General features: G+C 63.7%; 105 protein-coding genes, 2 tRNA genes and 3 pseudogenes (2 of these 110 only partly in view). 46 read left to right on the top strand and 64 right to left on the bottom strand.

Going from position 1 to position 110,892, the window contains the following annotated elements; all coding sequences use genetic code 11:
• The 4 genes from ABLE71_RS17570 to ABLE71_RS17555 all read left to right on the top strand — a co-directional run.
• Window positions 1-392, top strand: partial view of an EAL domain-containing protein gene (locus ABLE71_RS17570; protein WP_348784763.1) — the 3' portion only. 829 nt of this gene lie to the left of the window's left edge; 392 of the gene's 1,221 nt are visible here — the last part of the coding sequence; its start codon lies off the left edge, out of view; it ends in the stop codon at window positions 390-392.
• Between the two features lie 145 nt (window positions 393-537).
• Window positions 538-2,514 (top strand): pilus assembly protein, encoded by a 1,977-nt coding sequence (locus ABLE71_RS17565; protein ID WP_348784762.1) that lies wholly within the window; start codon window positions 538-540, stop codon window positions 2,512-2,514.
• Window positions 2,515-2,552: 38 nt separating this feature from the next.
• Window positions 2,553-4,508, top strand: a complete 1,956-nt coding sequence (locus tag ABLE71_RS17560) for a pilus assembly protein (RefSeq protein WP_348784761.1) — start codon at window positions 2,553-2,555, stop codon at window positions 4,506-4,508.
• Between the two features lie 131 nt (window positions 4,509-4,639).
• Window positions 4,640-5,272 (top strand): LysE family translocator, encoded by a 633-nt coding sequence (locus ABLE71_RS17555; protein ID WP_348784760.1) that lies wholly within the window; start codon window positions 4,640-4,642, stop codon window positions 5,270-5,272.
• A 6-nt stretch (window positions 5,273-5,278) separates the two neighbouring features.
• Here the strand turns inward: ABLE71_RS17555 and ABLE71_RS17550 are convergent, their stop codons facing one another.
• Genes ABLE71_RS17550 through ABLE71_RS17540 form a run of 3 tightly spaced genes read right to left on the bottom strand, consistent with a single transcriptional unit; the run spans window position 5,279 to window position 8,498 of the window.
• Window positions 5,279-6,820, bottom strand: coding sequence for a DHA2 family efflux MFS transporter permease subunit (locus tag ABLE71_RS17550; RefSeq protein WP_348784759.1), 1,542 nt, complete (start codon window positions 6,818-6,820; stop codon window positions 5,279-5,281).
• Between the two features lie 50 nt (window positions 6,821-6,870).
• Window positions 6,871-8,022: an HlyD family secretion protein gene (locus ABLE71_RS17545; RefSeq protein ID WP_348784758.1), complete on the bottom strand. Its 1,152-nt coding sequence runs from the start codon at window positions 8,020-8,022 to the stop codon at window positions 6,871-6,873.
• Window positions 8,019-8,498, bottom strand: coding sequence for a MarR family transcriptional regulator (locus tag ABLE71_RS17540; protein WP_348785143.1), 480 nt, complete (start codon window positions 8,496-8,498; stop codon window positions 8,019-8,021). Before ABLE71_RS17540 ends, ABLE71_RS17545 begins: the two co-directional genes overlap by 4 nt.
• Before the next feature lie 270 nt (window positions 8,499-8,768).
• Here ABLE71_RS17540 and groES point away from each other — a divergent pair, with 270 nt between their 5' ends.
• Both groES and groL read left to right on the top strand, forming a co-directional pair.
• Window positions 8,769-9,065: a co-chaperone GroES gene (gene groES, locus ABLE71_RS17535; protein ID WP_348784757.1), complete on the top strand. Its 297-nt coding sequence runs from the start codon at window positions 8,769-8,771 to the stop codon at window positions 9,063-9,065.
• Window positions 9,066-9,136: 71 nt separating this feature from the next.
• Window positions 9,137-10,792, top strand: coding sequence for a chaperonin GroEL (gene groL / locus ABLE71_RS17530; RefSeq protein WP_348784756.1), 1,656 nt, complete (start codon window positions 9,137-9,139; stop codon window positions 10,790-10,792).
• Between the two features lie 83 nt (window positions 10,793-10,875).
• Here groL and ABLE71_RS17525 read toward each other — a convergent pair whose 3' ends face one another.
• Complete coding sequence (locus tag ABLE71_RS17525; protein ID WP_348784755.1) at window positions 10,876-12,267, bottom strand: FAD-binding oxidoreductase; 1,392 nt, start codon at window positions 12,265-12,267, stop codon at window positions 10,876-10,878.
• Between the two features lie 278 nt (window positions 12,268-12,545).
• On the opposite strand from ABLE71_RS17525, the gene ABLE71_RS17520 reads away from it, so the two are divergent.
• From ABLE71_RS17520 to ABLE71_RS17505, 4 genes are all read left to right on the top strand, one after another.
• On the top strand, window positions 12,546-13,322 hold the full coding sequence (locus tag ABLE71_RS17520; RefSeq protein WP_348784754.1) for a sulfite exporter TauE/SafE family protein: 777 nt from the start codon (window positions 12,546-12,548) through the stop codon (window positions 13,320-13,322).
• 458 nt (window positions 13,323-13,780) lie between these two features.
• Window positions 13,781-15,178 carry a class II fumarate hydratase gene (gene fumC / locus ABLE71_RS17515; RefSeq protein ID WP_348784753.1) on the top strand — a complete coding sequence of 466 codons (1,398 nt, stop codon included), beginning with the start codon at window positions 13,781-13,783 and terminating at the stop codon, window positions 15,176-15,178.
• 117 nt (window positions 15,179-15,295) lie between these two features.
• On the top strand, window positions 15,296-15,715 hold the full coding sequence (locus ABLE71_RS17510; protein ID WP_348784752.1) for a DoxX family protein: 420 nt from the start codon (window positions 15,296-15,298) through the stop codon (window positions 15,713-15,715).
• 151 nt (window positions 15,716-15,866) lie between these two features.
• Window positions 15,867-16,271, top strand: coding sequence for a DoxX family protein (locus ABLE71_RS17505; protein ID WP_348784751.1), 405 nt, complete (start codon window positions 15,867-15,869; stop codon window positions 16,269-16,271).
• Between the two features lie 7 nt (window positions 16,272-16,278).
• Here ABLE71_RS17505 and ppx read toward each other — a convergent pair whose 3' ends face one another.
• On the bottom strand, window positions 16,279-17,790 hold the full coding sequence (ppx, locus tag ABLE71_RS17500; protein ID WP_348784750.1) for an exopolyphosphatase: 1,512 nt from the start codon (window positions 17,788-17,790) through the stop codon (window positions 16,279-16,281).
• Complete coding sequence (locus ABLE71_RS17495) at window positions 17,787-19,994, bottom strand: RNA degradosome polyphosphate kinase (RefSeq protein ID WP_348784749.1); 2,208 nt, start codon at window positions 19,992-19,994, stop codon at window positions 17,787-17,789. The genes ppx and ABLE71_RS17495 overlap by 4 nt, the downstream gene beginning before the upstream one ends.
• 163 nt (window positions 19,995-20,157) lie before the next feature.
• Between ABLE71_RS17495 and ABLE71_RS17490 the strand changes: the two genes are divergently transcribed.
• Window positions 20,158-20,403 carry a zinc-finger domain-containing protein gene (locus ABLE71_RS17490; protein WP_348784748.1) on the top strand — a complete coding sequence of 82 codons (246 nt, stop codon included), beginning with the start codon at window positions 20,158-20,160 and terminating at the stop codon, window positions 20,401-20,403.
• 19 nt (window positions 20,404-20,422) lie between these two features.
• Complete coding sequence (locus tag ABLE71_RS17485) at window positions 20,423-21,646, top strand: FAD-dependent monooxygenase (protein WP_348784747.1); 1,224 nt, start codon at window positions 20,423-20,425, stop codon at window positions 21,644-21,646.
• On the opposite strand, the gene ABLE71_RS17480 is transcribed toward ABLE71_RS17485, so the two are convergent.
• The 5 genes from ABLE71_RS17480 to ABLE71_RS17460 form a co-directional block, all read right to left on the bottom strand.
• Entirely contained in the window at window positions 21,635-22,309 is a 675-nt protein-coding gene (locus ABLE71_RS17480; protein WP_348784746.1) for a TIGR02117 family protein, read from the bottom strand. The genes ABLE71_RS17485 and ABLE71_RS17480 overlap by 12 nt on opposite strands.
• Window positions 22,310-22,343: 34 nt before the next feature.
• A complete protein-coding gene (locus tag ABLE71_RS17475) occupies window positions 22,344-23,147 on the bottom strand; it encodes an amino acid ABC transporter ATP-binding protein (RefSeq protein ID WP_348784745.1) in 804 nt (267 codons plus the stop codon).
• 26 nt (window positions 23,148-23,173) lie between these two features.
• Window positions 23,174-24,334: an amino acid ABC transporter permease gene (locus tag ABLE71_RS17470; protein ID WP_348784744.1), complete on the bottom strand. Its 1,161-nt coding sequence runs from the start codon at window positions 24,332-24,334 to the stop codon at window positions 23,174-23,176.
• A gap of 3 nt (window positions 24,335-24,337) precedes the next feature.
• Window positions 24,338-25,528 carry an amino acid ABC transporter permease gene (locus ABLE71_RS17465; protein ID WP_348784743.1) on the bottom strand — a complete coding sequence of 397 codons (1,191 nt, stop codon included), beginning with the start codon at window positions 25,526-25,528 and terminating at the stop codon, window positions 24,338-24,340.
• 92 nt (window positions 25,529-25,620) lie between these two features.
• A complete protein-coding gene (locus ABLE71_RS17460; RefSeq protein WP_348784742.1) occupies window positions 25,621-26,649 on the bottom strand; it encodes an amino acid ABC transporter substrate-binding protein in 1,029 nt (342 codons plus the stop codon).
• A gap of 387 nt (window positions 26,650-27,036) precedes the next feature.
• On the opposite strand from ABLE71_RS17460, the gene ABLE71_RS17455 reads away from it, so the two are divergent.
• A complete protein-coding gene (locus tag ABLE71_RS17455; protein ID WP_348784741.1) occupies window positions 27,037-28,212 on the top strand; it encodes a cystathionine beta-lyase in 1,176 nt (391 codons plus the stop codon).
• Here the strand turns inward: ABLE71_RS17455 and ABLE71_RS17450 are convergent.
• The 6 genes from ABLE71_RS17450 to ABLE71_RS17425 all read right to left on the bottom strand — a co-directional run bounded on the left by ABLE71_RS17450 (window position 28,186) and on the right by ABLE71_RS17425 (window position 30,192).
• Window positions 28,186-28,482: a hypothetical protein gene (locus tag ABLE71_RS17450; RefSeq protein ID WP_348784740.1), complete on the bottom strand. Its 297-nt coding sequence runs from the start codon at window positions 28,480-28,482 to the stop codon at window positions 28,186-28,188. The genes ABLE71_RS17455 and ABLE71_RS17450 overlap by 27 nt on opposite strands.
• Before the next feature lie 319 nt (window positions 28,483-28,801).
• Window positions 28,802-28,990 carry a hypothetical protein gene (locus ABLE71_RS17445; protein WP_348784739.1) on the bottom strand — a complete coding sequence of 63 codons (189 nt, stop codon included), beginning with the start codon at window positions 28,988-28,990 and terminating at the stop codon, window positions 28,802-28,804.
• Window positions 28,991-29,048: 58 nt separating this feature from the next.
• The gene (locus ABLE71_RS17440; protein ID WP_348784738.1) at window positions 29,049-29,306 is read right to left on the bottom strand and encodes a DUF2188 domain-containing protein; all 258 of its coding nucleotides are present in this window, start codon (window positions 29,304-29,306) and stop codon (window positions 29,049-29,051) included.
• Between the two features lie 295 nt (window positions 29,307-29,601).
• Window positions 29,602-29,677: transfer RNA gene (locus ABLE71_RS17435), tRNA-Arg, on the bottom strand.
• 41 nt (window positions 29,678-29,718) lie between these two features.
• Window positions 29,719-30,024: an ETC complex I subunit gene (locus ABLE71_RS17430; protein WP_348784737.1), complete on the bottom strand. Its 306-nt coding sequence runs from the start codon at window positions 30,022-30,024 to the stop codon at window positions 29,719-29,721.
• A gap of 91 nt (window positions 30,025-30,115) precedes the next feature.
• Window positions 30,116-30,192: transfer RNA gene (locus ABLE71_RS17425), tRNA-Pro, on the bottom strand.
• A gap of 194 nt (window positions 30,193-30,386) precedes the next feature.
• Here ABLE71_RS17425 and ABLE71_RS17420 point away from each other — a divergent pair.
• Entirely contained in the window at window positions 30,387-31,013 is a 627-nt protein-coding gene (locus ABLE71_RS17420) for a vWA domain-containing protein (protein WP_348784736.1), read from the top strand.
• A gap of 49 nt (window positions 31,014-31,062) precedes the next feature.
• Here ABLE71_RS17420 and hdaA read toward each other — a convergent pair whose 3' ends face one another.
• Genes hdaA through ABLE71_RS17405 form a run of 3 tightly spaced genes read right to left on the bottom strand, consistent with a single transcriptional unit; the run spans window position 31,063 to window position 33,494 of the window.
• Window positions 31,063-31,761, bottom strand: coding sequence for a DnaA regulatory inactivator HdaA (gene hdaA, locus ABLE71_RS17415; RefSeq protein ID WP_348784735.1), 699 nt, complete (start codon window positions 31,759-31,761; stop codon window positions 31,063-31,065).
• Between the two features lie 4 nt (window positions 31,762-31,765).
• Window positions 31,766-32,965 carry an AI-2E family transporter gene (locus ABLE71_RS17410; RefSeq protein ID WP_348784734.1) on the bottom strand — a complete coding sequence of 400 codons (1,200 nt, stop codon included), beginning with the start codon at window positions 32,963-32,965 and terminating at the stop codon, window positions 31,766-31,768.
• Window positions 32,934-33,494, bottom strand: a complete 561-nt coding sequence (locus ABLE71_RS17405) for a CDP-alcohol phosphatidyltransferase family protein (protein WP_348784733.1) — start codon at window positions 33,492-33,494, stop codon at window positions 32,934-32,936. The genes ABLE71_RS17410 and ABLE71_RS17405 overlap by 32 nt, the downstream gene beginning before the upstream one ends.
• A 175-nt stretch (window positions 33,495-33,669) precedes the next feature.
• Between ABLE71_RS17405 and purM the strand changes: the two genes are divergently transcribed.
• Entirely contained in the window at window positions 33,670-34,728 is a 1,059-nt protein-coding gene (gene purM, locus ABLE71_RS17400) for a phosphoribosylformylglycinamidine cyclo-ligase (RefSeq protein ID WP_348784732.1), read from the top strand.
• Entirely contained in the window at window positions 34,725-35,438 is a 714-nt protein-coding gene (purN, locus tag ABLE71_RS17395; RefSeq protein ID WP_348784731.1) for a phosphoribosylglycinamide formyltransferase, read from the top strand. Before purM ends, purN begins: the two co-directional genes overlap by 4 nt.
• Here the strand turns inward: purN and ABLE71_RS17390 are convergent.
• Together ABLE71_RS17390 and ABLE71_RS17385 are read right to left on the bottom strand one after the other, a co-directional pair.
• Window positions 35,428-37,590 carry a molybdopterin oxidoreductase family protein gene (locus ABLE71_RS17390; protein WP_348784730.1) on the bottom strand — a complete coding sequence of 721 codons (2,163 nt, stop codon included), beginning with the start codon at window positions 37,588-37,590 and terminating at the stop codon, window positions 35,428-35,430. The genes purN and ABLE71_RS17390 overlap by 11 nt on opposite strands.
• Window positions 37,591-37,792: 202 nt before the next feature.
• Complete coding sequence (locus tag ABLE71_RS17385; protein ID WP_348784729.1) at window positions 37,793-38,476, bottom strand: hypothetical protein; 684 nt, start codon at window positions 38,474-38,476, stop codon at window positions 37,793-37,795.
• Window positions 38,477-39,140: 664 nt separating this feature from the next.
• On the opposite strand from ABLE71_RS17385, the pseudogene ABLE71_RS17380 reads away from it, so the two are divergent.
• Window positions 39,141-40,431, top strand: a pseudogene (locus ABLE71_RS17380) (ImmA/IrrE family metallo-endopeptidase).
• A 76-nt stretch (window positions 40,432-40,507) separates the two neighbouring features.
• Here the strand turns inward: ABLE71_RS17380 and ABLE71_RS17375 are convergent.
• The 4 genes and pseudogenes from ABLE71_RS17375 to ABLE71_RS17360 form a co-directional block, all read right to left on the bottom strand.
• Entirely contained in the window at window positions 40,508-40,807 is a 300-nt protein-coding gene (locus ABLE71_RS17375; RefSeq protein ID WP_348784728.1) for a hypothetical protein, read from the bottom strand.
• Between the two features lie 150 nt (window positions 40,808-40,957).
• Window positions 40,958-41,350 (bottom strand): response regulator, encoded by a 393-nt coding sequence (locus ABLE71_RS17370; RefSeq protein WP_348784727.1) that lies wholly within the window; start codon window positions 41,348-41,350, stop codon window positions 40,958-40,960.
• A gap of 73 nt (window positions 41,351-41,423) precedes the next feature.
• Window positions 41,424-42,477 (bottom strand): annotated as a pseudogene (locus ABLE71_RS17365) (histidine kinase dimerization/phosphoacceptor domain -containing protein).
• Window positions 42,478-42,643: 166 nt separating this feature from the next.
• A complete protein-coding gene (locus ABLE71_RS17360; RefSeq protein ID WP_348784726.1) occupies window positions 42,644-45,544 on the bottom strand; it encodes an autotransporter domain-containing protein in 2,901 nt (966 codons plus the stop codon).
• Window positions 45,545-45,888: 344 nt separating this feature from the next.
• Between ABLE71_RS17360 and ABLE71_RS17355 the strand changes: the two genes are divergently transcribed.
• Window positions 45,889-46,542 carry a TetR/AcrR family transcriptional regulator gene (locus tag ABLE71_RS17355; protein WP_348784725.1) on the top strand — a complete coding sequence of 218 codons (654 nt, stop codon included), beginning with the start codon at window positions 45,889-45,891 and terminating at the stop codon, window positions 46,540-46,542.
• A gap of 66 nt (window positions 46,543-46,608) precedes the next feature.
• Here ABLE71_RS17355 and ABLE71_RS17350 read toward each other — a convergent pair whose 3' ends face one another.
• Window positions 46,609-47,349: an SDR family oxidoreductase gene (locus ABLE71_RS17350; RefSeq protein WP_348784724.1), complete on the bottom strand. Its 741-nt coding sequence runs from the start codon at window positions 47,347-47,349 to the stop codon at window positions 46,609-46,611.
• 170 nt (window positions 47,350-47,519) lie between these two features.
• Window positions 47,520-48,662, bottom strand: coding sequence for a PHB depolymerase family esterase (locus ABLE71_RS17345; RefSeq protein ID WP_348784723.1), 1,143 nt, complete (start codon window positions 48,660-48,662; stop codon window positions 47,520-47,522).
• A gap of 313 nt (window positions 48,663-48,975) precedes the next feature.
• Between ABLE71_RS17345 and ABLE71_RS17340 the strand changes: the two are divergent.
• A pseudogene (locus ABLE71_RS17340) lies at window positions 48,976-49,628 on the top strand (glutathione S-transferase family protein).
• 126 nt (window positions 49,629-49,754) lie between these two features.
• Window positions 49,755-50,549 carry a hypothetical protein gene (locus tag ABLE71_RS17335; protein ID WP_348784722.1) on the top strand — a complete coding sequence of 265 codons (795 nt, stop codon included), beginning with the start codon at window positions 49,755-49,757 and terminating at the stop codon, window positions 50,547-50,549.
• A gap of 32 nt (window positions 50,550-50,581) precedes the next feature.
• Here the strand turns inward: ABLE71_RS17335 and ABLE71_RS17330 are convergent, their stop codons facing one another.
• From ABLE71_RS17330 to ABLE71_RS17320, 3 genes are all read right to left on the bottom strand, one after another.
• Window positions 50,582-52,459 (bottom strand): ABC-F family ATP-binding cassette domain-containing protein, encoded by a 1,878-nt coding sequence (locus tag ABLE71_RS17330; RefSeq protein ID WP_348784721.1) that lies wholly within the window; start codon window positions 52,457-52,459, stop codon window positions 50,582-50,584.
• A gap of 107 nt (window positions 52,460-52,566) precedes the next feature.
• Window positions 52,567-53,166: a hypothetical protein gene (locus ABLE71_RS17325; protein ID WP_348784720.1), complete on the bottom strand. Its 600-nt coding sequence runs from the start codon at window positions 53,164-53,166 to the stop codon at window positions 52,567-52,569.
• Window positions 53,167-53,455: 289 nt separating this feature from the next.
• Window positions 53,456-53,968 (bottom strand): DinB family protein, encoded by a 513-nt coding sequence (locus tag ABLE71_RS17320; protein ID WP_348784719.1) that lies wholly within the window; start codon window positions 53,966-53,968, stop codon window positions 53,456-53,458.
• Window positions 53,969-54,038: 70 nt separating this feature from the next.
• On the opposite strand from ABLE71_RS17320, the gene ABLE71_RS17315 reads away from it, so the two are divergent.
• A complete protein-coding gene (locus tag ABLE71_RS17315) occupies window positions 54,039-54,728 on the top strand; it encodes a glutathione S-transferase family protein (RefSeq protein WP_348784718.1) in 690 nt (229 codons plus the stop codon).
• 80 nt (window positions 54,729-54,808) lie between these two features.
• Window positions 54,809-55,231, top strand: coding sequence for a nucleoside-diphosphate kinase (ndk, locus tag ABLE71_RS17310; RefSeq protein WP_348784717.1), 423 nt, complete (start codon window positions 54,809-54,811; stop codon window positions 55,229-55,231).
• A gap of 101 nt (window positions 55,232-55,332) precedes the next feature.
• Here ndk and ABLE71_RS17305 read toward each other — a convergent pair whose 3' ends face one another.
• The 6 genes from ABLE71_RS17305 to ABLE71_RS17280 all read right to left on the bottom strand — a co-directional run bounded on the left by ABLE71_RS17305 (window position 55,333) and on the right by ABLE71_RS17280 (window position 60,452).
• Window positions 55,333-56,100, bottom strand: a complete 768-nt coding sequence (locus ABLE71_RS17305) for a YbaY family lipoprotein (protein ID WP_348784716.1) — start codon at window positions 56,098-56,100, stop codon at window positions 55,333-55,335.
• Between the two features lie 74 nt (window positions 56,101-56,174).
• Window positions 56,175-56,642, bottom strand: a complete 468-nt coding sequence (locus ABLE71_RS17300; RefSeq protein ID WP_348784715.1) for a molybdenum cofactor biosynthesis protein MoaE — start codon at window positions 56,640-56,642, stop codon at window positions 56,175-56,177.
• Between the two features lie 5 nt (window positions 56,643-56,647).
• Complete coding sequence (gene moaD / locus ABLE71_RS17295) at window positions 56,648-56,902, bottom strand: molybdopterin converting factor subunit 1 (protein WP_348784714.1); 255 nt, start codon at window positions 56,900-56,902, stop codon at window positions 56,648-56,650.
• Between the two features lies 1 nt (window position 56,903).
• Window positions 56,904-57,494, bottom strand: a complete 591-nt coding sequence (gene pgsA, locus ABLE71_RS17290) for a CDP-diacylglycerol--glycerol-3-phosphate 3-phosphatidyltransferase (protein ID WP_348784713.1) — start codon at window positions 57,492-57,494, stop codon at window positions 56,904-56,906.
• A gap of 100 nt (window positions 57,495-57,594) precedes the next feature.
• A complete protein-coding gene (gene uvrC / locus ABLE71_RS17285) occupies window positions 57,595-59,691 on the bottom strand; it encodes an excinuclease ABC subunit UvrC (protein ID WP_348784712.1) in 2,097 nt (698 codons plus the stop codon).
• Entirely contained in the window at window positions 59,688-60,452 is a 765-nt protein-coding gene (locus ABLE71_RS17280) for an SDR family oxidoreductase (RefSeq protein WP_348784711.1), read from the bottom strand. The genes uvrC and ABLE71_RS17280 overlap by 4 nt, the downstream gene beginning before the upstream one ends.
• Window positions 60,453-60,872: 420 nt before the next feature.
• On the opposite strand from ABLE71_RS17280, the gene ABLE71_RS17275 reads away from it, so the two are divergent.
• Window positions 60,873-61,541: an outer membrane protein gene (locus ABLE71_RS17275; protein ID WP_348784710.1), complete on the top strand. Its 669-nt coding sequence runs from the start codon at window positions 60,873-60,875 to the stop codon at window positions 61,539-61,541.
• Between the two features lie 69 nt (window positions 61,542-61,610).
• Here ABLE71_RS17275 and ABLE71_RS17270 read toward each other — a convergent pair whose 3' ends face one another.
• From ABLE71_RS17270 to ABLE71_RS17240, 7 genes are all read right to left on the bottom strand, one after another.
• Window positions 61,611-62,207, bottom strand: a complete 597-nt coding sequence (locus ABLE71_RS17270; RefSeq protein WP_348784709.1) for a glutathione S-transferase family protein — start codon at window positions 62,205-62,207, stop codon at window positions 61,611-61,613.
• A 125-nt stretch (window positions 62,208-62,332) separates the two neighbouring features.
• A complete protein-coding gene (locus ABLE71_RS17265; RefSeq protein WP_348784708.1) occupies window positions 62,333-63,088 on the bottom strand; it encodes a ribonuclease T2 in 756 nt (251 codons plus the stop codon).
• An 8-nt stretch (window positions 63,089-63,096) separates the two neighbouring features.
• Entirely contained in the window at window positions 63,097-63,537 is a 441-nt protein-coding gene (locus ABLE71_RS17260) for a hypothetical protein (RefSeq protein ID WP_348784707.1), read from the bottom strand.
• 75 nt (window positions 63,538-63,612) lie between these two features.
• Entirely contained in the window at window positions 63,613-64,467 is an 855-nt protein-coding gene (locus ABLE71_RS17255) for a 23S rRNA (adenine(2030)-N(6))-methyltransferase RlmJ (protein WP_348784706.1), read from the bottom strand.
• The gene (locus ABLE71_RS17250; RefSeq protein ID WP_348784705.1) at window positions 64,464-65,084 is read right to left on the bottom strand and encodes a hypothetical protein; all 621 of its coding nucleotides are present in this window, start codon (window positions 65,082-65,084) and stop codon (window positions 64,464-64,466) included. Before ABLE71_RS17250 ends, ABLE71_RS17255 begins: the two co-directional genes overlap by 4 nt.
• Window positions 65,085-65,106: 22 nt before the next feature.
• Window positions 65,107-65,556: a DNA polymerase III subunit chi gene (locus ABLE71_RS17245; protein WP_348784704.1), complete on the bottom strand. Its 450-nt coding sequence runs from the start codon at window positions 65,554-65,556 to the stop codon at window positions 65,107-65,109.
• A gap of 97 nt (window positions 65,557-65,653) precedes the next feature.
• On the bottom strand, window positions 65,654-65,977 hold the full coding sequence (locus tag ABLE71_RS17240; RefSeq protein WP_348784703.1) for an RcnB family protein: 324 nt from the start codon (window positions 65,975-65,977) through the stop codon (window positions 65,654-65,656).
• Between the two features lie 1,150 nt (window positions 65,978-67,127).
• On the opposite strand from ABLE71_RS17240, the gene ABLE71_RS17235 reads away from it, so the two are divergent.
• Window positions 67,128-68,789, top strand: a complete 1,662-nt coding sequence (locus ABLE71_RS17235) for a Na/Pi cotransporter family protein (protein WP_348784702.1) — start codon at window positions 67,128-67,130, stop codon at window positions 68,787-68,789.
• Between the two features lie 101 nt (window positions 68,790-68,890).
• A complete protein-coding gene (locus ABLE71_RS17230) occupies window positions 68,891-70,084 on the top strand; it encodes an MFS transporter (protein WP_348784701.1) in 1,194 nt (397 codons plus the stop codon).
• 311 nt (window positions 70,085-70,395) lie between these two features.
• Here the strand turns inward: ABLE71_RS17230 and ABLE71_RS17225 are convergent, their stop codons facing one another.
• The 4 genes from ABLE71_RS17225 to ABLE71_RS17210 form a co-directional block, all read right to left on the bottom strand.
• The gene (locus tag ABLE71_RS17225; RefSeq protein ID WP_348784700.1) at window positions 70,396-71,232 is read right to left on the bottom strand and encodes an aldo/keto reductase; all 837 of its coding nucleotides are present in this window, start codon (window positions 71,230-71,232) and stop codon (window positions 70,396-70,398) included.
• A 12-nt stretch (window positions 71,233-71,244) separates the two neighbouring features.
• Window positions 71,245-71,694: a GatB/YqeY domain-containing protein gene (locus tag ABLE71_RS17220; protein ID WP_348784699.1), complete on the bottom strand. Its 450-nt coding sequence runs from the start codon at window positions 71,692-71,694 to the stop codon at window positions 71,245-71,247.
• A 54-nt stretch (window positions 71,695-71,748) separates the two neighbouring features.
• On the bottom strand, window positions 71,749-72,513 hold the full coding sequence (fabG, locus tag ABLE71_RS17215) for a 3-oxoacyl-ACP reductase FabG (RefSeq protein WP_348784698.1): 765 nt from the start codon (window positions 72,511-72,513) through the stop codon (window positions 71,749-71,751).
• Between the two features lie 185 nt (window positions 72,514-72,698).
• On the bottom strand, window positions 72,699-73,076 hold the full coding sequence (locus ABLE71_RS17210) for a hypothetical protein (protein WP_348784697.1): 378 nt from the start codon (window positions 73,074-73,076) through the stop codon (window positions 72,699-72,701).
• A 200-nt stretch (window positions 73,077-73,276) separates the two neighbouring features.
• On the opposite strand from ABLE71_RS17210, the gene carA reads away from it, so the two are divergent.
• Window positions 73,277-74,482 (top strand): glutamine-hydrolyzing carbamoyl-phosphate synthase small subunit, encoded by a 1,206-nt coding sequence (gene carA / locus ABLE71_RS17205; RefSeq protein WP_348784696.1) that lies wholly within the window; start codon window positions 73,277-73,279, stop codon window positions 74,480-74,482.
• Between the two features lie 138 nt (window positions 74,483-74,620).
• Window positions 74,621-75,673, top strand: coding sequence for an SH3 domain-containing protein (locus ABLE71_RS17200; RefSeq protein ID WP_348784695.1), 1,053 nt, complete (start codon window positions 74,621-74,623; stop codon window positions 75,671-75,673).
• Window positions 75,674-75,712: 39 nt separating this feature from the next.
• On the opposite strand, the gene ABLE71_RS17195 is transcribed toward ABLE71_RS17200, so the two are convergent.
• Window positions 75,713-76,636 carry a neutral zinc metallopeptidase gene (locus ABLE71_RS17195; protein ID WP_348784694.1) on the bottom strand — a complete coding sequence of 308 codons (924 nt, stop codon included), beginning with the start codon at window positions 76,634-76,636 and terminating at the stop codon, window positions 75,713-75,715.
• 186 nt (window positions 76,637-76,822) lie between these two features.
• Here ABLE71_RS17195 and ABLE71_RS17190 point away from each other — a divergent pair, with 186 nt between their 5' ends.
• Window positions 76,823-77,263, top strand: a complete 441-nt coding sequence (locus tag ABLE71_RS17190) for a DUF411 domain-containing protein (protein WP_348784693.1) — start codon at window positions 76,823-76,825, stop codon at window positions 77,261-77,263.
• Between the two features lie 29 nt (window positions 77,264-77,292).
• On the opposite strand, the gene ABLE71_RS17185 is transcribed toward ABLE71_RS17190, so the two are convergent.
• A complete protein-coding gene (locus ABLE71_RS17185) occupies window positions 77,293-77,478 on the bottom strand; it encodes a hypothetical protein (protein WP_348784692.1) in 186 nt (61 codons plus the stop codon).
• 181 nt (window positions 77,479-77,659) lie between these two features.
• Between ABLE71_RS17185 and ABLE71_RS17180 the strand changes: the two genes are divergently transcribed.
• Window positions 77,660-78,319, top strand: coding sequence for a dihydrofolate reductase family protein (locus ABLE71_RS17180; RefSeq protein ID WP_348784691.1), 660 nt, complete (start codon window positions 77,660-77,662; stop codon window positions 78,317-78,319).
• Window positions 78,320-78,347: 28 nt separating this feature from the next.
• On the opposite strand, the gene ABLE71_RS17175 is transcribed toward ABLE71_RS17180, so the two are convergent.
• A complete protein-coding gene (locus tag ABLE71_RS17175; protein WP_348784690.1) occupies window positions 78,348-79,532 on the bottom strand; it encodes an MFS transporter in 1,185 nt (394 codons plus the stop codon).
• A gap of 119 nt (window positions 79,533-79,651) precedes the next feature.
• Between ABLE71_RS17175 and ABLE71_RS17170 the strand changes: the two genes are divergently transcribed.
• Window positions 79,652-79,990 (top strand): helix-turn-helix domain-containing protein, encoded by a 339-nt coding sequence (locus ABLE71_RS17170; protein WP_348784689.1) that lies wholly within the window; start codon window positions 79,652-79,654, stop codon window positions 79,988-79,990.
• Window positions 79,991-79,992: 2 nt separating this feature from the next.
• Here ABLE71_RS17170 and ABLE71_RS17165 read toward each other — a convergent pair whose 3' ends face one another.
• Window positions 79,993-80,787, bottom strand: a complete 795-nt coding sequence (locus ABLE71_RS17165) for an SDR family oxidoreductase (RefSeq protein WP_348784688.1) — start codon at window positions 80,785-80,787, stop codon at window positions 79,993-79,995.
• 178 nt (window positions 80,788-80,965) lie between these two features.
• Between ABLE71_RS17165 and ABLE71_RS17160 the strand changes: the two genes are divergently transcribed.
• The 4 genes from ABLE71_RS17160 to carB all read left to right on the top strand — a co-directional run bounded on the left by ABLE71_RS17160 (window position 80,966) and on the right by carB (window position 89,316).
• A complete protein-coding gene (locus ABLE71_RS17160; RefSeq protein WP_348784687.1) occupies window positions 80,966-81,421 on the top strand; it encodes a MarR family winged helix-turn-helix transcriptional regulator in 456 nt (151 codons plus the stop codon).
• A gap of 136 nt (window positions 81,422-81,557) precedes the next feature.
• Entirely contained in the window at window positions 81,558-82,631 is a 1,074-nt protein-coding gene (locus ABLE71_RS17155) for a serine protease (RefSeq protein ID WP_348784686.1), read from the top strand.
• 140 nt (window positions 82,632-82,771) lie between these two features.
• The gene (locus ABLE71_RS17150) at window positions 82,772-85,684 is read left to right on the top strand and encodes a caspase family protein (RefSeq protein WP_348784685.1); all 2,913 of its coding nucleotides are present in this window, start codon (window positions 82,772-82,774) and stop codon (window positions 85,682-85,684) included.
• Between the two features lie 155 nt (window positions 85,685-85,839).
• Window positions 85,840-89,316 carry a carbamoyl-phosphate synthase large subunit gene (carB, locus tag ABLE71_RS17145; protein WP_348784684.1) on the top strand — a complete coding sequence of 1,159 codons (3,477 nt, stop codon included), beginning with the start codon at window positions 85,840-85,842 and terminating at the stop codon, window positions 89,314-89,316.
• Window positions 89,317-89,372: 56 nt separating this feature from the next.
• On the opposite strand, the gene ABLE71_RS17140 is transcribed toward carB, so the two are convergent.
• Together ABLE71_RS17140 and ABLE71_RS17135 are read right to left on the bottom strand one after the other, a co-directional pair.
• The gene (locus ABLE71_RS17140) at window positions 89,373-90,539 is read right to left on the bottom strand and encodes an alpha/beta hydrolase (RefSeq protein WP_348784683.1); all 1,167 of its coding nucleotides are present in this window, start codon (window positions 90,537-90,539) and stop codon (window positions 89,373-89,375) included.
• A gap of 629 nt (window positions 90,540-91,168) precedes the next feature.
• Complete coding sequence (locus ABLE71_RS17135) at window positions 91,169-91,858, bottom strand: hypothetical protein (RefSeq protein ID WP_348784682.1); 690 nt, start codon at window positions 91,856-91,858, stop codon at window positions 91,169-91,171.
• 952 nt (window positions 91,859-92,810) lie between these two features.
• Here ABLE71_RS17135 and ABLE71_RS17130 point away from each other — a divergent pair.
• Window positions 92,811-93,269, top strand: a complete 459-nt coding sequence (locus ABLE71_RS17130) for a helix-turn-helix domain-containing protein (RefSeq protein ID WP_348784681.1) — start codon at window positions 92,811-92,813, stop codon at window positions 93,267-93,269.
• Between the two features lie 63 nt (window positions 93,270-93,332).
• Here ABLE71_RS17130 and ABLE71_RS17125 read toward each other — a convergent pair whose 3' ends face one another.
• Window positions 93,333-94,136: a hypothetical protein gene (locus tag ABLE71_RS17125; protein ID WP_348784680.1), complete on the bottom strand. Its 804-nt coding sequence runs from the start codon at window positions 94,134-94,136 to the stop codon at window positions 93,333-93,335.
• 499 nt (window positions 94,137-94,635) lie between these two features.
• Between ABLE71_RS17125 and ABLE71_RS17120 the strand changes: the two genes are divergently transcribed.
• A complete protein-coding gene (locus tag ABLE71_RS17120) occupies window positions 94,636-95,490 on the top strand; it encodes a transposase (protein ID WP_348784679.1) in 855 nt (284 codons plus the stop codon).
• On the opposite strand, the gene ABLE71_RS17115 is transcribed toward ABLE71_RS17120, so the two are convergent.
• The gene (locus tag ABLE71_RS17115; protein WP_348784678.1) at window positions 95,440-96,408 is read right to left on the bottom strand and encodes an AAA family ATPase; all 969 of its coding nucleotides are present in this window, start codon (window positions 96,406-96,408) and stop codon (window positions 95,440-95,442) included. The genes ABLE71_RS17120 and ABLE71_RS17115 overlap by 51 nt on opposite strands.
• Window positions 96,409-96,834: 426 nt before the next feature.
• Here ABLE71_RS17115 and ABLE71_RS17110 point away from each other — a divergent pair, with 426 nt between their 5' ends.
• Together ABLE71_RS17110 and ABLE71_RS17105 are read left to right on the top strand one after the other, a co-directional pair.
• Window positions 96,835-97,200, top strand: a complete 366-nt coding sequence (locus tag ABLE71_RS17110; protein WP_348784677.1) for a nuclear transport factor 2 family protein — start codon at window positions 96,835-96,837, stop codon at window positions 97,198-97,200.
• Window positions 97,201-97,358: 158 nt separating this feature from the next.
• The gene (locus ABLE71_RS17105; protein ID WP_348784676.1) at window positions 97,359-98,282 is read left to right on the top strand and encodes a hypothetical protein; all 924 of its coding nucleotides are present in this window, start codon (window positions 97,359-97,361) and stop codon (window positions 98,280-98,282) included.
• Between the two features lie 251 nt (window positions 98,283-98,533).
• On the opposite strand, the gene ABLE71_RS17100 is transcribed toward ABLE71_RS17105, so the two are convergent.
• Window positions 98,534-99,670, bottom strand: a complete 1,137-nt coding sequence (locus ABLE71_RS17100; RefSeq protein WP_348784675.1) for an SbmA/BacA-like family transporter — start codon at window positions 99,668-99,670, stop codon at window positions 98,534-98,536.
• A 68-nt stretch (window positions 99,671-99,738) separates the two neighbouring features.
• On the opposite strand from ABLE71_RS17100, the gene ABLE71_RS17095 reads away from it, so the two are divergent.
• The 3 genes from ABLE71_RS17095 to ABLE71_RS17085 all read left to right on the top strand — a co-directional run bounded on the left by ABLE71_RS17095 (window position 99,739) and on the right by ABLE71_RS17085 (window position 100,601).
• Complete coding sequence (locus ABLE71_RS17095) at window positions 99,739-100,008, top strand: hypothetical protein (RefSeq protein ID WP_348784674.1); 270 nt, start codon at window positions 99,739-99,741, stop codon at window positions 100,006-100,008.
• 20 nt (window positions 100,009-100,028) lie between these two features.
• Window positions 100,029-100,238: a cold-shock protein gene (locus ABLE71_RS17090; RefSeq protein WP_348784673.1), complete on the top strand. Its 210-nt coding sequence runs from the start codon at window positions 100,029-100,031 to the stop codon at window positions 100,236-100,238.
• A gap of 102 nt (window positions 100,239-100,340) precedes the next feature.
• Window positions 100,341-100,601: a hypothetical protein gene (locus ABLE71_RS17085; RefSeq protein ID WP_348784672.1), complete on the top strand. Its 261-nt coding sequence runs from the start codon at window positions 100,341-100,343 to the stop codon at window positions 100,599-100,601.
• A 17-nt stretch (window positions 100,602-100,618) separates the two neighbouring features.
• Here the strand turns inward: ABLE71_RS17085 and ABLE71_RS17080 are convergent, their stop codons facing one another.
• On the bottom strand, window positions 100,619-101,356 hold the full coding sequence (locus ABLE71_RS17080) for a lytic transglycosylase domain-containing protein (RefSeq protein ID WP_348784671.1): 738 nt from the start codon (window positions 101,354-101,356) through the stop codon (window positions 100,619-100,621).
• 165 nt (window positions 101,357-101,521) lie between these two features.
• Between ABLE71_RS17080 and ABLE71_RS17075 the strand changes: the two genes are divergently transcribed.
• Window positions 101,522-102,106, top strand: a complete 585-nt coding sequence (locus ABLE71_RS17075) for a methylated-DNA--[protein]-cysteine S-methyltransferase (RefSeq protein WP_348785142.1) — start codon at window positions 101,522-101,524, stop codon at window positions 102,104-102,106.
• 1 nt (window position 102,107) lies between these two features.
• Here ABLE71_RS17075 and ABLE71_RS17070 read toward each other — a convergent pair whose 3' ends face one another.
• A complete protein-coding gene (locus ABLE71_RS17070) occupies window positions 102,108-102,431 on the bottom strand; it encodes a hypothetical protein (protein ID WP_348784670.1) in 324 nt (107 codons plus the stop codon).
• Window positions 102,432-102,585: 154 nt separating this feature from the next.
• On the opposite strand from ABLE71_RS17070, the gene ABLE71_RS17065 reads away from it, so the two are divergent.
• Together ABLE71_RS17065 and ABLE71_RS17060 are read left to right on the top strand one after the other, a co-directional pair.
• Window positions 102,586-103,485 carry an NAD(P)-dependent oxidoreductase gene (locus ABLE71_RS17065; RefSeq protein WP_348784669.1) on the top strand — a complete coding sequence of 300 codons (900 nt, stop codon included), beginning with the start codon at window positions 102,586-102,588 and terminating at the stop codon, window positions 103,483-103,485.
• 184 nt (window positions 103,486-103,669) lie between these two features.
• Window positions 103,670-103,882, top strand: a complete 213-nt coding sequence (locus ABLE71_RS17060) for a cold-shock protein (protein WP_348784668.1) — start codon at window positions 103,670-103,672, stop codon at window positions 103,880-103,882.
• Between the two features lie 245 nt (window positions 103,883-104,127).
• Here ABLE71_RS17060 and ABLE71_RS17055 read toward each other — a convergent pair whose 3' ends face one another.
• From ABLE71_RS17055 to ABLE71_RS17045, 3 genes are all read right to left on the bottom strand, one after another.
• Window positions 104,128-104,739 carry a glutathione S-transferase family protein gene (locus ABLE71_RS17055; protein ID WP_348784667.1) on the bottom strand — a complete coding sequence of 204 codons (612 nt, stop codon included), beginning with the start codon at window positions 104,737-104,739 and terminating at the stop codon, window positions 104,128-104,130.
• A gap of 93 nt (window positions 104,740-104,832) precedes the next feature.
• Window positions 104,833-105,684 (bottom strand): EAL domain-containing protein, encoded by an 852-nt coding sequence (locus ABLE71_RS17050; RefSeq protein ID WP_348784666.1) that lies wholly within the window; start codon window positions 105,682-105,684, stop codon window positions 104,833-104,835.
• On the bottom strand, window positions 105,681-106,586 hold the full coding sequence (locus ABLE71_RS17045; protein WP_348784665.1) for an EAL domain-containing protein: 906 nt from the start codon (window positions 106,584-106,586) through the stop codon (window positions 105,681-105,683). Before ABLE71_RS17045 ends, ABLE71_RS17050 begins: the two co-directional genes overlap by 4 nt.
• Window positions 106,587-106,802: 216 nt before the next feature.
• Between ABLE71_RS17045 and ABLE71_RS17040 the strand changes: the two genes are divergently transcribed.
• Window positions 106,803-108,005 carry a pyridoxal phosphate-dependent aminotransferase gene (locus ABLE71_RS17040; protein WP_348784664.1) on the top strand — a complete coding sequence of 401 codons (1,203 nt, stop codon included), beginning with the start codon at window positions 106,803-106,805 and terminating at the stop codon, window positions 108,003-108,005.
• A 51-nt stretch (window positions 108,006-108,056) separates the two neighbouring features.
• Here ABLE71_RS17040 and ABLE71_RS17035 read toward each other — a convergent pair whose 3' ends face one another.
• Both ABLE71_RS17035 and ABLE71_RS17030 read right to left on the bottom strand, forming a co-directional pair.
• Window positions 108,057-108,455 (bottom strand): cupin domain-containing protein, encoded by a 399-nt coding sequence (locus ABLE71_RS17035; RefSeq protein WP_348784663.1) that lies wholly within the window; start codon window positions 108,453-108,455, stop codon window positions 108,057-108,059.
• A gap of 141 nt (window positions 108,456-108,596) precedes the next feature.
• Window positions 108,597-110,483, bottom strand: coding sequence for an MFS transporter (locus ABLE71_RS17030; RefSeq protein ID WP_348784662.1), 1,887 nt, complete (start codon window positions 110,481-110,483; stop codon window positions 108,597-108,599).
• 265 nt (window positions 110,484-110,748) lie between these two features.
• Here ABLE71_RS17030 and ABLE71_RS17025 point away from each other — a divergent pair, with 265 nt between their 5' ends.
• A protein-coding gene (locus ABLE71_RS17025; RefSeq protein WP_348784661.1) for a hypothetical protein crosses the window boundary here: on the top strand, window positions 110,749-110,892 show its beginning. Its footprint extends 153 nt past the window's final position; 144 of the gene's 297 nt are visible here — the first part of the coding sequence; the start codon lies at window positions 110,749-110,751; the stop codon falls past the right edge of the window.

The raw sequence follows: 110,892 nt of genomic DNA, 5'->3' as shown, positions 1-110,892 counted from the left end.
TCGTCATGTCGCTGCCGGCCGAGCTCTTCACATCCGGCGAACATATGGCGGCGCTCCAATTGCTGTCGGGTCTCGGCATCCGCTTCGCCGCGGAGGACTGGTCGGGCGAGCGGGGCGACCTCGACGAGATGAAGAAGGCCGGCGTAGGTGCCGTCAAGATCGCCGCCGAGCGGCTCCTCGATCGGACAAAGGCGCGCAAGGGAGCACCGAACGGCGCCGCGCTCGTCGAAATGGCTGACAGCGCCGGCGTGGACGTCATTGCCACCGATGTCCAGAACGAGGAGGACGCCGTAAGCCTGATCGACATGGGGGTCGATCTGATGTCGGGGGAACGCCTCGCCGCCCCTCGCCGCCTCAAAACAGACGCCTCCAGCGGACTCAAGCGCGCCTGACATGCGCCATCCTCCCGCGCACGGAAGCATGGTTAACGGCGCTTAAAACCGCATGCGCAGGTTGGAGGGATATTCCAAACCGGCAATTTAGGGATTTGTGGGAAAGTGCCCTGCTGACAAACCAATCAAGCAGGGGCGCTTGGGCATGTTCCGCAGGTTTTTGAAGGATGTCCGCGGCAACTACCTGTTGCTGACGGCGATTTCGATGGTGCCCATCATGGGCGCGCTCGCGATAGCGATCGATTACACCGAACTGACGCGCCAACGGTCGTTGACAATGGCCGCGCTCGACGCCGCGGGCATCGCAACCGCGCGTTATATCGCCAGCGGCAGTTCCGACTCCACGAACCCAGAGGTCTACGACGCGGAGATCAAGAAGTACGCCGAAGATTTCTTCGAGGCCAATCTCGGCGCCGTGAACCCCGCCAACACCACGCTGACGGTGCTTCTGCCCAACAACAACTTCGGCGGCGGTACGCTCAAGCTCACGGCGGACCTGACCTACGAGCCGAAATTCGTGCCGGCCGCAGCGATGCTAATCGGCAAGTCGTCGTCGTCGTCGAACGTCGACTTCACGGCCGAAGCGGAGATCCGCCTGAAAAACACGCTCGAAGTTGCCCTCGTGCTCGATAATTCGGGCTCGATGGACCAGTACGGCGCGGGCACGAGCGAGAAGCGCATCGCGCTTCTCAGAAAAGCGTCCAAGGAGCTGGTCGAGACGCTCGCGAAGCAGGCGTCGCAGATGAAGCAGATCGAGAAACCCGTCCAGTTCGCCCTCGTGCCGTTCTCTGCTTCAGTCAATATAGGCCCGGACAAGGACGAAAAGGACTGGATGGACACGCTCGGCATTTCGCCGATGCATCACGAAAACCTCGACTGGTCTCAGCTGACCTACGCAAACCGGGCGCAGCTCGGCGATCGCTGGGCCGAGAAGGTCGGCGACGTCTGGTACAAGCGCGGCACGGGCTGGGCCGACGCGGAAGACAACCCGCTGACGCGCTTCAGCCTTTATGCCGACATGCTGATCGAATCCGGTCGCGAGGAAGTGCCAAACTCCAGGGAATACATCTGCACGCGCTACAGGCTCAACGGCACCTGCCGCGAAGGCTACTGGACCGCACCGGACTACACCTACACCACAAGCAAATTCGCTTCGTGGCAGGGCTGTGTCGAAGCTCGGCCCTATCCGTACAACACCAACGACACGACACCCACCAGCGGCACTCCTGCAACGCTTTTTGTGCCGATGTTCGCACCGGACGAAGCCGGGCATCGCTGGCGCGATCTGGACCATGATACAAGCACGAACGAGCTGAACGGCGACACGTTCGGATACAGCAACAACTGGTGGGCCGACTGGGCGGATACGACCGCTCAACCGCGTCAATGGGACGCGCGCAAATATTTCCGCGTCAAGCCCTACGGCTCGTCCAGCGCCGGCTCCGGTTACGGCCCGAACTTCTCCTGCACGACGAGCCCGATCACACCGCTCACGGACGTCACCGTCGCAGCCGGCAAGACCGTTATCACCACCGCAATCGACGCCATGCAGCCGACCGGCAACACCAACGTCCCGGAAGGCACCGCCTGGGGCTGGCGGACCCTGTCCAGCAACGAACCCTTCACCGAGGGCCGCGAAAACACGGAGAAGGGCAACGACAAGGTCGTCATCGTTCTCACCGACGGCGCCAACACCTATGGCGACCAGGGCGGCAACGACTACGCCGGCAACAAGTCGACATACGCCGCCTACGGCTACGTCGGGCACAAGTTCGCGGCGAGCGAACCGACTTCCCGGCTTTACAAGGGCACGACCGTCAGCCAGACGACTTATACCTCAACCAACTATCAGTCGGCGCTCGATCAGCAAATGCGAGCAATCTGCGCAAATGCGAAAGGCTCGAACATCCTTATGATGACCGTCGCGCTCGACCTCGATGAAACCCAGACCGCCGACCAGAAGCAGATTACCGAACTGAAGACCTGCGCATCGGATTCGCGCTTCCGCAAGGGGGAGGACGGCAACCCGGCCAAGCTCTTCTGGAACGCGACCGGCGCCACGCTGTCCACGGTGTTCAAGGAAATCGCGGACGAACTCTCCAACCTTCGCATCGTCGGGTAACAAACAGCATTTCGCAGCCGCGGCGGGGGTCGCCAAGAATGATACTGGAATTTCTGCGGGACCGCGGCGGCAACTATGCGATACTGACGGGGATCGCCATGCTGCCGATCATGGGCAGCATTGCGGTCGCGGTCGACTTCAGCGAGATGAACCGGCAGAAGCAGGCCACCGTCAACGCTCTCGACGCGGCCGGCCTGGCAACTGCCCGCCAGGTGGCGAGCGGAGCCTCCGACGAGGCGCTGCTCATCTATGCAAACGAGTTCTTCGAGGCCAATCTCGGGCCGGTCGACCCGGCCGATACCGAACTCACCGTCGTCCTGCCGAACAATCAGTTCGGCGGTGGCACGCTGAAGATGTCGGCGGTGCTGAACTACAAGCCGTATTTCCTGCCGTCCTTCCTCGGTATGCTCGGCAAGCCAGCCGACGAGCGTAACAAGGAGATCACCTTCGCGGCGAATAGCGAGATCCGCCTCAAGAACACGCTTGAGGTGGCGCTCGTGCTCGACAATTCGGGATCGATGGACTTCTATGGCTCGGGTTCGGGCCAGAAGCGGCTCGCGCTGTTGAAGACGGCGGCCAAGCAGCTCGTCGACACGCTGGCGCTGCAGGCCGCTCAGATCAAGCAGGTCGCCAAGCCGGTGCAGTTCTCGCTGGTGCCGTTCGCCGCCTCGGTCAATGTCGGTCCCGGCAATGCGGTCGCGGAGTGGATGGATGTCGAAGGGCTGTCGCCCGTCCATCACGAGAATTTCGACTGGACCAAGGTCGACGATCCCGACAAGCGCGCCGAAAAGATCGGCGGCATCTGGTACAAGAAGGGCACCGGCTGGGGAGCGGACGAGAACGGCATCCTCTCCCGCTTTTCGCTCTACCAGGACATGCAGAGGGTCAGCGATCGCGAATGGGTCGTCACCGGCCAGGAATATGTCTGTACGCGTTACCGGTCCAATGGCACGTGCCGCAGCGGCGAGTGGCGGGAGACGGGCTACTACGACGAGACGATCTCGACCTATGCGAGCTGGCAGGGCTGCGTCGAGGCACGTCCCTACCCCTACAACGTCAATGACGCGCCGGCCCAGGGCGGCACCGCCAACACCGGCATCGGCTTCGGCGATCCGGCGACCATGTTCGTGCCGATGTTCGCTCCCGACGAGCCGGGCGACCGATGGGACGTCGAGGGTCAGAACAAGGACAGCTACAGCGCCGCCAACAACTGGTGGAACGACGGCACCGAGAGCATTTCCGGCGAGACACGCCAGAAGAACATGAAGAAATATTTCGATGTCCGCCCCTACGGCGCGACGTCGCCGCAGGGCAGCGGACCGAGCTACAGTTGCACGTCGACGCCGATCACGCCGCTTACCGACGTCACCAACCAGGAAGGCCTGGATACGATCAAGGCGGCGATCGACAAGATGGCCGCCAGCGGCAACACCAACGTTCCCGAGGGCACGGCCTGGGGTTGGCGCACAATCTCCAGCACGGCGCCTTTCACAGGCGGACGTGCGGAGTCCGAAAAAGGCAACGACAAGGTGATCATCGTGCTCACCGACGGCGCCAACACCTATTCGGTGCCGAACAGCGATCCCGCCGGCAACAAGTCGACCTACGCCGCCTATGGCTATACCGGCCAGGGCTACAACGGCACGGGCACGACCCGAATGTTCATGGGGACCAGCGGCGCGATCGGCCAGTACGACTATTCGTCGTCCAACTACACGAATGCGCTGAACGAGCAGATGGAAAAGGTCTGCGACAACGCCAAGGCCGCCAACGTGCTGATGATGACGGTATCGCTCGACCTCAGCACCAGCGACGCCGGCGAGAACAAGGCGATCGAGGCGCTGAAGAAATGCGCGTCGGATTCGCGCTTCCGCAAGGATCCGGCCGACCCCAGCAAGCCCGCCAAGCTCTACTTCAACGCCACCGGCTCGAACCTCTCCGAAAAGTTCAAGGAAATCGCCGACGAGCTGTCGAACCTGCGCATCGTCGGCTGACGCCGCCTACGCCAGCCTCACCGGAAACCGGCCTGGTGCAACCGTTGCCGTCTCACTGACCCTGCGGCAGTTCAGGTTCCGCACGTAATAGTCCTTGCCGCCGCGGCCATTCGCGGCGTCGCCGAGGACCAATGCCCGAAATCAGCACGCTTGCCGCCTTCGGGCTCGTTGCGCTAGGCATGGTGCTGACGCCCGGCCCGAACATGATCTACCTGACCTCGCGTTCGCTCTCGCAGGGGCCGGCGGCGGGCCTGATCTCGCTTGCCGGCGTAGCTCTCGGCTTCGTCTTCTACATCCTCTTCGCCGCGTTCGGCATCACAGCGCTTGTCTTCGCTGTACCCTATGCCTACGACGCGCTGCGCATCTGCGGCGCGCTCTACCTGCTCTGGCTCGCCTGGCAGGCGCTGCGGCCCGGCGGGCGCTCGCCGTTCCAGGTCCGCCGGCTGGCGCCCGACAGCCCGCGCAGGCTGTTCATGATGGGGCTGATGACCAACCTGCTCAACCCGAAGGTCGCGGTCATGTACCTGTCGCTGCTGCCGCAATTCGTCGATCCCGAACGCGGCAGCGTGCTCACGCAGTTGCTGGCCCTCGGCGCCGTCCAGATCACCACCAGCATAACCGTCAACGCGATCATCGCCGTCATGGCCGGCTCGATCGCAACCTTGCTCGCCGGCCGGCCGCTCTGGCTTCTGATCCAGCGCTGGCTGATGGGCACGGTGCTGGTCGGACTGGCGCTGCGCATGGCGACCGACGCGCAGCGCTGATCGGCTTCAGTCCATATGGGCTGCGGGCGCGCCGGCTGCCGACTGAACCGGGGCGGGTTTCCGCAGCAGGAACACCAGCGGGATCGCGCAGAGCGTGACGATCATCATCAGCTTGAAGTCGTCGATGTAGGAAATCATCAGCGCCTGGATGTTCACCAGCCCGTCGATCCGCATCAGCGAGGCCGGATCGCCCGCGGCGGCAAGCGGGGAGGCTTCGATCAGGTTCCGGTTGAACGGCGTCATGCCCGCGCCCAGTTCGGCGTGATTGATCTGCAGGTTGCGCGCCAGCACGACCGTCACCACCGAGATGCCGATCGACGAGCCGAGATTGCGCACCAGGCTGAACAGGCTCGCAGCATCCGTCCGGAAGCGCGCCTCGAGCGTGGCGAAGGCGACTGTCGACAGCGGCACGAACACCAGTCCGAGGCCCAGCCCCTGCACGATGCCGGTCTCGATGATCAGGTAGCTGTCCATCTGCGGCGTGAAGCCGGTCATCGCGTAGAGCGAGTACGCCGTCAGGACTAGCCCGAGCACGACGAGATAGCGAGCATCCACCTTCTGGATGATGCGGCCGACGACGATCATCGACACCATCGTGCCGACGCCGCGCGGCGCCATGATGATGCCGGTGGTGATGGTCGGATAGTCGAAGATGCGCGACAGCATCGGCGGCAGCAGCGCCAGGCTCGCCAAAAGGATGATGCCGATGACGAAGATGAAAACCAGCCCGGTCACGAAATTCCGGTCGGCGAATATCTTCGGGTCGATGAAGGGATGTTCGGCCGTCACCGTATGCACGATGAAAACCCAAAAGCCGGTCAGCGTCAGGCCGAGTTCGATCCAGATTTCGGCCGCCGAGAACCAGTCCACCTCGGCACCGCGGTCGAGCACCAGCTGCAGCGCGCCGACGCCGAGCGACAGCATGGCGAAGCCGAAGAAGTCGAAGCCGCGCAGCCGTCTGCCGATGGCGGGCAGATAGATCAGCATGCCGGCGACGGCGATGATGCCGACCGGCAGGTTGATGAAGAATACCCAGCGCCAGTTGAAGCTTTCCGTCAGCCAGCCGCCGAGAGTGGGGCCGATGATCGGCCCGACCATGATGCCCGCACCCCACAGAGCCATCGCCGAGCCGTGACGTTCCTTGGGGTTGATGTCGAGCAGGAAGGTCTGCGACAGCGGCACGATGGCCGCGCCGAACAGGCCTTGCAGAACGCGGAAGGCCACCATGCTTTCCAGGCTCCACGACACCCCGCAAAGCATCGACATCACGGTGAAGCCGACTACTGTGGTGAGGAACAGCTCCTTGCGTCCGAACCGGTCGGCAAGCCAGCCGGTCACCGGCGTCATAATCGCCGCCGCGACGATGTAGGAGGTCAGCACCCAGTTGATCGTGTCGGCCGACGCGCCGAGGTCGCCCGTCATCGTCGGCAGGGCGACGTTGGCGATCGTGGTGTCGAGCACCTGCATCACCGTCGCGAGCATGATCGCGACGGTGATCAGCCCGCGATGCGGGACGTTGTGAGGGTCTATCGCCCTGACTTCGAACATGGTTCCGGGTTTCTGACTTCTTGACCGGGCGGGCCGGAGTGACGGCGGCCTTATTCCGCGGCGGCCGCCGTGCCGAAGAGGCTGGCCAGAGTGTGTTGGACCTTGGTGTCGACCTCGACGCTCGCGCTCATGCCGGTGCGAACCGGAACATCCTTGCCGTCCGTATCGAGCTTCAGCCGCACCGGGATGCGCTGGGTCACCTTCACCCAGTTGCCGGTGGCGTTCTGCGCCGGCAGCAGCGAGAACTCCGCGCCGGTGCCTGCGCCGATGCTCTCTACCGTGGCGTGGAACGGCACGCCCGGATAGGTGTCGAGCGTCACCTCGGCGGTCTGGCCCGGCTTCATGTTGGTGAGCTGCGTTTCCTTGAAGTTCGCCTCGACCCAGGTGTCGCCGGTCTCGACCAGCATGAACAACGGCGTGCCGGCCGCAACGTACTGGCCGACCTTGAACGACGATGCCTGGCTGATCACCCCGTCGGCCGGCGCGCGCACGGTGGTCTGCGCGAGATCGAAGGCAGCCTTGTCGCGCGTCGACAGAGCGGCGAGCACGCTCGGGTGCCTGTCGGTCGCGATGTCGGGATCGCCGCCCAGCGCGGCGCGGGCGCTCTCGATGCCCTGCTGGGCCGCCCTGTGCTGCTCCTCGGCGCGTTCGAGGTCGCGCTGCGCCTCGTCGAGCGAGGACTGAGCGCTGATGCCCTTTTTCGCTAGGCCCGCAGCGCGGTCGAACTGCGACTTCAGATATGTCACCTCGCTGGCTGCCACCCGCTCCTGGGCCACCGCTTGGCCGTAGGCGGCGCGAAGCTGCTCGACGTTCAACCGGGCGGCGGCAAGTGCTGCGTCGGCCTGCGACAGCGCGATGCGGTAGGGCTCGGGGTCGACGACGAAGAGCGTGTCGCCGGCCTTCACCTCGGCATTGTCGGCGACGTCGACCTCGACGATCCGGCCGGACGCCTCAGAAGCGACCGTGACCGTCGCCTGGCGAAGGTTGGCGTTCTCGGTCTCCTGGTAGCGGCCCCCGGTCAGCCAGACATAGCTGCCGCCGGCGGCGAGCGCGAGAGGCACGACAAGCATCATGAGCGTGCGGCGACTGCGTTTTGGCCTGGCCGGCGCAGGCGCGGCCTCCATGTGCAAGGCGGCTGGCGCGGACGGATTGTCGAGCTCGACCTCGGCGGCGTCTTCTTTGACTTTAGCCACGGCATTCATGCTGCATTGCCTTTTGCGGTAACTGTCTGGTCCGCCGCCGGCGTCTCGCCGTCGGATAGGTTGGTGATGATCGCGTTCAGGCCCTTGACCAGGACCTGTTTTTCCTCCCCCGTCAGACCCGCCAGCGCCAGGTCGTAAACCTCTCCCGCCACGCTCTTGATCGCGGCGAAGGCTTCACGACTCTTGTCGGTCGGGAAAATCATCCGTACGCGGCGGTCGCCTGCGTCCTGGCGGCGTTCTATCCAGCCGCCCTCCTCCATCCGGTCGAGCAGCCGGGACACGCTGATCGGTTCGATTTCAAGGAGTTCGGCAAGCCGCGCCTGGGCGACGCCTTCTTCCTTGACCAGCCGCACCATCAGCCGCCACTGCGCCGCCGAAAGGCCATACGCGCTGCCCTTCGTCTCGAAACGCTTGCGAAGCAGCCGCGCCGAATCGTGAATCAGGAAGCCTAGCCTGTCTATGCCGTCGGTATTCATGAGCGGCATATATTATAAGCATGCTCACGACACAAGGTCGCACACCGCGCGACCCAGGAAAAATATTGCACCGCGGCAAAATGCGCCGTCTGCGTGGCGTCCGACAAAAAGCCGCAAACGGAGCCCAGAATTTCTTGACAGCAAAACCTCAAGCGCCTATCTCAGCGCCACGTTAGCACTCGCCTCTAGTGAGTGCTAACAAGTCTGGCCCCGCCGTTGCTGCGGCGCCGGACGGAGGACTCTCAAACATCCGCACGAGGATCGAAAACAATGGCAAAGTCGAAGTTCCGGCCGCTGCATGACCGCGTGGTCGTTCGCCGCGTCGAATCCGAAGAGAAGACCAAGGGCGGGATCATCATTCCCGATACTGCGAAGGAAAAGCCCCAGGAAGGCGAGATCATCGCCATCGGCTCGGGCGCCCGCGACGAAGCCGGCAAGCTGGTGCCGCTCGACGTCAAGGCAGGCGACCGCGTCCTGTTTGGCAAGTGGTCGGGCACCGAGGTGAAGCTCAATGGCGAAGACCTTCTGATCATGAAGGAATCCGACATCATGGGCATCATCGGCTGATCGCCAACCTATTCATTCACATCTGAATTCAAGGGCCTGAGCCCCGCTGAAGCAGATATCAGGAGCTGAAAATGGCTGCTAAAGACGTAAAATTCTCCCGCGACGCCCGCGAGCGCATGCTGCGCGGCGTTAACATCCTCGCCGATGCCGTGAAGGTCACGCTCGGCCCCAAGGGCCGCAACGTCGTCATCGACAAGTCGTTCGGCGCACCGCGCATCACCAAGGACGGCGTCACCGTTGCCAAGGAAATCGAGCTTGAGGACAAGTTCGAGAACATGGGCGCACAGATGGTCCGCGAAGTCGCTTCGAAGACCAACGACATCGCCGGTGACGGCACCACGACCGCGACCGTTCTGGCCCAGTCGATCGTCCAGGAAGGCCACAAGGCGGTTGCCGCCGGCATGAACCCGATGGACCTGAAGCGCGGCATCGACCTCGCTGTCGCCGACGTCGTCGCGACCCTCATCAAGAATGCCAAGAAGATCAAGACCTCGGAAGAGGTTGCCCAGGTCGGCACCATCGCCGGCAACGGCGACGCTTCGGTCGGCTCAATGATCGCGGAAGCGATGCAGAAGGTCGGCAACGAGGGCGTCATCACGGTCGAGGAAGCCAAGACCGCCGAGACCGAGCTCGAAGTCGTCGAAGGCATGCAGTTCGACCGCGGCTACCTCAGCCCCTACTTCGTCACCAACGCCGACAAGATGGTTGCGGATCTGGAAGACGCCTACATCCTTCTCCACGAGAAGAAGCTCTCCAACCTGCAGGCCATGCTGCCGATCCTCGAGGCCGTCGTTCAGACCTCGAAGCCGCTGGTCATCATCTCGGAAGACGTCGAAGGCGAGGCTCTGGCCACGCTGGTCGTCAACAAGCTGCGTGGCGGCCTGAAGATCGCCGCCGTGAAGGCGCCGGGCTTCGGTGATCGCCGCAAGGCCATGCTGGAAGACATCGCCATCCTCACCGGCGGCCAGGTCATCTCCGAAGACCTCGGCATCAAGCTCGAGAACGTCGGCCTCAACATGCTCGGCCGCGCCAAGAAGGTGTCGATCTCCAAGGAGAACACCACCATCGTCGACGGCGCCGGCAAGAAGGCCGAGATTCAGGGCCGCGTCGCCCAGATCAAGCAGCAGATCGACGAGACCACCTCCGACTACGACCGCGAGAAGCTCCAGGAGCGTCTCGCCAAGCTGGCTGGCGGCGTTGCCGTCATCCGCGTCGGCGGTGCGACCGAGATCGAGGTCAAGGAAAAGAAGGACCGCGTCGATGACGCCCTCAACGCGACCCGCGCGGCCGTCGAAGAAGGCATCGTGCCCGGCGGCGGCGTAGCGCTTCTGCGCGCTTCGCTGACCATCAAGGCCGTCGGCGCCAACTCCGACCAGACCGCCGGCATCGCCATCGTGCGCCGCGCGCTGCAGGCTCCGGCCCGTCAGATCGCGTCGAACGCCGGTGCGGAAGCATCGATCGTTGCCGGCAAGATCCTCGAGAACAAGGGCGCGACCTTCGGCTACAACGCCCAGACCGGCGAGTATGGCGACATGATCGCCATGGGCATCGTCGACCCGGTCAAGGTCGTTCGCACCGCGCTGCAGGATGCGGCTTCGGTCGCCGGCCTGCTCGTCACCACCGAGGCCATGATCGCCGAAGCTCCGAAGAAGGACTCTGCTGGCGGCGGCATGCCGGGCGGCATGGGCGGCGGCGGCATGGGCGGCATGGGCGGCATGGATTTCTAATCCAGCCCATCAGCCTACGGATACGGAAAGGGCGGCCCTCGGGTCGCCCTTTTTTGTATGTCCGCCCGCCTCGACCGGCGTTGTTAGGGCGCTGCCGCGCTTATATTCTGGTTGAGGCTGAAGAAGTTGGCCGGATCGTATTTCCGTTTCACTTCTGAGAGCCGCGCGTAGTTCTTGCCGAAAGCCGCACGCACCACGTCGTCGCCGGCTTCACTCTGGAAGTTCAGCAGATGCATGCCGCTCGAATGCGGTTCGAAGGCGTCGTAAGCGTCCCGCACCCAGGCGACATGCGCGGCCGTCTCGGCGGGATCGGTCCACTGCGCCATGATCCCGATATTGAACTCTGCCTCGCGCTGAGCGAAAGCGGACTCGCTTGCGCCGACCCTGCCCGGCGCGCCGCCGTAGAATTCCACGACAACGGCCGACAGCGGAGACCGCATCAAATTGCCGTGCTCCACCAGAAGGTCGATGACCGCCTCGCCGAGTTTCGGCACGAAGCTCGCCTTCCAATAATTGTAGGTGCCGTTGGGAAACGCCCCATCCAGCAACTGCTGCATCGCCGGGAACGGCATCGGCTGCACTGCGTCCAGCAGCGGCGGACCGTATGCGCGCAGCGGCGCCAACACACGTTCGCCTTCGACCGGGTCGCCGCTCCAGCAGACGATCATCGCGACGGCGGGCATGCCGTCCGGCGTGGTCAGTATCGCTGCGTAGACGGTCAATTCCTCCGGCGCGGTGGCCATGAAGTCGCGGTAGAAGCGGAGCATCTGGCCGGCTCTGTCGCGAGGATGCACCAGCAGGCCGCCAAGCACGGTCGACACCGGCTGCGCCTTGAACGTGAAACAAGTCACGATGCCGAAATTCCCGCCGCCGCCGCGCAATGCCCAGAATAGATCGGGGTGCTTGTCGGCGCTCGCGGTCACCACCTCGCCCTTGACCGTCACCACTTCGAACGAAACAACGTTGTCGCAGCTCAGCCCATGCTTGCGCACCAGCCAGCCAACGCCGCCACCGAGCGTCAGCCCCGCAACGCCCGTTCTGGAAACGACGCCCATCGGCACCGCAAGCCCGTGCAGGTGGGTTTCACGGTCGAGGTCGCCGAGCGTCGCGCCGCCTTGCACGCGCACCGTGCGCGTGTCGGGATCAACCAACACGCCCCGCATGGCGGCGAGATCGATCACGACGCCGTTGTCGCACAGCGCGCGGCCGGCAACGTTGTGACCGCCGCCGCGTACCGCGACGAGGAGATCGTTCGCAGCGGCGAACTTCACTGCTTGAACCACATCGGCTACGCCGAGACAGCGCACAATCAGGCCCGGATGCTTGTCGATCGCGGCGTTCCAGATCCTGCGTGCGGTGTCGTAGTCGGGGTCGGTCGGCCGGATCAGCTTTCCGGCCAAGGTGGCGCCAAATTCGTCGATTTTTCCAGAGTCAATGCGGGTGCCACTACGGTTCTGAAGCTCCGTCTTCGCCATTTTGTCCTCCCAAAGACAATTTCCCCGTCACTGCAGTCCAACGCATCACCATATCATGGATTGACTATCCAGGGACGATTCGGCCCTCACCGCATTTGTTTTGCCTTGCCAGTCGTCTCGGCTCCGAAGTATGCGCGCTCGTCGCGCCGCGAAAACGCCTTTCATTTTTCCGCCGTGTCCTAGCATTGCGTTCTCCTGCGGCGTGCTGTGCCGTTCCGTCCATGGCTTGGCCGCCTGACAGCGCGCCTATAGGCTCCGCGCGCTCGACAGGGGTGTAAATGGAAGAATTCGTGCTCTTCGCCGTCGTCGGATTTCTGGCCCAGGCCGTCGACGGCGCGCTCGGCATGGCCTACGGCGTCATTTCGACGACGACGCTGCTCGCCTTCGGCGTGCCGCCGGCCCATGCCTCGGCGTCCGTGCACGCGGCGGAACTCTTCACCACCGCGGCCTCGGGCTCGGCCCACCTCTACCACCGCAACATCGACTGGAAGCTGTTCTGGCGCCTCGCCCCTTTCGGCATCGCCGGCGGCTGTCTCGGCGCCTACGTGCTGACCTCGATCGACGCCGGCGTCATGAAGCCCGTCGTCACGGCCTATCTGTCGCTGGTCGGCGCATGGCTGGTGCTGCGGTCCTTTCGCCGCATTCCCGGCAAGCCGGTGCATGCCGCCATCGTGCCGCCGCTCGGGCTCTGCGGCGGCTTTCTCGACGCCGCCGGCGGCGGCGGATGGGGACCCATTGTCACGACGGGACTGCTCGGGGCCGGCGGCACGCCGCGATATGTCATCGGGACCGTCAACGCGGCCGAGTTCCTCATCACCTTGTCGGTGTCGCTGACGTTCCTCTTAGCCCTCGTCAGCGGCCATTGGAGCGACGGCGGCGATGTCACCGAGCACTTGACGGCGGTCGCCGGGTTGATCGTCGGCGGCGTGTTCGCCGCCCCGCTCGCCGGCTTCATGGTCAAGAATCTCGACGAGACGCTGCTTCTGCGGCTGGTCGGATCGCTCATCGTGCTGATCGCGGGATGGCAGTTGCTGCAGTTGTTGGGCCTGGTCTAAACATCTCATCTGGGATCCCTGCGACCCGTCAGATGGACATGGCTTACCCGCGGCTGCCGTTCGCCGGAAATCGTCGAAATAATTCCACTGGCCTCGGAACCTTTGCCCTGGACGCGCATTATTGTGTTGTCCGAGGCAGTTTAAGAGACAGCCAAAGGACAAAAGGACGCCTCCAGCACTGTCACAGGTGCGGGAGGCGTTCTTGTTTCCGGCCGGCGCAGAGGCGAACGCCCGACCGTGCTCCCTGACTGCCTATTCCGCCCGACTGGCGAAACCGGGCCGGACAGCCGGGTCATGGGCAACAAGAACCAAAAGCCAGACCGGAAACGGCCTATAGCGATGGAGAAGCTTGCCCCCGGGGACATTCAACCGATTTGCCCATCATACGCACCCACTCAGCGCTTGAAGCCTTCCGGCCAACGGGATACGCCCATGCCGACACCAGACGGAGACCGCCAGTGGCCAAGACGACGCACCGAACCGAGACCGACACGTTTGGCCCCATCGAGGTTCCGGCCGACCGCTACTGGGGCGCGCAGGCGCAGCGCTCGCTCGGCAATTTCAAGATCGGCTGGGAGAAGCAGCCCGCCTCGATCGTGCGCGCCCTCGGCGTCGTCAAGCGGGCCGCCGCCGAGGTCAACATGGACCTCGGCCGCCTCGATCCCAAGCTCGGTTCGACCATCGTCAAGGCCGCCCAGGAAGTGATCGAGGGCAAGCTCGACGCGCATTTCCCGCTGGTCGTGTGGCAGACGGGTTCTGGCACGCAGTCCAATATGAACGCCAACGAGGTCATTTCGAACCGCGCCATCGAGATGCTTGGCGGCGAGATGGGCTCGAAGAAGCCTGTCCACCCGAACGACCACGTCAACATGAGCCAGTCGTCCAACGACACCTACCCGACGGCCATGCACATTGCCTGCGTGGAAGAGATCCACCACCGCCTGCTGCCGGCGCTGCGGAAGCTGCGCAACGCGCTGAACGACAAGACCCAAGCATGGGCGAAGATCATCAAGATCGGCCGCACTCACACGCAGGACGCCACACCGCTGACGCTGGGCCAGGAGTTTTCCGGCTACACGCAGCAGGTCGAGAACGGCATCGCCCGCATCGAGCTGACATTGCCCGCGCTGATGCAGCTCGCGCAAGGCGGCACCGCCGTCGGTACCGGCCTCAACGCGCCGGTCGGCTTCGCCGACAAGGTCGCCGAGCGGATCGCCGCTATCACCCACCTCCCCTTCACCTCGGCGCCGAACAAGTTCGAGGCGCTGGCCGCGCACGACGCCATGGTCTTCACCCACGGCGCCATCAACACCGTGGCCGCTTCGCTCTTCAAGATCGCCAACGACATCCGCCTGCTGGGCTCCGGCCCGCGTTCCGGCCTTGGCGAGCTTTCGCTGCCCGAGAACGAGCCCGGCTCCTCGATCATGCCGGGCAAGGTCAACCCGACCCAGTGCGAGGCGCTGACCCAGGTCTGCATCCAGGTGTTCGGCAACAACGCGTCGATTTCGTTCGCCGGCAGCCAGGGGCATTTCGAGCTCAACGTTTACAACCCGGTGATGGCCTACAACTTCCTGCAGTCGGTGCAGCTCCTGGCGGATGCCGCCGTCTCCTTCACCGACAATTGCGTCGTCGGCATCGTCGCGCGCGAGGACAACATCAAGGCGGCGCTCGAGCGTTCGCTGATGCTGGTCACCGCGCTCGCCCCGACCATCGGCTACGACAATGCCGCCAAGATCGCCAAGACCGCGCACAGGAACGGCACGACGCTTCGCGAGGAGGCGCTGAAGACAGGGCTGGTGACGCCGGAGGATTACGACCGGATCGTCCGCCCGGAAGATATGATCCACCCCGGCTGACGGATTGGAATATTCTTCCTTTTGTGAACGAAGTGTCAGGAGATAGGTACCTTCTGTGAACGGAGGGGGCCGCGTATATGTGCGGCACAGAGTCCCCATCCTCAACGGAGAACCGAGATGTCCACCACTTCCATTACCGCCAGCCAGTCCGGCAGCAGCACTTCGCTCGCAATTCTGGTCGGCCGCATCCTGCTCGCAGCCATGTTCGTTCTGGCCGGCTTCGCCAAGCTCACCGACATCGCCGGAACCGCCGGCTGGTTCGGCAGCATCGGCCTGCCCGCGCCGACCATCGTCGCGGTCCTGGTCGGCCTGCTTGAACTCGTCGGTGGTCTCGCCATTGTCGTCGGCTTCCAGACCCGCATTGCCGCGTTGGCTCTCGGCGCCTTCACTATCGCTGCCACTCTGGTCGCGCATCTGAACTTCGCCGACATGACGCAGTTCCTGTTTTTCCAGAAGAACTTCGCAATCGTGGGCGGCCTGCTGGTCCTTGCCGCGGTCGGCGCGGGCGCTCTTTCGGTCGACGGCCGCCGAGGCTGATCGAACAAGACAGACATCGGCAAAAGCCCGGAGCGATCCGGGCTTTTTCGTTGCGCTGGAAGATTCGTCGGAAAATTTGTCCACGCCTCGCCGTTAGCGCCTATGATGGCGGCGTGAGCGGCATGCCGCCCACATGGCGTGGGAGGTCTTCATGCCGGCCGATGCTTCACTTCTGGCGGCCCGACTTTTACTGGCTTTCCTTTTTCTCGTTTCCGGCTTTTCCGCTCTGCGCGACATGGCCGGCGCCACCGGCTACTTTTCTTCGCTCGGCTTCCCCGCCCCTTCTTTCGTCGCCTGGGCGACATGCCTGTTCGAGCTCGCCGCCGGCGGGTTGATCGTGCTCGGGTTTGGAACGCGAGCCACGGCCCTGCTGCTCGCAGCCTTCAGCGTCGCTGCCGGCTTCATCGGCCACTACGGCCAGGGCGGCGAGGATGCGACGCTCGCCTTCATGCACAGCCAGGCGCTGATGAAGGACGTGGCGATCGCCGGCGGATTCCTCGCGCTTGCCGTCGCCGGCGCCGGAGCGTGGTCGGTGGATGCGCGGCGCCGCCGATGAGTTCGGATCAGACGACGGCGAGTTCGAGCTTGCGTCCTGAAATCCTCGCTAGCTGCGCCAGCCGGCCGACCGGCCGCTCGCCGTAAAGCCCGGCGATTTCCGACGGGATGACCAGCGCAAGTGCGCCTCCGTCGCGCTTTTCCCACCTCAGCCGCGGCATCACGCCCGGCATCGACGCCGTCAGCAGGTAGACCACGCGCATCATGGCCGCCAGCAGCCGTGCCCGGTCGACGTAGCGCGGCGTCGCCAGCGCCTTGAGTTCGGGCGCGACCGCGTCGTTGAAGACGCCGTCATTGCGGAATGCGTTGACCAGCGCGAGAAACAGCCGTCCGGGGTGATCGACGCCGATGAAGGACGCATGCGCGATGATGTTCAGCGACTGCGTGCCGCGATACTCCGGGTGGGCCCGCCAGCCGATATCGGCAAGCAGGCAGGCGGAGTGCCTGTAGCGCGCCTCTTCCTCGGTTTCGACGATACCGAATGCGGCAAGCGCCGCGGCCGTCCAGTCGACAAGCTCGCGGGCATGGGTCACCGAACGGGCGCGCAGCAGCGCCAGTTCCTCGGACGCCGAGATCAGGGGGTCCGCCCGCCGCTCGTCCTCGGGCAGCAGGGAATAGAGGAAACCCTCGCGCACGCCGAGCGCCGAAACGGCGATCTGCGAGGGCTGCATCGCGGCGATGATCTCCAGAAGCACGATCGCGCCGTACGGCAGCAACGCGCGACGGGCCTTCGACACGCCTTCGATGCCCTTGATCTTGTCGATGTCGCCGCGCGCCACCTTCTGCAGGAATGGAACCGAGCTCGCGATGTTCATCTCATAGTGATGCATCACAGCGAGCGGATAATTGGTGGTGATCATGTGCAGCCGGGCGAGGTTTCGCCAGGTGCCGCCGACGGCGTAGAACGGGCGCCCCGCGCCGGCTTTCAGTAGGGAAGCCTTGGCGATCTGCTCGCGTGCGATCCTGGTGGCTGTCGCATAGGAATTCTTCGCCATGTCCTGCAGGCGCAGGCCGCCGAGCGGCAGCGTTATGCCGTCGCCTATCGTTTCGCCCTTGACGTCGACCAGTTCGAGGCTGCCGCCGCCAAGGTCGCCGGCGACGCCGTCGGCCGGGTGGAAGCCCGAGATGACGCCGAGCGCGGAGTAATAGGCTTCCTCGCGGCCCGACAGCACGCGAATCTCCGTGCCGAGCACGGCTTCGGCGCGCTGGATGAAATCCGGGCCGTTCTCTGCCTCGCGCGCGGCGGCGGTCGCGATCACATGCAGCTCATCGGCCCCCGACTGCTCGGAAAGCGCGCGGAAACGCCGGAACTCCTCCATCGAGCGCGTCACGGCTTCCGGATCGAGCCTGCCGGTCGAGACTATTCCGCGGCCGAGGCCCGCCAGCATCTTCTCGTTGAAGAGTACGGTCGGCGAACGCGCAATGCCTTCATAGACGACGAGACGAATCGAGTTCGACCCGATGTCGATGATCGCGAGCGGCCTGCGATCCTGCAGCCGCCCCTGCGAAAGGGAAATCATCCGCTCTGGGACACGCCAGCCTTCTTGCGCCGCTTGAACTGCGCGATCTGCTTGGGCGCATGCGATTTCAGCGCGTCGCCCCGTCCGGACAGGCTAGGGTTGGTCATGAAATATTCCTGCGCGTTGAACGGTTCCTCGCCCTCGTCGAGCGCGATCCGCCGCGAGGTGCCGTCGGGCAATACTTCAAAACTTTGCTGGTTGTCCATTATGTTTCCGAGCATGATCTGGCCCAGTATCTGTTCATGCACAGTCTGGTTGGTGATCGGCACCAGCGTCTCGACCCGGCGGTCGAGATTGCGCGGCATCATGTCGGCGGAGCCGATGTAGACGATGGCGTCGTCGGACGGCAGGCCATGGCCGTTGCCGAAACAGAAAATGCGGCTGTGCTCCAGGAAACGTCCGACGATCGATTTGACGCGGATGTTTTCCGACAGGCCCGGCACCTGCGGGCGCAGGCAGCATATGCCCCGGATGACCAGATCGATGTCGACGCCGGCTCGACTCGCGTCGTAAAGCGCGTCGATAACAATGGGATCGACGAGCGCATTCATCTTCATCCATATCTTGGCCGGTCGGCCCGCCTGCGCGTGGCCGATCTCGTCCTTGATGTGGCCGAGGATGCGGCTGCGCAGCGTATAGGGCGACAGCGCCAACCGCATGGTCTCGGCAGGCTCGGCATAGCCGGTGATGAAATTGAAGATCTGAGCCACGTCGCGCGCGATCAGCGGGTCGGTCGTGAAGAAGGACAGGTCGGTATAGATGCGCGCGGTGATCGGATGATAGTTGCCGGTGCCCAGATGCACGTAGTTGCGCAGCTTGCCGTCCTCGCGCCGCACCACCATCGACATCTTGGCGTGCGTCTTGAGCTCCAGAAACCCGAACACGACCTGGACCCCGGCGCGTTCGAGGTCGCGCGCCCAGCGGATATTCGCTTCCTCGTCGAACCGCGCCTTGAGCTCGACCAGTGCTGTGACCGATTTGCCGGCCTCCGCCGCATCGACCAGCGCGCGCACCACGGGGCTGTCGTTGGAGGTGCGGTAGAGCGTCTGCTTGATCGCCACCACTTCCGGATCGGCCGCGGCCTGGCGAATGAACTGCACCACCACATCGAATGATTCGTATGGGTGGTGGACGATGATGTCCTTCTCGCGGATTGCCGCAAAGCAGTCGCCGCCATGTTCGCGGATTCGCTCGGGGAACCGCGGATTGTAAGGGGTGAACTTGAGATCGTCCCGCGGCACGGCGACGATCTCGGAAATCTGGTTGACCGCCAGCGGACCGGTCAGCACGCTGATGCGGTTTGCGGCCACGCCCAGCTCGCCTGCCACGAAGTCGCGCAGCTCCTCGGGCATCTGGCTGTCGAATTCGATGCGGATCACCGAACCGCGGCGGCGGCGCTTCAATGCCGTCTCGAAGAGCCGCACGAGGTCCTCGGATTCCTCTTCGACCTCGATATCGCTGTCGCGGATGATGCGGAACGTTCCGGAACCCTTGACCTCGTAGCCCGGGAACAGCTTGCCTATGAACAGGCCGACCGTCTGCTCGATCGGGATGAAGCGGATTTCCGCCTTGCGGTCAGGCAACCGGATGAAGCGCCTCAGCGCCGTCGGCAGGCGCAGAAGCGCCGACATGCCCTCGCCGTTCTTGAGGTGACGCAGCTGCAGCGCGATCGAGAAGCCGAGGTTGGGAATGAACGGAAACGGATGCGCGGGGTCGATCGACAACGGGGTCAGCACCGGAAAGATCTGCTCCAGGAAATGATCTTCCAGCCAGGCGATCTCGTCCTTGGACAGTTGGTCCACGGCGATGGTCTCAATGCCCTCCTTCCGCAGCAGGACGGCCAGGTTGGACAGGCTTTTCTGCTGGTCCTCCTGCAGCCGCCCTACCTCGACCAGGAGTTGCTCGAGCTGCTGCTCGGGAGTGCGGCCATCGGGGCTGCGCAGTGAAATCCCCTCGCGCACCTGGCCGGCAAGGCCAGCTACACGCACCATGAAGAACTCGTCGAGGTTGGCCGCCGATATGGACAGGAAGCGCACACGCTCGAGCAACGGATGGGAGGTATTCTGCGATTCCTCCAGCACGCGGCGATTGAACTGCAGCCACGAGAACTCGCGGTTGACGAAGCGGTCGGGGTTCCCGACGCCGTCACCGTCGGCCGTTGCAACGGCGGTAAACTCGCTCTGCGCCGGCTTCAACTCGCTCATCTGGTCATTCGCCCCTGATTTCCATGTTCTTAGCCGATATCCGGCGCAATCTACCCTCTGGCAGGGTTTTGCGACAGTTTGATTTCATGCGGCTTGCAAAGCATCAGGTTATGGGACAAACGCTATCGGCGGAAATGGTTGATAGAGGCTGAGGGAGCATGACATGGCGGGCGGTTCCATTCCCCACTTCCAGAACGATGCTGGCCACGCCGCGATCGACATCGGCGTGAAGGAATTCATGTGCGTCGGAGCCAATCCGCCGTTCGATCATCCGCATGTCTATCTCGACATGGGCGCGGATGACGAAAAGGTCTGCCCCTATTGCTCCACGCTCTATCGCTACGATCCAGCGCTCAGGGCGGACGAGACGCGTCCGGGAAACTGCACCTACCTCGACCGCGCGGCCTGATCGGGCCCGACGAACGCTCATGGCTGAGGCGCGCTCTCGGCAGATCATCATCGCCGGCGCCGGCATTGCCGGCCTGACGGCGGCGCTTGCCTTCGCCGTTCGCGGCTATCCGGTCAGGGTGTTCGAGCGCGCGCAGCGGCTCGACGAGGTCGGGGCCGGCCTCCAGCTGTCGCCGAACGCCACGCGCATCCTCGACCGTCTCGGCGTGCTGCCGGGGCTTCGCCACGCCGCCGTGCGGCCGGACGCCGTCGTCATGCGCGATGCCTCCAGCCTGGCTGAACTCGGCCGCGTGCAGCTCGGCGCGGCGGCCGAATGGCGCTGGAAGGCGCCTTATCTCACCGCCCACCGCGCCGACCTGCAAGGTGCCTTGCTGGCGCATGTCGGCCGCGAGCCCGGAATTCAGCTGACGACAGGGGCGACCGTCCGGGACGCGACACCGCATCCGCTCGGCGTGACCGTATCGGTCGAGATCGCCGGCCGCATCGAGCAGACGGCCGGCATGCTGCTGGTCGTGGCGGACGGCGTCTGGTCGGATCTGCGCCGGCTGGTCGGCGACCGCGGGAAAAGCCGCTTTGCGGGCCAGGTCGCCTGGCGCAGGACTATCCGGGCCGAAAGCCCTGCCGGGCGTTCGCTGGCCCAGCTCGGCATCGGCGGCGTCGTCACCGCCTTCCTAGCCCCCGGTTTCCACCTGATCACCTATCCGGTCCGCGGAGGTGCTGCGCTCAATCTCGTCGCTTTCACGCGCGGCACGTCGATGAGCGAGACCTGGTCCGGCACGATGGACACCAAGGTACTCAAGACCGCGATGCGGCGAACCGCGCCGGCGCTGTCGAAGCTCGCCGACGATGACGGCGAATGGATGGTGTGGCCGCTTCATACGATGCCTTTGGGCGGCTCCTGGACCGCGCCCGGCGGCATAGCGCTGATCGGCGACGCCGCGCATGCGATGACGCCCTATGCCGCGCAGGGGGCGGCGATGGCGATCGAGGATGCCGAGACGCTCGCCGGCCATGTGCTCGCCCGGCCCGACAGCGTCGCCGATGCGCTCGCAACCTGGGAGCGGGAAAGGCGTAGGCGCATCGAACGCGTAGCGCGCCGCGGCAGGCTGAACAGGATGGCGTGGCACGCCGCCGGGCCAGTCGCGGCGACGCGCAACCTTTTCCTGCGCATGCGCGGCCCGGAAAAGCTCGCCACCGGCCTCGACTGGCTCTACGGCTGGAAGCCGCCCGCGCTAAAACTGTGAGTTGTGCAGGTCGAGCGACATGCCCAGCGTCTGCGGCAGCGGATTCCACCAGCCCGTCCGCAGCCCGGCCTCGCGCAATGCCGCCGCCGCCCAGGTGTTGCAGCCGAGAAGAGCGTTGAAATGCCCCTCGGCTTCGAAAAAGCCGTCAAATTCGCCATAAGCCGAATCCGGAATTGGGATTGGTCCGTCCGCACCGCTCCGGAAGCTGGCCTGGATGAAGGCCAGCAGACGTTCGAATTCCCCTTCGGTCAGATCGAAGCCCCGAACCGGCGTCTGCGTCTCGTCGATCGTCCCCGCCACGCCGACATGCATGACGGACGCGTCGAGCGTGAGCGCTGAAAGCAGCGGCCCGGGCTTCAGGTCAGCCCAAGTCGGAGTCTCGATGTAGAAGGCGCGGCTGCCCCAGCCGAATACGAGGTGGCGCGCGCCCGGCGCATCCGCCTTGATCCCCGCATGCAGCAGCGGCTCGAAGCGCGCCAGCACGCCGGCATCGATCGGGATGACGATGTCGGTGTGAATGGGGTTGCCGATGACCAGGATCCGCCGGCTCGCCTGGCCGGTCCCGGCATCGGCAAACAACGGCCTGGGGACCAGCGTTCCGGCGACCAGAAGCAACGCCACGGCGGCGAGGATATAGAGCAGCCAGCGGCTGACCCTGGCCATCGGGGATCACATTCCGTTCAGCGTATCGGCACGCTCAGTGCAATATCTGGCTCAGGAAGAGTTTGGTTCGCTCGTGCCTGGGATGGTCGAAGAACTCGGCGGGCGTGTTCTGCTCGACGATCTGGCCCTGGTCCATGAAGATCACGCGGTTGGCGACCTTGCGGGCAAAGCCCATCTCGTGCGTCACGCAGAGCATGGTCATGCCTTCCTCGGCGAGGCCGACCATCGTCTCCAGCACTTCCTTGATCATCTCGGGATCGAGCGCGGAGGTCGGCTCGTCGAACAGCATGATGCGCGGGTTCATGCACAACGAGCGGGCGATCGCCACGCGCTGCTGCTGGCCGCCCGAAAGCTGGCCCGGATATTTGTTCGCCTGCTCGGGAATCTTCACGCGCTTGAGGAAATGCATGGCGATCTCCTCGGCCTCCTTCTTGGGCGTCTTGCGCACCCAGATCGGCGCCAGCGTGCAGTTCTCCAGGATCGTCAGGTGGGGAAACAGGTTGAAGTGCTGGAACACCATGCCGACTTCGCGACGCACCTCGTCGATCTTCTTCAGGTCGTTGGTGAGTTCCTTGCCGTCGACGACGATCTTGCCCTTCTGGTGTTCCTCCAGCCGGTTGATGCAGCGGATCATGGTCGACTTGCCGGAACCCGACGGCCCGCAGATGACGATGCGCTCGCCGCGCATGACCTTGAGGTTGATGTCCTTGAGCACGTTGAAGTCGCCGTACCACTTCGACATGCCGACGATCTCGATTGCGACGTCGGTGTCGGAGATGTGCATCTTCTTGACGTCGACCTTGATCTCCTCCGCGCTGACTGCGTTCTCGATGACCATCGACCGGTTCCCTTTCGTTTTCTTGATTATTTTCGGTGGCCGGTATCGAGCCGGCGTTCCATGTATTGTGAATAGCGCGACATGCTGAAACAGAACAACCAGAAGATCGCGGCGGCAAAGACATAGCCGGTCTTGGCGGTCTGCGGGGTGGCCCAGGTCGGGTCGCCCGATATGTTCTGCTTCACGACTCCAAGCAGATCGAACATCGAGATGATCAAAACCAGCGTGGTGTCCTTGAACAGGCCGATGAAGTTGTTGACTATGCCCGGGATGACCAGTTTCAGCGCCTGCGGCATGACGATGAAACCCATCTTCTGCCAATAGCCGAGACCGAGCGAATCGGCGCCTTCATACTGGCCCTTGGGAATCGCCTGGAGACCCCCGCGAACGGTCTCCGCCATGTAGGCCGACGAAAACAGCGCCACGCCGATCAACGCGCGCAGCAACTTGTCGAAGGTTACCCCCGGCGGAACGAAGAGCGGCAGCATGAAGCTCGCCATGAACAGGACGGTCACCAGCGGGACGCCGCGTATCGTCTCGATGAAGACGACCGACAGGAGCTTGACGATCGGCATCTTGGACCGCCGCCCCAGAGCCAGCAGGATGCCAAGCGGCAGCGACACGACGATGCCGACATAGGAGATCACCAGCGTGACCATCAGCCCGCCCCAAAGCGGCGTCTCGACATAAGGCAGGCCGAAGTAGCCGCCGACCAGGAGGAAGAAGGCGATGAACGGAAACACGGCGAAGAACAGGACGGCGTTCAACCGCTTGTAGGGCACGCGCGGGATCAGCAACGGAGCCAGCAGCGCGACGAAGATGATGCCGGCAAGCATGACCCGCCAACGCTCTTCCAACGGATAGCGCCCGAACATGAATTGCCCGAACCTGCCGCTGACGAACGGCCAGCAGGCGCCGGACCAACCGGCAGGAAGCTGGCCGCCCTGGTCCACGGTCAGACAGGCCGTGCGATCGGCCCCGCTCCAGATGGCGCTGAAGAACAGCCAGTTCAGGATCTGCGGAACGAACCATGCGATCGCCAAAACCGCGATGACGGTAAGCACGGAATCCACAGGCGTGGCGAAGAGGTTCTTCTTCACCCAGGCATAAGCGCCGACCTGATCGCGCGGTGCTGCCTGCGCCAGGGCCATTTCGGTTCGGACCCAGGAGGAATCATGTTCCTGCATGGATCATCTCTCCTTCAGCGCCATCTTGTTGTTGAACCAGTTCATGAAGGCCGACGTCACGAGGCTCAAGCTGAGATAGACCACCATGAAAATCACCACGACCTCGATAGCCTGCCCGGTCTGGTTGAGGATCGTGCCGCCGATCGCGTAGAGGTCCGGGTAGCCGATGGCGACCGCCAGCGATGAGTTTTTGGTGAGGTTGAGATATTGGCTGGTGAGCGGAGGAATGATGATGCGCATCGCCTGCGGCACCACCACCAGCCTCAGCCCCTGCCCCGATCTCAGGCCAAGCGCCGAATAGGCCTCGGTCTGGCCCTTCGACACGCCGACAATGCCGGCGCGCACGATCTCCGCGATGAAGGACGCGGTGTAGAACGACAGCGCCAGGAAGAGCGACAGGAACTCCGGCTTCACATTCGTGCCGCCGGTGAGGTTGAAGTTGCCCTTCTGGGGGAATTCCAGCGTCGCCGGCAGGCCGGCCAGCAGGAAAGCCAGCAAGGGCAGTCCGATGACAAGCGCGACACTGGTCAGGAACACCGGAAACTGCTGACCCGTCGCCTCCTGCCGCACCCTGGCGCGACGGGCCACGAAGACGCTCAGCACGATGCCGGCGATCAGGCCAACCAGAACGAGCCACGCGCCGCTTCCCCACAGAATGGCAGGAAAATAGAAGCCGCGATTGTTCAGGTACGAGCCGAACGGCAGCGAAAGGCTGTCGCGGACATTGGGCAGAAGCGCGAGCACCCCCTGGTACCAGAACAGGATGACCAGCAGCGGCGGGATGTTTCTGAAGACCTCGACGTAGACCGTCGCTGCCTTGCGGATCAGCCAGTTTTTCGAAAGCCTGCCTATGCCGACCAGAAAGCCGATTATGGTCGCGGCGACGATGCCGGTGACGGCAACCACCGCGGTGTTCAGGACCCCCACGACCAGAGCGCGCAGGAACGAAGAGTCCGAACTGTAGTCGATCAGACGGTCTGAAATATCGAAGCCTGCGCGCCCCCACAGAAAGGCGAATCCCGTCTTGATGTTCGACCGCGCGATATTTTCGATCGTGTTGTCGACGATCCACCAGATGCCGGCCACCAGCAACAGGACCAGCACAATCTGGAAGACGAAGCTTCTGACCTTCGGATTGTAGAGAAGCGAAGCCTTGGCGGGCTCCCCAACACCGACGATGTCTTGTGTCGCCACAGGGTTCCCCTTCCTATGACTTTGGCTCGGACCGTATTCGGTCTCGAACCGAAAAGGCCGGAGGGAATGCCCCTCCGGCCCGGAGACCGCGATCAGCGGATAGGCATGCCGTATTGGAGGCCGCCCTTGGTCCACAGGGCGTTGGCGCCCCGCGCGATCTTGAGCGGGCTGCCGGCCCCGACATTGCGCTCGAAAATCTCGCCATAGTTGCCGGTTGCCTTGACAATGTTGGCAACCCAGGCGTTGTCGAGGCCGAGGTCGGTACCGATCTTCGTTTCCGCCTCGACGCCGAGCAGGCGCTTGATGTCCGGGTTCGGAGAGTTCTTCATCTCCTCGACATTGGCCTGGGTGACGCCTGCTTCTTCCGTGTTCAGCAACGCGTAGTAGGTCCACTTGACGATATCGAACCACTTGTCATCGCCCTGGCGCACGGCCGGCCCGAGCGGCTCCTTCGAGATGATCTCGGGCAGAACGACGTGATCGTCGGGCGCCGACATCTGCAGGCGCACGGCATAGAGGCCGGACTGGTCGGTGGTGTAAGCGTCGCAGCGGCCCGCGTCATAAGCGGCGTTGGCCTCCTCGAACTTCTCGAAGACCACCGGATTGTATTCGAGGTTGTTGGCCTTGAAGTAGTCCGCGAGGTTCAATTCGGTCGTGGTGCCCGACTGAACGCAAACCGAGGCGCCGGAAAGCTGCAGCGCGGAGTTCACGCCGGGAAGCTTCTTGGCGTTGATCATGAAACCCTGGCCGTCGTAGTAGGTGACGCCGCCGAAATTCAGGCCGAGCGCGGTATCGCGGTTGATCGTCCAGGTCGTATTGCGCGACAGGATGTCGATCTCGCCCGATTGCAGCGCGGTGAAGCGGTCCTTGGCGCTCAGGCCGGTGAACTTGACCTTGGTGCCGTCGCCGAACACGGCTGCGGCGACCGCGCGGCAGAAGTCGACGTCGAGCCCGGTCCATTCGCCCTTGTCGTTCGGCGCGGAGAACCCGGCGAGGCCAGTATTGACGCCGCATTGGATGAAGCCCTTCGCCTTCACATCGTCAAGCGTGGCGGCGGAAGCGGCGGATGCCGCCACTCCGAGCACGGCCGCGCCGAGAATGCCAATCATCGTATTTTTCATAACCCTCAACCCTTTGATCTGTTCTTCTTGGTACAAACATTTCCGTTGAGCGGCAGCACCTCATCGTCCGGCCCATTTCCGGATTCGGCATCGACCTTTTCGATGCAATGCTGCGCGCACCCCGTGCAGAATTTGCATCGAAGGCGATTATTCCATTGAGGTCAAGCGGAATGACCGAATCCCAAGGAGTTTGGAAACCGCAAGTTGCGGATGCCCGTTTGACAGGCTTTTCTGCCCAAGGTTTGACCGCTGGAAAGAAAAGCGAGCGCGCCGCGCCACGCACCGGTGAGACGAGCGGAACGTGAAGCAAGCCGGCAAACGAGAGCCTACTCCGTTGCACGCCACTCCGCCGCGCTTTATGGCTGACCGCGCGAGAGGTGGAGCACAATGGCAAAACGCATTCCCGACGGCGCTGGAATCAATACGCGGCTTGCGCATGGCGGCAACGATCCGCACGACTATCACGGCTTCGTAAACCCGCCTGTCGTGCATGCCTCGACGGTGCTCTTCCCGGATGCCGCGACCCTTGCCTCACGGGCGCAGAAATACACCTACGGCACGCACGGCACCCCCACCACCGACGCACTCGCTCAGGCGATCGACGAACTCGAAGGCTCCGCCGGCACGATCATCGTCCCCTCCGGCCTGATGGCGGTGGTCGTCCCGCTGCTTGCATTTCTTTCCGCCGGCGACCACCTGCTTCTGGTCGATTCGGTCTATTTTCCGACCCGCAAATTCGCCGACGCGATGCTGAAGCGCATGGGCGTCGACGTCGAATATTACGACCCGCGCGCCGGCGCCGGCATCGCCTCACTGCTCAAGCCCAACACCAGGGTCGTGTTCACCGAATCGCCTGGTTCCAACACGTTCGAGGTGCAGGACATCCCGGCGATCGTGGCGGCCGCGCATGCCGGCGGAGCCATCGTCATGATGGATAACACCTGGGCAACGCCCCTCTATTTCCGCGCCCTCGATTTCGGCGTCGATATCACCATCCATGCGGCGACGAAATATCCAGCCGGCCATGCGGACGTGCTCTTGGGCACTGCCTCGGCAAATGCGGCGTGCTGGGAACAGCTGCGCGCTACCGTCAACGCGCTCGGCTGCTGCGCGGGACCGGACGACGTTTACCAGGTGCTGCGCGGTCTCAGGACCATGGGCGTGAGGCTCGAGCGGCACCAGGAAAGCGCACTTGCGATAGCGCGCTGGCTGGAGCGGCAGGACGGCGTCGCGCGCGTGCTGCATCCGGCGCTCGAAAGCCATCCGGATCATGCGCTCTGGAAGCGGGACTTCTCGGGTTCGAGCGGCCTCTTCTCGGTCGTGCTGGCGGGAGCCGGACACAAGGCCTCCCACGCCTTCCTCGACGCGCTCGGCATCTTCGGGCTCGGCCATTCATGGGGTGGCTACGAAAGCCTGGCCGCGCTCGTTTCGCTGAATGACCGCACGATCGCCAAAGGTCCCTTCGAAGGACCGCTGGTGCGTCTGCAGATCGGATTGGAAAACGTCGAGGATCTGAAAGGCGATCTCTTGCGGGGGCTAGAGGCCGCGCGGCGGGTGGGTTGAGTCGGGCTTCCCATCGGATTTGGGCCGGGTGGACTCCTCCGCACCGCCATTCATGGCCTCGACGGCGTCCTCGAGTTTCGTCGCGATCAATTCTTCGAGATCGCCGACCTCCTCCTCGATGTCCTCGAGCCGCACGCCTGCGTTGGCAGCTTGAGCGGCACATTGCTTGGCAAGCACCCCGGCCTCCCGGTCGATCGACGCTGGGGTCTCGGGAGCCTGGACCTTTTCGTGGATCCACTCCTGGAGGAATTCGATTGCCTTCTCGGTCATCTCTGCCTCTGTTGCCGAAGCGGCGGTAGCAATGCCACTAACGCCCTCGGCTTGAAAAGGATGCTTTCGTCTAAGCCACGGCCCTGCGCCTTGTCGACGCCGTGAATATCGAGGCTGTGGGGAGAAATCCACCCACATATAGGTGCACCCGCCGCGGAAAAAAGTTCATTTCTGCTTGAAACACTGTCAAGGGCGGCGCGGCATGTTGCCACTAGTGGTCCGATTCGACATCTGCGTGCCCCGGCAGCCGTCGCGCTTTGAATTTGACATTTGAGAGGGTGCCCTGCTTCAGACACAACTCAAATGTCGAATTCGCTCACTAATAATGGGCTCCCGGCGGGACCTTGTATCCCGTCTTCGGACAAATCCCGGCGTCGACAGCGCGGTATCCACAGGGCGCGCCGGTCGCCATCATCGGCTGATCGGAGTTGCCATAGCCCGGGCCATACCCGCAGCCAGCCAACCCCGAGGCAGCCACAATCATGGCGAAGAGCAGAAGTCGCGACATGGAATCTCCTAGTGCACCTTAGCCTGTCATCGGGGACTGCGGAACCCGGGTTTGGACCTCAGCCGGCGTGGCGCCTTTTCCAATCCGCTGCAAGGTCCCTGGGTGCTTGTCCATAGGTCCATTCGACCTGGACCCTGCCCTCGGAATCCTGGATGAGCACGAGCGCGTCGTAGCCGAGCCTTCCAGCCTCGTAGGCCGCCTGCACGGCCGCACCGACCGCCTCGTCGCGCGTGGAGTAGTATGGATAGTCGACGCCATTGCACTTGACCTTCCAGCCCGTGCCGTCCGGCATGACGACATATGCCATGCGCTCCATCTTATCCGCCCTCGATATCCCAGCGACGCTGATTGCACATGCGAAATGGTTCGTCCAGTTGCCGCCACGCGAGGCGCATCGTATCAGTGTTTCCGCGCCGCGAGGCTCTTCCCGCCGACTATGCACAAATTATTGAGACCCCGCGCGGCTTGCCGATCATGGCCGGATTCGCATCGGGACATCAACCGGGGAAACAGCGGAAAACGGGCACGGCAATCCGCAAGGGCGGGGCAAGCCGCCGCTTCGCGGGACCGCCATGTTCGCTCGAAAAATCTAGCAAATACAATAGCTTAAATGGCGATCCCGGCAGGATTCGAACCTGCGACCATCGGCTTAGAAGGCCGGTGCTCTATCCACTGAGCTACGGGACCACACGCACCGGGAGGCCGGCGGCTTTCCCGGAAGCGCCTGCTCAATGCGTCCAGGGAATCTTGCGGTCATAGCGGAAATTCTCCGCGTATGAAATCGACCGGCGCTTGGCTTCCTTGGGCTCCTGCACGCGGTAGGCGAGCCCGTTCTTCTCGGCATAAGCCACGGCTTCCTCTCGCGTTTCGAAGGTCAGCCGGATCTGGCTCTTCATGTCGCGGGACGTCGTGTAGCCCATCAGGGGATCGATCTTGCGCGGCATTTCGGGGTCGAACTCGAGAACCCAATGGCCCGTCTTGGCTTGTCCGGACTGCATGGCTGTCTTGGCCGGGCTGAAGATGCGGGCTGACATGTCTGGCTGATTCCTGACTCACATTCGACAGGACGCTTCTAGCAAATGGCGCGCGCCCGCTTCAACAAAGCCTTTTCAGGCGGGGAAAAATTGGTCGGAGTGATAGGATTCGAACCTACGACCCCCTGATCCCAAATCAGGTGCGCTACCAGGCTGCGCTACACTCCGAACCCTCAGGTGCGCAGTGCCTAGAGTTTTCAGCCTGTGAACGCAAGAGCAAAGCGCCACACAGTTTGCTCGCTGCAACCGCCGCTTCGCCACGATGCGAGCGCGAAACCGCCAAAAAGCGGGGCGAGAACACCTCACGTGACATTACGTCATGTAACGCTGCGGCATCGGCCGCCGCTATCGGAGACCGTAACATGAGCAAGAAACGGCTTTACGTGCACATCCTCCTCGACCGCTCGGGTTCGATGGAGGAGTGCCGCGATTCGACGATCAGCGCCTTCAATGAATATGTGAATTCGCTTGCCGCCGATGCCGGCCTGTCGGCGCGAATTTCGCTGACGCTGTTCGACGACCGGAGCATCGACCTCGTTTTCGACCGCCAGAAACCTGGCGAAATGCCCAAGCTGACCAAGGAAACGTTCGTTCCGCGCGGCATGACGCCGCTCAACGACGCCATCGCCGGAACGGTGGCGGAAATCGACAAGGCCGACCTCAGGAAGGATGAAAGCGTCACCTTCGTCATCCTCACTGACGGGCTGGAGAACGCCAGCCGGGAGCACACGAAGCAGACTATCAAGCTGCTGCTGGAACGGCGGCAGAAGGAAAAGAACTGGCTGGTCATCTATCTGGGCGCCAACCAGGATGCCTTCGCGGAGGGAGCGGCGCGCGGCATGGCGGCCGACAACACGATGACGTTCGACGCAGAGCGCGTGGAGCAAGCCGTCGGCGCGGCCGCGCGGGCGTCGATGGCGTTCGCACATAGTCCCGTGCGCGCGTCTGCCGCTTTCACGCCGGCCGAGCGCGCAAAGGCCCGCAGATAAGCGGACAATCGCAGAGGGCCTCGGCGGCGGACATCGCCGAGGCCCCCGCTCAAAGATCGAGTTCCGCCTGCCCCCTGTCCATGGCGTTTATCGCCTGGGCCGCCAGTGCCCGGGTGATGCGGCTCTTCTGCTCCAGCGCCATCCGGTCCAGCCGGTCGACGACGTCGATCGCGGTCGACAGCGACCGTTCGATCCGCCGCACCAGGAACTGCACGACATGCGGCTCGACCTCCACCTGCCTGTCCGCGAACAGCTTGGTGACGACGGCCGCGAGCAGATGATCGTCGGGCTCCAGTATCTCCACGGTCGCCGCGGCCTTCAGCCGCGATGCAAGGTCTGGAAGACGAACGCCCCAGGCCGACGGGAAGCGCCTGGAGGTCAACAGCATGTGCGTGCCGGCCGCGCGCGCGGCGTTGATCAGATGGAAGAGGCCGTGCTCGTCGAGGTCGACGTCCGCGTCGTCGATCACCACGGGATGCGTCAGCGGAGCGCCTTCCAGCCAGTCCTCGATTGCGGCCGGATCGACAAACACGGCGTTCGCGCTTGCCGCCCAGATCGAGGCAAGATGCGACTTTCCCGATCCGGCCGGGCCGGCTAGCACCACGACCGTAGCCGGCCAGTCCGGCCAGCCATCGATCAGAGCCACCGCCTGCCTGTTGGCGTCAGAAACGACGAGTTCATCGCGCGAATGCCCCGGCCGATGGCTCAGATCCAGCGGAATTTGGCGAGGCTCGTCAGATCCGGCCATGCCGTCAGTCGCCCCGGGCCGCGTCTTTGCGGGCGCGGCCTGCCGGCTTCGGCTTGACCCTGACTTCGAAGACGCGGTCGGGAGCGATTTCGACGTGCCCCTTGTAGAGCGGCGACTCCAGGTAGCGGGAAATCGCAAAACGCACGAGAACCGCAATCGCGGCGGCCGCGGGCACCGCGATCAGCAGCCCGACGAAGCCGAACAGGGCGCCGAAGGCGAACAGCGCGAACATCAGCCAGACGGGATGCAGGCCGACGCTTTGGCCGACCAGCTTCGGCTGCAGGATGTTGCCTTCTATGAACTGGCCGACGAAAAAGACGCAGGCCACCGCCACCACCATGATCCAGTCCGGCCAGAACTGCACGAAAGCCACGCCGACCGAAAGCACCAGGCCGACCAGAGAGCCGACGTAGGGAATGAAGCTGATCAGGCCGGCGAAAAGGCCGATCAGGATGCCGAAGTTCAGCCCCGTCAGCGTCAGTCCGACCGCGTACATGATGCCAAGAATGAGGCACAGCGTGCCCTGCCCGCGCACGAAGCCGGCGGTCGCACTATTGATGTCGGTAGCCAGGGCGCGGATGGTTTCGACATGATCGCGCGGCACCCAACTGTCCACCCTGGCGATCATCCGGTCCCAGTCGAGCAGCATGTAGAAGGCGACGACTGGCGTGACCACGAACAGGGCGGCGATGCTGAACAGCGCGACGCCCGAGCTCCAGATCGACTGGAAAACGGTGGCAATGAAGCCCGCACCGGAAGTCAGCAGCGAATTCAGCCCCTCGCGCAGACTGCCCGCATCGAGCCCGAAGCGCCGCTCGAGCCACTCCGGATTGAAGCTGGTGATCAGCCCCTGCAATTGCTCCAGATATCCGGGCGCCTTCTCAAGCAGGTCGGCAAGCTGCGACGCCAATACCGGGGCCAGGATGACGATCGCGATGGCGAGCACGATGATGAAGGCCAAAAGGATCAGCAAGGTCGCCGCCACGCGCGAGAGACCGAGGCGCTCCAGCCGGTCGGCCACCGGGTCCAGGAAATAGGCGAGCGCCATGCCGGCCACGAAAGGCAGCAGAATGCCGCTGAACACGAAGAGGAATAGTCCGAGTAGCGCTCCGGCAATCAGCCAGAAAGCGATCTGCCGGCGAAAGTTCGCGGCGATCAGCGCGTCGGCTATCTCATTGTCCGGCGTGCGGTCCGCCTTCGCCATCTTTGCTCATGTGCCTCGACCAGGCTACGAGATAGGCTCCAGCCGAAGCCACGGTCAAGAGGCCGGACAGGATAATCAAGGCAGGGCGAACAGGCCCGAAACCCGCGTCGAAGGCCAGTTCCGCAAGCACGACGGCGGCAAGCACGATCTGCACGGCCGTATTGGCCTTGGACACCATCAGCGGCTTCATTTCGACCGGGTTGCCCATCACCGTCGACAACAGAACGGCGCAGACGATGAGCCCGTCGCGGCTGACAGCCGCGATGACCAGCCAGAGCGGCAATTCGTCCAGCCAGCCCAGCACGACGAAAACGCTGACCAGAAGCAGCTTGTCCGCCATCGGGTCGAGATAGCCGCCGAGTTCGGAGCGCTGATTGAAATGGCGCGCGACGAAGCCGTCGACCGCGTCCGAGACGCCGGCCACGACGAAGCCCGCGAAGGCCAACTGCCACCGCATCGTGAGCATGCAATAGATCACGGCCGGCACCAGCACGAAGCGCAGCATCGTGATCATGTTGGCGGCGGTCACGCTAATGTCCTCCCTGCTTTCCCCGCGGATAGATGGTCCGGCGGATGCTCCCACGCAAGAGCCGCGGCCAAGCGGCTGTTCGTCCAAGGAAGCGGCGCGGAGGCGGCCCGGCTTCTTGCGGGCGGCATCCGTTCATGCGAATAGCCGCACACGACAGCCGCGCAGGGATGGAGCAATGACAAAGAACGGGCTCACCTATGCCGAGGCCGGCGTCGACATCGATGCCGGTAATCTCTTGGTCGAGAAGATCAAGCCGGCCGTGCGCTCGACCCGCCGGCCCGGCGCCGACGGCGAGATCGGCGGTTTCGGGGGGCTGTTCGACCTCAAGGCCGCGGGCTTTTCGGACCCGGTCCTCGTGGCGGCCAATGACGGCGTCGGCACCAAGCTCAAGATCGCCATCGACGCCGGCAAGCATGACACGATCGGCATCGACCTCGTTGCCATGTGCGTCAACGATATCGTGGTCCAGGGTGCGGAACCGCTGTTCTTCCTCGATTATTTCGCAACCGGCAAGCTCGATCCCGACCAGGGCGCCGCCATCATCGGCGGCATAGCGGCGGGGTGCCGCCTGGCAGGCTGCGCGCTGATCGGCGGCGAGACGGCGGAGATGCCGGGCATGTATCACGGCAACGACTACGACCTTGCGGGTTTCGCGGTGGGCGCCGCCGAACGCGGCCAGTTGCTGCCGACCGACGACATCGTCGAGGGCGACGTGCTGCTCGGGCTCGCGTCTTCGGGCCTCCATTCCAACGGCTTCTCGCTGGTCCGCCGCGTCGTGGCGATGTCGGGGCTCGGCTGGAGCGACGCGGCCCCCTTCGCCGACGGGCTGACGCTTGCCGAGGCGCTGCTGGAGCCGACCCGCATCTATGTGAAGCCGGTGCTCCAGGCGATCCGCGGCACGCACGGCATCAAGGCCCTTGCCCACATCACCGGCGGCGGTTTTCCCGAAAACATCCCGCGCGTCCTGCCCAAGGACTTCTCAGCCGAGCTCGATCTCGATTCGATCGAGGTTCCACCCGTGTTCTCATGGCTGGCGAAGACAGGCGGCGTCGCGGCGAACGAAATGATGCGCACCTTCAACTGCGGCGTCGGCATGGTCCTGGCGGTTGCTTCGGGCCAGGCGGCCCAGGTAGCCGCTGTGCTGCAGGAAGCCGGCGAGACCGTCACGCCGATCGGCCGCATCGTGCCGCGCCGGGACGCCGGCGTCATATACCGGGGCTCGATCGCACTATGAACGGCGGCCGCAAGCGCGTCGCGATCCTGATTTCGGGGCGCGGAACCAACATGGCCAGGCTGATCGAGGCCGCGCGGGACAGCTCCTATCCGGCCGAGATCGTCGGCGTCGTTTCCGATACGCCGGAAGCGCCGGGCCTGCTGTTCGCCGGCGACAGGGGCATCGGCACCATTGCCCTGCCGCGCTCCGACTATGCCAGCAAGGAAGCGCATGACAGCGCCATCGACGCCGCGCTGCAGGAACTCGAAACGGACATCGTCTGCCTCGCCGGCTACATGCGCATCCTGACCGCCCGCTTCGTCGAGCGATGGGAAGGCAAGCTGATCAACATCCACCCTGCCCTGCTGCCCTCCTTCAAGGGTCTCGACACCCATCGGCGGGCACTCGAAGCGGGCGTTCGCATCCACGGCTGCACCGTGCATTTCGTGACCGCCGAGACCGATGCGGGGCCGGTCATCGCGCAGGCCGCGGTGCCCGTGCTCGCCGGCGACAGCGAGGCTGAACTCGCTGCCCGCGTGCTGAAGGCCGAGCACGAGCTCTATCCGCTGGCGCTGCGGCTGGTTGCGGACGGCAAGGCCAGGATGGTCGAACGGCGCACCGTCTTCGCCGATCTCGGCGAAAGCGCCGGCGACGGGAACGCCCGGCTGTTCTCGCCGCGTTCGTGGAGCGACGATCTCGACCTCGAGGCGCTGGCGCGGTTCACGCCGTAGGTGCCTGGGCGACAGCCGCCCGCACCCACACCTTGTTGTCGTGGAAGGCGGCGCCGCCATAGGGCGCCGGCGCGTCGGCGCCGGTCAGGACGTTGATGCCCTCGCCGCGCTCATGCGCGTCGTTCGGCCAGATGCCCTCGGCGATCACCACGCCGCGCTTCATTCCGCCGAAGAGTTTTGCGTGCAAAACGACTTCGCCGCGCGTGTTGCCGATCTCGACGCGGTCGCCTTCGGCGAATCCGAGCCGCTCCGCGTCCTCTGGATGGACCAGAAGTTCCGGCCGCCCGCCCTCCCTGGCTTTCGAGGCCGCCGTCTCGGCGAAGCTGGAATTGAGGAAGCTGCGCGCCGGCGAGGTCGCCAGCCGGAACGGATGCTCCGCATCCGCCACCTCAATCAGATCGACATGATCGGGGAATTCCGGAAGACGGTCGTGGGGACCGAAAGCGACGCCCATGCTTTTCGGCGGCTTGCCGGGCGCAAGACCTCCCACCCACTGCGGCTTGAATCGGAACTTGCCGTCCGGGTGGCCGAATCCCCTAAGGAAATGCGCGGTCTCGAAATCCGGCTGCACGTCGAGCCACTTCGCTTCCTTCAGCGATTCGAAGTCGCCGTAGCCGCGCTTGCCGAGCATGACGTCGATATGCTCGCGCTCGGTCATGCCGAAGCCCGGCAGATGCGCCACGCCGAGGCGCTTGGCCAGCTCCTCGATGACGAAATGGTTGGTGCGCGGCCCCTCCGGCGGATCGATCACCTTGGGGCCGAGATTGATGTGCTGGTTGCCGCCGCCGCGATAGATGTCGTCATGCTCGAGGAACATTGTGGCCGGCAGCACGACGTCGGCGAGCCTGGCCGTGTCGGTCATGAACTGCTCGTGCACGCAGGTGAAGAGATCGTCGCGCAGGAAGCCTTGCTTCACCAGCCGCTGCTCGGGGGCGACGTTCACCGGATTGGTGTTCTGGATCAGCATCGCCGTCACCGGCGGACCGCCATACAGTGCGTCGGGCGCGCTGGTGAGCACCGGGCCGATGCGCGAATGGTCGAGATAGCGGATGTCGGGGTCGCGCAGCCGCGTGCCCTCGAGGAGCCCCTTGTCGAACTTGAAGATGCCGGAATTGGAGTGAAAGGCGCCGCCGCCCTCATATTGCCAGCAGCCGGTCACCGCCGCGACCGACAGAGCCGCATGCATGTTGACCGAGCCGTTGCGCTGGCGGGCAAAGCCGTAGCCGAGACGGAAGAAGGTGCGCTTCGTCGTGCCGACGAGATGCGCGAAAGCCTCGATCTCGGCGACTGACAGGCCGGTGATGTCCGCCGCCCATTCCGGCGTCTTGTCCTTGAGATGCGCCTCCAGTCCGTGCGGATCGTCGGTGTATTTCTCCAGATAGGCGCGGTCGGCCAAACCCTCGCGGAAAAGCACATGCATGACCGCGCAGGCGAGCGCGCCGTCGGTGCCGGGTTTGAGGATCAGGCCCATGTCGGCCTGCTTCATCGTAGCGTTGTCGTAGATATCGATGACGACGATTTTCGCGCCGCGTTCCTTGCGGGCGCGGATGGCATGGGTCATCACATTGACCTGCGTGGCGACCGCATTGGTGCCCCAGATGACGACGCAGTCGGACTTCGCCATCTCCCTGGGGTCGGAGCCGTGCAGGGCTCCTGCCCCCATATACCATCCGGTCCAGGCGAGATTGGTGCAGATCGAGCTGAAGAAGCCGGAATATTTCTTGGCGTGGCGCAGCCGCTCTATGCCGTCGCGCTGCACCAGCCCCATCGTGCCGGCGTAGAAATAGGGCCACACCGTCTCGCTGCCGAGTTTTTCTTCCGCCGCGATGAACTTTTCCGCCACGAGATCGAGCGCGGCTTCCCAGCTCGATTCCTTCCAGGCCCCCTCGCCCTTGGCGCCCGAGCGCACCAGCGGCTTCAGCAGGCGGTCGGGATGGTGGACGCGGTCGGCGTAGCGCGCGACCTTGGCGCAGATGACGCCGGCCGTGTAGCTGTTTTTCTTGTCGCCATGGACGCGGCCGATGCGGGTGTCGGACAAGAGCTCGACGTCGAGCGCGCAGGTCGAGGGGCAGTCGTGCGGACAGGCCGAATGGCCGATCTTCGGCTTTGCCTGCGGAACGGGGGCTTGGCTGAGTGTGGCGTGCTGGTTCATGGGCTGTACTTAGCCGGAAACGGCGGTCTCGTGTAGGGCCAGGTTGGGCAGTAGGGACGCGCGCGATTGATCCTCCCCTGCGAAGCGGGGGAGGTGTCCCGAAGGGACGGAGGGGGCGCCCCCTCCACCATGCTTCGCATGGTCCCCCTCCCCCGTAAACGGGGGAGGATCAGCCGCGTCAAACAGGGGAGGATCGGCGGCGTCACGACGTGTCGGGATGCTCCAGCACCTCGAAGGCGAGCCAGTGGAGATCGCTCAGGATCTCGTACACCTCATGGCGGCGCCGGTTGGCGGGACGCTGGCCGGGCGCGCGGCCCGGACGCAGCGGCCAGGCGCGGCGGGCAAGCCTCTTGTTTTGCGCGCCTGCGGCGTCGCGGCCGGTGCGTTTCCTCGCCCGCCAGCGGGCGAAACGTTTTGCCTGTCCGGGCAGGTCTTCGAGTGCCGCGCCCAGCGCCTGGAGGCGGAGAGCAAGGCGGGTGGCGTCGAGCGGATCGTCGGGCGCGGGCGGCAGGCGCGGCGTGATCGGCGACGGCGCGACGACGCCGGGAAACGAGATACGGGGAATGCTGATCTGCGCCGGCCGTCTCGGACCGGGTCGGAAGGGTCTCAGCGGATCGAGCAGCGGCAGGGATAGCCGGCGCGCGGGTGGAACCCCTTCCCGCAAGGGGGACCCTGAAAGGAGGGCGCCCGGCGGCAGATAGATGCCGGTGCCGCCGGGCTTGCGCAGGAAGATCGAGGACGGTTTCGCCTTGCGCGGGCGCGGCGGCGCAAGCGTTACCACCAGCCCGCGCGCCAAAACGATGATCAGCCGCCGCACGGCGGATTCAGCCGGCCTGATGAGGCGCAGGATCGCCCGGTGGAGATGGCGCGGGAGGGTCAGCTTCACCTCCCCCTTGAGGGGAGGTCGACGCGAAGCGTCGGGTGGGGGTTGCGGCGCTGCAATGACCCCCACCCGGCGGTCTGGCATATTGCCGGGGACCCCGATTGGTTCGCAATCTCCCCGGCCTTCTCGGCCGACGGTCGAGCCACTGGCTCGACCGGAAGATCGGGCCTCGAAGCCCCTCAAGGGGGAGGTGAAAGAATTCGTGAGCCCCGCCATGGCGACGAGCATGGCCAGGATGCGCTTCAGCGCGTCGCGGTTCTTCTCGATTGCCAGGTTCCAGTCTATCGCCGCCTCCTTTCAAGGCGGCGGGATTGTCGCTCGGGGTGGGAGGGGCGTGGATGAAATGGGGCGGAGAAAATCGTGGGGGAGGAAAGGTAAGTGGTTGGGGGATTGGGGAAATATCTTGGGGGCGGGAAAAATGTGGGGGAGGTTATCCACGGGGGCGAACAGTACAATAAATGGTTTTGGCGGGGTGCGTACTTGAGTGTCGGGACCGGGGACGACTGCTGAAGGCCCGGTCTTAGCCGCCAACAAAGGGAAATCGGCTCGTTTGGGAATCGCCGACATGGCGGGTTGCGACCACACCCGGGATCAATTTTCTTTCCAAACGCCGGTTGCGAGGTACAATGTATGCGGCATTTGAGAACTCTTGGCGTCGAGGCAAATTATGAATTCGACTAGCAAGGGCGACAAACTGGAAGACGCGTTCTACCGCTATCTTGTTGATCAAAAAGATCGCGGAGAGCTCGTTTTTGGTGTTTATACAGCGCAAAACTGCAAAATTTACAAAAAGAAATCATATTACTGTCGCGACCGCCAGGCAGACGTCGAGTTCGATGTCGTTTTGGAACTGTACCGAACTAATAGCGATACACCCCACCTGTACGTCATTTTCGAATGCAAGAATCATGACGCGAGCGTCTCCGAAATATACGTCAACGACTTTTCATCGAAGATTGGCCGGATATTTCCGCATGCGACCAAAGGGGTCATAGTTGTTACTTCGCGGCTACAATCTGGAGCAGAGATGGTCGCCAGAAATGCCGCGATGGGCATTGTAAAATTCGGCAAGCAAGGTTTAGAAATTGTCGCGGATCGAAAAAGTAGATTTTTAGAGAATGGATTTTTAAGTGCCCAAATGTTTCGGAACGACAATGCCACAAAGTCCCTGAAGTTCTCGGGGTTCCACGACGGCAAATATTTTTCAAACGTCGACGATTTCGTGACAAATCTCGACTTCGAAATGACCGGTAATTCTTCGTACGATCTCAAAGACGTTGATCAATTGGTGCCCTTTTTGTCGACCGAAGACATAAAGTCGACTGCTAAGAAACTTCTTAAATCGTCCGGATACACGTATGGTCCAGTAGACCAACTCACGATTTGTGAGATCCTTTCCATTTCGCTGGATTTTTCTGATCGTGAATTTGTCGATATTGACGGAAATTCTATATTGGGGAGCGCAATTTTTAATCAAAAAATGATTGTGATAAACGCACACTCACTCCAGACACGAGAACGCTTTACACTTGCACACGAGATTGGCCATTTTGTTTTGGACCACGAACGATATTTACGTTCTGAGACAATTGTTGAGAGAGACCTTTTTTGCCACAAAAGAAAAATCGGAAATATTCAATTATTAACGTTTAGAATATCAGGCAAACTCATTTGCATCTGAACTGATCCTACCGGATGCAGTCTTCCTGCAACAAACGGCGCGCGTCCGCCTAGACTTAGATATCAAAGATAGAGGTCACGGATACATATTTGTCGACGACCAACCGTGTAATTTTTTGACCTACTATGAACTGCTGTCGCGTCTATCAGACTACTTTCAGGTTTCGAAGCAAGCCATCGAAGTGAAACTGAGGAAGTCAAAAATGTTAACGGACCAGAGAAACAGAAATGAGGCGTCACCGATAGGCAATCACCTCGGCGGCATGGTCGGCTGGTAACCCCCCCACCGCCTCGCTGCGCTCGGCACCTCTCCCCCACGTTGTGGGGGCGAGGAACCCGAGTTCTGATCCCGCCTCACCCCTGCCCCAAAAACCTCCGCACCAGTTCTTCCCATTCCGCGTCGAGCGGCAGGGCCGACGGGGCGGCGCGGGCGCGGCGGTACCAGTAGTCGGCGTTCGACTTGTCGCCTTCCTTGCGATGCAGATAGGCATGGACATGCGCGCCGGCTGCGTCGTCGCGCTCCTGCGCGCGCTCATGCGCCTTGTCCCAGTCGCCCCTGGCATCCCACCACAGCGCCTGCAGGGCGAGCGAAAGCCCCGGCGGAGGCTCGGGTTTGGCGAGGGAATCCCTGAAGGTCTGAAAATCAAGCTGCATGCGGCGATGGTAACCGAGCGGGGGGAAAGGCGGAAGGCGCATTGGATGAAGCGCGCCGCCGCGGCCAGGGTCTCTACGGCGGGATGACGAATTCACGATCGGCCTGGCGACATCCCGGGCCGCGAAGCCGCCCGCGCCACCGGGCAGGAATCAGGTGGGAGAATCGCCCGCAATACCGCTCGCAAGCAGGCGGGCGATTGCGTCCGTGATGGTGTGGTCGTCGTAGGGTTTTGCGAAGAACCTGCTCCCCGCCGGCAGGCTGCTCTCTTCGAGAATGGTGGCGCCGGATGCAACGATCAGCTTCACGGGCGGCCATCGGTCCCGGATGTAGTGGGATAACTTGATGCCGTCCATCGTGCCCGGCATCTGGACATCGGTGAAAACCAGGTCGACGTCGTCTCGCGACTCAAGGATGCGGATTGCCTCGTCCGCGTCGCGCGCCTCCAGCGCTTCGTAACCGGCGGACAACACCAGATCGACGGCACCCATCCGAATGAGTGTATTGTCTTCGACGACAAGGACGACCGCTTTGCCGTTATTCATCGCTCACTCGGGTCATGAGGGCGGGGATCCTCGCGGGCTGCGATGGTAAAGCGCTTCGGAAGCAATTCGGTTCCTAAGCGGCCGTGGAAAGGTCGGATCGCAGATCGGCGCTGTCCCGGTGGCTGATCGTGACGGCCGTGCCGGGGGCCGCATCGCTCGACTGGATGTCGCCCCCAAGGTTCTTCGACAGCGCCTCCACGATGCCAGTCCCCAGTCCAGCCTTTGGTGCATCGCTTCCCGCGGGAATGCCGATGCCGTTGTCGGTAACAGAAAGAGTCCAGTCCTTGCCCGACGATCGATAGTCGACCAGGATCGCGCCCGTTCTTTCATCGGGAAAGGCGTGCTTGAGGGCGTTGATGACAAGCTCGGTCACGATAAGCCCCAGGCTCACGGAAACGTCCGCTTCCACGGCGCTGTCGTCGACCGTCACCTTGATCGAGAGCCGGCCGGGGTCGGCGACCATCGACGCGCCGAGGCTTTGGCAAAGCTGGGTCAAATAGGTACGCAGTTCAACGTTGCCGCCGCTGGACGTGGAGAGCTGCCTCTGCAGGGCTGCTATCGACATGACCCGGTGATGGGCGTCTTGGAGGTGCCCGCGCGCTTCGTCCGACTGAACCCGGCGTGCGCTCTGCATGAGAACGCTGGCAATGATCTGCAGGCTGTTTGCCACCCGATGCTGGACCTCCTGCAGCAGGATCGCCTTGTCGCGGATGAGATCGTCTTTGAGCCGCGCCTGGGCGCGCGCTTCGGTCACGTCGGTTACGGCCAGAAGCAGGCGAATGTGGTCGAAATCGCCGTCGTCAAGCGTGCGCGCATTGACGACCAATTGCCGGGTTTTCTGGTTTGGCCGCTTGAGGTCGATTTCGTAGGCTTCGACATGCGCACTTCCCGAAGCGGTAGCCCTCAGCAGCGACGCAAGCTTGGGCATCGCCCATTCGCCATTCCCGAGTTCGCCGAGGCGTCCTACCGGTAACTGTCGCGGGGTTGATCCCGAAGGCCCGGCAGAACGATGCGCTTGCTGCGATGACCTTCTGGTCGTCGGACAGGAAAAGCAGCGGTTCGTTCGACGATACCACAACGGCAAGAGTGCTCGCCGCCTCGAAATGCACTGTCGGGGTCTTTAGCATGATGTGGCCCTCAAGGGCCGGAGACTCGCGGAGCGAGTCATCACTCGGCAGAAACGCCGCCGAGCCGGAAAGCACAAGCTCGACGAGTACACGCTATCACACCCTACGCGTACCGGCACCATACTAAATGCCGCGCGGTTCCGGCGAGAAGCCGATCGCGCTGCGTCTAGAACCGTAGCGACAGGTTGGCCTGCAACGCATTGACGGTCACACTGTCCCCATACTGGCCCAGGTAGGAGACGCCGATGCTGGTCCGTTCGCCGAGGTCGAGGTCGACGCCCATCTCCACAAGCGCCGCGTCCCGAGCCAGGGGCGCTCCCGCCACCGTGAAGTTCGCCGTCGGAACGCTGAGAAACGCCATCTGCGCCTCCGGCGTGACATCGCCGAAGGCATGCTGCCAGGTCAGCGCGGCATGGGGCTTCAGTGTCTGCCCGCCGGCTAGCTGCATCGCCGTGGCGGCCCGGAGGCCGAGCGAGGAATAGCCGACCCCGGTCGAGGTCGAGTCGGCGGACAGGCCGGCCGAAGCGCCTGTTTCGGTGAAGCTGTCGGTGGCGACGTGGACGTAGGCGAGGCCGGCGAAGGGCTCAAGTGCTGCCTGCCCGAAGGCGAAACCCTGGCTGACTTCGGCGAAGATCTGGCCGACGCCGGCGTTGTAGTCGGCATTGGCCTGCTCCGAATAGCCGGGATAGGCGATGGTGCGCGAGGCGTCGACCTGGCTGAACGCATAGCTGGCGCCGAACCTGATGTTGCGCGGGCCAAAGCTGGTGCCGGCGTAGAGCACCACCAGCGCGCTGTCGACATCGCTGGAGCTTGCTAGCTCGTCGATGTCGCTGCTGGACTGCGTGTAGCCGAGGGCGGCGCCGACCAGCCAGTTGTCGACTGATATGTCGACGCCGGCGATGATGCCGCCCATGGTGGCGTCGACGGCGGCGGTTGCGGAGCCGCCGTCATAGTCGGCACTGACGCCAAAACCCTGTGCCCAGAAGGTGTGGTTGTAGACGGGTGCAGCGGCCATATCGGGCGTGGCGGTGTCCGGACCGTAGGCAAGCGCCGCGCCGCCATAGCCGAGCGTGGCCACGGGGCCCTGCTGGCCGGCATAGCTGCCCTGGCGCAGCCGCTCCAGGATGGACTGGCGGACGTAAAAGCTGTCGCCGATCAGCACCGACTGCTGGCTGGCGTAGGCCTCGCCGGAGAGCGCGTCGAGCGCGCCGGGAAGCTGGCCGGCGGTGAGATCGTAGAGCGGGGCAAGCGCCTCGGGCAGGGAGTCCAGCAGATTGCCGGTCGAGGCGTCGATGATGCCGTCGATGGCCGCACCCACCGCGCTCTGGTTGGGCGTGTTGCCGGACAGAGCGGCGAGACCGCCGCCGACGGTCAAGGTCACCTCGGTCGGCGTGTAGTTGAGGGTGCCGCCAAACAGGGCCGGTATGCCGCTGAGGGTCAGCGTCTCGAACTCGCCGGTGATCTCGTCCGTCGCGTTGATGAGGGTGTAGTTCCTCAGGAGGTTTGCTGTCTGGAAGGAGACCGCCATGGTGCCGTCGAGCCGCACGGCGCCGGTCACGTCCAGCTTGTCGTTGCCGACGTCCATCATGCGCGCGGCATAGGTGCCGGCGGCGGTGTTGACCATGGTGCCCTGGAAAAAGTGGGTGATCGACGGCACGGTGCCGGTGACGCCCAGCCAGCCGCTGTTCTCGAAACGCTTGCCCGCGCCCATCTCCATAGCAAGGCGGCCGTCGATGGTGCCGGTGTTGACGATGATGGTGCCTTCGGAGGTGGCATTGGTGCGCAGGGCGTCCGCTTCGAAGGTTGTCTTCAGCGTGCCGGAATTCAGCAGGGTGCCGAACTTGCCATGCATTTCCACCGCGGCACCCGCAAGGCCGCTGGCGGTGATGGTGGCCTCATTGGTCAAGACGCCGTAGGTCTCGCCGCGCATGGCGACGCCACCGTTGCCGGTTGCCGTGATGTCGGCCTCGTTGATGATGTCTTCGCCCTTTTGGCCATCGAGGAACGCCGCGTTTTCGTCGGTGAAGGTGGTCTCGGTGCTGTTGACGGTGGGGTTGTAGATGCCCTCGATGGTGGCGACGTAGCCGTGCACGCCGTCCGCGTCGGTATAGATGCCGACCACCTTGTCGCCATAGGCGGAGTTGGACGAGACGACCGTTCCAGGAATCTCGATCTCGTACCAGGTGGCAATACCGAATTCGTTGAGATGCATGACGCCCGGATGGACGACCTCGTCGTCGGTCACCCAGTTGACGACGAGATTGTAGGTGTTGGGCTGGCCGCCGCCGGTGATGCCCTCGAAGTGGGTCGCGACGACGCCGAGGCCGGGATGATCGTAGGTCGTGAACGTATCGTTGACCTGGTCGTAGATGTAGCCGTGCTGCGGGCTGAGGCCGCCGCCAATCGCCGCCTCGGTGAAGCCACCGGCGATCTTGTCGCCGTATATGCCATACGCCGTGGTGCTGATGGCGCCCGGCTTGTTGTTCGTGACGTACTGCTCGGTGTCGATGTTGTAGATGAAGGCGTTGCCGGTCGCGAGCTGGGTGTCGTAGTTGCCGACCAGCTGATTGCCGAAGGTGCTGTGCGCGATGGTGTAGAGCGTCCCGGCGTCCGGGTAGACCAGCGTCGTGAGTTCCTCTCCCGGCGCGGCCGCTGCATCATAGAGGTAGCTCAAATCGTAGCCATTCGACTCGGCGGTCAGGTAGCTGCCGACGACGCGCAGCACGCCTCCAGGATTGCCGAAGCTCGGGCCGTAGGGCGAGGAGCCTGTCGCGCCGGGATAGTTGGCGCCGTTGGGCGTGGCGACCGGCATCGCCGACCAGAGGCCGCTCGTCAGATTGTAGTAGAGGCCACCGGTCGTTCCCGCCTCGGGGATCGTGTAGTTGCCGACGATGTTGTCGCCGCGGATGCCGGTTAGGAATGTCCCGGTCGTGCCGAAATCCAGCGTTATGAAACTCGTCGGATCGGCATGCGCGGGCTGGGTGAGGCAACTGGCGCCCAGGCCCATGGCAACAAGCCCGAGCGCAGGCACACGCAGCACGCCGGAATATAAAGAACGAATTGTCATGATATTTTCTGCCGCCCTGGAACGAGACTATGCCAATTTTAACGGCAAAGCATTGAAATGGCGATGCAGCTTTTTGTTCAAATACAAGCAAAACTGTGTCTTTTTCTGCTGATCAATAGCAGTTTTCTCGTTTTGTATCAGGCGACGAGCTGTTTTGTGCGAATCAAATGTTACAGTTCGGCCCACTTTTCTAATACCTGAATTGACATGTTCGCCGTCAGGGGTCGCGCGCCTCCGGGTCCGAAGTCGCATGTCCGTGAGCCACCCCCTGCGTCCTGCGACCGCGTTGCGGAAAGGTGGCGCCGGCTTTATATGTCATTCGATCCAGAAATCGCGGCAAGCGGATGCAGGACCAACAAAAGAAGGCGCAAGTTGAAGAGGCCGCACGCAGCCGCGGCCGGCCACGCGAGTTCGATCGCGAGACCGCGCTCGCGCGGGCGACCCGCTTGTTCTGGTCCAAGGGCTACGAGGCGACGTCGATTTCCGATCTGACGCAGGCGATGGGGATCGGGTCGCCCAGCCTCTACGCGGCGTTCGGGTCGAAGGAGGCGCTCTACGCCGAGGCGCTGCGATACTATCGCGACAACTACGAGACGCTCTTCTGGGGCAATTTTTACGCGGCCGCCACGGCGCGCGAGGCGGTGCAGTCGCTGCTCATGGATTCAGCGGCGGCAATGAGCGGATGTCGCGCCGACGTTCCCAGCGGCTGCATGGTGGCGCTGTCGTCGGTCGGCAGCGAAGGGCATGAGCAGCTCGGCGCGCTGGTGCATTCGGCGCGCGCCGTCGGGCTGGAACGCCTGAAGGCGCGGCTGAAGGAGGCCGTCGCGGACGGCGAGCTGCCGGCGTCGGTCGACGCCGGCGCGCTGGCCCGTTTCGTCCTGACGGTGCAGAGCGGCATGTCGGTGCTGGCGCGCGACGGCGCGAGCCGCGCCGAGTTGGAGGACGCCGCCAAGGTGGCCATGACTGGTTGGGACGCCTGGGTGGGCGAAGCCGCCTGACAGCGTGCCGGCATCAACCGGCAGCGCCATCCCTTCGCCCTGCCGGTACTCGGCTACGCCCGGGGATCAGGCGTTCCAGCCGCCGTCCACCGTGAGCATGGATCCGGTCATGTAGCCGGCGGCGGGGCTCGCCAGGAAGGCCACGGTCGACGCGATCTCGGCCGGCGAGCCGTAGCGGCCGAGCGAGGTCAGCGGGCGCACCGTGTCGGCAAGCTCGCCGTCGGCCGGATTCATGTCCGTGTCGGTCGGTCCCGGCTGGACCAGGTTGACGGTGATGCCCTGGGGTCCAAGTTCGCGGGCGAGATGGCGCGTCAGGCCGGTGAGCGCGGACTTGGTCATCGAATAGGCGGCAATGCCGGCGAAGGGAGCGCGCTCGGCGGCGTTGGAGCCGATGGTGACAACGCGGCCGCCCTGCCCGAGATGCGGGATGGCCGCCTGGGTGGCCAGCACGGCCGCGCGGACATTGACATTCAACAGCGCATCGATGTCCTCGAGGCTGAGGTCCACGAACGGGCCGAACCGGGCAATGCCGGCATTGTTGACGAGAATGTCGAGACCGCCGAGCCCGGCTACAGCTTGTTCGACCGATCGCTTGACCGCCGCCGGATCGGCGCTGTCGGCCCGGATGGCGAGCGCCCTTCGGCCCTTGCCCTCGATCGCCTTGACGATCTCGGCGGCGCGATCGGCCGACTGCTCGTAGGTGATCGCCACATCCGCGCCCTTGTCGGCAAGCGCCAATGCAATCGCAGCGCCGATACCGCGCGACCCGCCCGTCACCAGGGCGCGTTTTCCAATCAGTTCGCTCATGATCTCAGTCTTTCTGTGTTGAACAATACAGAATTAGCTATGAGCGCCGGAGCGGGTTGTCAACGATTTATATAGCGATCATTTCAGAAATGCCGCGCCAGCGGTTCGGCGCATCGGCAAGACGTCCGCGGCAACCGCCGCAGCCTGCAAAAAAGGCCCGGCGCCTGCCTTCAGCGCATAAGACCTGCGGCTCGTAATGCATCCTCTATGATCTTCCGGACGCCGTGAGGATCCCGCGACGGCGCTTGCGGAGCGGCGGGCTGTCGCAAGATCTTTCCAGCGGCCTCTTCGGCTCCCGGTCCCGTGGATTGGGATGACATTCCCTTGCGCGATGTCTCAGCCGCGCCTGCACGCGCCGTGCCGCGATCGTTGGCGATACCCCAGAAGCGCGCAATCTCGAGCGTGGACGAGATTCCGACATCGAGCATGTAGGGACCCGCCTGGCCGATGCCGTCGCCCAGCGGCGTGCCATGACCCATTCCGGCAATCATGTTCAATTCCAGCAGGGCTTCTCCACCGGCGTCATTCCAGACACGTCTCGAAATTCTTCCGTTGGACTCCGAACGGGTCGGCGCATCTTCCAGTTGGTGGACACCCCACCACTGGGCGGCAATAGCTTCCGCGTTCGAGGGCACGACCGTCCGATCGGCAGAGCCGTGCCAGATTGCCACTTTCGGCCAAGGTCCCCGATGCTCTGAGGCGTTGCGCAGCGCCTGCTGCAGTTCCTGGTGCGAGGGTCCGCCATGACCGCGCATCCGATCGAATGCCTCGGATACAGTCGCGGCGCTGCCAAAGGGAAGTCCGGCTATGATCGCACCCCCGGAAAAGACCTCCGGATAGGCCGCCATCAGGGTTGCAGCCATGGCGCCGCCAGCCGAAAGCCCTGTGATGAAAATACGATGCCGATTCAGGCCATGCGTTGCGACCATCGCCGTGATCATCTCGCGGACCGAAAGCGACTCGCCCGCGCCTCGCCTCGCATCGTGCGGCAGGAACCAGTTGAAGCAGAGGTTTGCGTTGTTCGCGCGTTGCTGTTCGGGGAGCAGAAGGGCAAAACCCATCTCGTCGGCGAGCTGCAACCATCCGGATTGCCGTGCATAGCCTGCCGCGGTCTGCGTGCAGCCGTGCATCACCACGACCAGCGGCGCCTCGCTGGAGAGACCCTCCGGCAGATAGTATCTGGCCTCCAGCGCCCCCGGGTTGGACCCGAAACCGGTCAGCCTTGGCAGAATGTCGGAGGCATCGGCCGGCTGCGAGGCACCTTGCCGGTGGAACGCGGCGAGGCGCGCGATCGTGTCAGAGATTGTTCGCAAAGCAGGCATCCTGTCCTGACGCCCGGAATTGGACGGCAATGTGCAACGTACGTGCAGCAATATCGTTGCTGCACTGCACAATCACAAGACAGCAGCGAGCCTGCCCGCCATTATGCGGCGGCGCCAACGAGTGAGCCCGAGAAGCAATCGGCGCGGCAGAGGTCGGCGGCCACTGCCCTTCACGCGCAAAAATGCCCCACGAATTGGTCGGAACCCGCGCCGCTCGTTCGTCCTCTGGATGAAACCCGACAATGTCCTCGCAATCGAACACGTCACGCAACCGACAGCGTCATGCAATCACCGGAGCCCGCCAATGACCCCCACCATCACTGCCTTTGCGAATTCGCCCGATCGCGGCAGGGGCCAGGCGCGCGACATGCGCGTGCGCTGGGCGCTCGAGGAGGTGGGCCAGCCCTACGATGTGCGTCTCGTTTCGTTCGGCGAGATGAAGGGACCCGCCCATCGCGCGCTGCAGCCGTTCGGGCAGATCCCGACCTACGAGGAAGGCGACCTCGCGCTGTTCGAGTCCGGCGCGATCGTGTTCCACATCGCGGAGCGCCATGCCGGCCTGCTGCCGCAGGATGCGAAGGCGCGGATGCGGGCGGTCATGTGGATGTTCGCCGCGGTGAGCACTGTGGAGCCGCCGATCGTCGAGCGCGAAAACGCCACATACACGGAGCGCGACAAGGACTGGTACGGGGAGCACCTGCCAATGCTCGAGGAGCGTGTGCGCAGGCGGCTTGGCGAACTGTCCACTCGGCTTGGCGATGCCGACTGGCTCGACGGTGCGTTCAGCGCCGGCGACCTCATGATGGTGATGGTGCTGCGCAGGCTGGGCGGATCGGCGCTGCTCGCCGAATTTCCCGCGCTCTGGGACTATGTCGCCCGTGGCGAAGCGCGGCCGGCCTTCAAGCGGGCGTACGCGGCACAGAGGCGGTGTTCAAGGCGGCCTCGGGCGGGGGATGAGCGCCGCAATGTGGCCGTTCGCCCGGCATCCCACACAAGGGGAGAAAGCGGCGTCGCGCCGCCAGTAGACCCAGGCGCGGTCCGGGCATAGGATTTCGCGGGTTCACGGACGGTCGGGGGCCAGCCATGGGTGGATATATCGAGCGCTTCCAGGACTGGTCAGGCATCGGTCGCACCGGCCGGCGCAAGTGGATATTCGTCTCCATCGCCGTCGCGCTCTTCGTGCTCGGACGCATCGTGGAGGCGACCGTTTCCCTTCCATGGTTACGCGATGTCTCCGACGCGATCATCAACGATCTCTGGACCATCAACGTCATCAACCTCGCCGGCCAGTACTATCATTTCGTCTCGTGCAGCCAGCCGACGGAGTATCTCGGCGCGGTCTGCAGCGCGGCGCATCTGATCGATCCGCGCAACTGGCTCGCAGGGACCTGGCAGACCTTCGAGTACATATTCTTCGATGCCCCGCTCAACGACACCGCCTATCTCGTCTACCTGCTGGCCTATGTGGCCGGCTTCGCCGGCGCATTTTCCATCTACCAGCGCTCCCAGGCGCGGTTGCATCTGGTGTCCATCGCCCTGCTCGCAGTGGGCACGTTCGCGCTCGGCAGCCTCGCCGCGCTCGTCATGCAGGTGCTCGGCATCGTGCTCTTCTTCATCTTCGGCCGCGTCGTCGGCCTCTTCATCCTGCTCGGCGGCGAGTACAAATGGGTGCGCGAAGTGTGGAAGCGTGGCCGCCAGGCGCACAAGATCCTGAGTCGCGGCTCGAACCACCCCGACGCCGCGCGGGCCGCCGCAGGCGACATCCTGGAGGGCGCATTCGACCCGCTGCGCGACATCCGCGACATCGAGGACAGCGCCAATACGATGGAAAGGACGTACGACCGCATCGCCGGCTGGTTCGGGCGCAAGCGGACGTAGCCAGCCGGCGGGCGGCCTAAGCGCGGCGCTACCTAATCCGCCGTCGCCTTCTCGTATTCGGCTGACATCTCCAGCCACTTCTCCTCGTTGCGGGCGAGCTGCGCGGAAAGCTCCGAGCGCTCCTTGGCAAGCTGCGTGGCGGCAGTCGGGTCCTTCTCGTAGAGTCTGGGGTCGGCGAGCTGGTCCTCGATCGCGTCGATGCGCTTGCGCAGCCGGTCCATGAGCGCCTCGGTGGCGCGGATTTCCTTGGAAAGCGGCTCGGCTGCGGCGCGGCGGGCGGCGGCCTCGCGGCGGCGGTCGGCCTTGGACGCCTTCTCGGCCTCGCGCCTTTCGCGGCGGTCGCCCGAGACGCCGGTCACCAGCGTCTTGTAGTCCTCGAGGTCGCCGTCATACGGGTTGACCTGCCCGTCCTTGACCAGCCACAGCCGGTCGGCCGTCGCTTCGAGCAGATGGCGGTCGTGCGAAACCAGGATCACGGCGCCCGGAAAATCGTTCAGCGCATGGATCAGCGACTCGCGGGAATCGATGTCGAGGTGGTTGGTCGGCTCGTCGAGGATGAAGAGGTTCGGCCCTTCGAACGCCGCCAGCCCCATCAAGAGCCGCGCCTTCTCGCCGCCGGACAGGTCCTTGGCCGGCGTGTTCATCTTCTCGGTTGTCAGGCCGAAATTGGCGACCCGGGCGCGCACCTTCGATTCCGGCGCTTCCGGCATCATCCGACGCACATGCTCGTAGGCGTTTTCCTCGGGCCTCAAATCGTCGAGCTGATGCTGCGCGAAGATCGCGACCTTCAGCCCCGGGGCGACCGTCATCGTGCCGTTTTCGGGCTTCAGCCTGCCGGCCAGCAGCTTGGCGAAGGTCGACTTGCCGTTGCCGTTGGCGCCGAGCAGCGCGATACGGTCGTCGGCGTCGATCCTGAGCGTCATCTTCCTGAGGATAGGCTTGCCCGGCGCATAGCCGACATCGATGCCGGAGAGAGCGACGATCGGCGACGCCGCCGTCTTGACCGGCTCGGGGAAGCTGAACGGCCTCACCGTATCGTCGACCAGGGCCGCGATCGGCTTCATCTTCTCCAGAGCCTTGATGCGCGACTGCGCCTGGCGCGCCTTGGAAGCCTTGGCGCGGAAGCGGTCGACGAAGGACTGCAGATGCTTGCGGGCGGCTTCCTGCTTGACGCGCCCCTTCTCCTGCAGCTCGCGCTGCTCGGAAAGCTGGCGCTCGAACTGGTCGTAGCCGCCGCGCCAGAAGGTCAGTTTCTGCTTGTCGAGATGCACGATCGAATTGACCGCGCGGTTCAAGAGGTCGCGGTCGTGCGAAATCAAGAGCACCGTGTGCGGATATTTCGCGACGTAGTTCTCCAGCCACAGCGTGCCTTCGAGGTCGAGATAGTTGGTCGGCTCGTCGAGCAGCAGCAGGTCGGGCTGCGAAAACAGCACTGCGGCGAGCGCCACGCGCATGCGCCATCCGCCCGAGAAGGACGAGGCAGGCCGCCGCTGCGCTTCGTCGTCGAAGCCGAGGCCGGCAAGGATGGTCGCCGCGCGCGATTCCGCCGAATGGGCGTCGATGTCGGCAAGCCGCATATGGATCTCGGCGATACGATGCGGATCGGTCGCCGTCTGCTCCTCGTCCAACAGCGTCGCACGCTCGACATCGGCCTTGAGCACGATGTCGATCAGCGGCTCCTCGGTGCCCGGCGCTTCCTGCGCCACCTGGCCGATACGCGTGTTTTTCGGCAGGCTGACCGAGCCGGTCTCGGAGGACAGGTCGCCGGTGATCGCCTTGAACAGGGTCGTCTTGCCGGTGCCGTTGCGGCCGACGAGGCCCGCCTTCGTGCCCGAGGGCAAGGTCAGCGAGGCATGGTCGAGAAGGAGGCGTCCGGCGATCCGGAGCGAAAGGTCGTTGATGATCAGCATGGCCGGGCTTTTGCACTGGCCCGGCTTCAACCGCAAGGCCCGCCGGCGATGCAGCCCAAACGAAAACGGCCCGCGCGAGGCGGGCCGTTTCTCGAGATCGATGCCGCTTAGCGGCTGGCCACCTGCACCATCTTGCACAGCGCGACCAGATTGGCGTCGAAGCTGCCCCTGTTGCCGAGCACCTGCTTGCAGGTCTTTTTGTAGGCCGCCAATTCGGCCGCCGACAAGCTGGCGACGACGCCGCTCAGACCCGGATTGCCGGGCGTTCCGGGGGTGCCCGGCGTGCCTGGCGTGCCCGGGGTGCCCGGGGTGCCCGGAGTACCTATGCCCACGCCGACGCCAACGTTGACGCCGGTGCCGACATTCGCGCCTACCCCCGCGGTGATCCCGCCCGTGCCGCCGATCGAGGCGCCAGCGCCCGCGTTGATGCCGCTCGTGCCGCCGACCGAGGCGCCCAGACCCGCGCTGACGCCGCTCGAACCTCCGACCGACGCACCCGCGCCTGCGTTGACACCGCTCGAACCGCCAATGGAAGCGCCCGCGCCGACGCCAAGGCCGCCGCCGGACCCGCCGCCTATCGATGCGCCGGCGCTCACCCCGCCGACGCTGGCTCCGACGTCAAGCGCCAAGGCCGGCGTGCAAAGCAACGCGGCCGACAGCGCAGTGGCAGCCAGCGCCGCAGAGGTTCTTGTTAGAAGGTTGATCATGACACTCTCCTAATGTTGCCTTTACGCTTTCCCGGCCACCGCGACCGTCTGCGTCTCAACGGGGATAGTTTCGATCGACACAACCTTCCAAACTATTCTCATGCAACCTGCACTTATATTTTCATTTTCTGAAACTAATAACAAATTGCCATCAAATTATGAATTTTAGCAGTATTTTCAATCCATTGGCAGCGAACATCGCGGCATTAACCATTCTGCCGTCACACGGTTGTGCAACCCTGCATTTCAAACGAGGCTGTTGATAGGCAGCCGGATGGCGACGATCGCCTCAGGCGTAGGCCCGCCCCTCTTCCGTCCGCTGGAAATAGATCAGGTCGAGCGACGGGGCTTCCTTGCCAAGCACGGTCAGGATCGTGTGGGCCTGTCCGCGGTGGTGAGTCTGGTGGTTGAAAAGGTGCGCAAGCGCCGGCGCCAGCCGCTGCGACACGGTGCGCATGTCGGTGACCGTCATGTAGGTGAACCGTCCGGCGAATGCCTTTTCGCCGAGCGAGCCAACCCAGTCCAGCAGTCGCTTGTCCTCGGCGACGCGCGCCACGCGCAGCTTCGCGAAGTCGATGTAGAGAATGGTATCAAGCGCCGCGGGCGCATCCCCCTCGCCGGTGAAACGCTTCAGCCAGATGCGGTCGGTCACCAGGAGGTGGTTGAGAGTGCCGCGCATCGACTTGAAGAAGGCGCCGGCGTCGCGGGTGAACTCCGCCTTGGTCAGCCCGGACACTGCCTCGTAAATTCGCTGGTTGGCCCAGGCGTTATAGGCGGCGAACATGATGAAATGCTGTTTCACGGGGGTTCCCTTCGCGGACGGCGGCGGCAATATAGCGTCCCTTGAATAGACGCAACGGAAAGCAGCGCCAATGACAATCCTGCTCTATGATCTCGTTGGAGAAGACGCCTCCCGGCCGTTCAGCCCGCATTGCTGGAAGACTACCATGTGCCTCGCTCACAAGGGGCTGGACTACCGGCGCGTGCCGACGCCGTTCACCTCGGTCCCGGCGGTCGAGGGCGGCGTCTCGAAGACGGTGCCGGTGATCCGCGACGGCGATACGGTCGTGGCGGATTCTTTCACCATCGCGCTCTACCTCGACGAGGCCTATCCCGATCGCCCCACCCTGTTCGGTGGCAAGGGCGGCGAGGCCATGGCGCGTTTCATCGAACGCTGGTCGCAGCTCACGATCCACCCCTATCTCGGCGCGGCGGCGCTGACCGACATCCATGCCCGCCTCGCGCCGCCCGACCAGGCCTATTTCCGCGACAGCCGCGAAAAGCGTTACGGCAAGAGCATCGAGGACGTATCGGCCGAACGCGAGGCCGGGCTGGCGGCATTCCGAGCGTCGCTGGAACCGCTGCGCAGCATGCTTACCTATCAGCCCTTCATCGGCGGCGCGACGCCGCTCTATCCGGACTACATCGTGTTCGGGGCGTTCCAGTGGGTGCGGGTGATGTCGCCCTTCCCGGCTTTGGCGGAAGGCGATCCTGTTGCGGCCTGGTTCGAGCAACTGCTCGATCTGCACGACGGGCTCGGGCGAAGCGTCGCGGCCGCCTGACGAAGGCCTTCCGGCGCTTGGCAAGGCTGGCGGCGGCCTGTATAGAGCCCGCCACCTTACAAGCGATACAGGAACCAGACATGGCGATCGAACGCACCTTCTCGATGATCAAGCCGGACGCGACCCGGCGCAACCTGACCGGCGCGATCACCAAGATGCTGGAGGATGCCGGCCTGCGCGTCGTCGCGTCCAAGCGGGTGTGGATGAGCCGCCGCGAGGCCGAAGGCTTCTACGCCGTGCACAAGGAACGCCCGTTCTTTGGCGAACTGGTTGACACCATGACGTCCGGCCCGACCGTCGTCCAGGTTCTCGAAGGCGAGAACGCGATCGCGAAGAACCGCGAAGTGATGGGCGCGACCAATCCGGCCAACGCCGCCGAGGGCACCATCCGCAAGGTCCACGCCGTCTCGATCGGCGAGAACTCCGTGCACGGCTCAGACGCACCCGAAACCGCCGCGCAGGAGATCAAGTACTGGTTCTCCGACACCGAGATTGTCGGCTGAGCTTTTGAGTCCGCCGATCGCGTCAAGCGGTTGAACAGAATGACAAAAGCCGGCGTTGAACGCCGGCTTTTCGTTTTGATGCGCTGACGTAGCGGCCGATATCAGCCTGCGCCTGCAAACCGCGCGATGTCGACGCCATTGGCGTCCATCAGGAAGAGCTTGCCGTCGCCGTCGATCCGATAGGCGCTTACCTTGCCCAAGGCGGCGAACAGCTTCTGTTCCTGATCCATGACCGCCGGCGCGCAAGCCATGAAGGTCGAGCCAACCGGGCCGATCTTGATCGAATTCCCTTCGACCGACGCCTGAGCGAAGTAGCGGTTGCATGCCCCGCTGCCGGTCACCTTGCCATCCGATGCAATGCTGAGAGTGGACTGCGCGTTGTCGATGACGCCCCGGCCTTCGATGTCCTCGGCCAGCCAGATCCTGTCGAACAGCGCCGGGGGCGCGTCTGCATCCTGCTTGACCATCTTGAGCACCAGCATCGCCGGTTCCGGCTTCAGCGGATCGACCGCGTGGCGCTCGTCATTGGTGAACCATAGCCTGTCGTCGACGGTGATGCGCGCCTGCAGCACGTAGCTGACGTTGGGCTGGACGACGGCCGGGTCGAGCTTGAGCTCGAACTTGATCGGCACCTGCCCCGCCGGCTCGATCTTCTGCTCGGCCACGACCGATTGCGGCGCGTCGGCGAGCGACATGTCGGTCAGCCGCACGGTCAGGATTGCGTTTGGCGGCAGCGCGATGCGCTCGCGGTACGAGACCTCGCCGGAGATCGTCGCTTCCTCGGCGGCTATCGCGCCGGGGATGAAGAGACCCCCCAGGATCATCGGAGCGATCCCGAACAAGACCAGTTCCGCCAACTTGCCGAGCATCGACCTTGCCTCCTTGCCAGGAGCCAAGGTCTGCAAGGATTGAGTCCGTTCCGTGGCCCACGGGCGGCAGGCTGCTACTTTTTCCAGCGGGCCGCCGCCTCGTCGTCGCCCTCCTTGGCGTCCACCCAGCCGCCTTCGGCGCCATCGGCGCGGTGCTCCTTCTTCCAGAAGGGTGCCCGCGACTTCAGATAGTCCATCAGGAATTCCGCCGCCTCGAAGGCTGCCCGGCGGTGTTTCGACGCGGCGACGACGAGCACGATGTTTTCGCCCGGCCTGATCTTCCCATGCCGATGGATGGCGGTCAGCCCGGTGAGCGGCCACCGCTCGGCGGCCTGGCTCGCGATGCGCATGATCTCGGCCTCGGCCATGCCGGGATAGTGCTCGAGTTCCAGCGCGGTCAGCGTGCCCTTTTCATCCCGGCAAATTCCGGAAAAGGTGACCACCGCGCCGACGTCGCCGGCCGTGCTCAGCCTGTCGATCTCGGCCGCGACGTCGAAATCGGCGGCCTGGATGCGAACGACCGGGCTGATGTCGCCGGTCATTGGCTTCAGCCGCCCGTCATCGGCGGAAACAGCGCGATCTCACCGGCGCCGGCGATCTTCTCGCGGTGATCGACATGCTCGTGGTTTATCGCGACGCGGATGACCTCCGAGTGCCGCAGCGCATGCGCGTACTCGTCGCCGCGACCTTTCAGCCAGCGCAGCAGGTCCTCGACCGTCACGACGCTTGCCGGAAGCGAGACCTCCTCCTCCGGCTTGCCGATGCGTTCGCGCACCCATGCGAAATAGACGAGTTTCGTCACCTCATTCGTCCATGATGTGCTTGGCGCCGGCGCGGAAATAGTCGTAGCCGGTGTAGAGCGTCACGATAGCGGCGATCCAGAGAAGCACGATCCCCGTTTCCGTCGCGTAGGAGATCACCTTGTCCAGCGCCGGACCGGCCAGCAGCACGCCAATGGCGATCATCTGGATCGCCGTCTTCCACTTGGCGAGCTGCGTCACCGGCACGCTCACCTTGAGCGCCGCCAGGTATTCGCGCAGGCCCGACACAAGGATTTCGCGGCAAAGGATGATGATCGCCGCCCAGAGCGACCACCCGGCGATGGTGCGGTCGGTGTCGGCGGCCAGCAGAAGCAGGCAGGTCGCGACCAGGAGCTTGTCGGCGATCGGGTCGAGCATGCGGCCGATGTTGGACTGCTGCTGCCAGGCGCGCGCCAGATAGCCGTCGAAATAATCGGTGACGCTGGCCAGGATGAAGATGACCAGCGCCGACCAGCGCGCGAAATCGCTCGACTGCAGCCGTCCCTCCAGGAAAAAGCACAGCACGACGAGCGGCACGGCCAGAATCCGTCCGTAGGTCAGCATGTTCGGCAGGTTGAAAGCGGGCTTGGCCATGTTTTCTGCAACTTTCTCCAGCCGTACTGAAATCAGAAGGCCATGTAGGGGGTCAACTGGCTGATTTCGATGAACCGGATCGATTCGCTTGGGCTTTCGATCAATTTTCGTGGAAATGGTTGTAAACAAGGCGCGCGACCGACTCCGAAATGCCGTCTACCGCCGTCAGATCGTCGATCGCCGCGTTGCTCACCGCCTTGGCGGTGCCGAAATGCAGCAGCAGCGCCCGCTTGCGGCCCGGTCCGATGCCGCTGATCTCGTCGAGAGGGTTCCTCACCATCTCCTTCTTGCGCCGCGCGCGGTGCGAGCCGATGGCGAAACGGTGCGCCTCGTCGCGCAGCCGCTGCACGAAATAGAGCACCGGGTCGCGGACGGGAAGCGTGAAGGCGCCCTTGTTCCTGGTGAAAAAACGCTCGCGCCCGGCCTCGCGGTCCTGGCCCTTGGCGACGCCGATCGCCACGACGCGATCCTCGATGCCGAGATTGCTCAGGATCGAGCGCACCGCCGTCATCTGGCCCTGCCCGCCGTCAATCAGGATGACGTCGGGCCAGGCCGGGAACGCGGTGTCTTCGACATCGTCCTCGACGGCCGCCCCATCGACCACGGCTTCCCCGTCCGCCACTGCTTCGCCGTGCTCCTTGAGCAGCCGCGAGAAGCGCCGCTCCATGACCTCGCGCATCATGCCGAAATCGTCGCCCGGCGTGATGTCGGTCGAGCGGATGTTGAACTTGCGGTACTGGTTCTTCACGAAGCCTTCCGGTCCCGACACGATCATGGCGCCCACCGCGTTCGTGCCCATGATGTGCGAGTTGTCGTAGACCTCGATGCGGCGCGGCGGCTTGTCGAGCCCGAAGGTCTCGGCGAAACCGGCAAGCAGCCGCGTCTGGGTCGAGGTTTCGGCCAGCCGGCGGCCGAGCGCCTCGCGGGCGTTCTGGACCGCGTGATCGACCAGATCTTTCTTCTCGCCGCGCTGCGGCACCATGATCGAGACCCGGTGTCCCGCCTTGGTCGCCAGCGCCTGCTCCAGCAATTCCTGCTCCTCGACCTTGTGCGACAGCATGATCGTGCGCGGGCAAGGCTTGTCGTCGTAGAATTGTGCCAAGAACGACGACAGCACCTCGGCCGCTTCGAGGGCCGGATCGGCCTTCGGGAAATAGGCGCGGTTGCCCCAGTTCTGGCCGGTGCGGAAAAAGAAGACCTGGATGCAGACCTGACCGCCATGCTGGTGGATGGCGAAGACGTCGGCCTCCTCCACGCCTTGCGGGTTGATGCCCTGGTGGCTCTGCACATGCGACAGCGCCGCCAGCCGGTCGCGGTAGACCGCCGCGCGCTCGAAATCGAGCTCTTCGGCCGCCTGCTGCATTTGCCCTGAGATCTCGGTCTTCACCTTCTGGCTGCGGCCGGACAGGAAGTCCTTGGCGTCCTCCACGAGCGCGGCATAATCCTGGGGCGAAACCTCGCCGGTGCAGGGACCCGAGCAGCGCTTGATCTGGTAGAGCAGGCAGGGCCGCGTCCGGCTCTCGAACACCGAATCCGTGCAGGTCCTGAGCAGGAACGCCCGCTGCAGCGAATTGATCGTGCGGCCGACCGCGCCCGCCGAGGCGAACGGCCCGAAATAGTCGCCTTTTCGCGAGCGCGCCCCGCGGTGCTTGAAGATGCCGGGCGACGGATGGTTGCCGGTCAGCACGATATAGGGAAACGACTTGTCGTCGCGCATCAGCACGTTGAAGCGCGGCCGCAGCCGCTTGATCAAATTGGCTTCGAGAAGCAGCGCCTCGATCTCGGTGCGGGTGACGACAAATTCCATCGTCGACGTCTCGCGCACCATCCGACCGATGCGGTTGGTGTGGAAGCGTCCCTGCGCGTAGTTGGTGACGCGCTTCTTCAGGCTGCGCGCCTTGCCGACATAAAGCACATCGCCGGCGGCGTTCATCATGCGGTAGACGCCCGGCGCGTTGGGCAGCCGCTTCACCAGCGTCTGGATGACCTCGGCGCCGACCTTTCCGTCGGCGTCGCCGGCATGCGCGGTCCAGTCGATGGCCGTGAAAGGCAGGTCTATGCCGGGCGCGGGCGCTTCAGGTTCCTCGGCCTGAACGTCGTCCTCTTCGGTCTCGTCGCCGGCGATGAAACCCGCGATGTCGTCCGCGGCTTCGCCGTCCTCGACCTCTCCCGGTATGCTTCTTCTTCTCGGGCTCATTCCACCATGCCTGTCACATCCGGCGTCTGCCACGCAAGATGCTGGCCGCCATCGAGCGCGATCATCTGCCCGGTCACCGAGCGCGCGTCCCAGAGATAGCGGATCGTCGCGCCGAATTCCGCCAGCGCCGGGCCGCGCTTCAGGATCAGCCCGTCGACCTGGGCGTCGAAATCATTGGGATCCTGCCGCGCGCTGGCCAATGTGGGACCGGGACCGATCGCATTGACGCGAATCGCGGGAGCCAGCGCCTGCGCCATGGTCCGCGTCGCCGCCCACAGCGCGGACTTGGACAGGGTATAGGTAAAATAGCCCGGCGTCGGCTTCCAGACGCGCTGGTCGACGATGTTGACGATCAAGCCCTCCGTGCTCGCCGGCAGCGCCTCGGCGAAGCGCCGCGCCAGCAGCACAGGCGCGGTGACGTGAATGGCGAAATGCCTGTTCGCCACGGCGGGATCGAAGGTCTGGACGGTATCCTTCTCGAAGATCGAGGCGTTGTTGACGAGCAGTCCGACCGGCCCGACGGCTTCGGTTGCGGCCTGGATGAGCCGGCCGGTCGAAGCCGTGTCCGTCAGGTCCGCTTCCACGACGGCAGCCCGGCCGCCGGCTACGCGAATTTCCTGGACCAGCGAAGCGGCCTCCCGGCGCGAGCGGTTGCAGTGGATCGCGACGGCGAAGCCATGCGCCGCAAGGTCTTCGACGATCGCCTTGCCAATGCGCCTTGCGCCGCCCGTCACCAATGCCGTCCTTGCGGCTGCCGACATGATCGATCCTTGTTGTTTCGCCGTCGTTTCCGCCCGGGCCGGCTGCCCGGGAATGCGGCAGCCGCTTCGTTAAGATCCGTTCTTTCTTTTGACGGCTTTGTGGCCAGACGCGTGAAAACGGGCCGTCAAGGGCTGCGGCGCTCTGCCTCAGCCGAGGCAGATATAGAGTGCGCAACGCCTTGCACCAAGCGGCCCGCGGGCGGGCCGGCTCAAGACTCCTGACAAAGGCTGTTGCGCAAAGGCAACGACAAGCTTCAGCCTCATTCGCGCCGGGCAATGACCCAATTTCAGGGTCCTTGGGGCCACAATTCGACACGACATTCGGAACCGTCAGGCAGCCGGTCCGTTCTTCCCCCCCAGACGGGCCAAGGGTGGTGCCTCATCGAACCCCACGTGTCTCGTGGTCATGGAGTAAGAAGAATGAAAAAGAATCTCGAATTCGTCCGGCCGGCCACCGCCGCGATCGCGCTGATGGCCCTGCTCGGCACCGTTCCCGCCTTCGCGGCCGACGCCGTGATGGAAGAGCCGCCGGCGCCCGCCGCTCCGATGGAAGAGCCGCCGCTCAACACCTGGTCCGGCCCCTATGCCGGTATCACGGTCGGCTATGGCTTCGGCGGCGAAACCGAGGACGAAACGTTCAACAACACCATCGACACCGACGGTTTCCTGGCCGGCGGCTTCGCCGGCTACAACTACCAGGTCGGCAACATGGTGGCGGGCGTGGAAGCCGACATCGGCTATAGCTGGGAAGACGGCTCGAACGCCGGCCTGACCTCCGATTCGGGCGTCGAAGGCTCGCTGCGCGCGCGTCTCGGCTATGTCATATCGCCCAGCGTCCTGCTCTACGCGACGGCAGGCGGCGCGGCCAAGGATCTCGAAGTCTCGGGCGGCGGCGTTTCCGACAGCAACACGATGATCGGCTGGACGGCCGGCGGCGGCGCCGACATCATGGTCACCGAGCGGGTCTTCGGCCGCGTCGAATACCGCTACACCGACTTCGGCAGCGATACGTTCACGACGAGCCTCGGCGACGCCGATGTGAGCGACAAGAACCACCGCATCAACTTCGGTCTGGGCGTGAAGTTCTGATCCAACCAACTACCAACGACAACCGGGCGCTGCGGCGCCCGGTTTTGTTTTATCCGCAAGACGGCCGGCTCAGCTCGGCAGCAGGCTCTTCAGCTCCGGAAATTTCTCGTCGAAGCGCGCCGCCCAGCGCTTCAGCTTTGAGCGCCCCTTCTCCCACTTTCCGGCGAACCGCAGTTCCATATACCCAAGCGCGGCGCGCAGCGCGATGTGGCCGCCGGTGATCTTCTTGCCGAGCTTGGGCGGGTTGGCGTTGAGCGCGTCCAGCGCACGCATGACCTTGCCCCACTGCTTGTCCAGCCAGGGCTGGTGCACCATCTCCTCGGGCCGCGAGCGGCGCTCGTAGACATGCGCCAGCGCACAGTCCGCTATGCCGTCCGCGAGCGCTTCGAGCCGCTCGGCGGCCGTGCGCTTGGCCGGGTTGCGCGGGTAGAGCCTGTTGCCGGACTCACGGTTCAGATATTGCGTGATCGCCCGGCTGTCGAAGATGGTCTCGCCGTCGTCGGTAATCAGGACCGGTATCTTGCCGAGAGGATTCGCGTTCAGCAGTTCGGCCGTCGGATTGGATGTCTCCACCGCAACGGCCTGAAGCGGAATTTCGGCATAGGCAGCCGCCATGCGGACCTTGCAGCTGTATGGCGAGGCGGACGAAACGAGGACCTTGGGCATCGGCTTCCTTCAACAATGGGTCGCATCGGGACCAGTCTACGGGTCGGACGTCGTGGGGCAAAGGCCAGCGGCGACAAAAACGCTCCGCCACGCCTCCAACGCCCGGGCGCAGCGCCGATCAGGCGCTACCCGCCGCGCACCGGCGGCATGACGACCCTGGCCAGCCGGCAGTCGCGGCGATCGACTTCGGGGCACGAGCGGAACTCGAGGTCTCTGGTCAGGCAAAGGCGCACCTCGCGCAGGTAACGCTTGTCGCAGGTGACCGCGATCCCGTCGCGCGGCAGCGAGTCATTCGCCCTGAGGAACGCCGCTTCCGCGTCGTCCGGGTCGAGCGTCCGGTAGCTGTCCAGGCGGCGGAATTCGGCGGGAATGCTGACCGTCTCGCGCGCGGCGCGCAGCACGTCGAAATAGTCTTCCTGCCCGAGACCCGAACAGGAGCCGTGCTTGCGCCACTGGTGCCGGATCAGGCCCGCCGACGGCATGATGTCGTAGAGCGTTCGCAGCGTCGCGTTCGCAACATCCGGCTCGGAGGTGTCGCAGCTCTCGGGAAAGCCGCGCTCGAACTGCGGCCAGAGGCCGTGGACGACGAAAGCGTAAGGTCTCTCCGTCGCGCATTGCTGGCGGTTGGCCTCCTCGCCTTCCGCCTCGCAATAGCTCGGCGACCAGGACAGCGACAGCACGTAGAAATCGAAGCCTTCGCCGAGCGGAAGCGCCGATCTGCCAGGTTTTGACGCGACAGGCCCCCCGGGGCCCGGCTCGGGCGACGGCTGGACAATCGGCACCGTCGGCGTGGAGTCCGTCGCCTTGCCGGCTTCCTGGCTGCAGCCGGCGAGGATCAGGCCGGCAACAAGCGCCAGCACCCGCAGCCGGACGTCAGGCATCGCGGAAATCAGCGAAGAACGCGGCAGCGGCCGTTGTAGACGTACCAGCGGTCGAAGCCGGAGACGCAGAACTCGACATTGTCGCCGATGCCGGCGTAGCCCTGACCTTCCTCGATCAGGTACCAGATATCGCGGGCGTCGCCGTCGGAGAGGATCACTTGCGCTCCGCAATAGGTGCGGCCGATCGGACGGTCTTCCTGCGCCGGCAGGTAGCGGTTCTCACGGATGTTCTGGAAATCGGTGATGGCGACGTTGGGCAGGTTCGGCACGTGACGGACCTGGTAGGCAAAGCGGTGCGTGATCTTGCCGAGCACCCAGCGCTTGCCGCAGACGCCGGAATCGTCGGTATAGACGCCGCCGAGGTCGGCTGCGCGGACGGACGGCGTCGCTCCGATGGCGGACGCAAGGCCGATCAGCGCGGCGAGGACGGGGCGGGCGAAGCGAAACATCTCAAGCCTCTCTGAGCGGGCGGTCGGGGAATACTCCCGCAACCATGGACATAATCGTTTCTGCGCGCGTCGCGGTCAAGCTGCTTCGCCCGCCAGCCAGTCCAGCGACCAGCGTGCCTTTTCGTCTTCGGCGAGCGCCTTTTTCAGCTCGGGAAGCAGGATCCGCATCTCCGTTTCGATGACGAAGGGCGGGTTGACCACCACCAGACCGCTGCCGTCGAGCCGCGCCTCCGGCGAGGGCGGACGAATCTCGAAGGCGACGTCGAGGATTTTCGGGATACCGGTTCCCATCAGCCTTCTGCGGAAGGCAGCGACGGCGGCGCGATCCTTGATCGGATACCAGAGCGCATAGATGCCGCCCGGCCAGCGACGGTGCGCCCGCACCAGCCCGTCGACGAGGCGGTCGAATTCGCCCTCCTGCTCGAAGGGCGGATCGACCAGCACGAGGCCGCGCTTCTCCTTCGGCGGCAGATGCGCGCCGAGCGCCAGCCAGCCGTCGAGCTCGATCGCTCGGACCTGGAAGTCGCCGGCAAAGCGCGATTTCAGGCGCTGGAAATCCTTGGGGTGAAGTTCGATTGCGGAGAGGCGGTCCTGTGGACGCAGAAGATGGCGCACCATCAGCGGCGACCCCGGATATTTCTTTACGCCGCCCTCAGGATTTACCGATTTCACCGCCTCAAGATAGGGCGCGAGCAGCGCGGCCGCTTCTGGGGACAGCTTTGCGTCCAGCAGCCGGCCGATGCCATCGAGCCACTCGCCGGTCTTCTGCGCCTCGTCCGACGACAGGTCGTAGAGCCCCGTGCCGGCATGGGTGTCGACGACGCGGAACGCCTTGTCCTTCAGCTTCAGATATTCGACCAGCCGCGACAGGGCCGCGTGCTTCACGACATCGGCGAAGTTTCCGGCATGGTAGGCGTGGCGGTAGTTCATTCTTCAGGCTTGGCGCCGCCCCTGCCCCAGCGCGGCGGTGGCGGCTGCGAATTCGGGTTGCGCTCGCGTCGGCCGCGCCGCATCGCCAGCACCAGCCCAATGAAGCCGATCGCGGTCACTGCATAGCCGACGGGCTGCGCCCTGGGATCGACGGAACCGGCGCCGCCGCGCAATATGAGGTCGACCGAGCGCATCTCGATGCCTTCCGCATCGCCCTGCCCGACCACGAACGTATAGTCGCCGTCCTCGACCCCGGCGATAACGCCGGCCTCGTCGCGATAGATCTTTTCGCGGAGCTGCGGGCTTTTCTCCTGCGGTTTTGCTTCCGCGAAGGTCAGCGTCTCCGCAAGCACGGAGCGGCCGTCGGTCGAGGCGGTGATCGTCAGCACCGTGCTGCGCGGCGCGAATTCCGGCGGCGCGATCGCCTCCATGTCGACCAGCACGCGCACCGGATCGTCCGCTTCGGAGAGCCTCGCCGTGACCGGCTTGAAGGCGCCGCCGCGGTCGTAGACCCGCCATGTGCCGAGCTCGCGGCCGGAAAAATTGGCGACATACCAGGGGTAGCCGAAGCCCATGGCGAGGCCGGCGAGGAACAGGAGCAGGAAGATCACGCGCATCGTCAGGTCCGTCCGGTTCCGTTCATGCCTTGCGCTCCCATCGTCTGTCGGCGGTCTGCTGCCAGTAGGTCACGTCGTGGCCGCCCGCCTTCATCACCTTCCAGTGTTCGCGCGCCGCCTCGACCTGGGCGGCGTCATGGCCGTCGAACAGGAACACCGCGCGCTCGTATGCGGAGAGGTCGACCGGCGCAGTCCCGTCGACCAGGAACCTGATCTGCGCACCGTTGGGGTTGTCGTCTGTGATGGTCAGCAGCACCGGCTGCTCTGTCGCATGAGGCTCGCGGTCGGTGCCGTGCGCGAGGAACGAATCGTCGCGAAAGCTCCACAGATGCGCGTCGAGCGCATCGCGCCTTTCCACAGTGCCGGTCTGCACCACGGCGCGCCAGCCGCGGCCGAGGCTGCGCTCCAGCAGGCCGGGCAGCGCGTCCTGCAGGGTGGATTCGGTGAGGTGGTAGAAAAGGACTTCGGCCATGGCTGCATGCTTAAAGCATCCTTTGCCGGCCTCATGAAGTCCTCTCGGAACGAAAAAGGCGGCCCTCGCGAGCCGCCTTCTCCGTTCACGCTGCGACTTACTGCGCGGCGATGATGCCGGCGATGATGCCCGAGGCGAACGAGATCAGCAGGAAGTCGTTGTCGACCTTCACCCACTGCTGGCCGTAGGCCGGGCGGCGCAGGCCGTGGCGGTGATAGTCGCGCACCACGTGGCCGCGCTGCCAGGCCGGAACCCGGTTGCCGCGCGCCCAGTGCTTCTTCTTCACGATCTTCTTCTTGACGACCACGTTCCTGTCGAAGCCGGGCTTCTTCCAGTTGTTGTCGTAGCGCTCGTAGCGCGGCTCCTCGTGACGCGGGCCGGCCTGCGCCTGGGCGACGGGAAGCGCCAGGAAAAGAGACAAGGGTCTCGTCGGGGGAATTGTCGCCGAGATTGTCGGCTGCGAGCAGGTCATTCTCTGCGATATGAAGGTCGCGAAAAACTCTCAAGTAACTAGGCTTCGAAAAAACAAGTCCTGTAAGTTTATTCTCAGTATAAATTTGTTTAAATCGATCTGATACAATAAGCTCCCGCCGACACCCCCACTCATCGTTTAGCCGAAACAGGTCATACTGCGTTCTAAAGTCTCCCCTCAATTTCAAATCGAATATGGCTTCAATGTCGTCGTCCGGTTTTGAAAACCTTCTGTAGCGAGAACGCTCAAAATCAAATCCTGATATCTCCAAAAGGCAACAATGAAAAAGCAATATATTATTATCGCATTTCCCTCGGTAAATTTTCAGATGTCCTATTATTAAGCCATAGAACAAGTCCCATACGTCTTTAGTACAAATTAATACCCCATCAGTGCCCCCGTACGGAAAATCCGGCTCGGACAAATTCGTCTCCGGATCAAATTCATAACGAAGCAATGACTCATCAATTGGGAGTTTATGATTATCTATTTCAAGAAAATCACGAGACCAGTAAGGAACGTTGTTTCCGACTATTATTTTGTAGTTAGATATATCCCATTTTACTCTCCAATACATTTCAAACCCTTTGCCAGGCGACGAACATGGTTTTTTAGCAGCATACGACGCTTCCCTTTTCAAAGCCCCGCCGCCGCCCGATGAGATCGCTCTATCGGCCGCTGGTGATAGCGAACCGCTGAAATCTCGACAAGTTCGAGTATCATTCTCCCAACCCTATCCCAAAACCAGAGAGTTGGTCTCGTGCACTCCAGCCCCCGGATCGGCGCATGCGGACGGGCAGCCGTGCCGGCTAGGTATGTGAAGGTGTCGGTTAACCTGGTGCGACTGACCAGATTGCAGCTGGCCGAGTAGACAAAGCACTCGTTCGGCGCATTCCGTTTTCCCTCGGGGAACCAGGCGACATCATCCGGAATCAGGCACGCACTACCGGTTTCCGACATCGCGCGTCGCCCGTGAACGGCCCAGCGGCAATTGCGCGAAATTTATTATCCGGCTAAAATAATTGCCGACCATCATGACCATCAAACACGCCATTTCCACCGACCCCCTTCATCCCTTCGCGACAGCGGAGTGCGCGCGTTGAGCGGTTCGGTCGTGCTTTTGCATCTCGCCGGAGCCGTGGCGCTGCTCCTCTTCGCCACGCGGCAGGTGAGGACCGGCGTCGAACGCGCCTATGGCGACGTGCTGAGGCGCAAGCTCCGCTCGATCCTGAAGAACCCGCTGCTGGCGGTCGGCGCCGGCGCACTGCTCGCCATTTGCCTGCAGAGCGCCACCGCCGTTGCGCTGATCGTCGGCTCCTTCGCCGGTTCGGGCATCGTCGGCGGCACGGCCGGGCTGCTTGCGGTGCTCGGAGCCGATGTCGGCTCGGCGCTTGTCGTGAAGCTGCTCAGCTTCGACCTCGAAGTGCTCACCCCGATCTGCCTCGTCGCAGGCACCGTGCTCTTCATGGTGACGTCTCGCCGCGACCTGCTGCAGCTCGGCCGCATCCTGATCGGCATCGGCCTGCTCATCCTGTCGCTCAGGCTGATCGGGGAAGCCTCCGAGCCGTTGCGCGAAAGCCGCATCCTGCCGGTCGTCGTCAACTACCTGTCGGGCGACCCGGTCACCGCCTTCCTCCTCGCCGCGATCATGACCTGGCTGTTTCATTCCAGCGTCGCGGCGATCCTGCTCGTCGTGGCGCTGGCCGCGCGCGGCCTCGTGCCGGTCGAGCTCGGCGTGGTGCTGGTGCTCGGCGCCAATCTCGGCGGCGGCATCATCGCGGTTGTGCTGTCGCGCGCCGCTCCCCGTAAGGCGCGCGCCGTGCCGCTCGGCAACCTCATCATGCGCGGCGCCGGCGCAATGATCGCGCTGACGGCGCTCATCCTTTTCGCGCCGCCGCTCGGCCATCTCGGCGCAAACGTTCCCGCCCAGCTCGTCAACGCGCATATCGGCTTCAATATCGCGCTCGCCGTTATCGGCCTGCCGCTTGCCGGGCTGGTCTACCGGCTGGCGGAGCGCCTGACCGACATGAACGCGCCCGACAAGCCGGAAGACCTTGCGGCGACCGAAATCTCGGCACTCTCGGAGGCCGCGCTCGACACGCCCTCCCAGGCGCTCGCCAATGCGACGCGCGAGGTGGTGCGGGTCTGCGAGACGGTCGAGATCATGCTCAGCCGCGTCATGGAACTCTACGAGGCGGCCGACGACGGGAACATCAAGGCGCTCGCCGCCCTCGACGACCGCGTCGACCGCAAGCACGCGGCGATAAAGCTCTACCTCGCCAAGGTCACCAGCCGCCCGCTGACCGAGGACGAGGCGCGGCGCTGCCAGGAACTGATCGGCGCCTGCGTCAAGCTGGAGCAGGTCGGCGACATCATCGTGCGCAACATGCTGGCGCATGTCCGCAAGAAGATGGAGCGCGGGCTCGAATTCACGCCGGAAGGCTGGCGCGAACTGGCCAGCTTTCACGCGGCGGTGCTTGCCAATGCGCGCCTCGCCTTCAACGTGCTGGTGTCGCGCGACGCGGCCACGGCGCGCCAGCTCGTCGAGGAAAAGGACCAGTTGCGCGATGTCGAGAAAGCGATCAGCACCAGCCATTTCGCGCGGCTGCGCGAAGGGACGGTGAAGAGCCTGGAAACCAGCACCATCCATCTCGACACGATCCGCGACCTCAAGCAGATCAACTCGCTGCTGGCCGCAATGGCCTATCCGGTGCTCGAGGAGCATGGCCTGCTCAGGGGGTCGAGGCTCACGGCAGGCTGATCTGCCGTCTGAAGAAAAACTAAAGCCTGGCCGACAAATTCCGGGTTGCCGGTCGGACCCGTTCGTGGTTTCTCGCGCTTCCGCCCTGCCCCGGATACGCCATGCCTCTCCCGCTCCTTGCCCTGTTCTTTGCAGCCTTCGCCTTCGGCACGACGGAATTCGTAATCGCCGGCGTGCTGCCGCAGGTGGCGGACGGGCTCGGGGTCAGCGTGCCTAGCGCCGGCTACCTCGTATCCGGCTACGCCATGGGCATCGCCATCGGCGGCCCGATGCTGACCATTGCGACGGCGAAACTCTCCCGCAAGACGCTGCTCATCGGCCTCACCGTCGCCTTCACATTGGGACAGGCGGCCTGCGCGCTCGCTCCCGACTTCGTCTCGATGCTCCTGCTGCGCGTCGCCACCGCGGTCGCGCACGGCGCCTATTTCGGCGTCGCCATGGTCGTCGCGGTCGGGCTGGTGCGCGAGGATCAGCGTGGCATGGCGGTGGCGCTCATCCTCGCCGGCCTGACCGTGTCCGGCATCGTCGGCGTGCCGGTCGGCACCGCGATCGGCAACGCCCTAGGCTGGCGCGCCACCTTCTGGGCCATGTTCATCCTGGGCATCGTCGCCATCGCCGCGATGGCAATGCTGCTGCCGCGCGGAACCGGCGCCGGCGCCGTGCCCGCGGGGCTCAGGAACGAGGTCCGCGTGCTCGGCCGCCAGCAGGTCTGGACGTGCCTGATCATCATGTTGATGCTGATGCTGTGCCAGTTCGTGCCCTACACCTATATCGCGCCGCTGCTGCGGGAGGTGACGGGGCTCGACGCCGGCCTCGTGCCCTGGGTGCTGCTGCTCAACGGGCTGGGTGCGACCGCCGGCGTCTTCGTCGGCGGCAAGCTCGCCGGCCGCCACCTGATGCCCTCGCTCATCGCCCTGCTGGCGCTGCAGGCGGTGGTGCTGGCCGTCGTCTACGCGGTCAGTCCCTATCCGATCCCGATGGTCGTGGCGCTAACCGTTTGGGGCGGGGTCAACTTCGCCGTGGGAACGCCGATCCAAACGCGCATCCTGACCTGGACGGCCGATGCGCCCAACCTCGCCTCGTCGCTCATCCCTTCGGGCTTCAACGTCGGCATCGCGATCGCGGCATCGCTCGGCGCCATGATGCTCAGTGCCGGCTTGCCCTACCGCAGCCTGCCGCTGGTCGGCGTCGGGTCGATGATCGTCGGCGCGATCGTCGCCGCTCTCTCCTACGCCTGGGAGAAGCGCAGTGGCGCGAGGCCGCCGCTGCCGGCCGGCGCGCTGGGACAGCGATAGATTCGTTCAGCGGCTCCCGCTCGCGGGCGGGACAAGCGATCCTGCGCCCGTTAAACGCTGCGCGATCCTTTTCAGCGGGCAGTTGACTTCCGGCCAAACCGCAAGCAGATATTATGCGTGGGGTGTTGGGATGCTTTATAGCATGGGGCTGTGGGTTCCGCGCATTTCTGTGGCTGTCGCCGCAGCTATCATACTCGTCTGGAGTGTGATGCTGCCGGTGGTGGGTCTGCTGTACCTGCTGGGCCGGTTGCCTTAGCTGCCGATCCAACGAGGGTTTTGCGGACCGCTATCTCACGCGGCGCGCCATCATGTCAGATCATCGGCAGGCTTTTGGGCCGCCCGACAGGAAATGCCTTGTCGATGCGCTCGATCTCGAGCGCGCTCAGCCGCAAGTCTCCCGCTCCCGCATTGTCGGCGGCATGTCCGGCGCTCGACGCTTTCGGGATGGCGAACACAGAGGCCCGCCGCGTCAGGAAGGCAAGCGCCACCTGCCTTGGCGTCGCGCCATGCGCCTCGGCGATCTCCGCAAGGACCGCGTCGCCCCGGGATGACGGATTTGGGAAGCGTCCCTGCCCGTAAGGGCTATAGGCCACCACCGCCACGCCATGCGCCTCGCACCATGGGATCACGGCATGCTCGATGGCGCGCTCCTGCAGGTGATAGAGCACCTGGTTGCAGGCGATCCTGCCCTCGCCGACGATGGCCAGCGCCTCGTCGAGATCGTCGACGTCGAAATTGCTGACGCCCCAGGACAGGATCTTGCCCGCCTGGCGCAGTTCCTCGAAGGCGGCGAACGTGTCCTCCAGCGGGTAGCTCCCGCGCCAGTGCAGCAGGTAGGAGTCGAGCCGGTCGGTCCTCAGCCGCGCCAGCGAGCGCTCGCAGGCCTTGATCGTGCCGGCGCGCGAAGCGTTGCTGGGCAGCACCTTCGAGACCAGGAACACCCGGTCGCGCCGGCCTTCGATGGCCTTCGCCACCAGCGGCTCCGCCTCGCCGTACATTTCGGCCGTGTCGATATGCGTCATGCCGAGGTCGAGCCCGCGTCGCAGGGCGGCGATAGCGTCGGCGTCGTCGCGGCCGTCCATCTGCCAGGTCCCCTGCCCGATGACCGAAACCTCGTCGCCGGCACTGCCGAAAGGACGTGTGTGCATGGGAAGCTCTCCTTACCCCAGCAGTTGCTTGACCCAACCGCTCGCCTTGCCGAAATCCATGCGCCCGGCATATTTCGCCTTGAGCTCGGCCATCACCTTGCCCATGTCGCGCGGGCCGGTCGCGCCGGTTTCGCGGATCGCCTCGCCGATGGCTGCCTTCGCCTCGCCCTCCTCCATCTGGCTCGGCAGGAAATCGGCGATGATCGCGATCTCGGCATTCTCCTGGGCGGCGAGTTCAGGGCGCTTGCCGTCCTCGAACGCCTTCGCGGATTCCTGGCGCTGCTTGACCATCTTGGTGAGAATCTGCAGCACTTCTTCGTCGCCGGCCGGACCCTTGCCCGTGCCGCGATTGGCGATGTCGCGGTCCTGGATCGCCGCGTTCACCATTCGAAGCGTCGTGGCGCGCTGCTTGTCGCCCGCCTTTAGGGCGGTCTTCAACGCGTCGGATATCCTGGCTCGCATTCCTGTCTCCATTCGTCATCGCGCGGCGTCGCCGGGCGAATTGCTACAAATCCGTTAGCCCATCGCCGCAAGCGTTTCGGGCAGCACCTGACCGCCATCGATAACAAGCGTCTGGCCGGTCACATAGCCTGCTTCCTCCGAGGAAAAGAACAGCACGGCGTTGGCGATATCGCTGACTGTGCCGAGACGCTTCATCGGGATCGATGCTTCCATCGCCGTAACATAATCCTTCCCAAGCCCTTCCAGGCCTTCTGTCCAGATGTTGCCGGGCATCACGGCGTTTACCGTGATGTTCCACGGCGCCAGTTCAATTGCCGCCGAGCGCATGAAGCCGAGCTGGCCGGCTTTCGACGCGCCATAGTGGGACCAGCCGGCAAAGCCGGTGATCGGGCCGGTGATCGAGGAGGTGATCACGATCCGGCCGGCCCGTTTGCCTTTCATCGCCGGCAACACCGCCGACACGCAATTGAACGTGCCCGTCAGGTTGGTCCGGATGACGTGCTCGAAATCCTGGGCGGTCATTTCGCCGAGTTTCGCGGACGGAAAAATCCCGGCGTTCGCGCACAATATGTCGATGCCGCCGTAGCGGTTCACGGCTGCCTCGGCCATGGCGGCGCAGTCGTCCGGGCTGGTGACGTCGGCGGCGAAAGCCTGGGCGCGGGGACCGATCTCCGCCGCGACACTTTCAGCGTCGGCGATCGTCCGGCTGACCACCAGGACATTCAGACCCGCCTCTCCCAACCGAGTGGCGATGCCGCGCCCGATGCCCTTGCTGGCGCCGGTGACGATCGCGGTCTTTCCCTCCAGGGACTTGAACATTGCTCGCGCGCCTTTAATTGGCCTAACTACCGAAGCCGCCCTGTTGTCGCCTGCGCCGATGCTGCACGGCGGGGCGCACTCTCGACCGCCTCACGCGCAAATGCAACGAATGGGGGGCAACCGCAAATTTCGCTTGTTCCAGCGGTCGGGGCAGCATCTCAGTTTGGATTCAGCTTACGAACCTTTCAGACATCCGCGTCTGACAGCGCGAGCAAGACACGCTCCGTTTCTACCGTGGCGTCGAACCACTCGGTTACAATGCGAAAGCGGCTCGGACTGGATCGGTAAAGTTCGATGCTGCCGAAATCCAAGGTGCCATCCAAATCTTGCGTGATATTCGGCTTTCCGGCGCGCCACTCGAGAATCGACGGCCGTTCAAGCACGATGTTGCCCTCACGGTAGCAGTGCGCCTCCCCGGGCCTGGGTGGCGCATAATCCGCGTGGTCGATAGTGAGAGCGAACAGGAACTTCAATTGAAGGTTATCGCCATCGGCGACCACACCGAGGAAGTAACTGTCTTCGAGATAGGTGCCAGCGAACTCCGGCAGATGCTCATCGCGCATACGGAAAGCTTAGCGGGTAGGGATGCGAGCACAAGTCCTGATATCCACTCGCCGCCATTGACGCTAGGCCGGCCTTCCCCTATTGACCGGGCCTTGCACGAACTACATTAGACCGGCGCGCGGAGGCTCCAGGGATGCCTGCTGCGCTCTTGCCGCACGCAAAGCGCCGCACGACCGCCTCTCTGGAGAGAAGCCCGACCATGACTGCGACCACGACCGCCCCCTGGTCCACCGAAAGGCCGACCGCCCTTTTGGTGCTCGCCGACGGCACCGTGATCGAGGGTCGCGGCCTCGGTGCTCAGGGAAGCGCCGTCGCCGAGGTCTGCTTCAACACGGCGCTGACCGGCTACCAGGAGATCCTGACCGACCCGTCCTACGCCGGCCAGATCGTCACCTTCACCTTCCCGCATATCGGCAACATAGGCGCCAATGACGAGGATCAGGAAGATTTGACGCCGGCGGCCCGCCACGGCGCGGTCGGCGCGGTGTTCAAGGCCGACGTCACCGGTCCGTCCAACTACCGGTCGAAGGACGACCTGCACGACTGGCTGAAGCGGCGCGGCATCATCGCCATGTCGGGCATCGACACGCGCGCGCTCACCGCCCTCATCCGCGAGAAGGGCATGCCCAACGCCGTCATCGCGCATGCGAGCGACGGCGTGTTCGACCTCGCCGACCTCAAGGCCCGCGCCAGGGCGTGGGCAGGCCTCATCGACCTCGACCTCGCCAAGGACGTCACCTCCGGCCAGTCCTCGGTCTGGCGCGAGACGCCCTGGGTGTGGAACGAGGGTTACGGCGAGCAGACCGATCCGTCGATGCACGTCGTCGCCATCGACTACGGCGTCAAGCGCAATATCCTGCGGCTGCTTGCGGGCCTCGGCGCCAAGGTCACGGTGGTGCCGGCGCAGACCTCGGCGGCCGAGATCCTCGCCATGCAGCCGGACGGCGTCTTCCTCTCCAACGGCCCCGGCGACCCGGCGGCGACCGGCCAATACGCGGTTCCCGTGATCCAGGACCTGCTCAAGACCGAACTGCCGGTCTTCGGCATCTGCCTCGGACACCAGATGCTGGCGCTGGCGCTCGGCGGCAAGACCGAGAAAATGCACCAGGGTCACCACGGCGCCAACCATCCGGTGAAGGATCACACGACCGGCAAGGTCGAGATCGTGTCGATGAACCACGGTTTCGCGGTCGACTCGGAATCGCTGCCCGAAGGCGTCGAGGAAACCCACGTCTCCCTGTTCGACGGCTCGAACTGCGGCATCGCGCTCACCGGCCGCCCGGTCTTTTCGGTGCAGCACCATCCCGAAGCCTCGCCCGGCCCGCAGGACTCGCACTACCTGTTCAAGCGGTTCGTCAACCTGATCCGCGAACGCCGCGGCGAGCCGGCGCTGGCGGAGCGCTAGGTGATTAGCGGTCGATTTTTAGCCGGTTTCTATCCGAACCCGCCTGAACACCCAGAATTTAGGGAATATTGACCAAGCTCTGCCATAATTCTAAACAATGGATGAACACGCGGGTGGGGGCTTGCGTGGAGAGTTATTGTGAAGAGTCCCCTGAGGGTCGGCGCCACAGCCGCGCCGAAGAGCCAGTTTCCGATCAAATCCAGCCGGCCCGAATCCGGCAAGGCGCGGCGCTTTGCCCGCCTGTCGGCCGCCGCCGCCATGGTGCTCGGCGTCGGCGCTGCAAGCGCCATCTTCGTCGACTATCTCGCGGATCGCGCGCTGGCCAGGGCAGCGGATGTGCCTGCCGTCGTGGTGGCCGAGGCGGTCGAGGCCCCGGCCGGGACCAAGGTGGCGGCCCTTGCCTCCGAGCCGGCCCCCGTGCCGGCCATTGCGGCCAGCCAGCCCGTCGAGCCGCCCAAGGTCGAGATCGCGGCCGCACCGCCCGATCCAGTCGCGGTCGCGAAGGTCGCGGTCGGCCCCGAGCATGCGATCGAGCTGCCGACCGACGATCCGACCGCAAGCCCGATCGTGCTGACGGACGAGGTGTCGGCATCGGAGGACGCGCTCCCCCCCGACGAGAGCGTCTTGAACGAGGAGCGGCTAGCGGCCTACGCCGAGGACGACGCCGACGGGACGCAGACCGCGGCAATCGCTCCCGACGCCGCCGAGCCCGACGAGCCGCTGGTGAAAAAGCCCAAGCGCCAGAAGGCCGAGGCAGTTAAGCCGCAGTCCATCGACAAAAAGATCGAGGTTGCGTCGCTGCCCGGCGTCAATGTCGGCGGGCTGGCCGGCCATACGTCCGACGAGGACAATGTCGGCAGCACGGTCAAGACCGTGACCAAGAAGGCAACGACAGCCGCGAAAAACCTGGGCGGCGTCGCCCCGGGAACCGCGCGGGTGTCCGCCGCTGTCAACATGCGCTCCAGCCCGAAGAAGGGATCCGGCGTGCTGCTGGTGGTGCCAGCGGGCTCAGCCGTGAACGTGCTGTCCTGCGACGGCTGGTGCCAGATCGTTTACAACGGCAAGAAAGGCTGGGTTTACAAGAACTACCTGACGGGTTCGAAGGTTAAGCCGCAGAAGCAGCAGGCGGCCAGGTCAGCGGCTCCCGCTGCTGATCCCACGGCGAGCAAGGCCCCGTCCTCGCGGCTCTGACGCTGCCGGGCAGATGCCCCGGCAGCCCGCCGGATTTGCTCAGATCGGGTTGTTGAACGTGTCGCAGGACGACAGCTTGCCCGACTGCAGCCCCGCGGCGAACCATTTCTGGCGCTGCTGCGAGGTGCCGTGGTTGAAGCTTTCGGGCACGACATAGCCCTGCGTGCGCTTCTGCAGCGTGTCGTCGCCGATCTGCTGCGCCGCGTTCAGCGCCTCCTCGACGTCGCCTTCCTCCAGCAGTCCCTTCTGTGCCGTGAAGTGGCCCCACACGCCGGCGAAGCAGTCGGCCTGCAGTTCGACCCGCATCGACATCGCGTTCGTCTCGGCCTCGCTCATCGACTGCCGCATCTTGTTGAACTTCGGCAGGATGCCGGTGAGGTTCTGGATGTGATGGCCGACCTCGTGCGCGATCACATAGGCCTGCGCGAAATCGCCGGACGCGCCGAACTGGCGGTCGAGCTGGTCGAAGAAGGTGGTGTCGAGATAGACCCTCTTGTCGCCGGGGCAATAGAACGGGCCGGACGCGGACGATGCGTAGCCGCATGCCGATTTCACCTGTCCCGCGAACAGAACGAGTTGCGGCTCCTCGTATTTCAGGCCCTCCGCCTGGAAGATGCCGTTCCAGACATCCTCGGTCTCGGCAAGCACCACCCCCACGAACTGTGTCATCTCGTCGGAGGCTTTCGGCTGGCTTCCGCTCACCTGCCCGCCGCCGCCCGGGACGCCCGACGGACCGCCGTCGCCCGTCAGGATCTGCAGTGGGTCGATGCCGCAGGCCTTGAGCACGAAGAACAGCACGACGAGTATGATGATGCCGGACAGGCCGCCGCCGCCGGCGCGTCCACCCATGGGGATGCGGATCGGATTGCGCCCGAGTCCGCCGCCCGGCATGCCGCCGCCGACGCCGCCCTGGCCGCGGCTGTCCTGAATGTTGTCGCTCTGGCGACGGCCTCTCCAACGCATGGCGCTATTTCCCTCGAATGCTTGGTCGCAGGCCGTCTGGACCCCGGACCGGTTGCACGAAACCTAGCCGAACAGGCCTGCCAAGTCACAGGGTTTTTCGGTACTCTCACTCACCGGCACTCATTCGTTACCTGCACACAACAGACAATGAGCATATAGTGGCTGGACCGGATCAAGGAGCCGCCTATGAACCGCCTTCTCCAACCGACCGTCATCGTGGCGCTTGTCAGCCTGTGCGCTCCAGCGCTCGCCCAAACCCTGCAGGGAACGCTCTACAAGGATCAAAACTGCCCGTGCTGCGAAGGCCACGCGAAATATCTCATGAGGCGAGGAATCGACGTGGACATCAAGCCCGTCGAGGATATCGCCAAGATCAGCAAAGGCGCTGGCATTCCGGGCGACTATCAAGGCTGCCATACCCTCATGCTGGAGGGATACGCGATTGAGGGGCATGTCACGGTCGAAATCATTCAGAAGCTCTTGAAAGACCGGCCTGCCGATGTAGTGGGGATTTCGCTCCCCGGCATGCCGACTGGCGTTCCCGGCATGGGCGGGCCGTATGAAGGCCCGTACGACGTGTACGCGATCAAGAAAGATGGAACCGCAAGCGTCTTTGCCGCTCAGTAAATTCAGCTGAGACGCTGCCCGGGCGTTATCTAGCGCTGCTTGGCGCCGGCGCCCTTGCCGTCGGAGCTGCGCGAACGTTCGTCGAAGCGCTCGGCGCCCTTCTTGAGTTCGCTGCCCTTTCGCGTCTCGACCTTGCGCTCTTCCTTGGCGGTCGCCTTGCGCAGCCCACGTGCGGCCTCCCTGCCTTTGGCGGTCGGTGCCTGTTCGATCCCCATGATCTGCCTCCAGAATGATAGCGGCGCGCTTGCCGTCCGCCTCAACGGTCGGAGAAGGGTCTAGTTCCGCCGGCGCCGGCATCCGGAAATTTCGCCTGCCCTGTCGAATTCCAGTTGCTTCGTTCGTCGTTGCAGTGAGCCCGGTCAAAACCAGAGACCGACCGCGAAAGGAGACCAGACCATGAGAAAGATCACCACTGCCACCTTCGTCAGCCTCGACGGCGTCATGCAGGCGCCGGGCGGTCCGGACGAAGATCCGACCGGCGGCTTCAAGTTCGGCGGCTGGACGTTTCCCTTTTTCGACGAGACGCTCGGCGCGTCGTTGGACGAGGTCTTCAGCAAGCCTTTCGACCTGCTGCTGGGGCGCAAGACCTACGACATCTTCGCCGCCTACTGGCCTCAATACAGTGGCCCGGACGCGCCTATCGCCGAGGCCTTCAACAAGGCCACCAAATATGTGGCGAGCCGGTCGACCAGAAAGTTCGGCTGGAAAAACAGCCAGTGGCTGGGCGACGATGCCGTCACCTCACTGAAGAAGATCAAGACCGGCGACGGCCCGGACCTGCTGGTCCAGGGATCGAGCGACCTCATCCAGACGCTGCTGAAGCACGGCCTGGTCGACGAATTCACAGTGCTGACCTTCCCGCTCCTGCTCGGCAAGGGCAAGCGCCTCTTCGGCGATGGAATTGCCCCGTCCAGCCTGAACCTGGTGAAGTCGCAATCTTATCCCACCGGGGCCATCGTCTCGACCTATATGCCGGACGGTCCGGTTAAGACCGGTTCCTTCGCGCAGGACGAGCCAACGCCGGCCGAGTTGGAGCGCCGGAAGAACCTCACCTAGGCTCGTCGGTCATCGTTGAGCTTGGTGCTCATTCTGCCGGATACCGGATTTCCCGCCTGCTTGCCTGCCGCGTGCTCGCCGCCAGCACGCCGAGTGCCGCCAGCGAGAACACCGCCGCGATCAGCCCGAGCTCGGCCGGCGGCGCCAGCTCGAGCGCCTGGCCGCCGACGAAGCTGCCGAGCGCGATGCCGAAATACATGGCCGAGACGTTGAGCGGCATGGTCAGGCTCGCAAGCTCGGGCGCTGCGGCGACCAGCCGGCTCGCCTGCGCCGGCGGGAACATCCAGCCGACGATGCCCCAGGGCAGCATCAGCGCGATCAGCAGCGGTCCGGCCAGATTGGCTGGCGCGAATTCCAGTATCAGGGTGAGCAGCACGCAGATAACCATGGAGCCTGTGAGCGACAGCGTCACCACGCGCGTCGCGCCCAGCCGGTCGGCGAGCTGCCCGCTCGAATAGTTGCCGATCACGGCGCCGAGTCCGAACACCAGTAGCATGGCCGGCACCAACGCCACCGGCATCCCGGCCCCTTCGGTCGCAAGCGGACCGAAATAGCAGATCACCGCGAAGCCGCCGGTCAGATAGAGGAACGTCACGATGAGCGACGGCAGCACGCCCGGCCTGCCGATCACCATCACGCGCTCCTTGAGCGACAGTTTTACCCCGGCGATGCCGTGCGGCAGGCGCAGCCACAGCACGGCGAGGCACGCGAAGGCGAGCGCGGCGACGAAGAGGTAGGTCGCGCGCCAGCCGGCCATGTTGCCGATCAGCGCGCCGAGTGGCGCGCCGATCGCCACGGCGAGCGTCGTGCCGCCGAGCACGGCCGAGACGGCGCGGGCGCGGTGGTCGGGCGAGGACAATGCGATCGCCGTCGCCTGCGCGGTGGAGGCAAAGAGCCCCGCCGCCGTGCCCATGACGATCTGCGCGCCGAGCAGCCCGAGATAGGAGCCGCTCGCCGCGGCAAGCGCGTTGCCCGATATGAAGCAGAGCAGCGCCATGGCGATGACGCGGCGGCGGTCGACCCTGCCGAACAGGGTCGAGAGAACAGGCGTGCCGATCGCATATGACAGCGAGAACACCGTCATCAGGCGCCCCGCTTCGGCGATCGAGATTTTGGCCGAGGCCGAGATCAGCGGCAGCAGTCCCGCGAAGACGAACGCCACCGTGCTGGTGGCGAATGCGCCGACGGCCAACCATATCAGACGTCTGTCCACGCAACTCTCCTTAGTTCAAATATCATTGAACAATTGAACCTCGACCGCGACTGTGTCAAGGTCGCAACGTTTCGCTCCTGACGGCTTGCTGCCAGGCAGGGCTATACGAGGTGACCGGAATGGGCCTGCCCCACCCCTCCGTCGAACAGCTCGATCTCGCCACGATCCTCGGCGTGCTCGGCGACCCGACCAGGCTCGGCATCATCGCCTATCTCGCCCGCGACGAGGGCACGCCGCTTGCCTGTGGAGGCTTCCTCGACCTCGGCTCCAAGACCAATCTCAGCTACCACCTCGCGAAGCTGCGGGAAGCCGGCGTCACGCGCACCGAGGTGGCCGGGACCAGCCGGCTGATCTCGCTGCGGCGCGATGATCTCGACCGCCGCTTTCCGGGCCTGCTCGATTCGATCCTGGCGTCGGCGAGGCATTTGCCGGCGCACGCCGGGCTGGAGGCCCGGTAGGCTCATGCCGCGTAGCGCGCCGCCGGCTTGCCGGCGACGAGCTTGCCGTAGAATGCGCCGCGCGCCTGCCGGTACTTCTCCACTTCGGCAAGATCGGCAAGACCGGGCGCGGTGAACGCCTCGCCCTGCGCAAGGCCTGCAAGCGCTGCGTCGACCAGATCCTCGGCCGTCATGATGTACTCCGGCGGCAACGCGGAAATATCGCCGCCCGCGATGTCCCAGAATTCCGTCCTGATCGGGCCGGGCAGCACGACCTGGGCCTTGACGCCGGTGCCCTCCAGCTCGCGCTGCAGGCCCTCGGTGAAGTTCACGACATAGGCCTTCGTTCCGCTGTAGATGCCGCCGAAGCCGGTATCGAAGGCCAGGATCGAGGCGATGTTGACGACCGCGCCCTCGCCCTTCCCGATCAATCCGGGCAGCACGGCGCGCGTCAGGCGCGACAGCGCGACGACATTGACCTTGATCTGCTTGGCGATGTCCTCGGCGTCGGCCTCCGCCACGACCTTCTGGCCGCCTATGCCGGCATTGTTGACCAGCAGCGTTATGTTGCCGTCGCCGGCGATCCTCTCTTCCAGCCGGCGAAGGTCGCCGTCATCGGCAAGGTCGGCGGCAAAGGCCGACACCGACCGGCCGTGCTTGCGCCTGATGGCTTCGGCAAGCGCCTCCAGCCTGTCCGCGCGCCGCGCCACCAGCACGAGGTCATAGCCCTGCCCCGCCAGGCGCTCGGCATAGACCGCGCCAAGCCCCGACGACGCGCCGGTCACCACCGCCGTGCCTCTGTCTTCAATCCTGCTCATGGTCTCGTCCTTTTTCGGTTCGGCGGGCGGCCCGTTCGCCGCCCGGATTATTACTGGCATATGCCACTATCAATTTATAGGTATATGCCACCTTCTTGTCAACGGCGTTGCGAACGGTTATTTCTCTTGCACCCAAGCGCCTCGTCGGGCGGCGGCGTCGCTGCTGCTGGAGCCAGCCATGTCCAAGGACGCATTCTCAGCCACGTCGGCCTGCAACAACGCGACGCTCAGGCGCGCCGCGCGCAAGCTCGGCCAGTTCTACGACGATGCGGTGGCGCCGGCGGGTCTGAAGGCCACGCAGCAGGGCCTGCTCTACCAGATCCACGCCGGCGGCGAGCCGGCGATGGGCGAGATCGCCGCCGCCCTCATCATGGACCTGTCGGCGCTCGGCCATACGCTGAAGCCGCTCATCCGCGACGGTTATGTCGAGACCTTCAACGACAGGCAGGACCGCCGCATCCGCCGTATCAGGCTGACGAAGGCCGGCGAGAAGAAGCTCGCCGAGGTGATGCAGCTCTGGCTGGTCGCCCAGCGGCGGCTCGAGGATCTGATCGGCGCCGAGAAGGCCAAGCGGCTGCGCACCGCGCTCGACGAGATAGCCCGGCTCGACCTCGGCGGCGCCCCGGCCCCGTGACGGCAATTGGGTCGCGCGTCTGCCTCCCGATTCATCCCGCCAGCCTGCAACCCCGGAAAAAACATTCCCGTGGGGGTTGCCATTATCCGGTCATGAATGTGTAGTTTCTCGCCGGCTGGGCTTGGGAGAACTGATCATGACATTGAAATACGCATCGTTTGCCGCGGCGTTCGTTTGCGCCTCGGGCATCGCACTATCGGCCGCGTCGGCGCAGAGCCGGGCCGGCAGCGAGGGCAATGGAGAGATGCCGCGCTCGCTCGAGGAAATGCCGGATCTTTCCAAACGCAAACTCGTCGACATGACGCCGAAGCTCGACGACGCAGAGCAGCGCTCGGTGAGGGAGCCGACCGAAGAGGAACTGCAGAAGGGGTTCACCACCGTCGTCCGTTCCCGCAACGGCAGCGAGAAATCCGTCGAGCCCAACGAGGCGCTGCGCACGACCATCATCCGCCAGCTCAAGGGCGACAAGGAAACCAGGGCGGCGCCCATGACCGGGGCCGATCCGCTCTTCGACGAGGCCTCGCGCACCGTCATCGGCGAAGACAACCGCGTCCGCATCACCGACACCACCAAATATCCGTTCCGGACCTTCGGCCAGTTGCACGCAAACAAGGGCAACGGCAATTGGGGTCTCTGCTCGGCGACGCTGATCTCCAGCCGCACGCTGATCACGGCGGCGCATTGCGTCTACGACCACGAGGCGGGCGGATGGCTCGAGGACTATGAGTTCTACCCCGCCCTGAACGGCCAGGGCCGCGCACCATACGGCAGGTACAACTGGCGCGACGTCTTTATTCCCTCCGGCTTCATTTCGAACTGGCAGGGCTATTACGGCTCGGTCGTTCCCTGGGACATCGCCGTCGTCGTGCTCGACCAGCCGGCCGGCTCGAATCTCGGCTGGATGGGCTATTCGGTCTACGACCCGGCCTATGAATTCGACGCCAACATCGTCGGCTATCCCGGCGACAAGCCGGACGGCACCATGTGGCGCGCCTCCTGCAAGGTCGACCCGTCGCTCGCCAACGAAACCAACATGCAATATGACTGCGACACTTGGCCGGGGTCGAGCGGAAGCTCCGTCTACGACTACAATCCCGACACCAAGGAACGCACCATCAACGGCGTCAACATCGCCAGCAGGCCCGACACCAACATCGGAATCCGCCTGACCTGGACCTATTTCGAATGGGTCCAGCAGCACGCCGAATAGCGACGCCCTAAGCCGGGCGCGGGCTGCCGCGCCTGGCCTTCCCTAATCAGCCGCGCAGGCGCGGCGATGCCTGCCCCTGTCATTTGCCGCATTCCGTGCGACAATCGGCCAGGATTTCGGGATCGGCTTGGATGCACGCTTTGAGCGGTGCCTGGACATGCGGGTCGCCTGACGGAGGACGCTTCGTTCGCCTCGCCGTCACGGCGCTCGTTTTTTCCGTCCCCCTCCTGCTGCCTTTGATCTTCGGCGCCTTGGCACAAGAGCAGCGCGCGCTGCGCGGCGTGGCGCTGGTGATCGGCCAGTCCGATTACCAACATCTGACGCCGCTGCCCAATCCGAAGAACGACGCAGACGCCATCGAGAAGCTGCTTGCCGACCTCGGCTTTGATTCCGTGCGCCGCGTCGACCGCGACGCCGAGACGCTTGCCCGCGACCTCGAGCGTTTCGCCGAGGACGCGGAGAATGCCGACGTCGCGGTGCTTTATTATTCGGGCCATGGCATCGAGGCTGGCGGCGAGAACTATCTTGTCCCCGTCGATGCCGATCTTTCCGCGCTCGATGCAGCCGCCAAGAAGCTCGTTCCGGTCTCGGCCTTGATCACGAAGCTCAAGGCGACCGTGCCAGTCATGATCGTCATGCTCGACGCCTGCCGCGACAGCCCGTTTCCGGCAGGGTCTATGGTGCGCGCCCAACCCGACACGGAACCGGCGCCGATAGCCACCGCCGGCCTCGGCGAGACGCGCGGCGCGGCCGGCTTGAAACCGGCCGAGCCACAATCTGCGCCTGCTGACGAAAATCTCGGCACCGTCATCGCCTTCGCGGCCGAACCAGGCAAGGCAGCGCTCGATGGCGATGCGGGCTCGAACAGCCCGTACGCCGCCGCCGTGCTTCGCCACTTCGACGCCATGGCTGGCGAGGAGTTCGGCGTGGTCATGCGCATGGTGGCGGAGGAAGTCTATCTGAAGACTGCGGGCAAGCAGCGACCGTGGGTCAACGAGAGCTTGAGGCGGCTGCTTTATTTCGGGGAAAAGCCGAAGGGCGTTGAAGGTGAAGAGGGCGAAATTCTCAAGGAGCGGCGGCAGCTTCTGGTGACGATTGCGGCGCTGCCTGACCCAGAGCGTCGTCGCGTGGAAGCCGTCGCCACCGACGGCGGCGTACCGATGGACGCGCTCTACGCGATACTTCGGGCGTTGGGTGCGAAAGCCCCCACCGATCCGTCCGAACTTGATAAGGTTCTCCGCGCCGAAGCCGAACGTCTGGCCGTCATCCTCGCTGAACGCAGAGCTATCAGCAGTCCCGATCCCGAAATCATGCGCCTGTCCGCCTTGGCCGACCACGCCGAGCAGGAGGGCGCATTGTCAACCGCCGACGCACTGCGCCAGCGCGCCAAGGCCCGGTTCCGTGCGCTCCGGCCAACTTTGGAACAACAGGAAAAAACTCTGCGCCAGCGTTTTATCGAAGGCGCGGCCGTCTTCGCCAGAAGTGCCGGCACGAAGGCGCTCGCTTCAGACTATTTGGCGGCGGCGCAGGACTATGCTGAAGCCTTTGCTCTGGTAGACGGCCGAGACGCATCGCTTGCCTGGCAATACAGGAATGCCGAGGTCCAAGCCTTAACGTTACATGGCGGCTGGGGCAAAGATGACTCATCGCTTGAGCGCGCGGTCATAGCTGGCAAACAGGCATTGCTCATCGCCGAGACTCTTGGCGACCGCGAAAAATGGGCCACGACGCAGTTTGCTCTCGGTGCCGTTTTCCAACAGCTAGCACGCAGCGAAAAAGGGACCGCGCGGCTTGAGGACGCCATAGCTGCGTATCGTGCCGCACTCCAGGTGCGCACTCGCGCCCGTTCGCCGCGCGAATGGGCGAAAACGCAGGCCGAGTTGGGAGGGACGTTTTGGGCGCTCGGCGAACGGAAGAATGACGTTGAGGACTTGAAAGAGGCGGTGGTCGCCTTTCGTGCGGCGATCCAAGGTTCTTCTCGCGAAAATAATCGACCAGAGTGGGATTCGAACCAGAACTTTCTCGGCTTGGTCTTGTGGAAACTCGGCTCACGGGAGAACGACCAGGAACTGCTGGCGGAGGCAGTGAACGCCTTTCGTGCTATCCTGGAGGGACAAACACCCGAAGACACCGTGATGCGGTGGGCATTGACGCAAGTGTATCTCGGTGGGGCGCTACTGGAACTCGGAGTGCTCGAAGGTAGCCCGGCCAGGATAAAGGAATCTGCGGCCGCATTTCGTACGGCGATGCACGACCCCGCGCTTGAAGTGTTGACCAATAAGAGAGCTGAGGCGCAGTACAGTCTCGGCACGGCGCTTCTGAACCTTGGGTCGCTCGAGGGGGCATTGGCACCGTTGCAAGAAGCAGAGGTAGCCTTTCGTGCTGCCCTTCGCGATTACGACCGAAAGCGAGAGCCAGTCGATTGGGCCAATGCGCAGCGTAGGCTCGGTCTCGCGCTGCGTATGCAGGGAAAACACGAAGAGAGCATCGCACCGCTGGAGCAAGCGGCAGCAGCATTCAGTGCGGCCCTTGAGGAATACGACCGCGAGCGCGAGCCCCTTGAATGGGCGGACACGCAACGTTCACTGGGTATCACGTATTCGGAGCTAGCCGAGCGCAGCGCGATGCATCGTGAGATTCGCGCCCACGAAAAGGCCATAGCGGCTTGGTCGAACGCTTTGCAAGTTTATACCCGAGCAGAAAATCCATCTACCTGGGCCAGCCTACAGAACATGATAGGTTATTCTCTTGTCCTTATCGGTGAACAGGAGCGTGACCTTATTCGCCTTGCGGACGCACAGACGATCCTCCGAGAGGCCCTCGATCTACAATTGCAGATTCAATCACCCTTGGTCCATTACACTGAAGACAGCCTCTGCCGCGCATTGTTGAACATCGGCCGAATGAAACATGACCGTGCCATTCTGAACGAGGCGAAAGCGCTCTGCGAAACCGCGGTGGCCGGCAGCTTGACCGCCTCAGACGGGGCGACAGCGCAGGAAGCATCGGCCAATCTCGATCGCGTCCGACAGGCTTTGGCTGCAGTGGAATGAACCGCATTTCCGGGGTTCCCTTCCCCTTCCCCCTCCCCTATAAGGCCCGCCTAGCCGCACATCAGAATCCCTCCGCGCACCGGCCGGGGCCGCGTCGCGTTCGCGCGCGAACGTGAAGCCACCCGTTCGGTGCGTCGCGCAGCCACGGACGCTCCATGCCAAGACGCACCGACATCAAGTCGATCCTGATCATCGGGGCCGGCCCCATCGTCATCGGCCAGGCCTGCGAGTTCGACTATTCGGGCACCCAGGCCTGCAAGGCGCTGAAGGAGGAGGGTTTCCGCGTCATCCTGGTGAACTCCAACCCGGCCACCATCATGACCGACCCGGAGCTTGCCGACGCCACCTATATCGAGCCGATCACGCCCGAGGTCGTCGCCAAGATTATCGCGCGCGAGCGCCCCGACGCGCTGCTGCCCACCATGGGCGGGCAGACCGCGCTCAACACGGCGCTGTCGCTGCGCCGCATGGGCGTGCTGGAGCGCTACAATGTCGAGATGATCGGCGCGGACGCTCACGCCATCGACAAGGCCGAGGACCGTTCCCTCTTCCGCGAGGCGATGGCCAGGATCGGGCTCGAGACGCCGAAGTCGATGCTCGCCAACGCCACCCTGCCCAAAGACGAGGACCGCAAGCGCCACGAGGCCGAGCGCGCTAGCCTCAAGGCCGGCAACGCCTCCGACGCCGAGTTCGACGCGCTGGAGACCCAGTGGAACCTCGGCGAGGGCGACCGCAAGCAGCGCTATATCGGCCATGCCATGGCGGTCGCCGCCCAGGCGCTCGACCATGTCGGCCTGCCCGCCATCATCCGCCCCTCCTTCACCATGGGCGGCACCGGCGGCGGCATCGCCTACAACCGCGCCGAGTTCTTCGACATCGTGCAGTCCGGCCTCGACGCCTCGCCGACCACCGAGGTGCTGATCGAGGAGAGCGTGCTCGGCTGGAAGGAGTACGAGATGGAGGTCGTCCGCGACAAGGCGGACAACTGCATCATCATCTGCTCGATCGAGAACATCGACCCGATGGGCGTGCACACCGGCGATTCGATCACCGTCGCGCCGGCGCTGACGCTGACCGACAAAGAATACCAGATGATGCGCAACGCCTCGATCGCGGTGTTGCGCGAGATCGGCGTCGAGACCGGCGGCTCCAACGTGCAGTTCGCCGTCAACCCCGCCGACGGGCGGCTGGTGGTCATCGAGATGAACCCGCGCGTGTCGCGCTCGTCGGCACTTGCCTCCAAGGCGACCGGCTTCCCGATCGCCAAGGTCGCGGCGAAACTCGCGGTCGGCTACACGCTGGACGAGCTGGAGAACGACATCACCGGCGGCGCGACGCCCGCCAGTTTCGAGCCCAGTATCGACTACGTCGTCACCAAGATCCCGCGCTTCGCCTTCGAGAAATTCCCCGGCGCGGAGCCCACGCTCACCACCGCCATGAAGTCGGTCGGCGAGGTCATGGCGATCGGCCGCACCTTCCAGGAATCGCTGCAGAAGGCCTTGCGCGGGCTGGAAACCGGCCTCACCGGCCTCGACGAGATCGAGATCCCCGGCCTGGGTCACGCGGAGGACAAGAACGCCATCCGCGCCGCGCTCGGCACGCCCACCCCGGATCGTCTGCGCATGGTCGCGCAGGCGATCCGCATGGGCACGTCGCTCGAGGAAGTGCACGACATGTGCAAGATCGACCCGTGGTTCCTCGAACAAATCGCCGGCATCATTTCGATGGAAGCCCGCATCCGCGAGCACGGCCTGCCCGCCGATGCCGAGAACCTGCGCATGCTGAAGTCGATGGGGTTCTCCGATGCGCGGCTCGCCTCGCTGTCGGGCAAGGACCCCGACTTCGTCGCCGCCCACCGCGACCGGCTGAACGTCCACCCGGTCTACAAGCGCATCGACACGTGCGCTGCCGAATTCGCCTCGCCCACCGCCTACATGTATTCGACCTACGAGACTCCGTTCGCCGGCGCGACGCGCTCGGAGGCGCAGGTCTCCGCGCGCCGAAAGGTCGTCATCCTCGGCGGCGGGCCGAACCGCATCGGCCAGGGCATCGAGTTCGACTATTGCTGCTGCCACGCCGCCTTCGCCCTGCGCGACGCCGGCTACGAGGCGATCATGGTCAACTGCAACCCCGAGACCGTGTCGACCGACTACGACACCTCGGACCGCCTCTATTTCGAGCCGCTGACGGCGGAGGACGTGCTGGAGATTCTTCGCGCCGAACAGGCCTCGGGCGAGCTTCTGGGCGTCATCGTGCAGTTCGGCGGCCAGACGCCGCTGAAGCTCGCCGACGCGCTGGAGAAGGCCGGCATCCCGATCCTCGGCACGTCGCCCGACATGATCGACCTCGCCGAGGACCGCGACCGCTTCCAGAAGCTGCTCCACCGCCTCAACCTCACCCAGCCCCGCAATGGCATCGCCTGGTCGGTCGAGCAGGCGCGCAGCGTCGCCGAGGGGCTCGGCTTCCCGCTCGTCGTGCGCCCGTCCTACGTGCTCGGCGGCCGCGCCATGCAGATCATCCACGACGAATCCATGCTGCAGTCCTACCTGCTCGACACCGTGCCCGGCCTGGTGCCGGAGGACATCAAGCAGAAATACCCCAACGACAAGACCGGCCAGATCAACACGCTCTTGGGCAAGAACCCGCTGCTCTTCGACACCTATCTTTCCGGCGCCATCGAGGTCGACGTCGATTGCCTCTGCGACGGCAAGAACACCTTCGTCTCGGGCATCATGGAACATATCGAGGAGGCCGGCATCCATTCGGGCGACTCGGCCTGCTCGCTGCCCGTCCACTCGCTCGCGCCCGCGCTGGTCGACGAGCTGGAGCGGCAGACGGCGGCCCTTGCCCGCGCGCTCAATGTCGGCGGGCTGATGAACGTGCAATACGCCATCAAGGACGGCGTCATCTTCGTGCTGGAGGTCAACCCCCGCGCGTCGCGCACCGTGCCGTTCGTCGCCAAGACGATCGGCAGCCCGATCGCCAAGATCGCGGCGCGCATCATGGCCGGCGAGAGCCTCGACGACGCGTTTTCCCACTACGGCCCGAAACCCGACCCGCGAAACCCCGGCCACATCGCGGTCAAGGAAGCCGTCTTCCCCTTCGCGCGCTTCCCCGGCGTCGACATCCTGCTCGGCCCGGAAATGAAGTCGACCGGCGAGGTCATGGGCCTCGACTATGATTTCGCGCTGGCCTTCGCCAAGAGCCAGCTCGGCGCAAACGTCGACCTGCCCCGCTCGGGCACGCTGTTCGTCTCGGTGCGCGACGAGGACAAGCCGGGCATCCTGCCGGCGGTCAAGCGTCTCGCCGGGCTCGGTTTCCGCGTGCTCGCCACCGGCGGCACGCAGCGCTTCCTCGCCGAAAACGGCGTCGAGGCCCAGAAAATCAACAAGGTGCTGGAGGGCCGCCCGCATATCGAGGACGCCATCCGCAACCGCCAGGTGCAGATCGTCTTCAACACCACGGACGGACAGAAGGCCGTCTCCGACTCCAAGTCGCTGCGCCGCGCCACGCTGATGCAGAAGGTGCCGTATTACACCACGCTCTCGGGCGCCGCCGCCGTCGCCGAAGCCATCGCTGCGCTGAAAGCCGGTTCGCTCGAAGTGCGCCCGCTGCAGGAGTATTTTGCCTGAGGGCTGGCTTTGGAATGCGGCCGCCGCCTTGCGGCGGCGGAACCGCTCGGCATGCCTTAGTCAAACCGCTTGATATGCGCCTTGCCTTTTTCCGTGACGATCTCGAACTTTCCGCCTTCTCTTTCAGCGATGCGATATAAATCTGGCGTCGGTTGCCCGGTCCTGATGAATGACACGATGTCCAGGGCGGTCTGTTCAGGCAGCTCCCATGCCACGCTATGGCCAACATCGGTGGGGCCGCCGCTGGCGGGGGCAGGTGAAACGCCATATTGCTTCCAAACCGCCTTTGTATGACCGTCGGAGGCGGCTTTCGTCAGGGCGGCGATGATCGGAACCTGGTCGCGGTCAAACTCAAAGATCGCATCCTGCACTCCCCATAGGAGAAAGGCGGGTACTTTGAGATTCTCCAATCGGGTCAAATTATTGTATTGATCGAGACCCTTTGTGGCGCCGAAGAAGGTTCCGACCCGGATTTTGGCGGTAAGCTCCGACATCTTGTCGATAAAATCCGCTGGCGCGAACCTGTCGCCGACCCAATTGTCCTTCATCCACTGCAATGCCTGCGGATCTGCATCCGCGGGAAGCGCGGACCACAATGCTTCAGGCGTGTCCATCCCCTTTTTCGCAAGCGCCGGCTTCCATGACCCAAGAAGAATGTCGTCGGTCAGCCACTTCAAAACCGGATTGCCACCCACGTTTCCGGACGTAGCGACCAGGACGATGCCGGCAACATCCTGCGGATAGTCAAGTGCGATCTGTTGCGCGACAATTGAGCCCATCGACTGGCCGACAACGAAAGCGCCCTCTATGCCCATCTTGCCAAGAAAATCGTGCAGATCTTCTGCGTAGAGTTTCGCCGTGAAACACGTCTGGGGGGCATTCGGGCAATCCTTGCCCGACGGCATGCTGCTTTCGCCATGACCGCGCAAATCGATGCTCACGAGACGGAAGGCAGGATCCAGTGCGGTAATTTTTTCTGTTACCAGCGACCACATATAGAGATTGTCGGTAAGTCCATGCACGAAAACGATAGGCTTGCCGTCCTTCGGGCCGGCGTCGGTATAGGCCATGTCTATCCCGGTATCGAGTTGGACATGGCAGCGCGCCTCTGTGGTGCAGTCTTGACTATTGGCTGAGCTGACAACAAGAAATCCGAAAAACTGGGCCAGAAAAATCGCCATAACACAGTGAATCTTGGCGAGTGACGAGAAGCAGATTTTCATCGCAGATCCCTCGAGTTGTTGGTCTGGCCATGCCACGCAACAACCATGCCACCGTTCTCCGACATCGATGGAAGGCCTGTTCTGAGGGGTTTGTATCTCTTCGCGTCCTTGCCACGCATCTGCGTCGCGCGGACGCGAAGCAAGTCTCATTTCTGACGACGCTTGAGAGGGTCTTGCGACCTGCAAACCGGTGTCTTTTCCAGACGTGCCAGGCGTCATCGCTGTTGCCGACACGCTCGACGAGGCCCTGCACGAGGTCGGAGTCGCGATCGGCTCGCCTTCGAGGACTGGCAGGGCGAGCCCCTCGCCCGCGTAGGCTCGACGCACTTCGCGAAGATGCCGGATTTATCGAGTGGTCCGCCTACGCGGTCGTGGTGGCCGTGGCGCCGGCAAGTGGGATGGCTGAGCCGGCCTAAGCTACCCTATTTCGCTGCGCCACCTTATGCAGAAGGTGCCGTATTACACCACGCTCTCGGGCGCGGCAGCGGTAGCCGAAGCCATCGCCGCGCTCAAGGCGGGCAGCCTGGAGGTACGGCCGCTGCAGGAGTATTTTGCCTGAGTGCTGTCCTTATCTCCCCCCTTGCGGGGGGTGAGCAGCCGGTTCGCGGAACACGAATTCGTCATACCGGCTATTCAATCAGCCTGCTAGCGAATTCAGAGATTTTCGTTATCAGACCGACCATATCTGTGGGGATCTCGTCTTTCTTCATGGCGTCAATAATGGACGTATGTGTAACATTGACGTTGTGTGTCTCTTGCAAAATTCTATTGAAATACCGAAGGGCATCTTTCCCCGGTATGACCTGCATCCTCCTATCCGCATCGGACCAATCTTTCTCAAAATCATTCAATGCTTTTTCGCTGATTGTGGCATCGCTCGTGCCTGGGTTGACATTTCGCTCGAATCTTCTCCTCTCGGTAAGATATTGAGCGGCAACATAGCTTTTCTTCTCGGCAGCAAATTGTTCAAGTACATCATTGGCCGATACTTTATACTCTATCTCTTCACCACCCCGCCTCGCAAGATCCGCCAATTTCGCCCTTGCAGATCTATCTAGCGCGGAAGGTATCAGCAAAAAGTTCTCTATTTCCTTTCGATTATGTAACGAGACAAGGTCCGAAAACTTACTACATGCATCCTCAATCGACTTGCATTCACCGTCGCTCCTGTAGTCACGATCAAAAATGACCGCAGAGGAAATATGAGTTCCCAGCGTCAGTTCCATGCCAATTTTTATGCTTTTTGCTCTTTCAGGATTGAATCCCTCAACGGGGATGACAGCAAAATTCCCGCGGTTTCCAGTTTCCGCGAAGCCCAATCGCGTCGCAAATTTTCCGATTATTTGATAATCTTTGCCTTCTACAAAAATCGCCCGCCGGGTTTTTGCCAGTTGCGTAAGAATCGGATTGAGATTCGATCCTAGCGACGAAAATACGTCTCCTAGCTGTGTAGGATTTTTGACGCGCTGCGCATGGGGTCGCTTTTTATTGACGATTACGATCTCATCCGGCTCGGGGTGCTGTCCTAATTAGAGGGCAGTTGTCCTAATTTCCCGCCCGGCCCCTTGACATAGGTATCATGGTGATACATATGAACCGCACCACCTGACTCTCCGACGTAGAGCCGACGGGCTCGGGAAGGAGGTGGTAGCGATGGGAAAGAAGACCGTAACCGTAGGACGCAGTGCGATCTCAGGCCGGTTTACTTCTGTGGCGACGGCAATTCGAAAGTCGAACACGCATATCGTCACGCGCATCAAGAAGTGAAAAAAGGGCGCTCGTTATCCCGCGAGCGCCCTTTTGATTGGAAGATTTTTAACCGTGGCACATTGGATTGACCTAAAAGGATTAGTAGGAAGATGTATCGTCATGATATAAAAATGCAGCAACCGAATGGGGGACAGGGCGTTGTGGCGGGCGGATGCAACTGGCCGAAGGAGCAGGCGACCGATGAGATTCGCGCGATTGCGCGCTCTCGAACTCTAACGATTACCTACAAGCGCCATGCTAGAGAACGAATTGCCGAAAGAGGGATTATCTTGGGTGACGTTCTATTCGTCCTCAAGAATGGGTTCGTCCACATGGATCCAATGGATTCAACGCGGCCCCACTACAAGAAGTACGCAATGGAGAGCATGTGCCCCAATGGGGGAAATAGGACGCTTCGGGTCATTGTGGTCCCAGACAAGCCTGGAACCCTCCTGAAGATTGTAAGTGTTATGTGGGTCGACGAAATCGAGACCCGAGCTGGTACGTTCACTGGAGAAGAAGATGACTAGGCACCACTACACCGAATCCGGACTGAAGAACGTCTTCATCGACGGCCTTCCGATGGAAGTCGATGACGACGGTGACGAGATCATCACGATCCCGGCTGTCAATGAATTGCACCGCGTGATCGCCCTTGGGATTGTGTCTCATGCACATGGGATCAGCCCCGATGAATTGCGATTCCTGCGAACCGAGATGGGGTACACCCAGTCGGAACTTGGCGCGCTGGTCCATCACGACAAGCAGTCTGTTGGTCGATGGGAAAGGGGAGAATACGAGATCGATAGTTCGGCGGAGACGATCATCCGCAGGCTTGCGATTGAGAAGCTGGAATTGTCCTCGACCTTCGGCGTGGATGAACTGTCCCGCCGGAGTGTGCATTCGGCAAAGACCCAGCCCATCGAAATTCGTCACGTCAACGATGATGGGTATCGACTGCTGGAAGCGGTCGCCGCCTGATTCCTGAGTCACACTCTCAAAATGTGAGCCCGCCTCAATTCAACGAGGCGGGCTTTTTCGTGATTAGGAAAGGATCGTCTTGAAAGCGGCGATCTTCTTTTCCAAATCCTCCAGTCCGTCTTTGTCCATCAGCGCATTGATACGCACCTTGCCACCGAAGAACTCGACCCGAATGTCATTCAACTCGCTTGGGGGCGGTGGCGGGGGTGGCGGAGGATCGCGATGCTGCTGACCGGCAAGGTTCTGTTCCATCTTTGCTTTCTCATCATCGCTAAGGTTGTCGGTGTCTTCAGACCCGACCTCATTAGAGGATACATCGTCCGATTCCAGCAGTCCAGCAAACGTTACCGTCTGGCGATACTCTGAAATGAGTTCATCAGCAGCGGCATTTGAATAAGGGGCGGCTCCGTCGTCAGCGCGATCCAGGGTGAGATAACTCTTGACCGCAACATCCATCGCACCGGATGCACCGGCGACACCATACTGCTCCCACAGTTCTGAATGAATCTTGGGCGATAACGCCGCCGCACGGATCGCCGCTATCCGCTTCTCCGACTTTGGGTCGGTATCGCGGACGATGCGGATTGCGCGGTCGGTGAGCTTGAAGCGGCGCTTATCGCCCGACCCTTCGTCCGTCATGAAGCCGAACTGCTTTAGGGCCGCAACGGTCGCGAAAAGCCCGCTGCTCTTTGGTGCGTATTCCCATGCGCTCGCGGCAACAGTGATCGGCACCGCGTGATGGAGGGCCTTCTGGTAGAAGGCACCTAAACGGTCGATTGCTTTTGCCAGCGGGATAGACGGATAGGGCGGACTACGGAAACGGGGCTGCTTCATGTAGTCGGTGTCGTCGTTGGGCGCGTCGGTCATGCCAGCCTCCTATATGGTGGCCGTAACTACCACGCTTACCTTCACCTCGTCAAACGAAAAAAGATATGCGGTACCTCTACCATACCTCTTGACGGGTACGGATGCAGAAGGTAGGGTGATTCCAGATCGAAGCGGAGACCTACGATGACAACAGTCAGAGCCCCGGCACGGCAGCCGACGCTACCGGGGCGAGGATGAAGGAAGGGGCCGGCACCCGGACCCGCGAAGGAAAGGTGCCAGCCCCTGCAATAGGCTACTTAGCTCTCCCCGGTCGTCTAATTGGTAGGACGCCCGCCGTTACAAGTGAGGCAATCCAGGTCCGAGTCCTGGCCGGGGAACCAAGAATCAATGGGGCCGATCTGCGCGAACAGCCGGCCCCGGATCACTTCACAGGGATTTGGCCCCCTGCGTCATGACCCTCCGCTCTATATAGCGGATTCTGGGTCTTTCCGCCAGAGGCGGACGCAAAGCCAATCCCATAACCGTTGGATTGGCCCCAATGAACATTCTTCCCCAAGATCGGCAAGTTGCCGTCATCTCCGCCCTGATCGAGGGCTGCTCCATCCGCGCGACCGAGCGCATGACCGAAACTCACCGCGATACCGTCATGCGCCTTGGCGCCCGCATCGGTCGCGGTTGCGCTGCCCTGCATGACATGATGTTCCGCGACTTGAACATCAACCAGCTCCAGTTTGACGAGCTGTGGGCATACATCGGCAAGAAGCAAAAGCGCGTGAAGCGCGACGACGATCCGACCAAGGGCGACTGCTACACGTTCCTCGCGCTCGATCCGCTGGACAAGGCGATTATCAGCTACCGGGTCGGCAAGCGCACTGGTGAAACCACGCTCGACTTCGTGAGGGACGTGCGCGCCCGCGTCCTCGGAATGCCGTTCATCACGTCCGACGCCTTCCCGGCTTACGAGCCGGCGATCCGCGCCGTCTTCGGCCCCGGCGTACACTACACGCAGATTGTAAAGACCTATGTAAACGAGCCGCCGGTAAACGCCGCTCGCCGCTACTCGCCAGGTGCCATCGTAAAGGTAGCCAAGGAACGGGTATTCGGCGCGATGCCAGAGTTCATGGCATCAACCAGCCACGTCGAGCGCGTCAACCTTTCCGTGCGCATGGGCTCGCGCCGGTTCACCCGATTGACGAACGGCTACAGCAAGAAGGTCGAGAACCATGAGGCGGCGGTCGCGCTCTTCGTCGCGCACTACAATCTCTGCCGCGTCCATGAGAGCTTGAAGATGACGCCGGCAATGGCGCTGGGATTGACGGATCGCCTGTGGTCGGTTGCGGAGTTAATTGATGTAGCGGTAGCAATGACCGAAAGTGCAGTTCGTCCTAATTAGGACAGTACCCGGCTCGGACTCAGTTATTATTTCGGTCGAATGTGTTGCTATGAGTATATCGGGGCCAAGATTTCTCAGTAGAGAAAGAAGTTGCCTCTGCAACTCGGAATGAAGGTATATGTCAGGTTCATCTATCAGGAATATCGAATTTTCTTTTGATTGAACTAGATGAGTTAGCATTTGACACCAAACTTGGAATCCAAACCCCGACCAGAATATTTCGCGTGGTATTCTCGATTCCGGGCAGAACATATATAGCCTAGCTTTTCCCTCGACGTGTTCGATTCTCGGGCGCTCTATATCCATGCCGGGCCAAGTTCTGACTAAGGTCTCCTTGAACTCGTCAAATTTTTCTGGATAATGGTACCAGATATTTCTGAAGTTTCGAGCGGCCCTGTAGTTGAACAAAGCAAGACGCGCGGCCTCCTTTCCATATAGAATTTCATCGTGATCTACAGGCCCTAAAATTGGCACAAAGCCTATCGGGCAGTTAAATTTATTGACGAATTCTTTCGGCGAGAGTGGCGTCCTACCTCTGGGGACAGAAGCTATAAGATGACAAGATCCTTGCTCTCCAAAATATAAAATAAGTTCGTTTTTGTTCGAAAGCGTAAATTTTATTAAGGAGGGATAGCTATCGTCATAGTTATAAAAGATATTTTCCTCTGCCACAGATATGGTTGTTAAGTCTACGACGTAACCATGGGTAGGACCTTGCGGTCCAGCCACTATTTCTGGTCTCTTGGATGTCGCCCTCCTCAATCCAGACGCCAGAATTCTGAAGGCAGCCAACACAGTCGATTTTCCGGCGTTGTTCGGCCCTACTAGAATATTAAAATGCCTGAGGTGGAGGGTGAATTTTTGAAAAGCTTTGAAACGGTCGAAATCAACCCTGACGAATCGGACTAAATCGGTCACGATACCCTCCCATCCAGCATCTCACTTAGCTTATATTACTCCGGGGTGGCGACTTGTAGAGCCGGTGCCGCGCATTTTTGAGCTTCGGCCGAATCCTATGGGGCTATAGTAGGGGCAAACATGCGCCACCCCCGTGAAACCAACTTCCATCCCCACAATTCTCTTTACCGCCCTGAAATCAATCACTTCCGCGTTTCTTCGCCTCTCCCAACTTGTCCCCACCCCTCCACCTCCCGCATACTCCTCGTGCAGCTTGCTTGTGGGAATGGGTCGCTACAACCTCCACTCCGGCACGTGTCGCAGCGGACGCCCGCTGGTTGCGCGGGCAGCTCCGGCCCTGCTCGCGCTCCCTCCGGCCACAACCTCAGCCCAGACCCTGCGGAACCCACACCCGCCTCGACAGTTTGCTCCGCAGGAGGCAAGCCCATGGACGCCATCGCCATCGTCAAACGCTGTTTTCAGGCCTATGTCGACAAGGACCGCGCGGCGATCGAAGCCGTGATCGCCGACGATTTTCATTTCACCAGCCCGCTCGACAACTGCATCGACCGCAAGACCTATTTCGAGCGCTGCTGGCCGAACAGCGAGACGGCGGCCGGCTTCGAATACAAAAACCTCGTGCAGGATGGCGACCGCGTCTTCGTCACCTATGAGGGCAAGGGCGCGTCGGGAAAACGCTTCCGCAACACCGAGATCCTGACCGTGCGCGGCGACAGGATCATCGACGTCGAGGTCTATTTCGGCTGGACGATCCCGCATGAGGCGCCCGCCGGCGGCTTCGTCGACAAATAGCGCAGGCAGGCGGTACGTGGAGAAGATTTCCGCCGCCGCAAAGTTTTTCGCCCGTGAAATCAATTGCTTACCCGGTTTCCGCCCCTCCCCGCCCCGCCGCTTTTTCCCCGCCCCTTCCGCCCAACGTTAAAATCCCGCCGCCCTGAAAGGAGGCGGCGATGGACTGGAATCTGGCAATCGAGAGAAACAGCGACGCGCTGAGGCGCATCCTGGCCATGCTTGTCGCCATGGCGGGGCTGGACGCCTCCGCGTTCACCTCCCCCTTGAGGGGAGGTCGGCGGTCGTCAGACCGCCGGGTGGGGGTAATTGCAGCGCCGCAACCCCCACCCGACGCTTCGCGTCGACCTCCCCTCAAGGGGGAGGTGAAGCTGACCCTGCCGCGCCATCTCCACCGCGCGATCCTGCGCCTCATCAGGCCGGCCGAGTCCGCCGTGCGGCGGCTGGTCATCGTTTTGGCGCGCGGGCTGGTGCTGACACTGCCGCCGCCGCGCCCGCGCAAGGCGAAACCGGCGTCGATCTTCCTCAGCAAGCCCGGCGGCACCGGCATCTATCTCCCGGCGAGCGTCCGCGATTCAGTGTCCCCTTTGTGGGGAGGAGGAGGCAGGGCTCGGAACGCAACGGCCCTCGCCTTGCCGCTGCTCGATCCGCTCAGGCGATCCTTCCGCCGCCGCTGGCCGGCCGCAACCAGCATTCCGCGCATCTCGTTTCCCGGCGTCACCGCGCCGTCGCCCATTACGCCGCGCCTGCCGCCCGCGCCCGACGATCCGCTCGACGCCACCCGTCTTGCGCTCCGCCTCAAGGCGCTGGGCGCGGCACTCGACGACCTGCCCGGACAGGCAAAACGCTTCGCCCGCTGGCGAACGAGGAAACGCGCCGGCCGCGACGCCGCAGGCGCGCAAAACAAAAGTCCGGACGCCGCAGGCGCGCAAAACAAGAGGCTTGCCCGCCGCGTCTGGCCGCTGCGACCGGGCCGCGCGCCAGGCCAGCGTCCCGCCAACCGGCGGCGTCATGAAGTGTACGAGGTCCTGAACGACCTCCACTGGCTCGCCTTCGAGGTGCTCGAGCATCGCGACACGTCGTGATGCGATCGACCGCCTTTGCCGGACGCCAGGAGGGAGAGAGCCGGACTGCGAAGGCAGGGCGTGGCGATGATGAAGTGTGCCTATCCTCCACCCCGGAACGGGGGGGAGGTGTCGAGGCGAAGCCGAGACGGAGGGGGGGCCGCCGGAGGAAAATGCAAAACGTCGAAGACGTCCGCAACACCCCCTCTCCGTCGCGCCTTCGGCGCGCCACCTCTCCCCCGCTTCGCGAGGGAGAGGATAGGCGCCAAGCGCTACCCCTCCCCCACCCTGATCAGCGCCAGCCGGAACGACGCCACGCGCATCAGCGTGGCGCGCCAGTCGGCAATCGCGCCGATGTTGTCGACGAACCAGCGCAGCGACGAATGAACCTGGGTGAAGGCGGCGGCCGCCATCATCAGGCCCCCAAAAGTGAGGTCGCCGGCGAAATAGACCGGCGAGGCAATGACGATCGGCGCCACGACAGTCACCCAGCCGTAACCCGCGGTGAACCATTGCAGGCGGATCGCCGCCGTCATGATGCGGCGCACGGTGAGCAGCGCAGCAGTGAGGTTTTGCTCCAGCCTGCCCCTTGTCGCTCCCTCGCGGCCGGCGCTGGCGATCTCCTCGACGCCCTGGCTGGCCTCGACCAGCGAGACGCGCAGCTCGGCCTCGCGCGCATAGTGGTCGGCGTTCAGCCTCACCAGCGGCCGGGCAAGCAGCCAGGACAGCGCCGAGGCGGTGCCGGCATAGGCAAGGGCTGCCCACACCATGTAGCCGGGGATGGCGAAGCTGCGGCCGCCATAGTGGAACACGAACCCTTCCGAGATCGCCCACAGCACGCCGATGAAGGAGACCAGAAGCACGCCGGCCTGCACGAAGCCGATGCCGAGGTCGGCCGAGAGGTCGGCGAGGTGCCAGGCGTCCTCGTGCAGCCGCTGGTCGGGGTTGACGCCGATCTCGCCGGATTGCTTGAGCTTCAGCGCGCGGCCGGGGCGCATCCATTCGTCCAGCAGGTCGCGCACCAGCCCCTCGCGCAGCTTGATGTGCAGATAGCGGTTCAGCCAGCCCTGCGCGATGTTGAGCACCAGGAGCGCGCCGGCGATCTCGGCGAAGACGACGAGCTGGTGGAGGAAGCCCGCCATGTCCTTGCGCTCGATGGCGTCGTAGAAGGGCTGGTTCCAGCGGTTGAGCAGCACCTGGCCGAAGGCCGTCGCCACGATCAGCGCGAAGATGCCGAAACCGACCCAGAACAGCAGCCTTCTCAGCGGCGAGCCGATGAAGGCGCTCCACATCATCTTGAGCTGGTCGTAGAAGCTCGCCTCGCCCGAGGGGATGCAGCCGGGCTGCCTCGGCTTGCGCGCCTGTCCGGCGCCGGCAACGCCGTCCGCCACCATCGCCTGGTCCGTCATGACAAGATCCTGCTCTTCGCGCCCGCAGCATGAGATAGGCGGAAAAAGCGCAAAAGTCAGGTGGGCGGATGGTGCGGATCGAACGTTTCAGCCGCGAATGCGGCGGGCGCCGCGACGGCGTCGCTTCGCCGGCCGGGGCGGATTTTCGCGGTTCAGGATGGCGCGGGCAAAATCCGTGCACCTTGATAAACAGGCGAAACCCGCCTATGTATTACCAATCGGTCTTGCTTGTCGAACTTTGTTGCTGCGCAAAACAGCGCGTCCACGACGATCTTCTCCTCTCAAAATCGATCGAAAATGCGCCGGGCCGCATGTTGCGGCGCGCGCGAAAACTATGAGCGATTGAAAGGAAGTCGTTATGAATACTGGCACCGTTAAGTTCTTCAACGCAACCAAGGGCTTTGGTTTCATCCAGCCGGACAATGGCGGCACGGACGTTTTCGTCCACATTTCCGCCGTCGAGCGCGCCGGCATGCGCACCATCGTCGAGGGCCAGAAGCTCTCCTTCGAGGTCGTGAAGGACAACCGGACCGGCAAGAGCGCCGCAGAGAACCTGCAGGCCGCATGATTTCGCATCTCGGTTCCGCGACCACGGATGTACCGGCGCGGGACTGAATGCTGACGGGAGGTCGGGCACACGCCCGGCCTTTTTCTTTACAGGAGGACCCGGATGGCAAAGTCGATCGAAGCGCGGGGCATTTTTGCTCCCAACCCTTCCAGGCAGGATTCCAAGGCCAGCACCACCAGCAACGCCGCCCGCGTGATCCTCGAGACGGAGGCCAAGCAGCGCGAGGCCAAAACCGCGCGGCTGCGCGCGCTCAGGCTGAAGATGGAGGCCGAGGCCCCGCCCCCGCCGCCCAAGCCCGCCAAGGCCGTGCCGAAGAAGCGCGCGCCCAAGGCGGCCGCCAAACCGGCAGCCAAGAAGGCCTGACTGGTCAGGCCGGCGCGCTAGACGCTCTGGCGTTTGCGCTTGCGGTCGCGCCCCAGCCCGGTTTCCTCGAGCATGCCCTTGCGCTTGGCGTCGTAATAATAGCCGCTGGCGTAGAAGCGCACCGCGCGGTCGTGGTTGCCGGCAGCGACCATGTAAGCGCCGCGCAGATATTTCACCGCGTATTTCAGGTTGGTTTCGGCGTCGAGCAAGCCCTGGGCCGTGCCCTGGTAGCCCATGCCCTTGGCGGTCTGCGGCAGGATCTGCATCAGCCCCCAATAGGGGCCGTTGCGCGCCCTGGGGTTGAAGTTGCTCTCGCGCTTGACGACGCGGCGCACCAGCGTCTCGGGAACCTCGTAGAGCGCGGCGTATTTGGCGATCAGCCGGTCGACCTCGCCGCGCGGCGTGTTCTGTGGCGCCCAGACGATGTCCTCGGCCGGCCCTTCGGGTACGCGCGCCTCGGGCGCCTCGGGGAAGACATCCCGCGCCGGGTTCTGGTTCGGGAATTCCGGACGCGGCAGGGAGGCGAGCTGGACGCTATCATCGCCCGGCGTCGGCTCGGCGAAGGAACTCGGCACCACCGCCACCTCGTCGGGCAGCGTGATGCCGTATTCGCTGGACTGGGAGACTTCGACCGTGTCGGCCCCGAGTTCGGAGAGCGGCGATATCGCTGGTTCGAGCCGGGTGGTGCTGCACCCCGCCAGCATACCGGCGCAAAGCACCAGTCCGATCAGAAGGCCGTTCTTCGATGCTGGCAAAGGCCGCGCTCTGGCTGTTGGTCGTGGTCCCGTCCCGAAACGTCCTTACACCAGCAGGCCCGGAGGGGCAATCCGCGGCTGCGTCGCAGGTTTCGGGTGGCGGCAGCAGGCCGAAAATGCCATACTGTTCTCGATTTGTACTAGACCTCCCAAGCCAGGACGACGATCGTGAACACCTCATCAACGCCCATCGGCCATGCGGTTTTCGAAACCGCGCTAGGCTTCGTCGGCATCGCCTGGAACGGGATCGGCCTGACGCGGCTTTGCCTGTTCCAGCGGGAACGCGCTGCGGTCGAGCGCCGGCTGGAGAAGCATGCGCCGTCCGGCGATGCCGCCGGGCGACATGAAGGCGAGCAGCCGCCATGGGTCGTCGACCTGATCCGCGACGTAAAGGCTTATGCGGTGGGCGAAGAGATCGATTTTTCGCGCGTGCCGGTCGATCTTTCCGGCATCGACGATTTCAACCGCGCCATCTATGAAGCCGCGCGCAAGCTGCGCTTCGGCGAAACCACCACCTATGGCGAATTGGCCAAGCGCGCGGGCCAGGCGGGGCTGCCGCGCGAAACCGGGCAGGCGCTCGGCGCCAATCCGGTGCCGCTGGTCATCCCTTGCCATCGCATCCTCGCGGCGGGAGGCAAGATCGGCGGCTTCTCGGCGCCCGGCGGCTCTACGACCAAGGAAAAGATGCTGGCGCTCGAAGGCGTGCGGGTCGGACCCGCGCCCGCCCCGCAGCAGTCGTTCGGTTTCTAGGTCAATCCCGGAAGTGGGGGCGCCAGATGAAGTCGTCGTCGGGATCCCAGTATTTGCATTCTCGCACCGCGCAGGACTTGCGGTCGGCCGAGGGCACGTAGGACGTTTCGGCGCGCGTGCCTGACTCGCAGAAGCCGCCATGCGCAACGAAGCGGCCATAGCGCAGGATGCCGCTGTTGCCGCGCCAGCGCAGGATCACCGCGCCCTCCGCGCGCACGGTTGCCTTGATCTCGCCGCAACTCATCGAGGTCGAATTGTAGCGTGAGATTGCCTGTGCCTGGAATGACACGAGCACAAGACTCAGCGCTAACAGGACTATTTTCATCGTTGCCTCCTTCGGAACCCGCATCCGTCGTCCTCAACGGCAGCACACAGGCACAAGTTTCATTGCGGCCGAAATTGGACGCAGTTAGGGCGGCCTCGCGGGTGACGCGGCGCGGCAAACCGCATAAGGTTCGCTGCTCATGATGGAGGATAGCATGGCACTGGATCGCGTAGGCTTTGTGGGCGTCGGGCTGATGGGGCACGGCATGGCCAAGAATATCGTCGAGAAGGGCCACCCGCTGACGATCGTCGCGCACCGCAACCGGGAGCCGGTGGAGGATTTGAAAAGCCGCGGCGCCAGGGAAGCGGCGGACCTTCACGAGCTTGCCGCCCAAAGCGACATCGTCGTGCTGTGCGTGACCGGAAGTCCGCAGGTCGAGGCGACCTTGACTGGTCCGGGCGGCCTTGCATCGGCGGGCAAAGAGCTCATCGTGTGCGATTGCTCGACGTCCGACCCGTCATCCACGGTGAAGCTCGCCGCCCAGCTGGCGCCCCAGGGCATCACGCTCGTCGACACGCCGCTGTCGCGCACGCCCAAGGACGCCGAGGCCGGGACGCTCGACGTGATGGCGGGAGGCGACGACGCCACCTTCGACCGCATCAGGCCCGTGCTTGAGAAGTTCGCCGGGCGGATCGTGCGCACCGGTCCGGTCGGCAGCGGCCACACGATGAAGCTGCTCAACAATTTCATTGCGATGGGTTATGCCGCGCTCTATTCGGAAGCACTGACGCTCGGCGCCAAGGCGGGGCTGACGCCGCAGGTCTTCGACAGCGTCATCCGCGATGGCCGCATGGACTGCCCCTTCTACCGCACCTTCTTCACCTGGGTGCTGGAGCGAGACCCGAACGCCCACCGCTTCACGATCGCCAACGCGCTCAAGGACATGACCTACCTGTCGGGCTACGCGAACGCATCCGGCACGGTCAATCCGCTCGGGGCGGCCGTGCGCAATTCCTTCGCGCTGGCGGCGGGCGCCGGGCGCGCCGAGGACTTCGTCCCGATGCTGTCGGACGTCATCGCCGGCATGAACGGCGTCAAGCTCACGGCGAAATGATCAACGCTACCCGAGGCTTGCCTTTTTCCGAGAGCCTGCCTATATGCGGTGTGTTGAAATTTCGGCCGATCGATCCAGAACCACGCTACCCGCGTTTGCTGACGTCTATCTCCAAAATCTCGATACCAAACGGCGCAAGCTAAACCTTCGCCATTCTACAACGTAGCAAACACGAGGAATTCACATGGCAACTGGAACCGTAAAGTGGTTCAACGCCACCAAGGGCTTCGGCTTTATCCAGCCCGACGCCGGCGGACCGGACGTTTTCGTCCACATCTCAGCCGTCGAGCGTGCCGGCATGTCGAGCCTGGCCGAGGGCCAGAAGATCAACTTCGAGATCGAGCAGGACCGCCGCACCGGCAAGTCCGCTGCTGGATCTCTGTCCAAGGCAGGCTGACCTGAAACGCGCGTTCCCGGGTCACACCGGAGCGCGCGGCATGTCACGGATGTACTGACGGCCGCACCAGTGGCGCGCGATGGCCGCAAAAGGTCCGAGTTGCCGATCAGCGGATTGCTGCGGTATCGGACCGGATGCTCCCGGTCAGTCACCTTGGAAGCGGAAGGCGGGGTTTTGCCCCGCCTTTTTGTTTGCGCGGCGCATGCCGGACCAGTTGAGTTTCGGCAGCGCTCAATCGGCAAAGCTCAGGGCAGCCAGTCCATCGGCACATGGCCCGGATCCTGCTCGACGCGGTTCAGCCAGGCCATGACAGCCGGATAGGCGCCGAGTTCGAAGCCGCCCTCGCCCGCCACATGCGTGTAGGCGTAGAGCGCGATGTCGGCGACGCTGAACGCCGGGCCGGCGAAAAATGGCGCTTCCGCAAGGCGCCGTTCCATGACCCGCAATGCCTTGTTGCCGCGCTCCAGCGTCAGCGCAAGACGCTCGGGGGTCGCGTCCTTCTTTCGGTTCGGGAAGGTCAGCAAGGCGCGCCGAACGGCTATATAGGGCTCATGGCTGTACTGCTCGAAGAACAGCCACTGATAGGCAAGCGCACGCTCGTAAGCGTCTTTCGGGAGAAAGCGCGTCCCCTCCCCCAGATGCAGCAGCATCGCGTTGGATTCGGCCAGCAGGCGGCCGTCGTCGAATTCGAACAGCGGCACCATGGCGTTCGGATTCTTGGCTGTGAAGGCATCCGCGCGCGTGCCTCCGTCATGCGAGCTGACCTCGACATGCCGGAACGGCCTGCCCAGCTTCGCCATCATCAACCGCGGCTTGTAGCAGTTGCCGCTGTCGGCCATCCCATAGATCGTCGTCATGACCGTCCCTCATTCGTCAAGCGGATCATTGCCTCGCTGGATGGAACTCATCCAACGATTTTTCTTTGCGTACCGATCAGTGCCGATGATGCGTCAGCCGAAAAGCGGCAATATCTTGCGGGCTCCGCCGAGCTTCTCCGCAATCGGGAGAGGCGTTTCGTCAAACACCGTGCCGACATGCGCGGGCGGAGCGAGATGCAGGCCCTGGACGAGGTCGGCGCCTGCCCGCAGGGCCACGCTTAGTTGCTCCTCGTTCTCGATGCCGGCAACCAGCACCCTCGAACCGCGTTCCCGCAGCCGCGCCACGACTGAATCGAACAGCCTGACGGTGGTGGCGTCGCGGCAGACTTTCTGGAACCAGTCGCCGTCGATCCCGACGATTTCGGGCACGAGAGCGTCCATCTGCCCGTCCGTCCAGCGGCCGGCGCCGAAATCGCCGATCGCGATCCGCAGACGGCCGCGCATCTGGGCGGCAAGACGCGGCAGCAGCGTGCCGTCCTGCACGGGCGGCTCGGTCAGCGCTAATATGACGAGGCCCGGATCGAGCTCGGTTTCGGCGCTTGCGGCCGCGATCAAGTGGACGCGGTCGATCGCTGCTCCCGGTACGCTTTCGCCGGAACGCAAGCCGACGACCAGTTCGAGCGTGGGGAAGCCGATATTGCCGTGATTGCGCACGGGCAGCACAAGGCTCATCTGCTCGATGAACTCGAGATCGTCGGGGGAGACAGCGGCGAGGAATATCTCGGATGGCACCTCTTCCCCGGCAATGAAGGGCGCCACCGTTCCCTCGACCGCGACGGCATGCAACTCGCGGCCACGCCGTTCAAAGATCGGCTGGTACAGGGTTCGCAGGCGGTAGATGCCGTAGCCGCCGCTCTCGATTCCGATCTCGTCGACCATGATCGCGTCGTCGAGCCTTGCCTGGAGTTCGGCATCCGTATTCATCGCGGCTTCGACCTGCGTCCGAACGCTTTCGCATGGCGCAATTCCCCGGCCGCGCGATTCTGCGCGGGCTCGCCGAACGCGGGAGCGTGGTGCGGATGGCGCTCAGGCGGGGCGGGCTGGATGAGAGCGGCAAAGCTCGTCGGCACGAGTTCGGGCCGCGCCAGCGCAAAACCCTGCAGCATCTCGACACCGGCCTTTTCGGCGAGTTCGATCTGCCAATCCTCCTCGATGCCTTCGAAGACGGTTCGGATTCCCTGCTCGGCGAAGGTCGAAACCATGGTGGCAAGCAGCCCGTAGCCGGGACCGGAATCCATGAGCCGCGCGATCCATTCCGCATCGAACTTGACGATATCGGGATGCAGGTCGTGGATCCGGCGCATGTCGGAATCCTCCGAGCCGTAGTCGTCGATGGCGATGCGGAAACCGCTCCCCTTCAGCGACGTCACCAGGGCAAACAGAACCTCCTGCGAGACCGTCTGCTTCTCGGTCACCTCGCAGACCACGCGATGGGGATCGATGCCGGTCTCGGCGAGGACGGCGCGCATCTCCCGTATCGCCGTCTCGGCGACGGCATGGTCGGTGAATACCGACGGGTCGAAATTGATGAAGATCGCCGCGCCGGCCGGCAGGCAGGCGGAAGCATTCATGAGATGCAGTGCGTGACAAAGGTTCTCGACGACGATCCGCTCGGCAATCGGGAGGCTGTGGAGGAAGGTCAAAGGCGTCCACGCCTCGCCGTCGCGGAACGGCCTCAGCAGCGCCTCGAAGCCAGCGGGGACGAGCTTGCCGCCCTCGAATGCGAAGATCGGCTGAAACGCACTCTTCAGTAGAAACGGTCCCCACGCAGCCGTCGAGACGCCGTCATCCCCGCGGATGATATGGGATCCGATGCTGCTCGACACGCTACTCGTCACTCCGCCCATGCCTCCGGACCAGGCCGGGGCCGCACTATGGACGCGCAAGGTTTTACCGGTCGTTAACACATGGCCAACCCGGGGCAGAGGCCGGAAACCTGCGGTCCAAGCCCCGCGAAACCCTTGCGATTGTCGATGGTATGGGACTAAAGAGAGCCGCGGTCGCGAGACCGCACCATCCTCTCAATGGAGTCTTTTTCCGTCATGGCCTTTCTTGCCGATGCCCTTTCGCGCGTTAAGCCCTCCGCGACAATCGCGGTCACGCAGAAAGCGCGCGAGCTGAAAAATGCCGGCCGCGACGTGATCGGACTGGGCGCCGGAGAGCCCGATTTCGACACGCCGGACAACATCAAGAACGCGGCAATCGACGCGATCCGCCGGGGCGAGACCAAGTATCCGCCGGTATCGGGCATCGCGCCGCTGCGCGAGGCGATCGCGAAAAAATTCAAGCGCGAGAACAATCTCGACTACAGGCCGGAGCAGACAATCGTCGGCACCGGGGGAAAGCAGATTCTTTTCAACGCCTTCATGGCGACGCTTAACCCCGGCGATGAAGTCATTATCCCCAGGCCCTACTGGGTCAGCTATCCGGAGATGGTGGCGATCTGCGGCGGCACGTCGGTGTTTGCCGAGACCAGCATCGACAACGGCTTCAAGCTGACGGCGCAGGCGCTGGAGAAGGTCATCACGCCAAAGACCAAGTGGCTCCTGATGAACTCGCCCTCGAATCCGTCGGGCGCGGCCTACAGCGAGTCCGAACTCAGGGCGCTGGCCGACGTGCTGCTCAAGCATCCGCATGTCTGGGTTCTGACCGACGACATGTACGAGCACCTGACCTATGGCGATTTCGTCTTCAAGACGATCGCCGAGGTCGAGCCGAACCTATACGAGCGCACGCTGACCATGAACGGCGTGTCGAAGGCCTATGCCATGACCGGGTGGCGCATCGGCTATGCGGCTGGCGCCATCCCGCTCATCAAGGCGATGGACATGATCCAGGGCCAGCAGACCTCGGGTGCCTGCACCATCGCGCAGTGGGCTTCGGTCGAGGCGCTCAACGGACCGCAGGACTTCATCGCCAGGAACAAGACGATCTTCCAGAACCGCCGCGATCTCGTCGTGTCGATGCTGAACCAGGCGCGCGGCATCACCTGCCCTTCGCCGGAAGGCGCGTTCTACGTCTACCCGTCCTGCACCGGACTGATCGGCAAGAAGACGCCTGGCGGCAAGGTGATCGACAACGACGAAACCTTCTGTTCGGAACTGCTGGAAGCCGAGGGCGTCGCGGTGGTGTTCGGCGCGGCCTTCGGGCTAGGCCCCAACTTCCGCATCTCCTACGCCACGTCGGAGGCGTTGCTCGAAGAGGCCTGCACGCGCATCCAGCGCTTCACGGGTTCGCTGAGCTAAGCCGGGCGGCAACACTTCACGATATGACGGCGGGGCTTCGGCTCCGCCGTTTCACTTTGCGGAATACTGTTCGTCCGAGACCTTCTCCAGCCATTCGACATGAACGCCGTCGAGCGCCTCGTGGATGGCGAGGTGCGTAATAGCCGTCTTGGGGCCGGCGCCGTGCCAGTGCTTTTCGCCCGGCGCGAAGAAGACGACGTCGCCGGCCTTGATCTCCTTGATCGCCCCGCCCCAGGTCTGGACTAGGCCGGCGCCCGCCGTGACGTGCAGCGTCTGGCCGAGCGGGTGGGTGTGCCAGGCGGTTCGCGCTCCGGGCTCGAAGCTGACCATCGCGGCGCGCACCCGCGCCGGCGCCTCCGCCTCGATGACCGGCTGTTGCAGCACCCTGCCGGTGAAATATGCCTCGGGCGGGTAGACGGTAGCGACGCTGCCGCAGGGGATGATTTTCATGGGGTCCGATCCTTCAGCGCTTTGTTTCGCCGCGATCTTAACGGCGGGGCATCGGATAGGCGAGCGGTTCGACAACCGGAACAAAAAAACAAGACCCGGCGGGCTCGCCCGCCGGGTCTTAGAGCAACGAAACGAAGCTGCTCAGTTTTTAGCGTGCAGATCCGTCCCGAGCGTATCCCTGACGAAGATCATGCCGATGACGAGCGACATCGCCGCAATCACGATCGGGTACCATAGGCCGTAGTAGATGTCGCCGGCCGCCGCGCTCATGGCGAAGACGGTCGCCGGCAACAGGCCGCCGAACCAGCCGTTGCCGATGTGATAGGGCAGCGACATGCCGGTATAGCGGATGCGGGTCGGGAACATCTCGACCAGGATCGCCGCGATTGGGCCATAGACCATCGTGACATAGACGACGAGTACGAACAGGATCGCAATGATCATCGTCCAGTTCACGGCTGCCGGATCGGCCACCATCTTGAAGGCGCCGGCGCCGGGAACCGTGTAGACCGCCACTTCGGTCGCGCCAGCCGCTTCCTCGGCGGTTATCAACTTGTCCTTGATCGCCGTTTCGACCGGAACCATCGCCTTGTCGCCGGCGCGGATCGCGGCAGCGTCAAGCGCCAGTTTCGGATTGGCGGCGACCAGGGCATCAAGCTTCTGGTCGGCGACCTTGGCCGGGTCGCGCACCAGCGGATAGCCGTTGTCCTGCAGCGCGGTGTTGACCGCCTTGGCGAAGGCCGCTTCGCTGGCCTTCGCCTGGTCGCCTGCAGCGATTGCATCGTAAGACTCGACGGTCTCTTCGCCGATCTTGACGGTCGCCGGCGTGCCCGCTGCGGCCGTCATGACCACGTCGTAGGGCACCGAGTTCTTGGTCAGGAACGCAGTCGCGATGTCGCAGGACGTGGTGAACTTCGCCGTGCCGGTCGGGTTGAACTGGAACTTGCAGTCGCCAGGCGCTGCCGTCACGGTCGCCCGGACATTCTCCTGTGCCGTGGCGAGAGCCGGATTGGCCGCCCACGTCAGCGCCTTGAACAGCGGGAAGTAGGTGAAGATCGCCAGCGCCAGGCCCGCCATGATGATCGGCTTGCGGCCGATCTTGTCCGACAGCCAGCCGAAGAACACGAAGAAGCCAGTGCCGAGAAGCAGCGCTATCGCGATCATGATGTTGACCGACTGCGCATCGACCTTGAGCACATTCTGCAAGAAGAACAGAGCGTAGAACTGGCCGGAATACCAAACCACTGCCTGACCGGCGGTGAGGCCGAACAGCGCAAGCAGCGCGATCCTGGCGTTCTTCCACTGGCCAAAGGCCTCGGTAAGCGGCGCCTTGGAGCCCTTGCCCTCGTCCTTCATCTTCTGGAAAGTCGGCGATTCGTTAAGCGACAGACGAATCCACACCGAAACCCCGAGCAGTACGCAGGAAAGCAGGAACGGTACGCGCCAACCCCAGGCTTTGAAGGTATCCGGGCCGAGATATGTCTGGACCACCAGGATGATGATCAGCGACAGGAACAGGCCAAGCGTCGCAGTGGTCTGGATCCAGGAGGTGTAGTAGCCGCGCCGGTCATCGGGCGCGTGCTCGGCGACATAGGTCGCGGCGCCGCCATATTCGCCGCCAAGCGCCAGACCCTGCAGCATACGCAGACCTATCAGGATGATCGGAGCCGCGATGCCAATCGATGCCGAACCTGGAAGGAGACCGACGAAGAAGGTCGAAAGGCCCATGATCAAGATGGTGACCAGGAATGTATACTTACGGCCGACGAGGTCGCCGATGCGGCCAAATACAAGCGCGCCGAAGGGCCGCACGAGAAAGCCCGCCGCGAAGGCCAGAAGCGCGAAGATGTTGCGAGTAGCTTCGGGATACTCGCTGAAGAAGGCCGCGCCGATGAAAGCGGCCAGGGAACCGTAAAGATAGAAATCGTACCATTCGAACACCGTCCCGAGCGAAGAAGCGAAGATGACTTTCTTCTCTTCGCGGGTCATGGCGCGGCTAGCGCGACCGGCGGCTATTGCCATTGTCATTCGTTGATCCTCCTGATGATCTGTGGTGCCGAGTTCTCCGGATCTCGCAGTGAGAGCGGCCTGTCCCGGCAATCGGCGCGACAAATTGCAGATGTAGAGCAGGAAGAAAATCGATGCTTTGGGATTATGACTTTGGGATTATGACTTTGGGATTATGACTTTTGTCCAATATACTTGGCGGAGGATTTTCGACTTTAGTCTAAGCCAACGATCATATCCTAATGGATGGGATGGCCGGACTTGATTTTTGCAGGCGAAAGCCGCAATGACAGCCATGGGGTTCGCCGACATCTTTCTTGCGCAGATAATCGATCCATTCAGGATTGCGCTTGTCATCATGCTTGTGCTGACGGCCGCCCGGACATCGGCCACAGTCGGAACCTGGATCCCGCTGGCGCTCGGCGTCGTT

The organism is Mesorhizobium sp. KR9-304 (genome assembly GCF_040049215.1).
Classification (GTDB): Bacteria; Pseudomonadota; Alphaproteobacteria; order Rhizobiales; family Rhizobiaceae; genus Mesorhizobium_K.
Note: the sequence above shows the minus strand (reverse complement) of the source record. Positions and strands in the feature narration are given on the sequence as shown.

What these genes read in the sequence shown, in the direction of transcription:
- ABLE71_RS17565 (WP_348784762.1), top strand. Translation starts at nt 538, where the DNA reads ATGTTCCGCAGGTTTTTGAAGGATGTCCGCGGCAACTACCTGTTGCTG.
- ABLE71_RS17560 (WP_348784761.1), top strand. Translation starts at nt 2,553, where the DNA reads ATGATACTGGAATTTCTGCGGGACCGCGGCGGCAACTATGCGATACTG.
- ABLE71_RS17555 (WP_348784760.1), top strand. Translation starts at nt 4,640, where the DNA reads ATGCCCGAAATCAGCACGCTTGCCGCCTTCGGGCTCGTTGCGCTAGGC.
- ABLE71_RS17550 (WP_348784759.1), bottom strand. Translation starts at nt 6,820, where the DNA reads ATGTTCGAAGTCAGGGCGATAGACCCTCACAACGTCCCGCATCGCGGG.
- ABLE71_RS17545 (WP_348784758.1), bottom strand. Translation starts at nt 8,022, where the DNA reads ATGAATGCCGTGGCTAAAGTCAAAGAAGACGCCGCCGAGGTCGAGCTC.
- ABLE71_RS17540 (WP_348785143.1), bottom strand. Translation starts at nt 8,498, where the DNA reads ATGAATACCGACGGCATAGACAGGCTAGGCTTCCTGATTCACGATTCG.
- groES (WP_348784757.1), top strand. Translation starts at nt 8,769, where the DNA reads ATGGCAAAGTCGAAGTTCCGGCCGCTGCATGACCGCGTGGTCGTTCGC.
- groL (WP_348784756.1), top strand. Translation starts at nt 9,137, where the DNA reads ATGGCTGCTAAAGACGTAAAATTCTCCCGCGACGCCCGCGAGCGCATG.
- ABLE71_RS17525 (WP_348784755.1), bottom strand. Translation starts at nt 12,267, where the DNA reads ATGGCGAAGACGGAGCTTCAGAACCGTAGTGGCACCCGCATTGACTCT.
- ABLE71_RS17520 (WP_348784754.1), top strand. Translation starts at nt 12,546, where the DNA reads ATGGAAGAATTCGTGCTCTTCGCCGTCGTCGGATTTCTGGCCCAGGCC.
- ABLE71_RS17510 (WP_348784752.1), top strand. Translation starts at nt 15,296, where the DNA reads ATGTCCACCACTTCCATTACCGCCAGCCAGTCCGGCAGCAGCACTTCG.
- ABLE71_RS17505 (WP_348784751.1), top strand. Translation starts at nt 15,867, where the DNA reads ATGCCGGCCGATGCTTCACTTCTGGCGGCCCGACTTTTACTGGCTTTC.
- ppx (WP_348784750.1), bottom strand. Translation starts at nt 17,790, where the DNA reads ATGATTTCCCTTTCGCAGGGGCGGCTGCAGGATCGCAGGCCGCTCGCG.
- ABLE71_RS17495 (WP_348784749.1), bottom strand. Translation starts at nt 19,994, where the DNA reads ATGAGCGAGTTGAAGCCGGCGCAGAGCGAGTTTACCGCCGTTGCAACG.
- ABLE71_RS17490 (WP_348784748.1), top strand. Translation starts at nt 20,158, where the DNA reads ATGGCGGGCGGTTCCATTCCCCACTTCCAGAACGATGCTGGCCACGCC.
- ABLE71_RS17485 (WP_348784747.1), top strand. Translation starts at nt 20,423, where the DNA reads ATGGCTGAGGCGCGCTCTCGGCAGATCATCATCGCCGGCGCCGGCATT.
- ABLE71_RS17480 (WP_348784746.1), bottom strand. Translation starts at nt 22,309, where the DNA reads ATGGCCAGGGTCAGCCGCTGGCTGCTCTATATCCTCGCCGCCGTGGCG.
- ABLE71_RS17475 (WP_348784745.1), bottom strand. Translation starts at nt 23,147, where the DNA reads ATGGTCATCGAGAACGCAGTCAGCGCGGAGGAGATCAAGGTCGACGTC.
- ABLE71_RS17470 (WP_348784744.1), bottom strand. Translation starts at nt 24,334, where the DNA reads ATGCAGGAACATGATTCCTCCTGGGTCCGAACCGAAATGGCCCTGGCG.
- ABLE71_RS17460 (WP_348784742.1), bottom strand. Translation starts at nt 26,649, where the DNA reads ATGAAAAATACGATGATTGGCATTCTCGGCGCGGCCGTGCTCGGAGTG.
- ABLE71_RS17455 (WP_348784741.1), top strand. Translation starts at nt 27,037, where the DNA reads ATGGCAAAACGCATTCCCGACGGCGCTGGAATCAATACGCGGCTTGCG.
- ABLE71_RS17450 (WP_348784740.1), bottom strand. Translation starts at nt 28,482, where the DNA reads ATGACCGAGAAGGCAATCGAATTCCTCCAGGAGTGGATCCACGAAAAG.
- ABLE71_RS17445 (WP_348784739.1), bottom strand. Translation starts at nt 28,990, where the DNA reads ATGTCGCGACTTCTGCTCTTCGCCATGATTGTGGCTGCCTCGGGGTTG.
- ABLE71_RS17440 (WP_348784738.1), bottom strand. Translation starts at nt 29,306, where the DNA reads ATGGAGCGCATGGCATATGTCGTCATGCCGGACGGCACGGGCTGGAAG.
- ABLE71_RS17430 (WP_348784737.1), bottom strand. Translation starts at nt 30,024, where the DNA reads ATGTCAGCCCGCATCTTCAGCCCGGCCAAGACAGCCATGCAGTCCGGA.
- ABLE71_RS17420 (WP_348784736.1), top strand. Translation starts at nt 30,387, where the DNA reads ATGAGCAAGAAACGGCTTTACGTGCACATCCTCCTCGACCGCTCGGGT.
- hdaA (WP_348784735.1), bottom strand. Translation starts at nt 31,761, where the DNA reads ATGGCCGGATCTGACGAGCCTCGCCAAATTCCGCTGGATCTGAGCCAT.
- ABLE71_RS17410 (WP_348784734.1), bottom strand. Translation starts at nt 32,965, where the DNA reads ATGGCGAAGGCGGACCGCACGCCGGACAATGAGATAGCCGACGCGCTG.
- purM (WP_348784732.1), top strand. Translation starts at nt 33,670, where the DNA reads ATGACAAAGAACGGGCTCACCTATGCCGAGGCCGGCGTCGACATCGAT.
- purN (WP_348784731.1), top strand. Translation starts at nt 34,725, where the DNA reads ATGAACGGCGGCCGCAAGCGCGTCGCGATCCTGATTTCGGGGCGCGGA.
- ABLE71_RS17390 (WP_348784730.1), bottom strand. Translation starts at nt 37,590, where the DNA reads ATGAACCAGCACGCCACACTCAGCCAAGCCCCCGTTCCGCAGGCAAAG.
- ABLE71_RS17375 (WP_348784728.1), bottom strand. Translation starts at nt 40,807, where the DNA reads ATGCAGCTTGATTTTCAGACCTTCAGGGATTCCCTCGCCAAACCCGAG.
- ABLE71_RS17370 (WP_348784727.1), bottom strand. Translation starts at nt 41,350, where the DNA reads ATGAATAACGGCAAAGCGGTCGTCCTTGTCGTCGAAGACAATACACTC.
- ABLE71_RS17360 (WP_348784726.1), bottom strand. Translation starts at nt 45,544, where the DNA reads ATGACAATTCGTTCTTTATATTCCGGCGTGCTGCGTGTGCCTGCGCTC.
- ABLE71_RS17355 (WP_348784725.1), top strand. Translation starts at nt 45,889, where the DNA reads ATGCAGGACCAACAAAAGAAGGCGCAAGTTGAAGAGGCCGCACGCAGC.
- ABLE71_RS17350 (WP_348784724.1), bottom strand. Translation starts at nt 47,349, where the DNA reads ATGAGCGAACTGATTGGAAAACGCGCCCTGGTGACGGGCGGGTCGCGC.
- ABLE71_RS17335 (WP_348784722.1), top strand. Translation starts at nt 49,755, where the DNA reads ATGGGTGGATATATCGAGCGCTTCCAGGACTGGTCAGGCATCGGTCGC.
- ABLE71_RS17330 (WP_348784721.1), bottom strand. Translation starts at nt 52,459, where the DNA reads ATGCTGATCATCAACGACCTTTCGCTCCGGATCGCCGGACGCCTCCTT.
- ABLE71_RS17325 (WP_348784720.1), bottom strand. Translation starts at nt 53,166, where the DNA reads ATGATCAACCTTCTAACAAGAACCTCTGCGGCGCTGGCTGCCACTGCG.
- ABLE71_RS17315 (WP_348784718.1), top strand. Translation starts at nt 54,039, where the DNA reads ATGACAATCCTGCTCTATGATCTCGTTGGAGAAGACGCCTCCCGGCCG.
- ndk (WP_348784717.1), top strand. Translation starts at nt 54,809, where the DNA reads ATGGCGATCGAACGCACCTTCTCGATGATCAAGCCGGACGCGACCCGG.
- ABLE71_RS17305 (WP_348784716.1), bottom strand. Translation starts at nt 56,100, where the DNA reads ATGCTCGGCAAGTTGGCGGAACTGGTCTTGTTCGGGATCGCTCCGATG.
- ABLE71_RS17300 (WP_348784715.1), bottom strand. Translation starts at nt 56,642, where the DNA reads ATGACCGGCGACATCAGCCCGGTCGTTCGCATCCAGGCCGCCGATTTC.
- pgsA (WP_348784713.1), bottom strand. Translation starts at nt 57,494, where the DNA reads ATGGCCAAGCCCGCTTTCAACCTGCCGAACATGCTGACCTACGGACGG.
- uvrC (WP_348784712.1), bottom strand. Translation starts at nt 59,691, where the DNA reads ATGAGCCCGAGAAGAAGAAGCATACCGGGAGAGGTCGAGGACGGCGAA.
- ABLE71_RS17280 (WP_348784711.1), bottom strand. Translation starts at nt 60,452, where the DNA reads ATGTCGGCAGCCGCAAGGACGGCATTGGTGACGGGCGGCGCAAGGCGC.
- ABLE71_RS17275 (WP_348784710.1), top strand. Translation starts at nt 60,873, where the DNA reads ATGAAAAAGAATCTCGAATTCGTCCGGCCGGCCACCGCCGCGATCGCG.
- ABLE71_RS17270 (WP_348784709.1), bottom strand. Translation starts at nt 62,207, where the DNA reads ATGCCCAAGGTCCTCGTTTCGTCCGCCTCGCCATACAGCTGCAAGGTC.
- ABLE71_RS17265 (WP_348784708.1), bottom strand. Translation starts at nt 63,088, where the DNA reads ATGCCTGACGTCCGGCTGCGGGTGCTGGCGCTTGTTGCCGGCCTGATC.
- ABLE71_RS17260 (WP_348784707.1), bottom strand. Translation starts at nt 63,537, where the DNA reads ATGTTTCGCTTCGCCCGCCCCGTCCTCGCCGCGCTGATCGGCCTTGCG.
- ABLE71_RS17255 (WP_348784706.1), bottom strand. Translation starts at nt 64,467, where the DNA reads ATGAACTACCGCCACGCCTACCATGCCGGAAACTTCGCCGATGTCGTG.
- ABLE71_RS17250 (WP_348784705.1), bottom strand. Translation starts at nt 65,084, where the DNA reads ATGCGCGTGATCTTCCTGCTCCTGTTCCTCGCCGGCCTCGCCATGGGC.
- ABLE71_RS17245 (WP_348784704.1), bottom strand. Translation starts at nt 65,556, where the DNA reads ATGGCCGAAGTCCTTTTCTACCACCTCACCGAATCCACCCTGCAGGAC.
- ABLE71_RS17230 (WP_348784701.1), top strand. Translation starts at nt 68,891, where the DNA reads ATGCCTCTCCCGCTCCTTGCCCTGTTCTTTGCAGCCTTCGCCTTCGGC.
- ABLE71_RS17225 (WP_348784700.1), bottom strand. Translation starts at nt 71,232, where the DNA reads ATGCACACACGTCCTTTCGGCAGTGCCGGCGACGAGGTTTCGGTCATC.
- ABLE71_RS17220 (WP_348784699.1), bottom strand. Translation starts at nt 71,694, where the DNA reads ATGCGAGCCAGGATATCCGACGCGTTGAAGACCGCCCTAAAGGCGGGC.
- fabG (WP_348784698.1), bottom strand. Translation starts at nt 72,513, where the DNA reads ATGTTCAAGTCCCTGGAGGGAAAGACCGCGATCGTCACCGGCGCCAGC.
- ABLE71_RS17210 (WP_348784697.1), bottom strand. Translation starts at nt 73,076, where the DNA reads ATGCGCGATGAGCATCTGCCGGAGTTCGCTGGCACCTATCTCGAAGAC.
- carA (WP_348784696.1), top strand. Translation starts at nt 73,277, where the DNA reads ATGACTGCGACCACGACCGCCCCCTGGTCCACCGAAAGGCCGACCGCC.
- ABLE71_RS17195 (WP_348784694.1), bottom strand. Translation starts at nt 76,636, where the DNA reads ATGCGTTGGAGAGGCCGTCGCCAGAGCGACAACATTCAGGACAGCCGC.
- ABLE71_RS17190 (WP_348784693.1), top strand. Translation starts at nt 76,823, where the DNA reads ATGAACCGCCTTCTCCAACCGACCGTCATCGTGGCGCTTGTCAGCCTG.
- ABLE71_RS17185 (WP_348784692.1), bottom strand. Translation starts at nt 77,478, where the DNA reads ATGGGGATCGAACAGGCACCGACCGCCAAAGGCAGGGAGGCCGCACGT.
- ABLE71_RS17180 (WP_348784691.1), top strand. Translation starts at nt 77,660, where the DNA reads ATGAGAAAGATCACCACTGCCACCTTCGTCAGCCTCGACGGCGTCATG.
- ABLE71_RS17170 (WP_348784689.1), top strand. Translation starts at nt 79,652, where the DNA reads ATGGGCCTGCCCCACCCCTCCGTCGAACAGCTCGATCTCGCCACGATC.
- ABLE71_RS17165 (WP_348784688.1), bottom strand. Translation starts at nt 80,787, where the DNA reads ATGAGCAGGATTGAAGACAGAGGCACGGCGGTGGTGACCGGCGCGTCG.
- ABLE71_RS17160 (WP_348784687.1), top strand. Translation starts at nt 80,966, where the DNA reads ATGTCCAAGGACGCATTCTCAGCCACGTCGGCCTGCAACAACGCGACG.
- ABLE71_RS17155 (WP_348784686.1), top strand. Translation starts at nt 81,558, where the DNA reads ATGACATTGAAATACGCATCGTTTGCCGCGGCGTTCGTTTGCGCCTCG.
- carB (WP_348784684.1), top strand. Translation starts at nt 85,840, where the DNA reads ATGCCAAGACGCACCGACATCAAGTCGATCCTGATCATCGGGGCCGGC.
- ABLE71_RS17140 (WP_348784683.1), bottom strand. Translation starts at nt 90,539, where the DNA reads ATGAAAATCTGCTTCTCGTCACTCGCCAAGATTCACTGTGTTATGGCG.
- ABLE71_RS17130 (WP_348784681.1), top strand. Translation starts at nt 92,811, where the DNA reads ATGACTAGGCACCACTACACCGAATCCGGACTGAAGAACGTCTTCATC.
- ABLE71_RS17125 (WP_348784680.1), bottom strand. Translation starts at nt 94,136, where the DNA reads ATGACCGACGCGCCCAACGACGACACCGACTACATGAAGCAGCCCCGT.
- ABLE71_RS17120 (WP_348784679.1), top strand. Translation starts at nt 94,636, where the DNA reads ATGAACATTCTTCCCCAAGATCGGCAAGTTGCCGTCATCTCCGCCCTG.
- ABLE71_RS17110 (WP_348784677.1), top strand. Translation starts at nt 96,835, where the DNA reads ATGGACGCCATCGCCATCGTCAAACGCTGTTTTCAGGCCTATGTCGAC.
- ABLE71_RS17105 (WP_348784676.1), top strand. Translation starts at nt 97,359, where the DNA reads ATGGACTGGAATCTGGCAATCGAGAGAAACAGCGACGCGCTGAGGCGC.
- ABLE71_RS17100 (WP_348784675.1), bottom strand. Translation starts at nt 99,670, where the DNA reads ATGACGGACCAGGCGATGGTGGCGGACGGCGTTGCCGGCGCCGGACAG.
- ABLE71_RS17095 (WP_348784674.1), top strand. Translation starts at nt 99,739, where the DNA reads ATGGTGCGGATCGAACGTTTCAGCCGCGAATGCGGCGGGCGCCGCGAC.
- ABLE71_RS17090 (WP_348784673.1), top strand. Translation starts at nt 100,029, where the DNA reads ATGAATACTGGCACCGTTAAGTTCTTCAACGCAACCAAGGGCTTTGGT.
- ABLE71_RS17085 (WP_348784672.1), top strand. Translation starts at nt 100,341, where the DNA reads ATGGCAAAGTCGATCGAAGCGCGGGGCATTTTTGCTCCCAACCCTTCC.
- ABLE71_RS17070 (WP_348784670.1), bottom strand. Translation starts at nt 102,431, where the DNA reads ATGAAAATAGTCCTGTTAGCGCTGAGTCTTGTGCTCGTGTCATTCCAG.
- ABLE71_RS17065 (WP_348784669.1), top strand. Translation starts at nt 102,586, where the DNA reads ATGGCACTGGATCGCGTAGGCTTTGTGGGCGTCGGGCTGATGGGGCAC.
- ABLE71_RS17060 (WP_348784668.1), top strand. Translation starts at nt 103,670, where the DNA reads ATGGCAACTGGAACCGTAAAGTGGTTCAACGCCACCAAGGGCTTCGGC.
- ABLE71_RS17055 (WP_348784667.1), bottom strand. Translation starts at nt 104,739, where the DNA reads ATGACGACGATCTATGGGATGGCCGACAGCGGCAACTGCTACAAGCCG.
- ABLE71_RS17050 (WP_348784666.1), bottom strand. Translation starts at nt 105,684, where the DNA reads ATGAATACGGATGCCGAACTCCAGGCAAGGCTCGACGACGCGATCATG.
- ABLE71_RS17040 (WP_348784664.1), top strand. Translation starts at nt 106,803, where the DNA reads ATGGCCTTTCTTGCCGATGCCCTTTCGCGCGTTAAGCCCTCCGCGACA.
- ABLE71_RS17035 (WP_348784663.1), bottom strand. Translation starts at nt 108,455, where the DNA reads ATGAAAATCATCCCCTGCGGCAGCGTCGCTACCGTCTACCCGCCCGAG.
- ABLE71_RS17030 (WP_348784662.1), bottom strand. Translation starts at nt 110,483, where the DNA reads ATGACAATGGCAATAGCCGCCGGTCGCGCTAGCCGCGCCATGACCCGC.